Origin of the sequence: Salinisphaera hydrothermalis C41B8, assembly GCF_000732535.1 — a bacterium.
Taxonomy (GTDB): domain Bacteria; phylum Pseudomonadota; class Gammaproteobacteria; order Nevskiales; family Salinisphaeraceae; genus Salinisphaera; species Salinisphaera hydrothermalis.
The window spans coordinates 57,672-154,240 of sequence record NZ_APNK01000007.1 but is presented as its reverse complement, the minus strand read 5'-3'; the positions used below and the strand labels follow the sequence as shown (position 1 = coordinate 154,240).

96 protein-coding genes (1 of these 96 only partly in view) are annotated in these 96,569 nt (G+C 64.4%); 59 read left to right on the top strand and 37 right to left on the bottom strand.

Features of this window, described 5'->3' with window-relative positions; all coding sequences use genetic code 11:
• The coding region (locus C41B8_RS07345; RefSeq protein WP_037336053.1) for an efflux RND transporter permease subunit at window positions 1-635 on the top strand (635 nt) is incomplete at its 5' end.
• 21 nt (window positions 636-656) lie between these two features.
• Here the strand turns inward: C41B8_RS07345 and ybaK are convergent.
• A complete protein-coding gene (gene ybaK / locus C41B8_RS07340) occupies window positions 657-1,130 on the bottom strand; it encodes a Cys-tRNA(Pro) deacylase (RefSeq protein ID WP_037336188.1) in 474 nt (157 codons plus the stop codon).
• Between the two features lie 364 nt (window positions 1,131-1,494).
• Between ybaK and tsaA the strand changes: the two genes are divergently transcribed.
• Complete coding sequence (gene tsaA, locus C41B8_RS07335) at window positions 1,495-2,274, top strand: tRNA (N6-threonylcarbamoyladenosine(37)-N6)-methyltransferase TrmO (protein ID WP_037336050.1); 780 nt, start codon at window positions 1,495-1,497, stop codon at window positions 2,272-2,274.
• Here tsaA and moaA read toward each other — a convergent pair.
• Window positions 2,259-3,293: a GTP 3',8-cyclase MoaA gene (gene moaA / locus C41B8_RS07330; RefSeq protein ID WP_037336047.1), complete on the bottom strand. Its 1,035-nt coding sequence runs from the start codon at window positions 3,291-3,293 to the stop codon at window positions 2,259-2,261. The two genes, tsaA and moaA, sit on opposite strands and share 16 nt — an antisense overlap.
• Window positions 3,294-3,812: 519 nt before the next feature.
• Between moaA and C41B8_RS07325 the strand changes: the two genes are divergently transcribed.
• Both C41B8_RS07325 and C41B8_RS07320 read left to right on the top strand, forming a co-directional pair.
• Complete coding sequence (locus tag C41B8_RS07325; protein ID WP_037336045.1) at window positions 3,813-5,225, top strand: DUF2868 domain-containing protein; 1,413 nt, start codon at window positions 3,813-3,815, stop codon at window positions 5,223-5,225.
• The gene (locus tag C41B8_RS07320) at window positions 5,209-6,735 is read left to right on the top strand and encodes a DUF3482 domain-containing protein (RefSeq protein ID WP_037336042.1); all 1,527 of its coding nucleotides are present in this window, start codon (window positions 5,209-5,211) and stop codon (window positions 6,733-6,735) included. Before C41B8_RS07325 ends, C41B8_RS07320 begins: the two co-directional genes overlap by 17 nt.
• 9 nt (window positions 6,736-6,744) lie before the next feature.
• Here C41B8_RS07320 and C41B8_RS07315 read toward each other — a convergent pair whose 3' ends face one another.
• The 3 genes from C41B8_RS07315 to C41B8_RS07305 all read right to left on the bottom strand — a co-directional run bounded on the left by C41B8_RS07315 (window position 6,745) and on the right by C41B8_RS07305 (window position 9,298).
• Window positions 6,745-7,491 (bottom strand): DsbA family protein, encoded by a 747-nt coding sequence (locus C41B8_RS07315; protein ID WP_037336040.1) that lies wholly within the window; start codon window positions 7,489-7,491, stop codon window positions 6,745-6,747.
• 152 nt (window positions 7,492-7,643) lie between these two features.
• On the bottom strand, window positions 7,644-8,336 hold the full coding sequence (locus C41B8_RS07310) for a PRC-barrel domain-containing protein (protein ID WP_051883230.1): 693 nt from the start codon (window positions 8,334-8,336) through the stop codon (window positions 7,644-7,646).
• 80 nt (window positions 8,337-8,416) lie between these two features.
• The gene (locus C41B8_RS07305; protein ID WP_037336037.1) at window positions 8,417-9,298 is read right to left on the bottom strand and encodes a LysR substrate-binding domain-containing protein; all 882 of its coding nucleotides are present in this window, start codon (window positions 9,296-9,298) and stop codon (window positions 8,417-8,419) included.
• Between the two features lie 102 nt (window positions 9,299-9,400).
• Here C41B8_RS07305 and C41B8_RS07300 point away from each other — a divergent pair, with 102 nt between their 5' ends.
• From C41B8_RS07300 to C41B8_RS07290, 3 genes are all read left to right on the top strand, one after another.
• Window positions 9,401-10,582, top strand: coding sequence for a TDT family transporter (locus tag C41B8_RS07300; RefSeq protein ID WP_156962459.1), 1,182 nt, complete (start codon window positions 9,401-9,403; stop codon window positions 10,580-10,582).
• A 168-nt stretch (window positions 10,583-10,750) separates the two neighbouring features.
• Complete coding sequence (crcB, locus tag C41B8_RS07295) at window positions 10,751-11,149, top strand: fluoride efflux transporter CrcB (RefSeq protein ID WP_037336178.1); 399 nt, start codon at window positions 10,751-10,753, stop codon at window positions 11,147-11,149.
• Window positions 11,146-11,463, top strand: coding sequence for a DUF190 domain-containing protein (locus C41B8_RS07290; RefSeq protein WP_037336035.1), 318 nt, complete (start codon window positions 11,146-11,148; stop codon window positions 11,461-11,463). The genes crcB and C41B8_RS07290 overlap by 4 nt, the downstream gene beginning before the upstream one ends.
• Before the next feature lie 12 nt (window positions 11,464-11,475).
• On the opposite strand, the gene C41B8_RS07285 is transcribed toward C41B8_RS07290, so the two are convergent.
• A complete protein-coding gene (locus C41B8_RS07285) occupies window positions 11,476-12,132 on the bottom strand; it encodes an HAD-IA family hydrolase (protein WP_037336033.1) in 657 nt (218 codons plus the stop codon).
• A gap of 74 nt (window positions 12,133-12,206) precedes the next feature.
• A complete protein-coding gene (locus tag C41B8_RS07280; RefSeq protein ID WP_084188648.1) occupies window positions 12,207-13,277 on the bottom strand; it encodes a sulfite oxidase in 1,071 nt (356 codons plus the stop codon).
• A gap of 103 nt (window positions 13,278-13,380) precedes the next feature.
• Here C41B8_RS07280 and C41B8_RS19510 point away from each other — a divergent pair, with 103 nt between their 5' ends.
• The 4 genes from C41B8_RS19510 (at window position 13,381) to C41B8_RS07260 (ending at window position 18,058) form a co-directional block, all read left to right on the top strand.
• On the top strand, window positions 13,381-13,851 hold the full coding sequence (locus C41B8_RS19510; protein WP_051883226.1) for a GbsR/MarR family transcriptional regulator: 471 nt from the start codon (window positions 13,381-13,383) through the stop codon (window positions 13,849-13,851).
• 34 nt (window positions 13,852-13,885) lie between these two features.
• The gene (locus C41B8_RS07270; RefSeq protein WP_232226012.1) at window positions 13,886-15,193 is read left to right on the top strand and encodes a DUF445 family protein; all 1,308 of its coding nucleotides are present in this window, start codon (window positions 13,886-13,888) and stop codon (window positions 15,191-15,193) included.
• Window positions 15,194-15,338: 145 nt separating this feature from the next.
• Window positions 15,339-16,007: an Abi-alpha family protein gene (locus C41B8_RS19505; RefSeq protein ID WP_051883225.1), complete on the top strand. Its 669-nt coding sequence runs from the start codon at window positions 15,339-15,341 to the stop codon at window positions 16,005-16,007.
• Window positions 16,008-16,234: 227 nt separating this feature from the next.
• On the top strand, window positions 16,235-18,058 hold the full coding sequence (locus C41B8_RS07260) for a long-chain-acyl-CoA synthetase (protein WP_084188634.1): 1,824 nt from the start codon (window positions 16,235-16,237) through the stop codon (window positions 18,056-18,058).
• Window positions 18,059-18,302: 244 nt separating this feature from the next.
• Here C41B8_RS07260 and C41B8_RS07255 read toward each other — a convergent pair whose 3' ends face one another.
• Window positions 18,303-19,019 carry a TetR/AcrR family transcriptional regulator gene (locus C41B8_RS07255; protein WP_051883224.1) on the bottom strand — a complete coding sequence of 239 codons (717 nt, stop codon included), beginning with the start codon at window positions 19,017-19,019 and terminating at the stop codon, window positions 18,303-18,305.
• Between the two features lie 135 nt (window positions 19,020-19,154).
• On the opposite strand from C41B8_RS07255, the gene C41B8_RS07250 reads away from it, so the two are divergent.
• From C41B8_RS07250 to C41B8_RS07230, 5 genes are all read left to right on the top strand, one after another.
• Complete coding sequence (locus tag C41B8_RS07250) at window positions 19,155-21,653, top strand: acyl-CoA dehydrogenase (protein ID WP_037336163.1); 2,499 nt, start codon at window positions 19,155-19,157, stop codon at window positions 21,651-21,653.
• The gene (locus tag C41B8_RS07245) at window positions 21,650-22,915 is read left to right on the top strand and encodes a serine hydrolase domain-containing protein (protein ID WP_051883223.1); all 1,266 of its coding nucleotides are present in this window, start codon (window positions 21,650-21,652) and stop codon (window positions 22,913-22,915) included. Before C41B8_RS07250 ends, C41B8_RS07245 begins: the two co-directional genes overlap by 4 nt.
• Window positions 22,912-24,111, top strand: a complete 1,200-nt coding sequence (locus C41B8_RS19500; protein WP_051883222.1) for an esterase/lipase family protein — start codon at window positions 22,912-22,914, stop codon at window positions 24,109-24,111. Before C41B8_RS07245 ends, C41B8_RS19500 begins: the two co-directional genes overlap by 4 nt.
• A gap of 13 nt (window positions 24,112-24,124) precedes the next feature.
• Window positions 24,125-24,403 (top strand): acyl-CoA-binding protein, encoded by a 279-nt coding sequence (locus tag C41B8_RS07235; RefSeq protein WP_037336028.1) that lies wholly within the window; start codon window positions 24,125-24,127, stop codon window positions 24,401-24,403.
• A 104-nt stretch (window positions 24,404-24,507) separates the two neighbouring features.
• On the top strand, window positions 24,508-25,872 hold the full coding sequence (locus C41B8_RS07230) for a 3-oxoacyl-ACP reductase (RefSeq protein ID WP_037336026.1): 1,365 nt from the start codon (window positions 24,508-24,510) through the stop codon (window positions 25,870-25,872).
• A 56-nt stretch (window positions 25,873-25,928) separates the two neighbouring features.
• Here the strand turns inward: C41B8_RS07230 and C41B8_RS07225 are convergent, their stop codons facing one another.
• From C41B8_RS07225 to C41B8_RS07215, 3 genes are read right to left on the bottom strand one after another with little or no spacing between them, the layout of a single operon-like run.
• Window positions 25,929-26,807, bottom strand: coding sequence for an alpha/beta fold hydrolase (locus tag C41B8_RS07225; RefSeq protein WP_084188632.1), 879 nt, complete (start codon window positions 26,805-26,807; stop codon window positions 25,929-25,931).
• Complete coding sequence (locus C41B8_RS07220; RefSeq protein ID WP_051883220.1) at window positions 26,800-27,246, bottom strand: DUF3429 domain-containing protein; 447 nt, start codon at window positions 27,244-27,246, stop codon at window positions 26,800-26,802. Before C41B8_RS07220 ends, C41B8_RS07225 begins: the two co-directional genes overlap by 8 nt.
• A gap of 10 nt (window positions 27,247-27,256) precedes the next feature.
• Complete coding sequence (locus tag C41B8_RS07215) at window positions 27,257-28,099, bottom strand: uroporphyrinogen-III synthase (protein WP_037336024.1); 843 nt, start codon at window positions 28,097-28,099, stop codon at window positions 27,257-27,259.
• Window positions 28,100-28,282: 183 nt separating this feature from the next.
• On the opposite strand from C41B8_RS07215, the gene C41B8_RS07210 reads away from it, so the two are divergent.
• From C41B8_RS07210 to C41B8_RS07105, 21 genes are all read left to right on the top strand, one after another.
• Complete coding sequence (locus C41B8_RS07210) at window positions 28,283-28,657, top strand: hypothetical protein (protein ID WP_037336022.1); 375 nt, start codon at window positions 28,283-28,285, stop codon at window positions 28,655-28,657.
• A 7-nt stretch (window positions 28,658-28,664) separates the two neighbouring features.
• Window positions 28,665-29,090, top strand: a complete 426-nt coding sequence (locus tag C41B8_RS07205) for a hypothetical protein (protein WP_037336020.1) — start codon at window positions 28,665-28,667, stop codon at window positions 29,088-29,090.
• Between the two features lie 568 nt (window positions 29,091-29,658).
• Complete coding sequence (gene fliD / locus C41B8_RS07195) at window positions 29,659-31,095, top strand: flagellar filament capping protein FliD (protein WP_037336148.1); 1,437 nt, start codon at window positions 29,659-29,661, stop codon at window positions 31,093-31,095.
• Window positions 31,096-31,133: 38 nt separating this feature from the next.
• Window positions 31,134-31,514, top strand: a complete 381-nt coding sequence (gene fliS / locus C41B8_RS07190) for a flagellar export chaperone FliS (RefSeq protein WP_037336017.1) — start codon at window positions 31,134-31,136, stop codon at window positions 31,512-31,514.
• 10 nt (window positions 31,515-31,524) lie between these two features.
• The gene (locus C41B8_RS07185; RefSeq protein ID WP_156962458.1) at window positions 31,525-31,881 is read left to right on the top strand and encodes a flagellar protein FliT; all 357 of its coding nucleotides are present in this window, start codon (window positions 31,525-31,527) and stop codon (window positions 31,879-31,881) included.
• A gap of 12 nt (window positions 31,882-31,893) precedes the next feature.
• A complete protein-coding gene (fliK, locus tag C41B8_RS07180) occupies window positions 31,894-32,895 on the top strand; it encodes a flagellar hook-length control protein FliK (RefSeq protein WP_037336015.1) in 1,002 nt (333 codons plus the stop codon).
• Window positions 32,892-33,209 carry an EscU/YscU/HrcU family type III secretion system export apparatus switch protein gene (locus C41B8_RS07175; protein ID WP_051883218.1) on the top strand — a complete coding sequence of 106 codons (318 nt, stop codon included), beginning with the start codon at window positions 32,892-32,894 and terminating at the stop codon, window positions 33,207-33,209. The genes fliK and C41B8_RS07175 overlap by 4 nt, the downstream gene beginning before the upstream one ends.
• A 296-nt stretch (window positions 33,210-33,505) precedes the next feature.
• Window positions 33,506-33,955: a flagellar transcriptional regulator FlhD gene (locus C41B8_RS07170; RefSeq protein ID WP_051883233.1), complete on the top strand. Its 450-nt coding sequence runs from the start codon at window positions 33,506-33,508 to the stop codon at window positions 33,953-33,955.
• Between the two features lie 31 nt (window positions 33,956-33,986).
• Entirely contained in the window at window positions 33,987-34,547 is a 561-nt protein-coding gene (flhC, locus tag C41B8_RS07165) for a flagellar transcriptional regulator FlhC (RefSeq protein WP_037336013.1), read from the top strand.
• A 206-nt stretch (window positions 34,548-34,753) separates the two neighbouring features.
• Complete coding sequence (gene motA, locus C41B8_RS07160; protein ID WP_037336011.1) at window positions 34,754-35,632, top strand: flagellar motor stator protein MotA; 879 nt, start codon at window positions 34,754-34,756, stop codon at window positions 35,630-35,632.
• On the top strand, window positions 35,629-36,600 hold the full coding sequence (gene motB, locus C41B8_RS07155; RefSeq protein WP_084188630.1) for a flagellar motor protein MotB: 972 nt from the start codon (window positions 35,629-35,631) through the stop codon (window positions 36,598-36,600). Before motA ends, motB begins: the two co-directional genes overlap by 4 nt.
• 53 nt (window positions 36,601-36,653) lie before the next feature.
• Window positions 36,654-38,963, top strand: a complete 2,310-nt coding sequence (locus C41B8_RS07150) for a chemotaxis protein CheW (protein ID WP_051883217.1) — start codon at window positions 36,654-36,656, stop codon at window positions 38,961-38,963.
• Window positions 38,956-39,447, top strand: a complete 492-nt coding sequence (locus C41B8_RS07145; protein ID WP_037336009.1) for a chemotaxis protein CheW — start codon at window positions 38,956-38,958, stop codon at window positions 39,445-39,447. The genes C41B8_RS07150 and C41B8_RS07145 overlap by 8 nt, the downstream gene beginning before the upstream one ends.
• A gap of 29 nt (window positions 39,448-39,476) precedes the next feature.
• Complete coding sequence (locus C41B8_RS07140; protein ID WP_051883216.1) at window positions 39,477-40,337, top strand: CheR family methyltransferase; 861 nt, start codon at window positions 39,477-39,479, stop codon at window positions 40,335-40,337.
• A complete protein-coding gene (locus C41B8_RS07135; protein ID WP_051883215.1) occupies window positions 40,334-40,915 on the top strand; it encodes a hypothetical protein in 582 nt (193 codons plus the stop codon). The genes C41B8_RS07140 and C41B8_RS07135 overlap by 4 nt, the downstream gene beginning before the upstream one ends.
• Window positions 40,912-41,967: a protein-glutamate methylesterase/protein-glutamine glutaminase gene (locus C41B8_RS07130; protein ID WP_037336007.1), complete on the top strand. Its 1,056-nt coding sequence runs from the start codon at window positions 40,912-40,914 to the stop codon at window positions 41,965-41,967. Before C41B8_RS07135 ends, C41B8_RS07130 begins: the two co-directional genes overlap by 4 nt.
• Before the next feature lie 48 nt (window positions 41,968-42,015).
• Complete coding sequence (gene cheY / locus C41B8_RS07125) at window positions 42,016-42,405, top strand: chemotaxis response regulator CheY (protein WP_037336004.1); 390 nt, start codon at window positions 42,016-42,018, stop codon at window positions 42,403-42,405.
• 28 nt (window positions 42,406-42,433) lie between these two features.
• Window positions 42,434-43,108, top strand: a complete 675-nt coding sequence (cheZ, locus tag C41B8_RS07120) for a protein phosphatase CheZ (RefSeq protein WP_037336003.1) — start codon at window positions 42,434-42,436, stop codon at window positions 43,106-43,108.
• 144 nt (window positions 43,109-43,252) lie between these two features.
• Entirely contained in the window at window positions 43,253-44,404 is a 1,152-nt protein-coding gene (gene flhB / locus C41B8_RS07115; protein WP_051883214.1) for a flagellar biosynthesis protein FlhB, read from the top strand.
• On the top strand, window positions 44,401-46,488 hold the full coding sequence (gene flhA, locus C41B8_RS07110) for a flagellar biosynthesis protein FlhA (RefSeq protein WP_037335997.1): 2,088 nt from the start codon (window positions 44,401-44,403) through the stop codon (window positions 46,486-46,488). The genes flhB and flhA overlap by 4 nt, the downstream gene beginning before the upstream one ends.
• On the top strand, window positions 46,485-46,898 hold the full coding sequence (locus tag C41B8_RS07105) for a flagellar protein FlhE (RefSeq protein ID WP_037335994.1): 414 nt from the start codon (window positions 46,485-46,487) through the stop codon (window positions 46,896-46,898). Before flhA ends, C41B8_RS07105 begins: the two co-directional genes overlap by 4 nt.
• A gap of 19 nt (window positions 46,899-46,917) precedes the next feature.
• On the opposite strand, the gene C41B8_RS07100 is transcribed toward C41B8_RS07105, so the two are convergent.
• The 3 genes from C41B8_RS07100 to flgA form a co-directional block, all read right to left on the bottom strand.
• The gene (locus C41B8_RS07100; protein WP_037335991.1) at window positions 46,918-47,388 is read right to left on the bottom strand and encodes a flagella synthesis protein FlgN; all 471 of its coding nucleotides are present in this window, start codon (window positions 47,386-47,388) and stop codon (window positions 46,918-46,920) included.
• A 10-nt stretch (window positions 47,389-47,398) separates the two neighbouring features.
• The gene (flgM, locus tag C41B8_RS07095) at window positions 47,399-47,695 is read right to left on the bottom strand and encodes a flagellar biosynthesis anti-sigma factor FlgM (protein ID WP_037335988.1); all 297 of its coding nucleotides are present in this window, start codon (window positions 47,693-47,695) and stop codon (window positions 47,399-47,401) included.
• Between the two features lie 97 nt (window positions 47,696-47,792).
• Window positions 47,793-48,494, bottom strand: coding sequence for a flagellar basal body P-ring formation chaperone FlgA (gene flgA, locus C41B8_RS07090; RefSeq protein ID WP_037335985.1), 702 nt, complete (start codon window positions 48,492-48,494; stop codon window positions 47,793-47,795).
• Between the two features lie 132 nt (window positions 48,495-48,626).
• Between flgA and flgB the strand changes: the two genes are divergently transcribed.
• The 11 genes from flgB (at window position 48,627) to flgL (ending at window position 59,492) form a co-directional block, all read left to right on the top strand.
• Window positions 48,627-49,055 carry a flagellar basal body rod protein FlgB gene (gene flgB / locus C41B8_RS07085; RefSeq protein WP_037336128.1) on the top strand — a complete coding sequence of 143 codons (429 nt, stop codon included), beginning with the start codon at window positions 48,627-48,629 and terminating at the stop codon, window positions 49,053-49,055.
• 31 nt (window positions 49,056-49,086) lie between these two features.
• Window positions 49,087-49,491 carry a flagellar basal body rod protein FlgC gene (gene flgC / locus C41B8_RS07080; protein ID WP_037335981.1) on the top strand — a complete coding sequence of 135 codons (405 nt, stop codon included), beginning with the start codon at window positions 49,087-49,089 and terminating at the stop codon, window positions 49,489-49,491.
• 12 nt (window positions 49,492-49,503) lie between these two features.
• Window positions 49,504-50,226 carry a flagellar hook assembly protein FlgD gene (locus C41B8_RS07075; protein WP_051883213.1) on the top strand — a complete coding sequence of 241 codons (723 nt, stop codon included), beginning with the start codon at window positions 49,504-49,506 and terminating at the stop codon, window positions 50,224-50,226.
• A gap of 105 nt (window positions 50,227-50,331) precedes the next feature.
• Window positions 50,332-51,780 carry a flagellar hook-basal body complex protein gene (locus C41B8_RS07070; RefSeq protein ID WP_037335976.1) on the top strand — a complete coding sequence of 483 codons (1,449 nt, stop codon included), beginning with the start codon at window positions 50,332-50,334 and terminating at the stop codon, window positions 51,778-51,780.
• Between the two features lie 26 nt (window positions 51,781-51,806).
• Window positions 51,807-52,562 carry a flagellar basal-body rod protein FlgF gene (gene flgF / locus C41B8_RS07065; RefSeq protein WP_037335973.1) on the top strand — a complete coding sequence of 252 codons (756 nt, stop codon included), beginning with the start codon at window positions 51,807-51,809 and terminating at the stop codon, window positions 52,560-52,562.
• 155 nt (window positions 52,563-52,717) lie between these two features.
• Window positions 52,718-53,500: a flagellar basal-body rod protein FlgG gene (gene flgG, locus C41B8_RS07060; RefSeq protein ID WP_037335970.1), complete on the top strand. Its 783-nt coding sequence runs from the start codon at window positions 52,718-52,720 to the stop codon at window positions 53,498-53,500.
• 6 nt (window positions 53,501-53,506) lie between these two features.
• Entirely contained in the window at window positions 53,507-54,211 is a 705-nt protein-coding gene (locus tag C41B8_RS07055; protein ID WP_353214548.1) for a flagellar basal body L-ring protein FlgH, read from the top strand.
• 25 nt (window positions 54,212-54,236) lie between these two features.
• Window positions 54,237-55,358 carry a flagellar basal body P-ring protein FlgI gene (locus C41B8_RS07050; RefSeq protein WP_156962457.1) on the top strand — a complete coding sequence of 374 codons (1,122 nt, stop codon included), beginning with the start codon at window positions 54,237-54,239 and terminating at the stop codon, window positions 55,356-55,358.
• Window positions 55,358-56,443 carry a flagellar assembly peptidoglycan hydrolase FlgJ gene (gene flgJ / locus C41B8_RS07045; protein ID WP_051883212.1) on the top strand — a complete coding sequence of 362 codons (1,086 nt, stop codon included), beginning with the start codon at window positions 55,358-55,360 and terminating at the stop codon, window positions 56,441-56,443. The genes C41B8_RS07050 and flgJ overlap by 1 nt, the downstream gene beginning before the upstream one ends.
• 189 nt (window positions 56,444-56,632) lie before the next feature.
• Window positions 56,633-58,258 (top strand): flagellar hook-associated protein FlgK, encoded by a 1,626-nt coding sequence (gene flgK / locus C41B8_RS07040; RefSeq protein WP_037335965.1) that lies wholly within the window; start codon window positions 56,633-56,635, stop codon window positions 58,256-58,258.
• 16 nt (window positions 58,259-58,274) lie between these two features.
• A complete protein-coding gene (flgL, locus tag C41B8_RS07035; RefSeq protein WP_037335963.1) occupies window positions 58,275-59,492 on the top strand; it encodes a flagellar hook-associated protein FlgL in 1,218 nt (405 codons plus the stop codon).
• Window positions 59,493-59,605: 113 nt separating this feature from the next.
• On the opposite strand, the gene fliR is transcribed toward flgL, so the two are convergent.
• The 13 genes from fliR to fliF form a co-directional block, all read right to left on the bottom strand.
• Window positions 59,606-60,403, bottom strand: coding sequence for a flagellar biosynthetic protein FliR (gene fliR, locus C41B8_RS07030; protein ID WP_037335960.1), 798 nt, complete (start codon window positions 60,401-60,403; stop codon window positions 59,606-59,608).
• A complete protein-coding gene (gene fliQ / locus C41B8_RS07025) occupies window positions 60,400-60,669 on the bottom strand; it encodes a flagellar biosynthesis protein FliQ (RefSeq protein WP_037335956.1) in 270 nt (89 codons plus the stop codon). The genes fliR and fliQ overlap by 4 nt, the downstream gene beginning before the upstream one ends.
• Before the next feature lie 327 nt (window positions 60,670-60,996).
• The gene (gene fliP, locus C41B8_RS07020; RefSeq protein ID WP_037335953.1) at window positions 60,997-61,743 is read right to left on the bottom strand and encodes a flagellar type III secretion system pore protein FliP; all 747 of its coding nucleotides are present in this window, start codon (window positions 61,741-61,743) and stop codon (window positions 60,997-60,999) included.
• On the bottom strand, window positions 61,743-62,282 hold the full coding sequence (gene fliO, locus C41B8_RS19495) for a flagellar biosynthetic protein FliO (protein ID WP_051883211.1): 540 nt from the start codon (window positions 62,280-62,282) through the stop codon (window positions 61,743-61,745). Before fliO ends, fliP begins: the two co-directional genes overlap by 1 nt.
• Complete coding sequence (fliN, locus tag C41B8_RS21050; RefSeq protein WP_037335950.1) at window positions 62,279-62,794, bottom strand: flagellar motor switch protein FliN; 516 nt, start codon at window positions 62,792-62,794, stop codon at window positions 62,279-62,281. Before fliN ends, fliO begins: the two co-directional genes overlap by 4 nt.
• Window positions 62,791-63,804 (bottom strand): flagellar motor switch protein FliM, encoded by a 1,014-nt coding sequence (gene fliM / locus C41B8_RS07005; RefSeq protein WP_037335948.1) that lies wholly within the window; start codon window positions 63,802-63,804, stop codon window positions 62,791-62,793. The genes fliN and fliM overlap by 4 nt, the downstream gene beginning before the upstream one ends.
• 2 nt (window positions 63,805-63,806) lie before the next feature.
• Window positions 63,807-64,289, bottom strand: coding sequence for a flagellar basal body-associated protein FliL (gene fliL / locus C41B8_RS07000; protein ID WP_051883210.1), 483 nt, complete (start codon window positions 64,287-64,289; stop codon window positions 63,807-63,809).
• A gap of 52 nt (window positions 64,290-64,341) precedes the next feature.
• On the bottom strand, window positions 64,342-65,871 hold the full coding sequence (locus tag C41B8_RS19490) for a flagellar hook-length control protein FliK (RefSeq protein ID WP_051883209.1): 1,530 nt from the start codon (window positions 65,869-65,871) through the stop codon (window positions 64,342-64,344).
• 21 nt (window positions 65,872-65,892) lie between these two features.
• Window positions 65,893-66,333 (bottom strand): flagellar export protein FliJ, encoded by a 441-nt coding sequence (gene fliJ, locus C41B8_RS06990; RefSeq protein ID WP_037335945.1) that lies wholly within the window; start codon window positions 66,331-66,333, stop codon window positions 65,893-65,895.
• Window positions 66,330-67,721 (bottom strand): flagellar protein export ATPase FliI, encoded by a 1,392-nt coding sequence (fliI, locus tag C41B8_RS06985; RefSeq protein WP_084188624.1) that lies wholly within the window; start codon window positions 67,719-67,721, stop codon window positions 66,330-66,332. Before fliI ends, fliJ begins: the two co-directional genes overlap by 4 nt.
• Window positions 67,721-68,431 carry a flagellar assembly protein FliH gene (locus C41B8_RS06980; protein WP_084188622.1) on the bottom strand — a complete coding sequence of 237 codons (711 nt, stop codon included), beginning with the start codon at window positions 68,429-68,431 and terminating at the stop codon, window positions 67,721-67,723. Before C41B8_RS06980 ends, fliI begins: the two co-directional genes overlap by 1 nt.
• Window positions 68,418-69,422, bottom strand: a complete 1,005-nt coding sequence (fliG, locus tag C41B8_RS06975) for a flagellar motor switch protein FliG (RefSeq protein WP_037335943.1) — start codon at window positions 69,420-69,422, stop codon at window positions 68,418-68,420. Before fliG ends, C41B8_RS06980 begins: the two co-directional genes overlap by 14 nt.
• The gene (fliF, locus tag C41B8_RS06970; RefSeq protein WP_037335942.1) at window positions 69,415-71,160 is read right to left on the bottom strand and encodes a flagellar basal-body MS-ring/collar protein FliF; all 1,746 of its coding nucleotides are present in this window, start codon (window positions 71,158-71,160) and stop codon (window positions 69,415-69,417) included. The genes fliG and fliF overlap by 8 nt, the downstream gene beginning before the upstream one ends.
• 276 nt (window positions 71,161-71,436) lie before the next feature.
• Here fliF and fliE point away from each other — a divergent pair, with 276 nt between their 5' ends.
• Window positions 71,437-71,766 carry a flagellar hook-basal body complex protein FliE gene (fliE, locus tag C41B8_RS06965; RefSeq protein ID WP_037335939.1) on the top strand — a complete coding sequence of 110 codons (330 nt, stop codon included), beginning with the start codon at window positions 71,437-71,439 and terminating at the stop codon, window positions 71,764-71,766.
• Between the two features lie 153 nt (window positions 71,767-71,919).
• On the opposite strand, the gene C41B8_RS06960 is transcribed toward fliE, so the two are convergent.
• Entirely contained in the window at window positions 71,920-73,038 is a 1,119-nt protein-coding gene (locus C41B8_RS06960; RefSeq protein ID WP_037335937.1) for a FliC/FljB family flagellin, read from the bottom strand.
• Between the two features lie 284 nt (window positions 73,039-73,322).
• Here C41B8_RS06960 and C41B8_RS06955 point away from each other — a divergent pair, with 284 nt between their 5' ends.
• The 5 genes from C41B8_RS06955 to C41B8_RS06935 all read left to right on the top strand — a co-directional run bounded on the left by C41B8_RS06955 (window position 73,323) and on the right by C41B8_RS06935 (window position 78,010).
• Window positions 73,323-74,036, top strand: coding sequence for an RNA polymerase sigma factor FliA (locus tag C41B8_RS06955; protein ID WP_037335935.1), 714 nt, complete (start codon window positions 73,323-73,325; stop codon window positions 74,034-74,036).
• 412 nt (window positions 74,037-74,448) lie between these two features.
• Window positions 74,449-75,168 (top strand): methyltransferase family protein, encoded by a 720-nt coding sequence (locus tag C41B8_RS06950; RefSeq protein WP_051883207.1) that lies wholly within the window; start codon window positions 74,449-74,451, stop codon window positions 75,166-75,168.
• Between the two features lie 15 nt (window positions 75,169-75,183).
• Entirely contained in the window at window positions 75,184-75,936 is a 753-nt protein-coding gene (gene cmoA, locus C41B8_RS06945) for a carboxy-S-adenosyl-L-methionine synthase CmoA (RefSeq protein WP_037335930.1), read from the top strand.
• Between the two features lie 71 nt (window positions 75,937-76,007).
• Window positions 76,008-76,685, top strand: coding sequence for a response regulator transcription factor (locus C41B8_RS06940; protein ID WP_037336109.1), 678 nt, complete (start codon window positions 76,008-76,010; stop codon window positions 76,683-76,685).
• Window positions 76,682-78,010 (top strand): sensor histidine kinase, encoded by a 1,329-nt coding sequence (locus C41B8_RS06935; protein WP_037335928.1) that lies wholly within the window; start codon window positions 76,682-76,684, stop codon window positions 78,008-78,010. Before C41B8_RS06940 ends, C41B8_RS06935 begins: the two co-directional genes overlap by 4 nt.
• A 163-nt stretch (window positions 78,011-78,173) precedes the next feature.
• On the opposite strand, the gene C41B8_RS06930 is transcribed toward C41B8_RS06935, so the two are convergent.
• Window positions 78,174-79,481 (bottom strand): NAD(P)/FAD-dependent oxidoreductase, encoded by a 1,308-nt coding sequence (locus C41B8_RS06930; protein WP_051883206.1) that lies wholly within the window; start codon window positions 79,479-79,481, stop codon window positions 78,174-78,176.
• A gap of 26 nt (window positions 79,482-79,507) precedes the next feature.
• Window positions 79,508-80,869, bottom strand: coding sequence for a glutamine synthetase family protein (locus C41B8_RS06925; protein WP_051883205.1), 1,362 nt, complete (start codon window positions 80,867-80,869; stop codon window positions 79,508-79,510).
• A 117-nt stretch (window positions 80,870-80,986) separates the two neighbouring features.
• On the opposite strand from C41B8_RS06925, the gene C41B8_RS06920 reads away from it, so the two are divergent.
• Window positions 80,987-81,700 carry a GntR family transcriptional regulator gene (locus tag C41B8_RS06920; RefSeq protein WP_198025099.1) on the top strand — a complete coding sequence of 238 codons (714 nt, stop codon included), beginning with the start codon at window positions 80,987-80,989 and terminating at the stop codon, window positions 81,698-81,700.
• A 136-nt stretch (window positions 81,701-81,836) separates the two neighbouring features.
• Here the strand turns inward: C41B8_RS06920 and C41B8_RS06915 are convergent, their stop codons facing one another.
• Window positions 81,837-82,622, bottom strand: a complete 786-nt coding sequence (locus tag C41B8_RS06915; protein WP_037335925.1) for a gamma-glutamyl-gamma-aminobutyrate hydrolase family protein — start codon at window positions 82,620-82,622, stop codon at window positions 81,837-81,839.
• A 152-nt stretch (window positions 82,623-82,774) separates the two neighbouring features.
• Between C41B8_RS06915 and ald the strand changes: the two genes are divergently transcribed.
• The 4 genes from ald (at window position 82,775) to C41B8_RS06895 (ending at window position 88,107) form a co-directional block, all read left to right on the top strand.
• A complete protein-coding gene (gene ald, locus C41B8_RS06910; protein ID WP_037335923.1) occupies window positions 82,775-83,890 on the top strand; it encodes an alanine dehydrogenase in 1,116 nt (371 codons plus the stop codon).
• A 686-nt stretch (window positions 83,891-84,576) separates the two neighbouring features.
• Window positions 84,577-86,175 (top strand): isocitrate lyase, encoded by a 1,599-nt coding sequence (locus C41B8_RS06905; protein ID WP_037335922.1) that lies wholly within the window; start codon window positions 84,577-84,579, stop codon window positions 86,173-86,175.
• Window positions 86,176-86,360: 185 nt separating this feature from the next.
• Entirely contained in the window at window positions 86,361-86,945 is a 585-nt protein-coding gene (locus C41B8_RS06900) for a cupin domain-containing protein (RefSeq protein WP_198025098.1), read from the top strand.
• 364 nt (window positions 86,946-87,309) lie between these two features.
• Window positions 87,310-88,107: a nitrilase-related carbon-nitrogen hydrolase gene (locus tag C41B8_RS06895; RefSeq protein ID WP_198025097.1), complete on the top strand. Its 798-nt coding sequence runs from the start codon at window positions 87,310-87,312 to the stop codon at window positions 88,105-88,107.
• A 1,246-nt stretch (window positions 88,108-89,353) separates the two neighbouring features.
• Here C41B8_RS06895 and C41B8_RS06890 read toward each other — a convergent pair.
• From C41B8_RS06890 to C41B8_RS06865, 6 genes are all read right to left on the bottom strand, one after another.
• Complete coding sequence (locus C41B8_RS06890; protein WP_037335920.1) at window positions 89,354-89,746, bottom strand: DUF4186 domain-containing protein; 393 nt, start codon at window positions 89,744-89,746, stop codon at window positions 89,354-89,356.
• A 2-nt stretch (window positions 89,747-89,748) separates the two neighbouring features.
• Window positions 89,749-90,663 carry a ketopantoate reductase family protein gene (locus tag C41B8_RS06885; RefSeq protein WP_051883202.1) on the bottom strand — a complete coding sequence of 305 codons (915 nt, stop codon included), beginning with the start codon at window positions 90,661-90,663 and terminating at the stop codon, window positions 89,749-89,751.
• Window positions 90,664-90,763: 100 nt separating this feature from the next.
• Window positions 90,764-91,780 carry a C45 family autoproteolytic acyltransferase/hydolase gene (locus C41B8_RS06880; RefSeq protein WP_051883201.1) on the bottom strand — a complete coding sequence of 339 codons (1,017 nt, stop codon included), beginning with the start codon at window positions 91,778-91,780 and terminating at the stop codon, window positions 90,764-90,766.
• A gap of 255 nt (window positions 91,781-92,035) precedes the next feature.
• A complete protein-coding gene (locus C41B8_RS06875; protein WP_051883200.1) occupies window positions 92,036-93,538 on the bottom strand; it encodes a biotin carboxylase in 1,503 nt (500 codons plus the stop codon).
• 14 nt (window positions 93,539-93,552) lie between these two features.
• Entirely contained in the window at window positions 93,553-94,503 is a 951-nt protein-coding gene (locus C41B8_RS06870) for a carbon-nitrogen hydrolase family protein (protein ID WP_084188618.1), read from the bottom strand.
• Between the two features lie 225 nt (window positions 94,504-94,728).
• Window positions 94,729-96,569, bottom strand: the 3' portion of a protein-coding gene (locus tag C41B8_RS06865) for an aminotransferase class I/II-fold pyridoxal phosphate-dependent enzyme (RefSeq protein ID WP_037335917.1). The gene runs 937 nt beyond the window's last position; the window shows 1,841 of its 2,778 coding nt (coding positions 938-2,778); the start codon falls outside the window, past its right edge — the gene reads right to left on this strand; the stop codon is at window positions 94,729-94,731.

Below are 96,569 nucleotides of genomic sequence, written 5' to 3'. Positions count from 1 at the left end.
ATTCCAGCCGGATACGCCGCCTAATTCAAACTCCCGCGTACACCACTTTCGAGCATATCTCAGCGGCGCCCGGCGGCAATTACAACATCGATTATTCGGGCGCGTCGCGTCAGTTCGAACAGGAAGCCGGGGGGTTCACCAATACGCTGCTGTTCGCCACCATCATCGTGTTCCTGGTGCTCGCCGCCCAGTTCAACAGCCTGCGCGACCCGGTGGTGATCCTGGTCTCGGTGCCGCTGGCCCTGTTCGGTGCGCTGATCTTCGTCAATCTGTTCACCAGCCTCAATATCTATACCGAAGTCGGGCTGGTGACGCTGATGGGGCTGATCAGCAAGCACGGCATTCTGATCGTGCAGTTCGCCAACGATCTGCAACGCGCCGGTCTATCCAAACGGGAGGCCATCGAACAGGCGGCTGGCGTGCGCCTGCGCCCGATCCTCATGACCACCGCCGCCATGGTGCTGGGCGTGATTCCGTTGGTGATCGCATCGGGCGCCGGCGCCGCGGGCCGGTTCAACATGGGGCTGGTGATATCCACCGGTCTGGCGATCGGCACGCTGTTTACGCTGTTCGTGGTGCCGGCGTTCTACATGCTGCTGGCGGCACGGCATCAGACGACTCGCGACGCCGACTAGCAGCCGGAAGCGAGCGGGCGGCTACTGGGCGTGCGCGATATCGGCGAATTGCGCCCCGGTCAGAGCAGCCAAGTCGTCCGGCGCGAGGCTGATCTCCAGGCCGCGCCGGCCACCGCTGACGTGGATTCGGGGCCGGGCCTGCGCCGAGGCATCGATTACGGTCGGCAGCCGTTTCTTCTGTCCGAGCGGGCTCACGCCACCCAGCACATAGCCGGTCATCTTCTCGACTGCGGCCGGGTCGGCCATGAACGTCTTCTTCGCGCGTACGGCGGCGGCGAGCTTTTTCAGATCCAGCCGGCCGGAAACCGGGACGATGCCAACCACAAAGGCATGCGCGTCGGTTTCCGCGACCAGCGTCTTGAACACCTCGTCCGGCGACAGACCGAGCTGGTTGGATGCGTCGATGCCGTAGTCGCCCTCGGCCTGACTGGCGTCGTAGCGCGTGACGTCGTGGGCAATGCCGGCGGCTTCGAGAATCTTGATGGCAGGGGTCACGACGACGGCTCCGACGACTGGACGGTTGGTGATGGTAGCGCCGCGGCCCGGCGCTCGCGAGCCCGGCATACGGCCTCCGGCGCTGTTGCCGTTTCGTGCCACGACCCAGATTCGCAACGCCGCAGGGCGTCCCTGGTTAATTTTCATGGACGGCCCAACCTGCCGGAACAAGCGTCCACGAATTGACGACACGGCGGCTATACAGCGTGGGTGCGCTCTCGCGTGGGTTCCTCCACTCTGCGTTCGTTTCGCCTCGTCTTGCCCTACCGAGTCGATTTTCATGGCGCACTGGGCACGGACTCGTACGAAGCGGCAACAGACCCTAGACTGCCGGCACACGCTCCGATCGCTCGACGCACTGCCGATGAACGAAACCCCGCCGTTCTCCCTGACGCCGATCGGCGTGGTCGCCAGCGATTATCGTGACAAGTTCGGCGTGCCGCGCCAGCCCGGGCTGGTCGAGGCGGCGCGCGGTATCGTGAGCCTGTTGGATCCGTACGACGATCCGCTCGCGGTCGAGGGGCTGTCGGCGTACAGCCATCTTTGGCTGAGTTTCGTATTCGATCGCAGCCCGCCGACCTGGCGGGCACGGGTCCGCCCGCCGCGGCTGGGTGGCAATCGCCGGGTCGGCGTATTCGCGACCCGCAGCACGCATCGGCCGAATCGGCTGGGGTTGTCCGTGGTGCGGTTGCTGGACGTGGCCACGACGGTCCGTTCGGGGCCGCCGCCCTGGCCGCTGCCCGGGGCCGGGGCCGCGCGCAGCGCCCGGACGCATCTGTTGATCGGCGGGCACGATCTGGTGTCGGGGACGCCGATCGTGGATATCAAACCGTACTTGCCGTGGGCGGACGCCTGCGCCGACGCCCGCGCCGAACTTGCGCCCGCGGCGCCCGGGTTATTAGCGGTGCGCTGGCGGCCGGAGGCCGCGCAGGCGTTGGCGTCGCGCACAGACGGCGAATCGCTGAAAGCACTGATCGAGCAAGTGCTGGCCCAGGACCCGCGCCCGGCCTACCGACGGGACAACGCCGATCGTGTGTACGGCGTGGCGCTGCGCGACGTGGATGTACGGTTTACGGTCGACGCGCGCGAAGCGCCGGGCGTGGTCGAGATCCGTGAAATCGTGGCCGGTCAGCCGCCGATATAGGACATCTCGACCCGGCCGTCGGCATCGCCGCTAGGCGAACGCTGGGCGGTTTCTTCGCCGCGCTGCTCGGAATAGCGATCGTCGCGCGCGTGCCAGATGCCGGCGAGCTGGGCGGCGATGTCGGCATCGCTGGCGCCCGAGCGTAACGGGGTGCGCAGGTCGTGGCCGTGCACGCCGAACAGGCAGGTATACAGTTCGCCGATCGCCGACAGGCGGGCGCGGGTACAGCCGCCGCAGAACGGCATGGAAACCGATGCAATAACGCCGATCTCGCCGGCGCCGTCATCGTAATGCCAGCGGTTGGCGGTTTCGCCCGGCTGGCCGGCCGGTTGCCGGGTCAGGCCGTAGCGCGAGCGCAGCGTGTCGAGGATCTCGCGCGCGGGCACGACGTCGTCGAGCCGCCAGCCGTTGGAGGTGCCGACGTCCATATACTCGATGAAGCGCAGCACGACGCCCGTGTGCCGGAAGGCCTCGGCCATTGGCAGGATCTGGTCGTCGTTCACGCCGCGCTGGATCACGCAGTTGACCTTGACCGGCGTCAGGCCCGCGGCCACGGCATGATCGACGGCCTCGAGCACTTTCGCGGCCGGAAAACCGACGTCGTTGATCGCCATGAAGCGTTCGTCGTCGATCGCGTCGAGGCTGAGCGTCACGCGATTCACGCCCGCGGCCTTCAGCTCGCGCGCGCGCCGTTCGGTCAGCAGCGAGCCATTCGTGGTCAGACAGATATCGTCGATGCCGTCGATCGCCGCCAGCCGGCGGATCAACACGTCGATATCGCGGCGCAGCAGCGGCTCGCCGCCGGTGAGCCGCAGTTTGGTGACGCCGAGGCCGGCGGCAATCCGGGCAATGCGCTCGATCTCATCGAAATCCAGCAGTTCGCGGCGCGGCAGAAACAGATGCTCGGCCCCGAACAGCTCGCGCGGCATGCAGTAAGTACAGCGGAAGTTGCAGCGATCCGTCAGCGAAATGCGGAGATCGCGCAACGGCCGGCTGCGTGTGTCGGTAAGCGTCGACATGAGCCAGAGAATAACATCGGTCGATGTGCGATTTGCCGAGCGACCCGAGTTTTCTTGACGCGTCAGATCGTTATACGTCGGTATATCGCGTCTTTGAGGGATTCCGATTCGTTTGATGGGGCCTGATCGCGCCCGGTACGGCGCGTATGAAGGCCGGCCCGCGCACAAAATGGCACTCGGCGCGGACCCGCACGAAACCTCAACAGACCCTAGGGCGTGTTGAGGTTTCGTGCGAGCGCCGCGTTGGCGTCCGCAAATCGTGTCCGGCAAGGCGCGAGTCGCCGAGTCGTGGCGTGCCACGACCCAGACTCGCAACGCGGCCGGGCGCCCATGGTTAATTTTTTATGGGCGGCCCAACCCGAAGGGACAAGCGCCCTTAAATTAACGACACGACGGCAATCCAGCGTTATAGCTCTCTCGCGTAGGCCCACTACGCCACGTTCGCTACGCCTCGTCTTGCCGCAAAACAGCGCTTGGCGCGGACTCACACGAAACATCAACACGCCCTAGAATGGCGGCATGAAGAGTTCCCGAACGCCACGCCCGCGCTGGCAGCTCGCCGATCTGCTGGACTTCGAGGCCGTACTGGCGACGAGCGAACGCGTGGACGAGCGTGAGCGTCTGATTTTCGCGCGCGACATCCGTCCGCAGCTGGCGGGCTTGCCGGAGGATCGGCGCCGTGCGCCCGGGCTGCGACTATGGCTGGCCGAGCGCAGGGCGCGCGAATCACAGCGGATCTGGCCGAGCCAGGCCTGGCTGCGGCTGGTCGATGGCCTGCGCTGGGCCTTGATTCTGGGCCTGGGGCTGATCGGCGCCGGCGTGGCCTGGGGCTTGTGTCTGGGCAACGGCCAGCGAGTTCATGTGGTGATCTTCGTCGGACTGACCGTGGCGCTGCCCTGGGCAGGCTTTGTGCTGCTGACCGGGCTACGGCTGGTTGCGAGTCGAAGCGGTGTCCCGTGGTTGATGCAGGTGTTGTTGCGCCCGGCAGCCGCGCGCCTGGCGGGGGACCGGAATCTGGCGCGCTGGGCGCAGGCGTTTTCGGATTCGCGGGCAGCCCGTGAGGCCGCGACCGCCCGTACGGCTCGGCTGATGCAGTGGGGCGGCCTGGGATTCTCGCTGGGTGTGGTGCTGGCTTTTGTGATCAGCCTGATGATCTTCGACGTGCGTTTCTACTGGGAAGCCACACCGGACAACAACGGCCTGATGGAAACCGCGGTCAGCACGCTGGCCGCGCCCTGGGCCGGGGTCTGGTCCGCTGCGGTGCCGGATGCGGCCACTGTGCGTGCCAGCCGTTTGTCCGGTGCGGCCGGTCAGCGCCCGCCGGGCGGTGCCGTCGCCGGGGCGTGGTGGCGATTTCTGGTGATGACAGTGCTGGTCTGGGGTGCGCTGCCGCGCCTGCTTTTGATCGCGCTGTTCGCCGCACGCGAGCGCTGGGCACTGGCCCGGCTGGATTTTCAGGCGCCACGACATCGCGCGCTGTGGCGTTCATTGGCCGGGGTCACGCGCGGCGCGGTGGCGGAGTCGAATACCGATGGCGCGCTCGTGCTAGACGTTGGTGGCCACGATATCGACGGCACCGCGATTCGCGGCTTTCTGCTGCGACGGCTGCGTCTGAATCCCGAGGCTACGCAGCGCGTGAACGTGCTCGACGCCGAAGCCGAGGCGGCCGCCGATCGTGCGCTCGCAGCGGCGCCGGGGCACGTGGTGCTCGTGGCATCCGACTGGTCGTTGTCGCCGCGTTCGGCGACACGATTGCAGGCCCGGGTGCGCGACAGCGCCGGCCGGGCTACGCCGGTCACCTGGGTCATCGTGGCCGATCTTGACGGCATGCCGGGGGCCCCGGACGCCGAACACATGAGCCGCTGGACCGCCTTTGTCGACGGTCTGCGCGATCCGGCCACGGAAGTTGCTGCCTATGATCCCGCCGCGTAATCGCGAATCCGGACGCGCCATCGCCTGGGTCGCGCCCGGCGTGCCGACCTTTGCCGTCGTCGGCAAGGTGAATATGGGCAAATCGGCGGTGCTCGCCACGCTGCTGGAAGAAGACGACGACGCCATCATCCGTATCTCGGCCGAGCCGGGCGAGACCACGCGCTGCCAGCGCCTGTCGTTGGTGCTGGACGGCGACGAGCGGCTGCGCTTTATCGACACACCGGGGTTTCAGCAGCCGATCGAGGCGCTGCGCGCAATCCGGGCATTGGCCGCCGATCCGGATCGCGGGCCCGGGCCGGATACGTTGGCGGCTTTTGTGGCGCGTTATCGCGACACCGACGAATTCGTCGACGAATGTCGGCTGCTGGAACCGTTGATCGAAGGCGCGGGCGTGCTCTATGTCGTCGATCCGGATGTGCGACTGCACGATGCCTTCATCGCCGAGATCGAGATTCTGCGCCTGTCGGCCGGGCCACGGCTCGCGGTGCTCAATCCGCATCATCGTGAAACCGACGCCGACCCCGGGCGCTATGCCGACGCGTGGCGGACCGAGCTGGGCAAGTCGTTCAATCTGGTACGGACTTTCGATGCGTTTGCCGCGCGCTATACCCAGCGTCGCGAACTGCTGGCCGCCCTCAACCGCATCGACGAACGCGATCGTGCACATCTCGACACCACCATTGCGTTGCTGGATGCCGAATGGCAACAGCGGCGTGAAGAAGCCGCCGAGCGTATCCAGTCGTTTCTACGCAGCGCGCTCAGCCTGCGGGAACACGCCGATTATGCCGAGACGGATGCCCCGGAAGCGGCAAAGCGGCGCGCGATGGCCACGGCCGGACAGCGTTACTACGCCCGCATCGCCGAACTGGAGCGCGAGACCGCGAATGCGCTGCTGTATCTGTATCGGCATCGTCATACGCGCGCGGCGGCCGCGTCGCCGGTGGGCGAAGGGCTGGATCTGGCGCACGACGAAACCTGGCGCCGCTTTGGTTTGACCCGACGTCAGCTGACCTTTGCCGGCGCGGCCGTGGGGGCGGGCGCCGGGGTCTCGGTCGATGCGGGGACGCTCGGTCATACCCTGGGTCTCGGCACGCTGATCGGCGGGGGCGTGGGGGGCGCGTTGGCCTACTTCAAGGGCGACGCGCTGCCCACGCTCAGTGTTTCGCTCGGGCGGGCCGGGGCGCGCATCGGCGGCGGGCGGCGGATTACGCTGGGGCCGCCGAAAAATCCGAATTTCGCTTGGATTCTGCTGGATTCGGTATTGATCCGTTATCGCGCCATCATCGAGCGCACGCATGCGGCGCGCGACGTGGGTGAGCTGGCAGCAAGCGCTGACGGCGGCGACAAGGCCGGCGCCATCGTGCATCGGCTGGCGTCGGATCGACAGAAACGGCTGGCGCGCTGGTTTCGCGAGGCCGCGAAAGGCCGCGATAACGAGGAGCGCGCCGCCGCGGCCCGCGCCGATATCGAGGCCACACTGGCCGAGATCGAGGCGGGCCCCCGCGACTGATCCAACCGGTTATTGCTGGGAACCGGTCCCGTTGCTGCCGGCGGCCGACAGTGCGTCGTCGATCGCCTTCTTGAGCTTGTCGTAGCTGGGCCCGCCGATGAACTCGGTATTGCCGACCAGCACCGTCGGCGTGGCGCGCAGCTTCACCAACTGCCCTGCCTTGTGTTCCTGGTTGATGGTGGGCAACGGCGTCTTATCGTTCATGCAGGCCTTGAGCTTGCCGGTATCCAGCCCGGTCTCGACACCCAGGTCGAGAAACATCGAACTCGCGTCGGAGCTTTCGGCCCATTTCGACTGCGAGTGATACAGCCGGTTGTGATACGGCCAGAACTTGTCCTGGCGCGCCGCACAACGTGCCGCGATCGCTGCCGCCTGGGCGTGCTGATGCATCGCCAACGGGAAGTCGAAAAAGATGAAGCGGATCTTGCCCGAGTCGACGTATTCCTTGCGGATGCGCTCCGCGGTCGGCTCGAAGGCGCCGCAGGCCGGGCATTGATAGTCGCCGAATTCGCGCACCGTGACCGGCGCGTCGGGATTGCCGATCGATTCACCCAGCTTGTCGTACTTCTGGCGCAGCGTATCCATGGTCGACGAGCTGAGCTGTCGGATGTTGTCGTTCGGCGAGGGCGCCGTCCGCTTGTTGCCGCTAAAGCTCATGACCAGCATCGCGATCACGATCAATACGCCCACGGCCAGCACCGGGAAGAATAGAGCGCCGAACAGGCTGCTCCGGCCATTGTTGTTCTGCGGACTCATCCGCCGCTCCTTCGTTCTGGTCACCGAATCGCGCGCTATTCTAGCCCGGTCGGGTGCTCGGGGTCAGTTACGGGACGAATGTGAACAAAAAAAGGGGCCGCGAACGGCCCCTCGTGGCGGACGGCGAGCGCCCGTGACGTGCGGTTTTCGAATTAGTTGTTGTCGGTCGCGTTGTCGACCTTATTCGATGCATCGTTCGCGGCGTTGGAGGCCTTGTCGCCTGCGGCGTCAGCCGCGTTCGACATTTTGTTGCCCGCCTTGTGCGCCGCGTTGCTGGTCGCGTCGGCGGCATCGTCTGCCTTGTTCTGCGTGCCGTTAACGATGTTCGATGTGGTGTTCTTCACCTTGGTCCAGGCGCTGGAGGTGGCGCTCTTGGTGTCCTGCCAAGCTTGGTCCGCCTGGTTCTGGGCGTTAGTCCACCAGGAATCGCTATACACCGGCTCCTTGCCGAGTTCGTTGCGCGTCATGTTCAGTTCGATGCGGTAATCCGGCTCGGTGGCCTTGCCGGTGGCCTTGGTCCGGACCGTCAACTGGTCGGGCGAGACGACATAGCTCTTGCCGCCGAGCACGCCGAACTTGCCCTTGGTTTCGACCACGAACGAACGGATTTGCATGCCGTTGCCGAGCAGCACGTCTTTGACTTCGCCGATGGCGTCGTTGTCGTTGCCCTTGGCATAAACCGGCGCATCGAGCAGGTGAACGGCGGAATACATGCCCTGGGCCTGGCTGGTCACGGTAGCCTGCTGAGCCGAGTTCGAAGTATTGCTGTCGGCGAACGCGAGGCTGCTGCTCGCGGCCAGCGTGATCGCCGTCAGGCCGGTAATGGCGGAGGTCTTGATGTTCATCGTCGTCCCTCTCGTTTAAAGACAATTCGTTGAGACGCCCCCGACGCTAACGGACGCGGTTGAACAGCAGCTGACCGGCGTTATTCGGTAAGCGCTCGTACCAGCCGTTCGATGAGTGGTGTGGGCGTGGCATCGTGGCGTTGTATCGACCACAACGGTCGGGCAAAGACATGCGCGCCGAGAGCCACGAAACGCACCTCGCCGGCCGCCGCGGCGCGCTCGGCGGCCGCCCGGCTCACGCAGGCCAGGCCGGCGCCGGCGGCCACGGCCCGGACCTGCGCATCGCTGTCGTCGACGACCAGCACGGCCGTCGGCCGTTCCAGGCCGGCCAGCGCGAGACTCTGTTCGAATACGACCCGCGTGCCAGAACCGGCTTCGCGCATCACCCAGGACCAGTCGCGGATCGCCGCCGGATCGAGCCGGGCAGGCGCCCGCGGCGGCCCGATGATCTCCAGCCAGTCGGTACGCCAAAGCGCGGCCCGGATATCCGGGCGCTGAGCGGGGCCTTCGATGAAGCCGAGATCGGCCTCGCCCGCGGCCACGCATGCCTCGACCGTGGCGCTGTTGCTCGAGCTCAGCGTCGGCCGTAGGGCGGGGTGATCTCGCAGCAGCCGGGCCAGCGGCGCTGGCAAGAGATAGCGGGCGATCGTGCTTGAGGCTGCAATATGTACCGGGCCGGTGAGTTCGTGATCGGCATCGCCGCGCAATCGGGCCCCGAGCGCCTCGAGTTCGGCGCGCGGTTCGTTACTCAGAGCCAATAGCCGATGCGCGGCTCGCGTCGCGACAATGGCACGTCCCCGTCGCTCGAACAGTCGCGTATCCAGCGCCTCGGCGAGTTCCTGCAGCGCCTGGCTGACCGCGGCCTGGCTCAGATGCAGGGTATCGGCGGCCGCGCGGACCTGTCCGGTCCGCATCACGGCGGCGAAAATATCCAGTTGGCGCAATGTGAATCGAACGGGCATCTCGCCATGATTTGGCAAAACCGAACGTATCGTCAATTAATATTCGATTTTCCCGATTCCATCATCGGCGCAGGCTGAGCGCACACCTGCTACCGAGGATCGATGATGTCGCTTTCGATACCGTTCAATCAGTTGGTCCGGCCCCGCGAAGTGGTTCGCCAGTTCACCCCCAACTGGTTCACCGCGACGATGGGCACGGGCATTCTCGCGCTGGCGCTCGGTCTGCTGCCCGGACACCTGCCCGTTATAGCCCGGCTGGCAGAGAGTCTGTGGTGGTTCAACATGGCGCTGTTCGCGCTGTGCTCGATCCTCTACGGCGCCCGCTGGGTGTTCTATTTCGACGAGGCGCGTCGCATCTTCGGTCACGGCACGATGTGCATGTTCTTCGGCGCGATCCCCATGGGCCTGATCACGATCGTGAATGGATTTATTGCCTTTGGCATCGCGCACTGGGGCGATGCCGCGGTGCGCATCGCGGCCGATCTGTGGTGGCTGGATGCCGTCATGGCGCTTGCCTGCGGCTGGGGCGTACCATTTCTCATGTTCACGCGTCAGGATCACGCGCTGGAACGCATGACCGGCGTCTGGCTGCTGCCGATCGTGGCCGCCGAGGTCACGGCCGGTTCGGCCGGGCTGATCATCCCCCACCTGGGCGCCACGGCCGAAGCTCGCACGATGTTGTTCATTGGCTACGGTCTGTGGGCAACATCGGTCCTGCCGGCCCTCGGCATACTGGTGATCCTGTTCCTGCGTCTGGTACTGCACAAGCTGCCGGGTCCGGACATGGCGGTGACCAGCTGGCTGGCGCTGGGGCCGCTCGGCACCGGGGCGCTCGGGCTGCTGACGCTCGGCGAGGCCGCCGGGCATGTATTGACGGGTGACGCAGGCGCGACTCTCGCGGCGGCCGCCCATGGCGTCGGCGTGATTGGCGCGGCGATTCTCTGGGGCTATGGCCTATGGTGGTGGGTGATCGCGATGCTGGCAACGGCCTATCACCTGCGTGACGGTCTGCCGTTCAACATGGGCTGGTGGGGTTTCACTTTCCCGCTGGGCGTATATTCGGTGGCCACGCTGGATCTGGGCGCCGAGACCGGCCTGGCGATGTATACCGTGCTCGGCAGCGTATTCGTCGTGCTGCTGGCGGGCTTCTGGACGCTGGTGACCGCCCGAACACTGCCCGGGGTCTATCGCGGTCGCTTGTTCGACGCGCCCTGTCTGTCGCAGGAAACCGGGTTGCGCGGCCCGGCGGGGGACGAGGCGCCCGTGCTGGCTTCGATGGCCTGACGCGGGTCAGAATAAGCGCCTGAGTTTTCGTGGAGGCTCGCCCGCGTGACTGAACCAACGTACGAACCGTTCGGCACGACGACCTACGATCCGGAACAGGCGCATGCCGAGGGCCAGACCACCGAGTCGGAGGACGGCGCCGAATATGCCGAGGACAAGACCATGCCTGTGATCTATTCGATTGCTGCCATCGCGCTGGGTGCGGCGATCGGCGCGAACCTACGCTGGGTGATCGGGCTGGGGCTGAACAGCTACCTGCCGACCCTGCCGCCGGGGACGCTGGTAGCCAATCTGCTCGGTGCCTTTCTGATCGGCATTGCAATCGCGACTTTCTCCGCGTTGCCCGAACTGTCATCGTTCTGGCGGCTGATGATCGTGACCGGTTTTCTGGGCGCGCTGACCACGTTTTCCACGTTTTCTGCCGAAATATTCACGCAGATCCAGGACGGCCGGCTGCTCTGGGCATTCGCCGGGATCGTGGTCCACGTCGTCGGCTGTCTGATCATGACCGGCCTGGGCATGGCCACCTTTGCGGGTCTGCGGCATCTCACGGGAGCCACGTCATGAAGGGGTTCGAACTGATCTTCATCGCGTCGCGTTCGCGCCGGCACGACGGCAAGCCGGTACTCGATACCGTCGCGAAGCTGGCTAAAGCCCAGGGCATCACGCGCATGACCCGGCGCGACGATATCGAAGGCATCGGTGCGAACGGCCACACGCATTCGGCCCATTTCTTCGAAGCCACGGATGAGCCACAGGAGCTGATGTTCGTGCTCGACGGCGGCGAATGCGACAAGCTCATCCGCGCGGTCGAGGAAGCCGAGTTGCCGGTGTTCTGTCTACGCCGCCAGATCGATTACTGGCAGTTCGGGGCGAACTAGCAGGGCGGCTGCTCAGCTGCGACCCAGCAGCCGCGGCAGTTCGGCAAAGTCGGTGAAGCGCACCAGGTCGGCGTCCGGATGATCGCCGATCGTGCGGCGGTGGTCGTAGCCGAAGACGCGCATGCCGGCCCGGCGAGCTGCCTCTACGCCCGGGTCGCTGTCCTCGATCACGGCGCAGTCGGCCGGGTCGATCCCCATGGCATGTGCGGCATGCAGGAACAGGTCGGGCTCGGGCTTCCAGGCCTCGATGTCGTAGGCCGAGAACACCAGGTCGCCGAAGTATTCGGCCAGCCCCGTCACGCGCAGCGCGGTCGCCAGCTTGCCGGGCGGGCCCGAGGAGGCCACGCAGCGCGGGCCGCCGATCGCCTCGATCGCAGCATGCACCCCCGGAATCGGCTCCAGCTCGCGCTCGAACACGCCGCTCGCATAGGCGCGATAACGGGTGGTGAAATCCTCGCCCAGATCGATGTCGTGGCGTGCCGACAGCGCGTCGCACATGTCGGCGAACTTGCCGCCGCGGAACTCGGCTTCCACGGCCACCGCATCGAGATGAATGCCGTGATCGGCGGTGATCATGTCCACGATGCAGCGCGCATTGAGCAGTTCGCTGTCGACGAGCGTGCCGTCGCAATCGTAGATGACGGCGGCGATGGGTCGAACGTCGGCCATGGTCGGCGGTCCTCGCGGTGGTCAAGCCGTAATAACGCGGAGGCAGTGTAGCCGCCTGCGGTGACTGCGGCGAGTCAGGGGGCAACGATTACGGGATGCGCCACCACGGCGTTGAACAAGACGCCGTGATCGTTCCAGGGGACCGCGTCGGGCTGGCACTGCCCGTGCTCGTCGGTCGCGCGTACGCGAATCATGTGCTCGCCGGGCGTAGCGGTCCACGCAAACGACCAGCATACCCAGGCGGCCGCGATATTCGGCTCGCCGAGGTCCGCGTCCCGCCAAGGACTGTCGTCGATGGTGTATTCAACCCGGGCGACGCGGGCCTCGCCGGAAAATGCCCGCCCGCGGATCACCTGGCGCCCGGCCGCGAGCCGGGCCGGCCAGTCCAGTTCGACGACGCTCATTACCGGCATGACCGTCACCGGCACGCCATCGGCCGGTGGCTCGACCGGCCAGCGCGGCCCGGCCAGGGTGTAGTCGGCGGTGTTCCAGTGGGTATGGCGCGGAGAGCAGGCGACCTCGATACGCCCGAGCCATTTCACGCTGGCGGCGCCGAGCCAGCCGGAGACCACCAGCCGCGCCGGAAAACCGTGATCGGGCGGCAGCGGTTCGCCGTTCATGGCCAGCGCGACCAGCGTGTCGTCGGCCATGGCCTTGGCGATCGGCAAGGGCCGGGCAAAACGGCCGGCGTCCAGGCCTTCGGGCAACACATCGACTGCGTGGCCGGTGACACCGGCGAGATCCAGGACATCGCGCAGGCGCACGCCGGACCATTCGGCCACGCCGATCGCGCCGGTATGCCACTGGGCACCGCCGGCTTCGTGTCCGAAGCGCTCGGCAAAGAAACGACGGGCGTTGCCGGCGCATTCGATCGCGCGGATACGGGAGACGCGTGGCAGTTCGGAAAGCGCGGCGTAGTCGAGCGTGATCGATCGTTCGACGCCGTCGCCGGTGATCTCCAGCCGCCAGTCGTCGCGCTCGATGTGCGGCGTGGCATCGTGGTTACGCACATAGAAGCGATCGGTTGGCGTGAGATAGCCGGACAACTCGGCGAGCCGCGTTTCCGCGTTGCGGCGCTCGCCGTGTGCGGGCGTGGTGAACAGCCGGTCCGGCGTCGGTTTGATCAGGTCGGGGCAGCGTGGCATGACGAGACTCGTTGCCTGGAATTCAGGCATCCGAGTAGGCGCCGGCCGCGGGCGCGTCGTCAATCGATTGACGCACCGTGAAGCGGTCCATAATCTTGCCCGAATGTCTAACGACGAACGCGCAATCTCGGCCTTCATCGAACGCATGGGCCTGTCCGCCCAGGGCGACGGCCTGCCGCGTATTGCCGGTCGTATCCTGGGCTATTTCATCGTGCACGGCGGCCCGACCAGTCTGTCGGCCCTGGCGCGTGAACTTCAGGTATCGCGGGCGAGTATTTCCACCAATGCCCGCATGCTGCGCGATCTGGGCGTGCTCGAAGCGACCGCCGTGCCGGGTGACCGTCAGGATTACTACCAGCTGGCCCCGCGCCACTATCTGCGCGTGCTCGAAGGCTATATCGAGCGCATGGGCGTGCTGAGCGAGTCGTTATCCACCGCTCAGCATGAAATCGACGACGCGAATCAAGGCGCCCAGGCCCGCCTGGCCGATATGCACCGGTTCGTCGATGCCGCACGTGCCCAGACGCGCTCGCTGATCGACGATCTGCGGGCCGATTCGGCCAACGACGACTGAGGCGACTCGCCTCGCCACCGTGCAGGTGGCTGCTATGCTGGCTCCGCCGGTGCCGGGGGAGGACAGCGATAGTGGGCCGCGAATGACCGCCGACTGGTTGCATCTGAGCGCCGACACCTGGCGCTATCTCTCGCTGCCCGTGATCAGCGCGCTGGTGGGCTATGTCACCAACGTCGTCGCGATCCGCATGATGTTTCACCCGATCGAGTTCAGGGGCGTGGCCCGCCCGTGGCTCGGCTGGCAGGGCATCGTGCCGCGCAAGGCGTCGAAGATGACGGGTATCGCGGTCGATACCATCACCGAATCGTTGATTACCGAGGCCGAGATGTTCGGCCGGCTGGATCCGCGTGAGGTCGCGACCGAAATCGAGGGACCGCTGATGGTCATGGTCGACGACGTGATCGAGACCGTCATGCGCCGGCATTACCCCACGCTCTGGCCGGCCGCGCCCGAGACGCTGCGCCGTGCGGTGCATGCGCGACTGCGCGCGGCCGCGCCGCACGTGGTGACGCGGGTGATGCACGAGATACGCGCCAACATCCGTTATCTGTTCGATCTCAAGAGCATGATCACGCGCCTGCTGGTGCGGGAGAAAACGCTGCTCAACCGGGTGTTCAAGGAAACCGGCCGCGACGAGTTCATCTTCATTGGTCGTTCCGGCGCTTATTTCGGGTTCGCTTTCGGTCTCGTCCAGATGGCGTTATGGGTGTTCTTTCAGCCGTGGTGGCTGCTGCCGCTGTTCGGGCTGATCGTCGGCTGGGCGACCAACTGGCTGGCGTTGAAGATGATCTTCAATCCGAAAAACGGCATCCAGATCGGCCGCTGGCGCCTGCAGGGCCTGTTCTTCCGACGGCAGAACGAAGTAGCGGCCGACTATGGCGCGCTGGTGGCCGATCATGTCATCACGCCCGAACATATCCTCGATGAGATCACCCACGGCCCTTATGCCGACAAGCTCATGGCGATGGTCCGGCGCGAGGTGGGCGCGACCGTCGACGACACCCTGCGTGTTGCCCGCCCGTTGATGAACTGGACGCTGGGCGAGCACGAATATCAGCGCCTGCGCCGCGATGCCGAGCAGGAAGTCGTCGCGCGTATGCCGGCGCTGCTGGAACGTCTAACCGGGTACGCCAAGCAGCGCATGGCAGTACGCGAGACGTTGATCGAGCGGCTGCAGTCGCTCACCCCCGCGCAGTTCGAGTCGATGCTGCGGCCGGCGTTCGAGGAAGACGAATGGATTCTGATCGCCGTGGGCGCCGCACTCGGCTTTGCGGCCGGCTGGATCCAGTTGGTGTTCGTCTTCTCCAGCGTGTTCGAACAGCACTTTGGCGCCTTGTGGTGAAGCCGGTCTGCTTGCAAGCCGGCGCCGTGGCGTCGACTCTAAGCGGCATAGCCAGGGCCGAACGCGGCCCGCGCAACCGGTGTGAATCGCCATGGCCGCCAGTCGCATGCCGAAAAGACGGGGACCCCGGGCGCTCGATCGCCTGATGGACGTCATACGCGATGCCGAGGACTGGCCGGTGGCCGGCTCGGCCGTCCGGCGCATGTCCGACGCCGAAACCTGGGCGTTGATCGAGCTCAAGCAGCGACTGGATGCGCTCGACGAACCGCGACCGCAGCCCGCGGAGTCCGAACGCCCGGCCACCCCCGCCGAAATGTTGGCCGGACTGGTACGGCGCTCGCGCGGTATCGATCCGGATGCCGCCCTCGATGCACTCTATCGCCAGACGTTGTCGCAGCTGGTGCCCGATCAGGTCTCGATGCTGGATGTGCTGGCCGAGCGGCAGATCGCGCCGTTGTGCCATCTGGGCGCCAGTCGTCTGCCGGCCGGGCCGATCAGCACGACCGTACTGTCCAATGCCAGCTCGCTCGGCCGCGAGGCCGGAGTGCTGTTGCGCGAATATGTGCCGCACTACATGACCCATCTACTCGCTCTCGGCCTGTTGCAGGCTGGGCCCGAGGATGACGCGCTCGAGCCGGAATACGAACTGTTGATGGCCGATACTCAGCTGCGCGAGATGCGCCAGTACGTGCGCGACACCCTGCGGCTGTATCCGCGCACGCTGCGCGCCTCGGTCACGCTTAGCGACTACGGGCGCGCGCTCTGGCGCGATTGCCGGCCGGCCGCCGAGGCGCTGGTGCAGCAGGGGCGATAGGGGCAACTCGCGAGCGTGGATCGCGCATTCCTGTTCAGCCAATCCATGCACCGCACCGTCGCCGGGTGGCGCGCGTAGAGGACACTCGACGGTGTATTGCAGGCTGATCTGCTCCAGAATGCGTCTGGACGACGGTCACGATCGCGGCCACACTGAGCGCCGAAATTGAAAATAATAATTTTCGGCCGGACGGCCGTGATCTGTTATCGAGTAGGAGGAAGCGCCGGATGAGCGATAATCAACGCTCGGTCGTCACTGCCTGGGACGTCCTGAAACCCACGCGAGATCAGTTCGAGAACCTGGGCGCGGTAGGCCGCGGCGTCGGCATGCTCCTGCGCTCGCGATTCCGCGATCGGTTGACGATCGCCACCCTGATCGAAGAGCACGCGGCGCGTCGTCCGAAACATCCGGCGCTGGCGTTCGAAGGGCGCGAGTGGTGCTATGCCGAATTCAATGCGGCCGCCAACCGTTACGCGCGCGTGCTCGCCGCGGCCGGCATCGGCGCGGGCGATGTGGTGGCGCTGCTGCTCGACAACCGCCCGGAGACGCTCATGCTGGTGGCGGGCCTCGCCAAGCTCGGTGCCGCCGCGGCCATGTGCAACACCAAGCAACGCGGCGACGTGCTCGCCCACAGCCTGGCGACCGTTGAGCCGCGGGCCATCGTGGTGGGCTCGGAACTGGCCGACGCGTTCGCCGAAGTGCGCACCGACGAGCGGCTGAGCGATCTCACCATGATCTGGCAGCTGCCGGACGGCGAGAACCGCGCGGCTATCGAGGGCGCGACGGATCTTGCCGCCGCGGCGGCCGACGAGTCCGACGACAACCTGACCAGTTCGAACCAGGTCTCGAGCACAGCGACCTGTTTCTATATCTTCACCTCCGGCACCACCGGCCTGCCCAAGGCCTCGCGCATGAGCCATCGGCGCTGGCTGCGCGGCGGGGCTGGGCTGGGCTTGCTCGGACTGCGGCTCACCGCCGCCGATCGTTTTTATTGCGCACTGCCGCTCTATCACAACAACGCGCTGACCGTGTCGTGGGCGTCGGTGTTGTGTGCCGGGGCTACGTTCTGCCTCGCCCGCAAGTTTTCCGTCTCGCGTTTCTGGGACGATATCCGCGCGAACCGCGCCACGGTGTTTTCGTATATCGGCGAGCTGTGTCGTTATCTGCTGGCCGCGGCCGACGAGCAGGGCGATCGCGATCATCCGGTGCGCGCGGTGATCGGCAACGGCCTGCGGCCGGATATCTGGGATGACTTCAAGGCCCGCTTCGGCATCGACCGGATCTGCGAATTCTATGGCGCCAGTGAAGGCAACCTGATCTTCGTCAACGGCTTCAACATGGACCGCACGGCCGGCTTCTGTCCGTTGCCGTTCGCGGTCGTGGCCTACGATCCGGACACCGAGCAGCCTGTGCTCGATGAGAACGGGCATATGCGCGAGGTCGGCCGCGGCGAGGTGGGGCTGTTGCTGAACAAGGTCACCGATTTCGCGCCGTTCGAGGGCTATACCGACGACGCCGCGGGGGAGAAGAAGCTGCATCGCGGCGTGTTCAAAAAGGGTGACTGTTATTTTGATACCGGCGATCTGGTCCGGCGCCAGGGCATGCGTCATATCGCCTTTGTCGACCGCCTGGGCGATACCTTCCGCTGGAAGGGCGAGAACGTGGCGACGACCCAGGTCGAGAACGCCGTCAACGGCTTCGACGATGTCGCTGAGTCCGTGGTCTACGGGGTCGAGGTGCCGGGCGCGGACGGCCGGGCCGGCATGGTCGCGATCACGCCGAAGGGTGACCCCGAGCGTTTCGATTGGTCCGGCCTGGCCACGCACCTCAAGGCTGAGCTGCCGGGCTACGCAGTCCCGCTGTTCGCGCGGATCAAGCCGGAAGCCGAAGTCACCGGCACCATGAAATATCGCAAAGTCGATCTGAAGAAAGACGGCTATGCGCCGAAATCCGGCGATGCCGTCTACATGCGGGACGCCGAGGGCGATACTTATCGCCCGCTGGACGAGGCCACCCGCGATCGGCTCGACGCCGGCGAGCTATCGCTTTGAGCTAGGGCGTTTTGAGGTTTCGTGCGAGCGCCGCGTTGGCGTCCGCAAATCGTGCCCGGCAAGGCGCGAGTCGCCGCGTCGTGGCGAGTCACGACCCAGACTCGTAACGCCGCCGGGCGGCCCAACCCTTCGGGACAAGCGCTGTTTTGCGGCAAACAACTACGCCACGTTCGCTACGCCTCGTCTTGCCGCAAAACAGCGCTTGGCGCGGACTCCCACGAAACCTCAAAACGCCCTACGGCCGTCAGGCGACGGAGTCGTCGGCCGCCGGCTCGTCGTCGGGGCGGTCGGTGGCTTCGTAGTGCTGGGCGCCGAAGATCATCGCGCGGAACATGATTTTGGCCTCGCGTGCCATTTCGGCCGCGCTCAGGCCCGTGTCCTCGGTCAGCCATTCGGCGACCAGCTCGTTGAACATGCCGACCAGCGCCACTGCCGGCAGGCGATAGTTGCGCTCCGGCAGCATGCCGGATTCGGCCATGAATTCGGCATAGCGCTGGATGATGTCGGCCAGCGCATGCGTCGTGCCGCGCCGCTTTTTCTCCATCGCCTCGGACACGCCGACCGCCTCGATGCAGATGATGCGCCCGCGGCGCGGGTCCACCAGCAGATAGTGAATCGCGGATTCGATGGTATCGGCCACGCGCTGGGTCAGCGTGTCGCGACCGGACGTCAGCGAGGCCCGGATGATGTTTTCCATTTCCTCGACCAGCGCGTCGTAAACAGCGTGCAGGATCGATTCGCGCCCGCCGAATTGTTCATAGAAATGCCGCGTCGAAACCTTGGCCTGGCTGCACACGGCCTCGATCGGCGTGGCCGCGTAGCCGCGTTCGCCGAACAGCGCCGTGCCGGCCGCGATCAAGCGCTGATGGCGCTGGCGACGCAATTCTTCGGCAGACAGGCCGCGGTAGCCGCGTTTGCGGCCGCGGGTCGAGGCGGTGCGTTTTTTGGCGGAGTCAGTCACGAACAGACCTGCTTGACGGCGATCATCCCGTTGGTATTATCTGAAAATCGATCTTTTTGAAAAGGGCTTTCTACAAAAAACGTCGCTTCGATGCGGCGTGAGAGCCCTCCGGTTTCTCTGTTTGGCGAGGTCGTCATGTTCGGACTGATTACGGCGCTGATTCTTATCGGTCTGTATTGGACCCTGTTTTATCGCGGAATATCCCTGCGCCTGTTCACGGCCGTCACTGCGCTCGTGCTGGTGGCGTTCTGGGCGGTGGGCTTCTACGGGCCGGTCGGCCTCGTGATCGCGGCCGTGGTGTTCGCGATTCCAGCAATCGCGTTCAATGTCGTGCCGTTGCGGCGAATGCTGATGAGCCGGCCGCTGTATCGCGTGTTTCGACGCATCCTTCCGGAAATGGGCGCCACCGAGAAAGAAGCGATCGAAGCCGGCGAGGTCTGGTGGGAAGGCGAAATGTTTCGCGGCCGTCCGGACTGGAATCAACTGCTCGATTTCAAGCTCACGAAGCTGACCGACGAGGAACAGGCGTTTCTCGACAACGAAGCCGAGCAACTCTGCGCCATGATCGACGACTGGGAGGTCAACTTCGAGCTGAAGGATCTGCCCGAGCCGGTCTGGGATTACATCCGCAACAATCGCTTCTTCGCCATGCTCATTCCGAAAGAGCACGGCGGGTTGGGGTTTTCGGCCTATGCCCAGTCCTGCGTGGTGGCCAAGATCGCCACCCGTTCGCTGACCGCGGCGGTCACCGTCATGGTCCCGAACTCGCTCGGTCCGGGCGAGCTGCTGGTGCATTACGGCACCAAGGCACAGCAGGAACAGTGGTTGCCGGGGCTGGCCAACGGACGCGAGCTGCCGTGCTTCGCGCTCACCGGGGTCGAGGTCGGTTCCGATGCCACCCAGATGCCGGATACCGGCATCGTTACCCGGCGCACCATCGACGGCGAAGAAGTGCTCGGCCTGAGCCTGACTTTCAACAAGCGCTACATCACGCTCGCCCCGGTCGCGACCGTCATGGGCCTGGCTTTCAAGCTCAAGGATCCGGACGGCCTGCTGGGCGATCCGGACAAAGTCGATTACGGCATCACCTGTGCGCTGCTGTCCACGGACACGCCGGGCGTGGAGATCGGCCGCCGGCATTATCCGGGCGCGGTATTCATGAACGGGCCGATCCACGGCAAGGATGTGTTCGTGCCGATCGATGCGATCATCGGCGGCCCGGAACAGGCCGGCAAGGGCTGGCGCATGCTGGTGGAATGCCTGTCGGCCGGGCGCGGTATCTCGCTGCCGGCGCTGTCCACCGCGACCGGCAAGGGCATGTACGGCATCACCTCGGCGTATGCGCGTATCCGGCGCCAGTTCGGCACCGAGATCGGCAACTTCGAGGGCGTGCGCGAAGGCCTCGGCGTGATCGGCGGCTATGCCTACATTCTGGAAAACGTGCGCAATCTCACCGCCTCCGGCGTGGATCACTGCACGCCGAGCGTGGTCACGGCGATGATCAAGTATCACTCGACCGAGATGATGCGCACGGTCATCAACCACGCCATGGACATCCATTCCGGCCGCGGCATCATCATGGGCCCGCGCAACTATCTGGCGGCGGCCTATCAAGCGTTGCCGGTGGCGATCACGGTGGAAGGCGCGAACGTGATGACGCGCAGCCTGATGATCTTCGGCCAGGGTGCGATCCGCTGCCATCCGTATGTGCTGTCCGAGATGGAGGCCGCGCACGATCCCGACTTCAAGACCGGCCTGCGCACGTTCGACCGCCTGCTGTTCTCGCATATCGGCTATTCGATCAATCGCATGGTACGGGCGTTCACGCTAGGCCTGACCGGCGCGCGGCTGGCCAAGGCACCGGTCGACAACGTGATGGCCGACTACTATCGCCATCTGGAACGCTTCTCGGCCGCACTGGCGTTTTCGGCCGATGTGTCGATGGGCAGCCTGGGCGGCGCGCTGAAGTTGAAGGAATCGACCTCGGCGCGGCTCGGCGACGTACTGTCGCATCTGTACATGGCGTCGGCCACGCTCAAGGGCTTCGAGGAACATGGCGCGACCGACGAAGACGTGGTGCATGCGACCTGGGCGCTGGAATATCACCTCCATGCCATCGAATCGGCGTTCCACGAATTCGTGCGCAACTACCCGATCAAGGCGCTGCGGCCGTTGCTCTCCATCGTGGCGCTGCCGACCGGCCGTCGGTTTTCCGGCCCGAGCGATGCCCTCAACGGCCGACTTTGCGACATGATGTCGGCTATGGACCTCAACTCGGCCTTTGGCAAGCGCATGAGCTACGACATCTATGTTGGGCGCGGCGAGAACGACCCGACCGGCCGCCTGATGGCCGCCTACGAAAAACTCAAGGAAGTCGATCCGTTCTACGGTGATTTCCTGCGCGGTGTGAAGCACGGTGAGATCGAAGGCGCGACCATCGAAGAGCAATTGCAGGACGCGGTAACCAAGGGCCGGCTCGACGAACGCCAGGCTGAACAGCTGCGCGAATACGACGTGCTGCGCTATGACGTGTTGCTGACCGACGATTTCTCCAAGGAATATCTGTTCAACCCGCATTCCGAAGAAGCACGGCGCGCGGAGGCGGAATCGGCCGAGTGGCGCAAGGTGTCATGAACTTCACGTTGCCCGGAACCCGCCGGATCGTTCTCGATGACGATCCGGCGGATCTCGTTCGTATCGACCGGGGCGCCGAGTGCGCGCCACAGGACGCCGGCCTCAGCGAAGAGGCGGTGGCGGCCATCGCCGAGGCGATGCTCGACGATATGTTCGGCACGCGAATCTACCCGGCGGTGACGTTCTGTCTGCGCCGGCATGGCCGGATCGTGCTCAACCGCTCGATCGGCTATGCGCGCGGGCTGGCGCCGGAACGTCCGCTGGCCTTGAACGCTCGGGTCGCCGAACCGGATACGCCGGTGTGTCTGTTTTCGGCCAGCAAGGCCGTGATCGCGCTGCTCACACACAAGCTCGCCGAAGAAGGGGGCATCGACCTGGATCGGCCGGTCTCGCATTATCTGCCGGCGTTTTCCGGCGACGGCAAGACGCATACGACGATCGCCCAGGTGCTTGCCCATCAGGGCGGTTTTCCGCAGTTCAGCGCGGAGGGCCATGGGCCGGAAGTGCTGACCGACTGGGATCGGTGTATCGAACGGATCTGCGACATGCCGGCCGAGGCCGGCGGCCGGCGGTTGGCCTATCATGCGTTCACCGGCGGCTTCATTCTCGGCGAAGTCATACGGCGCGTTACCGGGAGTTCGGTCACCGAGTATCTGGATTCGAGGCTGCGCAAGCCGCTCGGCATGCGTTATTTCACCTATGGCCTGGATGGTCGCTCGCGATCACGCGTGGCCGAGAATCACGTCGCCGGGCAGCCCGTGCGCTGGCCGGTATCGCGCTGGGCCGAGGAGGCGTTGTCGGTCCCGTTCGAGGAAGTCGTGGATATCTCCAACCGGGATTTCTTCATGGACGCGGTGATCCCGGCCGGCAATCTGTACGCGACCGCCGAAGAACTGTCGCGCTTCTATCAGATGCTGCTCGACGACGGCATCTATCAGGGCCGCCGGCTGTTCGAGCCGGCGACGCTGGCGCGCGCGCTCCGGCCGGCGTCGAATCAGTTTCTCGACCGTACGCTCAAGATTCCGATGCGCTATAGCGAAGGGTTGATGCTCGGCATGAACCCGATCGGGCTGTACGGCCCGATGTGCGGCGCCGCCTACGGCCATCTCGGCTTCATGAACATTCTCGGCTGGGCCGATCCATCGCGCGGCATCTCCGCCGCCCTGATGACCACCGGCAAGGCGATTCTGGGCGGGCATCTGGTCACGCTCATGCGGAGTCTCGGCGTGCTCAACCATCATTGCGGCGGGTTACGGGCATGAACGCACAGAAACATGGCACCACGGGCTACGGCGTCTGGCTCCGAGGCGGGCTGGCGGCGGCGGCGGATGTTTATGCCGGCACGGTGAATCTGGTCGAAAACGCGCATCGCGCCATCGCCGACACCGGCGCGGCGGTGAACCCTGTGAACTGGCCGGAGCGCGCGATCAGCGGGCTGAGCTATGCCAGCGTGCGCACCATCGGCGGGGTCAGTTTTGCCGCCGCCCGCGGCCTGGCCGGGCTGACTCGCGACGCCTTGCCGGACGACCCCGCGAGCGGCGGGGCGTGGCTCGCCCTGCGCAGCGCGCTCAACGGCGCCGTGGGCGATCATCTGGAGGCCACCGGTAACGAACTGGCGCTGCCGATGGCCTTCGTCGACGCCGAGGGACAAACGCTGGCCGACGACGATCCGCGCGGCCTCGGCCCGATCGCCGCCCGGCCGCGCCTCGTACTGCTGGTGCACGGCCTCGGCATGAACGACCGCTACTGGCGCCATGGCGATCAGCCCGACTTCGGCGAGCGCCTGGCGGCCGATCATGGTTATGCCGCGCTGCGTCTGCGCTACAACTCGGGCCGTGATATCGCCGCCAACGGCGCCGAACTGGCCGCGCGGCTGGAGCGGCTTGTGGCCGCCTGGCCGGCGCCGCTGGAGCGCGTGACGGCCATCGGGCACAGCATGGGTGGCCTGGTGCTGCGCGCCGCGATCGAGGCCGGGCGTGCAGCCGGTCATCGCTGGCCGCAGTTGCTGGCCGATCTGATCTGCCTGGGCTCGCCGCATCGCGGCGCGCCGCTGGAGCGGCTCGGCGAGTCGCTCAATCGCGGTCTTGCCTGGTCGCGCTATACACGGGCCTTTCATGCGATCGGCGATGTGCGCAGCGCCGGCGTGAAGAATCTGCGCCACGGTCTGGTATCCACGGAGCGCGATCCGGCCTCGCCGACCGGCTGCTTCCTGGTTGCGGCCTCGCTCGGTCGTTCCGATGAGGACCCGATTGGTCGCGTGCTCGGCGATCTGCTCGTGACCGTCGACAGCGCCTTCGACCATCCGCGCGCGCTTGACGACGCGGACGTCGATGGCTGCGTTTTCTATGGCATGACCCATTTCGCACTGGTTCATCACGACGATGTTTATCTGGCTTTAACCGAGTGGCTGGCGCCGAGGCTTGATGCGCCGATGCCTCGCCACCAGATCAATAGTTGAGGAGATCACGACCATGTCCGATATCAAACAACGCTTCGACGCGGCCGTCGACAAGGTGCGCAACGCGCCGTCGGACGGCGACTTCAAGCCATCGCAGGAATTCCAGCTCAAGATGTATGGCCTGTATCGCCAGGCCGTCGACGGCGACGTGACCGGCAAGAAACCCGGCATGCTGAATCCGGTCGCCCGCTACAAGTGGATGGCCTGGAAAGACAACGAAGGCATGAGCCGCGAGGAGGCGATGGCGGCGTACGTCGCCGAGGTCGACAAGATCGAAGCCGAATACGGTTGATCGGGACCGCGCGCACCAAGCCGCGCGCTGCACGAATATTATTCGCGAGCCGGCCGGGCAATGTTGTCCGGCCGGCTCGATCAGAACGACAGGACGATTTTCCGATGAGCGACTATCTGGTCAACGCCGCCTCCAAACCCACGCTGCGCAAGTTCATGGGCGCGCTCGGCATCCCGACGCCGGTCGAGCTCGCGCGCGCCGAGGGCCCCTATCAGGCCCGTTTTCTCGAGGGCCAGCGCGTATTGTTCGGCGCCCGACCCGGCGCAGGCGCCCGCGACACGATCAATACGGTGCTTTCCGGCACCGGTGCCCGCGTCGATACCAGCGACAAGCCGCAGCCGGCCGACGACGACCGCTACGACGCGCTGGTGTTCGATGCCACGCAGATGAGCGACGCGGCCGATCTCAAGGCGTTGTATGAATTCTTTCATCCGGTCGCCCGCAAACTGACGAAGAACGCCCGTGTCGTCGTGCTCACCAGCCAGCCGGAATCGATGCCGACGGTCGCCGCGGCCGCGGCCGCTCGCGCGGTGGAAGGGTTCACGCGTTCTTTTGCCAAGGAGATCGGCAAGTTCGGCTCCACCGTCAATCTGTTGTATGTGGAGCCCGGGGCCGAGGCCCGTATTGCCACGCCGCTGCGTTTCTTCCTGTCCGACCACAGCACGTTCGTCGACGGCCAGGCGCTGACCATCACCGCGGCCGGTATTGCCCCGGCCGATCCGCCCGAAACCCAGCCGCTGACCGGCAAGACCGCGCTGGTGACCGGCGGGGCGCGCGGTATCGGTGCGGCCACCGCGGCCAGGCTGGCCTCGGAAGGCGCTCACGTGGTGTGCCTGGATATTCCGCAGGACAAGGACACGCTCGATGCGACCGTGGCCGAATTTGGCGGCACTGCGCTGGCGCTGGACATCACCGACGACAGCGCGCCGCGTCAGATCGCCGATTTCCTCAAGGAGAAGTTCGGCGGCGTCGACATCGTCATCCACAACGCCGGTGTGACGCGCGACAAGACGCTGGCCAACATGCCCGAGCATTACTGGGACATGGTGCTGGCGATCAATCTGCAGGCGATTCTGGCAGTCGATGCCGTCTTGATGGACGAGCAGATCGTCAACGAGCATGGCCGCGTCGTCTGCCTGTGCTCGATCGGCGGCATCGCCGGTAACCGCGGCCAGACCAACTACGGCGCGACCAAGGCGGGCCTGATCGGCTTCGTCGAGCGCCGGGCCGATGCCCAGCGCGACCGCGGCGTGACCGTCAACGCCGTCGCCCCCGGCTTCATCGAAACCCGCATGACAGCCGAAATGCCGTTCGGCGTACGCGAAGCCGGCCGCCGGCTCGCCTCGCTCGGCCAGGGTGGCACACCCGGCGATGTGGCCGAAACCATCACCTTCCTGTGTACCCCGGGTGCCGGTGGCGTCTCCGGCAATGTGCTGCGCGTCTGCGGGCAGAGCCTGATCGGCGCCTGAGTTCGCGCTGTTCCCGGCCGGGAAAAAGCCGGCGTCGCAGCTGTGACGCCGGTTTTTTATGTCGACGATTCAGGTGGCTCGTGTTCGGCGAGCCAGGCCGCGATCCGTGGCCAGATCTCGCGCCGAGCCGGTTTGGAGACGACGATACCGGGATGGTCATAGTCGATTTCGAAACCTTCGGCTCGGCCGGCGAGCCAGAATGTCTTGTCGCTGCTGCCGATGGCTTCGATGAAGCGACGACAGCCCGCGCTGGGATCGACGCGGTCGGCGGCGCCGCTGATCGCCAGTACCGGTGTGCGGATCGCGGCCAGCTCGGTGTCGAGCCCCGCGCCGCGTCGGCTTTCGACCCAGTCGCAGGCATCGAATACGGCCGCGGCCGGCTCATCGACCGGACCGAGCCTGGCGGCGCGGGCTGGCAGATGGCCGAGCACGCGCGTTAAGGTTTTTGTCGCCAGATTGGCCGGCCGGTCGAGCATGCGCTTGCCGACCTGATACTGGCTGGCGAGCAGCACGAGACCAGCCACGGCCTCGCCAGGCAATTGCGTCGCGATCGCCCGGGCGGCCAGAACGCCGCCGAAGGAATGCCCGATCCAGAATGCCGGGCGCTCGTGGCTGCGGGCCACGCGTCGTGCCACGGCTGGCAGGTCCTGGCTCAGATGCTCGGCCAGCCCGCGGCGACGGATGCAGCGGGGCGAATCCGACAGGCCGCGTCGCTGAACGATCGTTACCGGATGACCGGCGCGCGCGAGATAGGCCGCCAGCCCCACCTCGCGTTCGGACAGCCAGAAACGCCGATCGGTGAACATGCCGTGCACCAGCACGACCGGGGCACCGTGGCGCTCGGCCGAGGCGTCCACGCGCAGGATACGAAACGCGCCGTCGTCGTCGCCGGTCAGGATCTCCTCGCTGACCGACAACGGTCGGACGTCAGCCACGCAACACGCGCCAGCCGATCGCCACCACGCAGGCGGCCACGATCAGTGTGATCAGACGACGCAGCTGGAGGAACCCGCGCCCCTGCCAGCCCTGGCGGGCCCCGTTCTCGTCGCCCAGCCAGGCGATGATCAGCGCGGCCAGCAGCATGAAGAACGGCCACGGCCCGCTCATCAGCAACGCGGGCCAGGCGATCAGGGCCGGCACCACGGCCAGTACCATGTCCTGCGGCGGGGCCTGCTTGGCGGCGAGCATACGACCCCATTGCACGCCGCCGATGAACGACACGATGGTCGCGAGATAAGCCAGCAGCCAGTGCAGGGCCGGCGCGGCCTGATCGCCCGAGTGGGCGAAGGCGTAATACACACCGGCGAGGAAGGGGACGACCGCGAGCGCGGTCAGGCCAGTGGCCAGCGACAGGGCGGAGACGGGGCGCGCCATGAGAACTCCTTTACTCGGCCGGCTCGCTTGCCGCGAAATACGTGACAAGACGGCGGACCAGCGGTTTCATGAAATAGTTGGATTCCGGCATGAGATCGGTCTCGACGCCATGCTCGGCCAGCGCCTCGGCCACCAGCGGGCCGACCGCGGCCACGCAACAGCGCGCCAACGCGGACGTCAGCGCCGGGGTGCGCTCGCCGCGCGCGGCGACCTTGAACAGGCGCCGAACCTGCGGCGAACTGGTAAAGGCAACGGCGTCCAGATCGCCCGTCACGATGGCTTCGATGAACGTCTCCACCGCCGCGTTCTCGGCCTGGTCGGCATAGACATAGGGCGCGACGGGCAGCGCGGTGGCGCCCTGCGCGGTCAGCGCGTCCATCAGCGGTGTATTCGGATCGGTGCCGTAAAGCTGCACGCCGACGCGATGGCCAGCCAGATCGACCTGCGACAGCGCTTCGATCACTCCGGCCGTGGTTGGCGCGGTGGCCGGCAGATTCGTATCGATACCGTTCTGCTTGAGTTCGCGTACCGGCTTCGGCCCACGCGTAACCGTTCGAGCGGCGCCGAGCGCTTGCCAGAAGCGCTGGCGCTTGGCGGGCGGATCGTCCGCGGTGAAGGCTCGCAGGCGCCGTACGCCTTCGCCGGTGAGCCAGATCATGTCGTCCAGGCCATGGGCGAGGACGTCCTCGACCCAGGCACGGATCGGTGCCGGATCCGGCGCGGCGCGAATATCGACCAGCGGGCAGCGCAGTACCGTCGCGCCGCGACGCTCGAGCATGTCCGCGAACAGATCAAGCTGTCGCGATTCGGGGATGCCGATGCGGCGCCCGGCGAGTGGATCTGACTCGGTCATGCGCGGTTTGGATAAGGCTTTGAAATCGAGTTTAGGGGCTGTCGAGGTTTCGTTCGAGCGTCTCGTCAACGTCGCTCACACCTAGGCGGGGGCCCTCGCCGTTGTCGACCCGACCGTACGCTTGCGACTTACCGGGGCGCGACGCACACTGACATCGTGCATTGACAAGGTCGGGTGAGCAACATGATCTGGCTTCTGGCCCTGGTGATCGTCGCCTTTGTCGTGGTTGGTTTTCTGGCGGTGCGGCTCGGTCAGGCGCAGCAGCGCTTGGCGATTCTCGAAGCCGAGGTCGCGCGCCTCGGCCGCGATTTGCAGATCGAGGATCGCGAATTCGAAAGCCTCATGGCCGAAATCGGCGGCAGCCGTATCGTGATCGAGCTGACTGAGCCGATGGCACTGGCCCGCGAACACTCGCGTTGGATTGGTGCCCTGAGCGGCGTGGCGCCGCGGCTGATCCGGCGGCGCGTGTACGACGAGGCGGCGACTCAGGTCAAACAGGTGCTGGCCGAGCGTTCGGTGGCCGCCGAAGTCAACGTGTTTCATCCCAGCGGATCGTGACGGCGTCATGGCAGTCCTGGTTTTCGTTCTTTTGCTTGGGTTGGCCGCGGCACTGGCCTGGCTCGTACGGCGCGGTGCCGGCCTCGAACGGCGCCTGAGTCGAGCCGAATCCGATCTACGACGTTTGCGTGCATTTCAGGTCGAAGCCGCTGTGCTAGAGACGGCGCGCGGGCGTTTCCGGCGCCGTCAGCGCGGTGTAGAGCAGGCGGTCGATAGCGGTACGCGCAGTGTGGAACAGGCGCATCGTTCGCTGGCAGGACGATTCGGCTGGCCGGCGGGCGAGGATTTGTACCGGCGATTGCGTGGCGTGAACCGGACGATCGGGCGTGGTGTCTCCGGCCTGTTCGCGCCGGCCACGGCGTCGCGCCGGCGCGAATCGCTGCGTGACTGGAGTGCCGGTCGCCGGGATACGTCGAACCATGACGAAGATTGAACTCAAGCGGGCATCGGCTCGGCCGATAAAGTGCAGCATGTATCGGAGCCTGCCACACCAGATATCGCTCGTTCGCCTCGCCTGCCGCGGCGCCTGGGTGGTCGCCTTCGCGGCGTGCGCGTTCGCCGCGAGCGCGCATGAGCCGTCAGCATCGCCGCCGGCTGGTCACGAGCGATCGCATCGCGGCCCATGGCCGGGCGGCGCGACGCCGCAAACCCCGTATTACCCCGAGATCGGAATCGATATCCGTCCGGAACTGGAACACTGGCCCAGTAACTATCGCCCGGATGGCTACCGGTTGCCCGGATATGACGGCAAGCCGCCCGGTGAACATATCTGTCGCGGGGCGCACGGGAGCACGTTGTCCAGCGCAGGTACAGCGTGCCCGCGCGGCGAAAAGCGGCCGAGAAAGGGTCGTTATCTATCGACCGACGGTTCCTGATTCCCGGCATTCTGGCCGGACTTCGTGATCAACAACCCCTAAAGTTCGCGGTGGCAACGCCGATACAGCCGGCAGTTAGTAGATCATGCCGGCGTGACCGCCGCGGCCGATAAGGAGTTGCCGCCCATGTCCAGTTCCTATACTTCGTCGATCTCTTCGCTCGGTGTCGGCTCAGGCCTGGATCTGAGTTCGCTGCTGGATAGTCTGAAGTCGTCCGAGGAGGGCCGGCTGCAGCCGCTGCAAACGCAGAAATCCAGCTTTAGCGCCCAGTTGTCGGCCTATGGCACGCTGACCAGCTCGGTGAAGAGCCTGCAGTCGGCGGCGGACAAGCTCAACGATCCGAGTCTTTACAACTCCACCAAGGTCAGTGTGTCCGGTAGCGCCGTGACGGCGACCAGCACCACGGATGCAGTGCCCGGCGGCTATGACGTGTCGGTGTCGCAGTTGGCGCAGGCGCAATCGCTGGTGGCCTCGCCGGTCGCGGACAAGACGTCCAATATCGGCGCTGGCGGCACGATCTCGATTACCACGGGTAGCAATGCCCCGGTCAAGATCGATCTCGCCAACGGCAGCAGTTCGCTCGAGGACATTCGCGACGCCATCAACAATGCCGATGCCGGCGTCTCGGCTTCAATTATCAACGATGGCAGTTCCACGCCGTATCGGCTCGTGCTGTCGTCCGACGCTAGTGGCACCAGCAACCAGATCACGGTGTCGGCGACCGATGCGAGCGGGGCCTCCGGCACGCCGTTGGCGAATCTGCTCAGCTACGACAGCAGCACCAGCTCGGGCACCATGACGCAAACCGTCGCGGCCCAGGACGCGAAGCTGTCGGTCAACGGGATCAACATCACCCGTAGCAGCAATACGGTCGACAACGCGATCCAGGGCGTCACGTTGACGCTCAACGCGACCACGACCAGCGCCAATCAGGTCACGACCACGCGCGACAACGACACCATCAAGAGCGCGATCAAGAATTTCGTATCGGCGTACAACAGCTATCACTCGCGTGAGAGCGCGCTGACCGCCTACAACGGCTCAAGTGCATCCAGCAACGGCGTTCTGTTGGGCGATTCCACCGCGCAGTCGGTCTCCTCGCAGCTGACCCAGGCGCTCAATACGCCGGTAACGGGCAACAGCCTGGCGGTGCTCAGCGATGTCGGCATATCGCTGCAGAGCGACGGCACGCTCAAGATCGAGGATGAGAGCAAGCTCGATTCGGCGCTCAACACCGACCCGCGCGGCGTGGCCCAGTTGTTCTCGGGTGACCCGAGCAAGAGCGCGACCAACGACGGCGTCGCCGGCACACTGTCAGCCACGATTGACCGCATGACGGGCGACAACGGCGTTCTGAAAACCGCGAGTAACGGTATCCAGAACAGCATCGATGACGTCAACAAGCGCATCAAGGACATGCAGAGCACGATCGACGATACCGTCGCGCGGTATCGCCAGCAGTTCGTGCAGCTGGACTCTTTGATGTCGAGCCTGAATTCGACGCAATCCTATCTGACGACTCAGCTGTCACAACTCAACAACTCTTCTTCCTCGAAGGGCTGATGTTCTTCGAGGCTTCCGATCCGTACGAGTAAACCCTCATGAATAACCAGCAAGCCGCGCGGGCATACGCCGACGTGGGCCTGACCAGCAAGGCGATGAGCGCGTCGCCGCACCAGTTGATCGTAATGCTGTTCGATGGCGCGCTCGCGGCACTGCGCAAAGCCGGCTTTGCTCTGGCGGCCGGCGATGTGCCGGCGCGCGGCATGGCGCTGTCCAAGGCGATCGATATCATCGAGCGCGGCTTGCGCGACGCGCTGGACATGGAGCGTGGCGGCGAGCTCGCCGAGCGACTCGATTCGTTGTACGACTACATGATCCGCCGCCTGATCCACGCCAATCTGCGGGGCGACGGCGAGGCGATCGCGGAAGTCGAGCGTTTACTGGAAGATATTGCGTCGGCCTGGAAACAGATCGGCTGAGGTGGACGACATGGGAGAGCAATGGGGACCACCTGCCGACCACGATATTCTCGATCGCTACGAGGCGATTCGCGACTACAGTCGGATGATGCAGCACTACGCGCGCGCGGCCGACTGGGACCGGCTGCTCGAGCTCCAGACCGCCTACGTCAGCGCGATGGAAGCGCTGGCCGATGTCGAACTGGATGTCACCCTGTCCGATGGTGCCAACGACCGCAAACTAGGCTTGATCGGCGAGATTCGCGTCGCGGAAGCAGAAGTACGCGAATGCTTGGATCGCCGGCTGTCTGAACTCAGTCGGCGTATGGCTGATTCGCGTCATCGTCTGCACGTCGCGCAGGCTTACGAGACTCAGGGCCGGGCCTAATCGGGCGCACATTTGGGCACCATTACGCCGATTCTGGATACCCTGCTGCCGCAGGTGCTGGGGCGGGCCGGGGATGTCGCGCGCGTCGGCGCACGCGCTGCCCAGGCGCCGCTTTCGGGCTTGCGGCCGGTCAGTGGTGAAATGTCGCCGCTGACTCAGCGCGGAACGCCTGCTTACCCGGGGCGCGAAAGTAGCGCCGGCTCGGTCCGTGCCGCGAGCGGAGCCAGCGTACGCGGGACCGCAGCGGATGCCGCGAATGCTCGCGAATTCGCCCGCTCGATCACCTCGGAGCCCGGTAGCAGCGGACGCTCGGCCGAGCTGCATCTATCGCGTGCCGGTGGGGCGCTGGCGCGTCTTTTAGCCGATTTGGGCCCGGGACGGGGATCCTCGGCGGTGACCGCGGCTCAGCCGTTGTCAGCCGGCGTGCCTCGGCCCGCGACGCTTGCAGGCGTTCTGGCACAGCAGGTGACCCAGAGCGGATTGTTCTATGAATCACATCTGGCAGCTTGGGTGCGGGGCCAATTGCCGCGAGCGCGCCTGAGTGATGAGCCGCAGGTTCGACTGGTACACGCCCGCGGTGCGAGCGATCAGGGGGCAGGCCAAAATAGCCACGGAGCCGGCGCATCGACCGCCGCGACCGGGCCCATCGACCCGAAACTCGCGCCCCTGGTACGACAACAGATCGAGCTGCTGGCCAGCGGTGTGTTTCAGTGGCAGGGCGAGGCCTGGGTCGATGCGCCCATGCGCTGGACGGTCGAACGTCGCGAGGAGGACGCGACGGAGACCGACCGGAGCGCGCCCGTCACCACGTCGCTATCGTTGGATCTGCCGGGTATCGGCGCGTTTGAAGCCAAATTGCGATTGGCGGGCGATCGCATCAGCGTTGCGGCCTGGGCAGAGCCCGGCGCCGGGCGCGCGCTGATCGCGGCCGATCTGGAGACGTTGCGCCGACGTTTGCGGGATGCTGGCTTGAATGCGTCGTCCGTTCGTCTGGTCACCGAGCCGGCGGCATGAGCGGGGAACCACCGGAGGGCGATGCGCCCGGCGCACCAATCGATCGCCGTCAGGCCGTGGCTCTGCGCTACGAGACCCATGACGATGCGCCGCGGGTGGTGGCGAAGGGATATGGGGATATCGCAGACGCGATTATTGCGCGCGCTAAGGCGCACGACCTCCCCGTACACGGCGAGCCCGAGCTCGTACGACTTTTGGCGCAAATAGATCTCGATGCCCAAATACCGCCCTCGTTGTATGTCGCGGTCGCGGAACTTTTGGCGTGGGTTTATGAATTGGAACAAGCGGCACTGGCGGGCAGCGAACGAAATTGATTATAAAAAATATTTATTTTCGGATTTCCTGATGAACGGCTTTGACCTCGTTTAGTTTATTCCCATAACTTAATCGTCCGTGAACAGCAGCATAAGGACATGCCTGCTTGCTCGTACACCGTGACGCGCTGTAACGCTTTCGAAACTCGGGGCGTGTATCTCGTCACACAGGGGGGCGGCGTTCGAGCACCTGTCGATGGCGATGGGTGGCATGACGTCGAAGCACGAGGTGCCAATTGGAAACCGATCATCTACTCGACGATATCCGCGAGGTTAATCTGTCGTATCTGTTGCTGATGCAGCGTTTGATCAACACGGATCGCGAAGCCGCCATGTTTCGTCTCAAAATCGACGACGAAATGGCCGACTTGCTCAGTCGGATCCCCGTGTCGGAGTTGGCTCGCTTGGCGCGTTGCAATCAGTTGCTCTGTCATTTTTCGCTCGAGGACGCAGACCAGTTGCATTCGCTGGTTCGTGCGACCGCAGACGACAGCTTGCGTCAGGTTCATGCCGCGATTCTGCTTGGCAGCAACGAGCGTCGGGCCGCGAACGATCGTCGCCGCGAGGAGCGACGTCAAGGCGATCGACGGATTGAGGATATGGGGCCGCCTGCCGGCGTCGAACGCCGTCAGGGCGAGCGACGCGGCGCGCACGATCGTCGCCAGGGCGCACGACGTGCCGAGGATCGAGCGGACGATGATGGGGTGTCACGCGAGCGTCGGGAGGCCGACGGACCAAACGGCTGATCGGCCCGCTGCCGATTACTTGGGGGGCAAGATGGTAGAGAAGAGCGTTATCGACGAGGGGCGTCAGATCAGCCTGGCGATTGAGATGATCCAGCTTGGCGCACGGCTTCAAGTGCTGCAGACCGAAACCGGTATCAGTCGGCGTCGGCTGATCAATCTGTACAAGGAAATTCACGGCGAATCGCCGCCCAAGGGCATGCTTCCGTTCTCGACCGACTGGTACGTGACCTGGCTGCCCAATATTCATTCGTCGCTGTTCTATAACATCTATCTGTCGTTGTCGGCGCATCCCAATCGTGACCGGATGCAGTCGGTGGTGAGTGCGTATCGGCTGTATCTGGATCAAGTGCCGCTGTCCGACGACGGCAAGCCGGTGCTGGGGCTGACCCGCGCGTGGATGCTGGTCCGCTTTTTCGAAAGCGACATGATGACCCTCTCGACGTGCCAGCGTTGCCACGGCAGCTTCGTCAATCACGCATTGAGCCTCGATCAGGACTTCGTCTGTGGTATCTGTCAGCCACCATCCCGGGCCGGCAAGACGCGCAAGAAAACGCGGCGTAAGGCCGCCGAGCGCGTCGAAGTGATGCATTAGCGCAACGTATGACGCCTGCGCCCGGGGCTTGCCTTGGGGCGGGCGTCTTACGCATGCGTCTCGCCGTCCGGTGTCTGAGTGCGACCGCATCGACGAATCAAAAATCGATGGGCATCCAGCGTTCAAGTTCCCATGTCGCCGGCCGTTATGTGCTGTACGCCTAAACCGTCGTCAAATGCGGTCGTGTCTGATCGCCAGGGGTTCCAGTGCTTGTCGTAGCCGGCTATATCGTTGTCATGGTGTCCGTGCTCGGCGGATATGCCCTGGTGGGCGGCCATATGGGCGTGCTCTATCAGCCGGCGGAGTTCGTGATCATCTTCGGCGCCGGCATCGGGGCCTTTCTAGCCTCGACCAACGGCAAGGGCGTATCCGCCATGATTCGGGTGTTCCCGAAGCTGTTGCGCGGCCATCGTTACAGCAAATCGACCTGTCTCGATCTGATGACGCTGCTTTATCTGCTCATGGCCAAGGCGCGTCAGCAGGGCATGATGGCGCTTGAGGCCGATATCGAAGATCCGGCCAACAGCCCGTTGTTTTCGAGCTACCCGACGCTGCTCGGCGATACGTTGATCATGGAATTCATCAACGATTACCTGCGTCTGATGATCAGCGGCAACATGGACGCCTTCGAAATCGAGGCCCTCATGGACCACGAGATCGAAACCTTCCAGCAAGAGGCCGAAGTGCCGGCCCATGGCTTGTCGGCCATGGGCGACGGGCTGCCGGCATTCGGAATCGTGGCGGCCGTCATGGGCGTGGTACATGCGCTGGGCTCGGCGTCGCTCGAGCCGGCCGGGATCGGTCCGCTGATCGCACACGCCATGGTCGGCACGTTTCTTGGCATCCTGCTGGCCTATGGTTTTGTTTCGCCGCTGGCGTCGCGCGTCCGCACTCAGATCGACGATGTAGTGAAAGTGCTGCAGGCGATCAAGGTCACGCTGCTCGCGCATCTCAACGGCTACGCGCCGCCGTTGGCCATCGAATTCGGTCGCAAGGCGCTGTTTTCGGCCGAACGCCCCGCGTTCTCCGAGCTGGAGAACCACGTGCGTGAAGTGCGTGCCGGGGGCACGCGAGAGAACCCGTGAGCGACGAGAATTCGCGCCGCCCGATCGTCATTCGGCGCAAACGGCATCAGCGCCATACTTCGCACGGAACCTGGAAGATCGCCTACGCCGATTTCATGACGGCCATGATGGCGTTCTTCCTGGTCATGTGGTTGTTGGCCGGTTTGAGTAAACCTCAGCTCGAGAACGTCAGTCAGTATTTTCGGACCCCGCTCAAGGTCGCCCTGGTTGGCGGCGATAAGGCCTCGGCCAGCAACAGTGCGATTCCTGGTGGCGGCGACAACCCGGTGCATTCCGACGGCGAGGTCCAGCGCACCACGCCGCAGGCCAAGAATTATCATCCCGACAATCGGCGGCTCGAGCGTCTGAAGGCCCAGCTCCAAGCACAGATCGAGCAGGATCCGAAGCTCAATCGCATGTCGTCTCAGCTCAAGATCCAGATGGTACCGGACGGGCTGCGGATCCAGATCTTCGATTCCAAGCGTCGGCCCATGTTCAAGCTGGGCAGCGCCCGGCTTGAGCCCGATATCGCCGTGCTGCTTGAGCGAATCGCGCCGACGCTTTCAAAGGTCAAGAACAAGATCACCATCACCGGCCACACCGACGATCTGCCGTATGCGGCGGGCGCGCAGGCCTACAGCAACTGGGAGCTGTCGGCGGATCGCGCCAATGCGGCCCGGCGTGCACTGGTGTCCGGGGGGATGACGCCAGGCAAGTTGCTGCGTGTAATCGGCGCCGCCGATACGCAGCATGTCGAGGGCGACAAACCGAATTCGCCGCTTAACCGCCGGATCAGCATCTTGCTGCTCAACGACCGGGCGCAACAACGCATCGAGTCGGCGGATCGGAGCGTGGAAACCCGCACCGTGCCTCTGAACGCCCCCCGCCAAATGGCGCAGTCGTCGTCGCCGGACACCGCCGATCTAGGGACATTTCTGGGCTGGATCGGGCCTAAAGTTCCGCGCCTGCCGGACGATATTTCGGGGTAGCCGGACGTCATCACTGCCGGCCCCGGCCCAGCGCGACCAGAAGAACTAACGGCATGGATGTCACCGATTTTTACGACACCTTCTTCGAAGAAGCCTCCGAGTTGCTCGAGGACATGGAGCGCTTGCTCATCGAGCTGGATACCGCAGCTCCCGATCGCGAGGCGCTGGATGCGATTTTCCGTGCCGCGCATTCGATCAAGGGTGGTGCCGGCACCTTCGGTTTCGAGGCGCTCCAGAACACGACGCATCGAATGGAAAACCTGCTCGACCTGGCACGCAACGGCGAGCTCGTGCTCGACCGGGCGACGGTCGACATCCTGCTGGAGGCAGGCGACGTGTTGAAAGGTCAGGTTGAATCCTATCGTGAAGGCGAATCCCCGGATGCCGAGGCCGCCGATCGTATCTGCCGTGTATTGCAACAGATCGCCGAGGGCGACAAAGTGCCCGGTCCAGCAGCTCGAGCGTCTGCCACCGATGAAGCAGGCGGCCAAACCAGCCATGCAGCGGCCGTCGGTACGGGCGCGCGGCGGGTCACCGTGCGGATCAGCGGGTTGGAAGACGGCGAGGCCGAGGCGCTCGCCGGCGAGCTGGCGCTATTCGGCGAGGTGTCGAATCGCAGCGAAGAATCCGGAACCCTCAGACTCGATTTGGCCACGGAAGCGGACGACGACGACATCGTTGCCGTACTGTGTTTCATCATCGATGTCGATCAAATCGCGATCGAACCCGTTGCTGCGGCTGGAAAGTCGGCGGCCGGCGCGCAACGCCTGCGGGTGACCGTCAGCGGCGTGGACGATACCACCCGCCCGGCCGTACTGGCTGACCTGGAATTAATGGGTGAGATCAGCGCTCGCCAGATCGACGGCGATACCCTGGCGGTCGAACTCGCCAGCGATCAGCCAATCGAGGACATCGCCGCGGTGCTCGGCTTCCAGATCGATCTAGACCGGGTCACGATCGAACCGGCGGACGCGAAGACAGCGACGGCGCCCGAGGCGAAATCGGCCACGGCCGATACCACGCCGGCGGCAGCATCCGCGCCGGCCGAGCCGCAATCTGTCCCGCCTGCCAAGGCCGCCAGTGAGTCAAGCGGCGGTGCGGGCGAGCGCCGGCGAGAGGCCGCGCATTCGGAGTCGACCTCGGTGCGCGTGCCGACCGACAAGATCGATCACATCATCAATCTCGTTGGCGAGCTGGTGATCACCCAGTCGATGCTCGACCGAGCGGTCGGCGAAATCGATCACGAGCATGACGAAGCATTGTCCGAGGGCATGAGTCAGCTCGCCCGCAACGCACGCGATCTGCAAGAGGCAGTGATGTCGGTACGCATGGTGCCGATGGACTTCGCCTTCAATCGATTCCCGCGTCTGGTGCGCGATCTGAGCTCCAAGCTTGGCAAGGAAATCAACCTCGAAACCCGAGGCGGGGCGACCGAGCTCGACAAGGGGCTGATCGAGCGGATCATGGATCCGATGACGCATCTGGTGCGCAACAGCCTCGATCACGGGATCGAGGATGTCGCCACGCGTACGGCCGCCGGCAAGCCGGCGGCCGGACAGCTCACCCTGTCCGCGCGCCACGAAGGCGGGAACATCGTCATCGAAATCAGCGATGACGGCGCCGGGCTGTCGCGTGAACGCATTCTGGCCAAGGCGAAAAGTAGCGGCCTTGCGGTATCCGACGACATGCCGGACGAGGATGTCTGGCAGCTCATTTTCGCGCCCGGTTTTTCCACCGCCGCCCAGGTCAGCGATATTTCCGGACGCGGCGTCGGCATGGATGTGGTCAAGCGCAACATCGCCCAGCTCGGCGGTCACGTCGATCTGCGGTCGAAGCAGGGAGCCGGGACCACCGTGCGCGTCATCCTGCCGCTGACCCTGGCAATTATGGACGGTATGGCCGTCCGCGCCGGCCAGGAAATCTTCATCCTGCCGTTGGGCGCGATTCTCGAGTCGATGCGCGTGGAGCAGTCGGCCGCGCGCACGGTGACGGCCGGCAGTCAGGTCATCGAGGTGCGCGGCGAATATCTGCCGCTGGTCGAACTCCATCGCGTATTCGATGTGGCCGACGCCGAAACCGATCTCGCCCGGGGCATTGTCGTGGTCGTGACCAGCGAATCACGCCGCTTTGCGCTGTTTGTCGACGAACTGATTGGCCAGCAACAGGTCGTGGTCAAGAATCTCGAAACCCATTTCCGCAAGGTCGCTGGCGTATCGGCGGCCACCATTCTGGGCGACGGCAGTGTGGCGCTCATCCTGGATGCCACGGCGTTGGCGCGGATGACGGCCGCGCCCCGCAAACCGCGTAAAACCACCGCGCCCCTGACCCCGTCCGAGACCGAAGAGAGCGTTGCCAATGACTGACATGATTGCCGCGACCGATTCCGACCAGCGCGAAGTACTGGTCTTTACCCTGGGAGGCGAGGAATACGCCGTGGATATCCTGAAAGTTCAGGAGATTCGCGGTTATTCGAACGTGACCCGGATCGCCAACGTGCCCGATTTCATCAAGGGCGTGACCAATCTGCGCGGCGCGATCGTGCCGATCGTCGACCTGCGGCTCAAGTTCGCGCTCGGCGAGGCCGACTATACCGAACAGACGGTCGTGATCGTGCTCAACATCGGCGAGCGCGTGGTCGGCGTGGTCGTCGACTCGGTGTCGGACGTGATCGGTCTGTCGGCCGAGCAGATCAAGCCTGCGCCTGAATTCGGCGGTCAGATGGACACGGCGTATCTGGAGGGATTGGCCAGCATCGATGACCGCATGCTGATCCTGATCGATGCCGAAGCGATGATGACCAGCCGTGAAATGGCACTGGTCGAATCGCTCGACGCCGAAACCGCTTAGCCTTTCACTATTCCGGAGAAATCAGCCACGTGTCCGATGTCATTGATTCCCGCGAGGCCGCGGCGACCCCGACGCGTGATCTGGTTTTCACCGACGCCGATTTCGCGCGTCTGCGGCGCATGATCGGCGAGCGCGCGGGCATTGCCCTGTCCGAACGCAAACGCGAGATGGCTTATAGCCGGCTCGCGCGCCGCGTCCGGCTGGCCGGCCAGCGTCGTTTTGCCGATTATCTCGATCCGCTGGAGGCCGACGCCTCGCATCCGGAGTGGGAACATTTCACCAACGCACTGACGACCAACCTCACGTCGTTCTTTCGCGAAGCGCATCATTTTCCCTTGCTGGCCGAGCATGTCGCCCGCCGCAGCGGGCCGATCTCGATCTGGTGCTGTGCGGCGTCCACCGGCGAAGAGCCGTGGTCCATCGCCATCACCCTGGCCGAGACGCTCGGTTCGGCGGCGGAGCGGGCCGAGATCGTGGCGACCGATATCGACACCCGAGCGCTAGCCGACGCGCGGGCCGGGATTTATCCGTTGGCGGCGGTGGAAAAACTCAGCGAAGAACGCCGCAAACGCTTCTTCCTGCGGGGGACAGGCGCACGTTCCGGCCTGGCACGCGTGGCGCCGGCCCTGCGTTCGCGCGTGCATTTCGCCCCGCTCAATCTTGCCAGCGGCGACTGGCCTGTCGACGGGCCGTTCGACGCGATTTTCTGTCGTAATCTTATGATCTATTTCGATAAGGACACCCAGCAGCGGGTATTGAAGCGTTTCGCCGGGCTGATGAAGCCCGATGGGCTGCTGTTCGCCGGCCACTCCGAAAACTTCAGCTATTTCGAGAATCCGTTCGTGCTGCGGGGGCAGACGGTATATCGGCTACGCGGGGGCGCGCGATGAGTGTGGCAGCGCCTGACCTGGCGACGCGGCGCTATGTCGACGTCCATGGCGAGGTTCATATCAAGCTCCTGCCCAAGGAGTACTACGTCACCGATCAGCCGTTCCTGCTGACCACGGTACTGGGCTCCTGCGTAGCCGCGTGTCTGCGCGATGCGGCCGCCGGGGTCGGCGGCATGAACCATTTCATGCTGCCGGACAACGGGGATGCCGAGAGCGAACGCATACGCAGCATGATCTATGGCGGCCACGCCATGAATCGCCTGGTGGACGAATTGATCGCGCTGGGGGCGCGTCGCGAGCGGCTTGAGGCCAAGGTCTTTGGCGGCGCCAACGTGCTCGCGGACATGCGTATCGCGCGTGTCGGCGATGCCAATGCCGAATTTGTCCGCGCTTACCTGGCACGTGCTCGTATTCCGATTCTGGCCGAGGATCTGGGCGGAGCCTGGCCGCGGCAATTGCAGTATCGGGCCACCACCGGCGAAGCACGCGTCCGGCGGCTGCGCGTGGTCGAGTCCGCGCTGGCCGAGCGCGAACGCGGCCTGGCACGCCAGGCGGCCATGCCGGGAGCATCGGCATGAGTGCCCCGATCAAAGTGTTGGCGGTCGACGATTCGGCGTTGATGCGTCAGTTGCTGACCGCGATTGTCGACGAGGCGCCCGGCATGGAGATGGTCGCCACCGCGCCCGATCCTTACGTCGCGCGCGAGCTGATCAAGCAGCACAATCCGGACGTGTTGACGCTGGACGTCGAAATGCCGCGCATGGATGGTCTGGATTTTCTGGAAAAGCTCATGCGGCTGCGTCCGATGCCGGTCGTGATGGTGTCGTCGCTGACCGAGCGCGGATCGCAAATCACGATGCAGGCGCTGGAGCTCGGCGCGGTCGATTTCGTGGCCAAGCCCAAGGTCAATATCCGGGACGGCCTGGCGAGTGCGGCGGCCGATATTGTCTACAAGCTGCGGGCCGCCGCGCGAGCGCGCCCCACGGCGCGCGCCAACGCCGCGCCGCCTGCCCGGCTGCGCGCGCCGAGCGTCTCGAGCGAGAAATTGATCGCCGTCGGCGCCTCGACCGGTGGAACCGAAGCATTACGGCATCTGCTCGAACCGATGCCCGCCAACGCGCCGGCGATTTTGATTACCCAGCATATGCCGGCCGGGTTCACGGCGTCCTTTGCCAAGCGCCTGGACTCGCTATGTGCGTTGGCCGTGGCCGAAGCCCGGCACGGCGAACGCGTGCTGCCCGGCCATGCGTATATCGCCCCGGGCGGCGAGATGCATATGCGGCTCGCACGCAGCGGCGCCAACTACACCATCGCGCTGGAGGCCAGCGAGCCGGTCAATCGGCACCGGCCTTCGGTGGATGTCCTGTTTCATTCGGTGGCCGCCTCTGCGGGTGCCAACGCCGTGGGCGTGTTGCTCACCGGCATGGGCGCCGACGGCGCGGACGGCATGGTTGCCATGCGCGCCGCCGGGGCCGCTACCATCGCGCAGGACAGTGCCACCTCGGTGGTCTATGGCATGCCGGCCGAGGCCGTGGCCCGCGGCGGTGCCAGTTTCGAGTTGCCGCTCGACGATATCGGCGCAAAGGCCCTGGCGTTGATCGCCGAGGCCGGCGGCGCGGTACGGATCTGACCGGCGCCGCCGATATATACGAACAACCGCTATTCGAAGGAGACCTCAATGGCCGATGCCGATCTGCAATTTCTCGTGGTCGACGATTTCTCGACCATGCGCCGTATTGTGCGCAACCTGCTCAAAGAGCTTGGGTATCACAACATCGAAGAAGCCGAGGACGGCGCCGAAGCACTCGGCAAGCTGGCCGGCGGCCATGTCCAGTTCGTGATTTCGGACTGGAACATGCCCAATCTCAACGGCCTGGACATGCTCAAGAAAATCCGCGCGGACGACGGGCTCAAGCATCTGCCGGTGCTGATGGTCACGGCGGAAGCCAAGAAGGAAAACATCGTCGCCGCCGCCCAGGCCGGTGCCAGCGGCTATGTGGTCAAACCGTTCACGGCGGCCACGCTCGAAGAGAAGATGAACAAGATCTTCGAAAAGCACGGCCTGTAACATTTGCGCGCGGCCTCAGGGGGCAGCCATGAGCCATAATCAGAGTGCGGCATCCGCCGACGAGAACAACAACAGCGAACTGATCGATCGGATCGGCCAGCTCACCCGCGCGTTGCACGACAGCATGCGCGAACTGGGTCTGGACAAGGAAGTCGAAAAGGCTGCCGAAGCCATTCCGGACGCCCGCGACCGTCTGGCGTATATCGCCGAAACCACCGAAGCCGCGGCCGAGCGGGCCTTGTCGGCCATCGAGGTCGCCCAGCCGATGCAGGAGCGCCTGGCGGAGAACGCGCAGTCGTTGTCGAGCCGCTGGGATACCTGGTTCGATGCGCCGATCGACTTGTCCGATGCGCGCGAGCTGGTCGCCGATACGCGCGGTTATCTGCGCCATCTGCCGGAGCAGACGCGTGCGACCAACGCGCAGCTGCATGAAATCATGATGGCGCAGGATTTTCAGGACCTGACCGGGCAAGTGGTCGGCAAGCTGATCACCGTGATCCGTCGGATCGAGAGCCAGCTGGTGGAGGTGCTCGTCGAGCACATGCCCGAAGCGGCCAGCTATCGCGAACGGCGCGAGGCCGACATCGACGGCGATTCCGGGGACGGTCTGCTCAATGGCCCGCAGGTCAATGCTGCAGGTAAATCCGATGTGGTGACCGATCAGGCCCAGGTCGACGATCTGCTCGAGGAACTCGGTTTCTGAGCAGACTCAGCGCGGACGATCGACGTCCGCGTAGGTCGCACGTCCGTTGCATCGGCCGATAAGCGGGCATTAGCGCGCGCAATTCACTGCCTGCCAGCCGACGCCGGCTCCGCATAATCCCTGCGGGCAGGGTGGGCGTGTGCGATGGCCGAGGACAGCGACGAGGAAAAAACAGAAGACCCGACTCCGCAGCGCCTGGAAAAGGCGCGCGAAGAGGGCCAGGTTGCGCGTTCGCGCGAATTGACCACGTTTCTGATGCTCGTGACCGCCATCGCCGGCCTGTGGATGACGTCGGGCTGGTTCGTCGACGCGGTGCTGACCGTGGGTCGGACTGGCTTCGGGTTTGGCCCCGGGGTGGCCGACGATCCGTCGCGGATGATGTCGCACATCGTGGGACAGCTGTTCACCATCGCCCGCGGCATCGCGCCGTTGCTGGGCTTGCTCGTGATCATGGCCCTGGTCGCCCCCAACTTGCTGGGCGGCCTGGTGATTTCGTCCAAGTCGCTGAAAGTCGACTTCAACCGGCTCAATCCAATCAAGGGATTGGGGCGGGTGTTCTCCGCGAATGCCGCGGCCGAACTGGGCAAGGCGGTGGCGAAATCGGTGCTGATCGGCTCGGTGGCCGCCGGGTTCATTTATGCCCATCTGGGCGAGATGATCGGGCTCGCGGGCCAGGATCCGGCCACGGCCATCGTGCATGCCCTGCGTCTGGTGATCTTCTGCTGCGCGCTGATGGTGCTGGCGTTCGTGGTGGTGGTCGCCATCGACGTGCCGTTCCAGATCTGGAGCCATCATAAAAAGCTGCGCATGAGCCTCAAGGACATCAAGGACGAACACAAGGAAAACGAGGGCGATCCGCAGATCAAGGCACGGATTCGTGAACAACAACAGCGCATGGCGCGCAGCCGTATGATGGCCGCCGTACCCGATGCCGACGTGGTTGTGACCAACCCCAGCCACTATGCGGTGGCACTGGCCTACGACGGCGAACGCATGGGCGCGCCACGCGTAGTGGCCAAGGGGGCCGACGAGGTCGCGGCGCGTATTCGCGAACTGGCCGCCGAGCATCGTATTCCGCGGCTGGCCGCGCCGCCCCTGGCGCGCGCGCTGTATCGGCACGCGGATCTGGATGCCGAAATACCGGCGGCGCTGTACACCGCCGTGGCCGAGGTTCTCGCCTGGGTCTATCAACTCGACCGGGCGCGCCGTGATGGCGGCCCGGCGCCCGATACGCCGCGCGACATTGAAATACCGCCCGAGCTGGCGGTCCCCGCGGCACAGGACGCGACATCATGAACACGCTTACCGCCTGGCTCGGCCGCACCGGTCTGGATCAGCCCGGCCATTACAAGATGCTGGCCGGTCCGCTGCTGATCATCATGATCATGGCGATGATGATCCTGCCGTTGCCGCCGTTCGTGCTGGACATCCTGTTCACGTTCAATATCGCGCTGTCGGTGATGGTGTTGCTGGTGTCGATGTTCACCACCAAGCCGCTCGATTTCGCGGCGTTCCCGGCGGTGCTGCTGTTCGCCACGCTGCTGCGGCTTTCGCTCAACGTCGCTTCGACCCGCGTCGTGTTGATGAACGGCCACGAGGGCGCGGGAGCGGCCGGCCAGGTGATCGAGTCGTTCGGCGAGTTTCTGGTTGGCGGCAATCTCGCGGTCGGCCTGATCGTGTTCCTGATCCTGATCGTGATCAACTTCATGGTGATCACCAAGGGCGCCGGACGTATCGCCGAGGTCGGCGCGCGCTTCACACTGGACGCGCTGCCGGGTAAGCAGATGGCGATCGACGCCGATCTCAATGCCGGGCTGATCGACGAAAAAACGGCCAAGGCCCGGCGCGAGGAAACCGCGATGGAGGCCGACTTCTACGGCTCCATGGACGGCGCCAGCAAGTTCGTGCGCGGTGACGCCATCGCCGGCATCCTGATCATGGGCATCAACCTGATCGGTGGGCTGATCGTTGGTATCGCTCAGCACGGCATGAGCGTCTCGGGCGCGGCCAAGACCTATACCATCTTGACCATTGGCGACGGTCTAGTTGCCCAGGTGCCGGCGCTGGTGATCTCGACCGCGGCGGGCGTGACCGTGTCCCGCGTGGCCAGCGAGCAGGATGTCGGTCAGCAGCTCATCGGGCAGTTGTTCGACAATCCCAAGGTCATGTTTCTGGCTGCCGGCGTGTTGGGGCTGCTGGGCCTGGTGCCGGGCATGCCGAACACCGTGTTTTTGCTGTTCACCGGCCTGCTTGCCGGTCTGGGATGGTGGCTGGTGCGCGAAGGCCGGGCGCGCGAGGCGGAAACGGCCGAAGCCGTGCCGGCGGCCGCCGTGAGCGCCGAGGCCGAGGAAGCCAGCTGGGACGACGTTCAACTGGTCGACCCGCTCGGCCTCGAGGTCGGCTATCGGCTGATCAGTCTGGTGGATGCCGCCCAGGACGGCGAGTTGCTGCGCCGGATCAAGGGCGTACGCAAGAAATTCGCGGGCGAGGTCGGCTTCCTGCCGCCAGTCGTACACATCCGCGACAATCTGGAGTTTTCGCCGCACGATTATCGAGTGACGCTCAACGGCGTCGAGATCGGGCGCGGCGAGGCATTCGTCGGGCAGTTCCTGGCCATCGATCCCGGCGGCGCGGTCGGCGAACTGGAAGGCCGGGCCGGGCAGGATCCGGCGTTCGGTCTGCCCGCCACCTGGATCGAGGCCAACAAGCGCGACAACGCCGAAGCCCAGGGTTTTACCGTGGTCGATGCGGCGACCGTGATCGCCACCCACATCAATCATCTGTTGACCACGCATGCCGCCGCGATGCTCGGCCGGACCGAGGTCGGGCAGTTGCTGGAGCGCGTGAAAAAGGATTATCCGGATCTCGTCGACGAGGTCGTACCCAAGCCGATTACGCTGGCCACACTGACCGCGATTCTCGGCAATCTGCTGTCCGAGCAGGTCTCGATCCGGGACATGCGCCGGATTCTGGATACGCTGGCCGTACACGGCGCGCATACCACCGACAGCGAAGAGCTGACCGCCGCGGTGCGCGTGGCGCTCGGCGCGGCCATCGTGGAATCCTGGTTCGGGGCGGACAAGCAGATCGACGTGATCGGCCTGGACGGGCGGCTCGAACAGATGCTCACGCAGGCGCTGTCCAACGGCGGCGGCATGGAGCCCGGGTTGGCCCAAACGCTGATCGATCAGGCCGAGGCCGCGGCGCGCGCCCAGGCCGATCGCGGTCTGCCGCCGGTGCTGGTGGTCCGACATGATCTGCGCCCGTTGCTGGCCCGCTTCCTGCGACGCAGTATCGACGCGCTGGTGGTGTTGTCGCAGAGCGAAATTCCCGACGATCGCCAGCTGCGTGTATCGCGGGTGATCGGTCAGCAGCAATGAAACGTCGGGTCGCGTTTGCCGTGAGTCTGGCGCTGGCGGCATGCGCTGGCACGGCGAGCGCAGCAGGTTCCTGGATCGCGGAAGCGGCGCTGCCGGCGATTGGTCAGCGCGGGCGTGTCTATGTCTCGCCGAGGCTCGCCCCGCGGCCGACCACCCCCGTCACCGGCCATGGTATCGGCCGGGTGCAGTGGCGTTATGGCTACGACCGCGTGGGCGATCCCCGTATGGTGGCAAGGCTTTGTGCCGCCGGGCGTTGTGTCGACGCCTCGAATCCGCGCGGCGGCTCGAAAGCCTTTGCCGGACTGCCGGTGGTGACGCCGTTTCATCTGATGCTGAAAGTGCCGGGCAGCGGCCGCGTGGCGCCCGCCATGCGCGTGGGGCGAGTCCAACTGGTCGTGAACTTCGAGTAGTCGCCCGGTCGGGCGGCGCTCAGGCGCCGCCGCGCAGTCGCCCGGCCCCGGCCGACGGGCTGCGTCGACCATCGGGCGCATAAAGCGCGCTGGAGGTATGACGGCGCAGGAAGTTCAGGCGTTCCTCGGTGTGTTCCAGCCGCGTCTGGATCGCCATGCCATTGATCGCGTTCTGATTGCGCGCATGCGCCACCCGGGCGCACAGCTCGGCCCAGCGCTCGCCGCAGCCCAGCGCCTGCGCGAGTTCGGCATCGCTGAGGTCGGTACCGGCGCCGGCGCGCGCCGCCTCGGCCAGACGTTGTCGTTCGCGCTCGAGCGCCTCCAGACTCTCGGCCTGACGGGTCTTGGCCTCGGTTGCGGCGTTGAGCGCTGCATGGGCCACGGGGCGCGCGGCCAGCGCGTCCCGTTCTCGTTCGAGCACATCCACGAACGCCTGTACGGCCGCATCCTGGCGGGCGAGCAGGTCGGCATAATCGGCGGCCGGATTCATGGTGCGCCCGTTAGCCTTGGCCGTTGCCGGTCAACTCGCGCGCGCTGGCAATGATGCCGTCGGCGATGCGTCCGGTGTCGAAGGTCAGCGTGCCGTCGGCGATGCCCTGGCGGATTTCGGCCACGCGCGCGGCATCGATATCGTGGCTGGAATCGCTCGTATCGAGCCGGCTCAGGCGGGTCGAGCCCGCGTTCGAAGCCGATGACTCGGGCCGCGCGGTGTCCGTGCGGCGGGTATTCTGGGGCGCCTCGGTGCTCGGACCGGTGCTGACGCGATTGATGCGGTTATTCGTCGGATCTATGGGCACGGGATTTTCCTCGGCCGCAAGGCCAGTCGGCGTGTGACTGTTGATGATAACGGCGGTGTGGAACGAGACTTTAATCCGTTAGTCATGGGGCGATGCTTCAGGGTGATACGACGACCACGCCCGGGCCGTCCGGCTTGCCCGAAACGACCGTACCATTGGATGTGCGCACGCGCACATTAGCCCCGGCGGTGGCGTTGTCCAGCGCCTTGCCGTGCGTGGTGATCGAAAAGCCGGGCCCCTTCGACACGACCTTGACGCTATCGCCGCGCGAGATCACGTCGGGCGCTTCGAGCATATTCGACACGATGGTTTGCGACTCGGCGATGCGCCGACGGGCTTGCTGCCCGACGATGGCGCTTTCGCTATCGGGCAGGCGGTTCAGATCACGGGTGATGTCGCCTTCGCGCGACTCCAGATCGCCCGCGGTGAGGGTGTCGCCGGAGTTGATCTCGTGGCTGGCGACATAGTAACGCCCGTAAACGCGGACATCGGCCTGCACGTAACGGGTTTCCGGTGAATCGCCGGGACAGCGTACGCCGACCGTGATCCGGCCCGTGGTGCGTGCCGCCTGTCCTGGCAGGAAGGGCTGCGGGTCCTGACAGGCCGGCATGCGCGCGGTCGGCGTGTTCACCGTGACGCTGATGTGGTCGCCGATGCCGGCATTTTCCGAGCGCAGAAAACCGGTAACGCGGGCCGACAGGGCATCGTCGCCGGCCTGGGCGGCCAGTGAAATTCCCAAAATCAGGCCGGCGAGCGCCGAGCTTGCGCACGCGCGCGCGATGGTTCGATGAATCGACATGGCAGGAAGTCTAGGGCCGATGCCGTGGGCGTCCATTGCCGGATTAGCGCACAAAGCGGGGGGCTTTTCGCGCGATTGACACGCGGCGGCGACGATTAAAGTGGCCGGCGTCGAATGCATGAGGGGCACGCGATGATGGACCGACTGAGCCAGTCGCTGAATTTCTATAGTCAGGCGCTCAACCTGCGCGCGGAGCGCCAGAAGGTGCTCGCCTCGAATATCGCCAACAGCGATACGCCGGGTTACAAGGCACGGGACTTCGATTTCGCCTCAGCGCTGCATGCCGCGGTCGACGGGCAGCAGCCCGCCACCGAAGGCGGGCTGGCACTGGCGACGACCGAGCCTGGGCATATCCCCGGGCAAGGGCCGTCCGCGTCCGGCATGGGCGGTGTGGATCTGGAGTATCGGAATCCGACCCAGCCGAGTCTGGACGGCAATACGGTCGACATGAACAACGAGCGCGTCCAGTTCATGGACAACTCGGTGCACTACCGCGCCGACCTGCAGATTCTCGGCAGCCAGATCAAGGGGCTGAAATCGGCGATGGAGCCGGCCAGCTGATCGCGGCCGGCACGACGCAACGGGGGACAACATGACAGTGAGCAGTATCTTCGGGATCGCCGGTTCGGCGCTGACCGCGCAGTCCGAGCGCATGAACGTCGCGGCCAGCAACATGGCCAACGCCGACAGCGTGGCCGGGCCGAACGGCCAGCCCTATCGCGGCAAGGAAGTCCAGTTTCAGGTCGCCGCGGCTCCGGGCTCGGAGATCGGCGGCGTCGCGGTGTCCGGTGTGACTGAGAATCCGGCGCCGTTTCGCCAGGAATATCGTCCGGATAGCCCGCTGGCCGACGACCAGGGCTACGTGAAGATGCCCAACGTCAATCCAACCGACGAAATGGTCAACATGATTTCGGCGGCCCGCTCCTACGAAGCCAACGTCAACGTGCTCAACACGGGCAAGAATCTGGCGCTGCAGACGCTCAAGCTGGGCGAATAAAAGGTTTAGATCATGGCGACAAGTCCCCTGACCTCTTTGTACGCAAACGCGAGCTCCAAGGCCGCTGCCGCGGCGAACGCGAGCTCGGCGTCCGGCTCTGCCAGCACGAGCGGTACGACGGCAGCGACCAGCAATACCCAGGATCTGAGCAATCGCTTCCTGACGCTGCTGGTCGCGCAGATGAAGAACCAGGACCCGCTCAATCCGACCGATAATTCGCAGGTGACGTCGCAGATCGCGCAGATCAATACCGTTACCGGCATCAATAATCTCAACGACACGCTGGGCAAGATCACCGGTCAGATCGATACCTCGCAGCAGCTTCAGGCGAGTTCGTTGATCGGTCACAAGGTGCTGGTGCCCGGCAACGAAGTAAAGGTCGGCAGCGATGGCACGGCCACGGCCTTCGGCGTCGATCTGCCGGCCGATGCCAAGAAGATGAGCATCACCATCACCGACAACGCCGGCAACGTGGTGCACAAATCGGAATACACCGACCAGGCAGCGGGCGTGCAGTCGTTCCAGTGGGACGGCAAGGATGCCAGCGGCGCCCAGGTCGATCCCGGCAAGTACACCATCAACATCTCGGCGCAGGACAGCCAGGGTGACGACATCAAGGCGCAGGGCCTGGATACCGGTTATGTCGACGGTGTGGTTTCCAGCGGGTCCGGGCCGAAGCTCGACCTGGGGCCGGGCGGTCTGGTCGATCTGAACAACGTTTACCAGATTCTATGAATTCGGTGCGAATAGCGGTCCGAAACGATCGTTGTTCGCGCCATCGAAAATCACGGACGCGCTCGATACTAACGCCGTCCAAATCACACCACGAGGGGTGGAGCAATGGGGTTTACGCAGGGTGTCAGCGGTCTTCAGGCCGCATCGGCCGATCTCAACAACATCGGCAACAACATCGCCAACTCGCAGACGACCGGCTATAAGTCGTCGAGCACGCAGTTCGCCGATATCTACGCCGGCGCGCGTACCGGCCTCGGCGTGGCGGTCGCGGGTACGGCCCAGGATTTCTCGGCCGGTTCGCTGAACACCACCGATCGCAATCTGGATGTCGCGATCGACGGCGGCGGCTTCTTCCGGTTGGCCCATAACGGCACCACCGAATACTCGCGTGACGGCCAGTTCCAGCAGACCAAGGACGGCAATCTTGCCAACAGCAGTGGTGCGTTGCTGACCGGTTACAACGTCTCCAACTTCAATAACCCCAACGCGTCGGCCTCGGTAAACGCGGGCGGCACGCCGCAGGTGATCCAGCTGCCTTCGCAGGGGCTCAACGCCCGTGCCACGACGCAGGCCTCGCTGGCCGCGGCGCTGGATGCCGGCTCCTCGATCAAGTCGGGCGCGTCGTTCAATGCGAATGATGCCAATACCTACGACTGGTCGACCCCGAATACGGTCTACGACTCGCTCGGCAACGCCCACAGCGTCAACATGTATTTCACCAAGACCGGCTCCAACCAGTGGCAGGTCAACGGTCAAATGCCGCTGGGCTCCGAAGCCAATCTGGCGACGTCGGTCGGACAGACACCGCCGAACGGTGGTTTCGCGATGAATCTGTCCAGCTTTACCAATGCGGCCGGTAATACGCCGTCGCAGGACGGCAACGGCACGTATCAATTCAACGGCTACACCGCCAAGGTGACCGGCGCCACCGGGAGCGCCGGCAGCTACTCCGGCGGCACGGTGACGTACACCCAGAGCCTGCCGGCCACCCAGCTGAGCTTCGACCCGTCCGGTAACCTGGCCAGCGCCACGCCGGTGAGCGGCACCAAGCCCGGTAGCCTCGGCAATTCGCAGGTGGCCTACGCGCTCGACCCGCAGAACGGTTCGTCGCCGATCGATTTCAACTTCGATTTCGCCGGCTCGACCCAGACCGCGCAGTCGTTTTCGGCCGGCAACCCGTCGCAGGACGGTTATGCCTCCGGCGCGCTGACCGGGATCACCATTCAGAACAACGGCATGGTGACCGGCAGCTACGACAACGGGCAGTCGGTGAACCTGGCCCAGATCGCATTGGCCGGTTTCCGGAACGAAAACGGCCTGCAGCCAGTATCCGGCAACGCCTGGACCGAGACCGCCGATTCCGGCCAGCCGTCGCTGGGTACGGCCGGCACCGGCCAGTTCGGCGATCTGCGCGGCGGCACGCTGGAAGCGTCCAATGTCGATCTGTCGAAGCAGCTCGTCGACATGATCGTGTCGCAGCGTAACTACCAGGCCAACGCGCAGACCATCAAGGCGCAGAGTCAGATTCTGCAGACCGCGGTCCAGCTGGGCTGATCGGCGTCGCGGTATAGGACCTCACCATGGATCGATTGATCTATACGGCGCTGTCCGGCGCGAGCCAGATTCTGGATCGCCAGGCGGTGGTCGCCAACAATCTGGCCAACGCCTCGACGACCGGCTTCAAGGCCGCGTTGTCGGCTTATCGGGCGGTGCCGGTGAACGGCTCGGGGCTGGCCACGCGGGCGATCACGGCCGAGACGACGCCCCAGGCCGATTTTTCGCAGGGGCCGATCGAGCATACCGGTCGCGCGCTGGATGTCGCGGTCAACGGCCCGGGCTGGCTGGCCGTGCAAGCCGACGATGGCAGCGAGGCCTATACCCGCGACGGCAACCTGCAGATCGATTCCACCGGCCTGCTGCGTAGCGGTGGGCATCCGGTGCTGTCGAACAACGGCCAGCCGATCGTGCTGCCGCTGAATGCCAAGGTCACGATTGCCGACGACGGCACGATCTCGGCGCTCGGCGCGGGGCAGCAACCGAACACCATCGCCCAGGTCGGCCAGCTCAAGCTGGTCGGCCAGCCCGACGATGGCATGACCCGCGGCGGCGACGGGCTGTTCCGGGCGACCTCGCCGGACGGCGGGACGGCCGGCCCGTTGCAGCAGGACAATACGGTGCGGGTGGAGTCCGGCTCGCTGGAAGACAGCAATGTGTCGCCCACCGAGGCCATGGTCGGGATGATCAGCGATGCCCGTCAGTTCGGGATGCAGATGAAGATGCTGTCCTCGGCCGACGACAACGCGCGTTCCGCCAACAAGCTGCTGGATGTGACATAGCGCTAGCGCGCTATTGCATCGGGCAAGCCGGTCACGGTTTGCCGCATCGGCACGGATTCGCGCGATCTCGCGGGTCGGGTGTCGCCACAACGCGTAACGCATCGACGTAACGATCGCGGCTGCCCGCCGGGCAGCCGCTAACGAGGGGAAAACTCATGATCCGATCACTCTGGATCGCGAAGACCGGTCTGGAAAGTCAGCAGACCAAGCTCGACACGATCTCCAATAACCTGGCCAACGTGTCGACGAACGGCTTCAAGCGCTCGCGGCCGGTGTTTCAGGATCTGCTGTATCAGGACGTGCGTCAGCCGGGAGCGTCGTCCTCGGTGCAGACCAATCTGCCGTCCGGTCTTCAGATCGGTTCCGGCGTACAGGCCGTGGCCACCGAGCGTCTGCATACCCAGGGTAGCCTGGAGCAGACCGGCAACTCCAAGGACGTCGCGATCGAAGGCAAGGGCTTCTTTGCCATCCAGATGCCCGACGGCAGCACGGCTTATACCCGAGACGGCGGTTTTCAGCTCGACCAGAACGGTCAGCTGGTCACGGCGTCCGGTTTTCCGGTCGAGCCCGGCATCACCATTCCGCAGAACGCGCTGTCGATCACGATCGCGCAAGACGGCACGGTGTCGGTAACGCAGCCGGGCAGCACCGGCTCCAACCAGATCGGCCAGATGCAGTTGTCGACCTTCATCAATCCGGCCGGCCTCGAGAGCATCGGTAACAATCTGTACAAGGAAACCACCTCGTCCGGGCCGCGTAACGACAACCCGCCGGGCGTGAACGGCGCGGGGCTGCTGCGACAGAAATATGTCGAAACCTCGAACGTCAACGTGGTCGAGGAAATGGTGAACATGATCGCCACCCAGCGCGCCTACGAGATCAACTCCAAGGCGGTTCAGACCTCCGACCAGATGCTTCAGCGTCTGTCCCAGCTCTGATCGATGATGCGTCGCTCGTTTTCTTATTCCGCGCCGGGCCGCGCCGCCATGGTGCGCCCGGTGCTGGGGATGGTCATGATCGCGGTGCTCGCGGGCTGCGCCCAGCTGCCGCGGCATAACATCGTGACCGGGCCGACCACGGCCCAGCCCCAGCCGCCACCCAAGCCGGCGAGCAACGGATCGATCTTTGAATCGTCCTACAACAAGCCGTTGTTCGAGGATCGGCGCCCGCGGCGGGTGGGAGACATCCTGACCGTGGTGTTCAACGAGAACCTGTCGGCCACGAAATCGTCGGCCGCCAAGGCGAACCGCAAGGGCTCGATCGGGTTCAACCCGGCATCGGTGCCCGAGGCACTGGGCAAGTGGCTGACCAAGCAGAAGACCGATCTGTCGGGATCGAACGATTTCCAGGGCTCGGGCAACGCCAATGCATCGAATACGTTCACCGGCAAGATCACGGTCACGGTGATGCAGGTGCTGCCCAACGGCAATCTCAAGGTGGCCGGCGAGAAGCGGATCGGGATCAACCAGGGCACCGAGTACGTCTTGTTCTCGGGGGTGGTCAATCCGCGCATGATCGATGCCGACAGCACGATCACGTCGACCCAGGTGGCCAACGAACGGCTCGAGTACTACGGCGACGGCTATATCAACGAAGCCGAGCATATGGGCTGGCTGCAGCGCGCGCTGCTCAATATTTCACCGCTCTGACCAATCGCGTCAGCCGAGGGATGCAATGAAAGGGGGCATGATTCGCAGCGTAGTGTGGGCCGCGATCACTTTGATGATCGGGCTGGCCGCGTCGCTGCCGGCCAGCGCACAGCGCCTGGGCGATATCGCGACGTTCGACGGCGTGCGCTCGAACCCGCTGGTGGGCTACGGGCTGGTTGTAGGGTTGAACAATACCGGTGACCAGACCACGCAGACGCCGTTTACCGGTCAGGCCGTGCGCAACATGCTCACTCAGCTCGGGGTGACCGTGGCCGGCGGCACGAATATGCAGTTGAAGAACGTGGCCGCCGTGATGGTCACGGCCGATCTGCCGGCGTTCGCCGCCACCGGGCAGAACATCGACGTGACCGTATCCTCGATCGGCAACGCCAATTCGCTGACCGGCGGCACGCTGTTGATGACCCCGCTCAAGGGTGCCGATGGCAAGATCTATGCGTTGGCCCAGGGCAGCGTGTTGGCGCCGGGGCTGAGCGTGAAGGCGGCCGGGTCGAGCGTACAGGTCAACCAGACCGCGGCCGGCCGTATTCCCGAAGGTGCGGTAGTCGAGCGTACCGTCGAGTCCAAGCTGGCCACGCACGGCACCATTGATCTGGAACTCAAGAACGCCGATTTCGCGACTGCAACGCGCGCGATGGAGGCTGTGAACAATCGCTTCGGTCGTTCGATCGCGACCGCCAAGAACCCGCGCCTGATCTCGATCGAGGTGCCACCGAATATCGGGTCGACGGTCGCGTTCATGGCCGCGATCCAGAACATCCAGGTCCAGCCCGGCACGCCCAAACCGCGCGTGATCCTCAATTCACGGACCGGCTCGGTGGTCATGAACGGCCAGGTCACGCTCGATCCGGCGGCGGTCGCCCACGGCAGCCTGTCAGTGACGATCCAGTCCAACCCGATCGTCTCGCAGCCCAATGCCTTGTCGGGCGGCCAGACCGCCGTGGTACCGAATGCCAATATCAATGTTCAGCAGGGCGATGGCTCGCTGAATTACGTGCCGCGCAGTACGTCACTGCGCCAGGTCATCGATGCGCTCAACCGATTGGGTGCGACGCCGGTGGATCTGATGGCCATTCTCGAGGCCCTCAAGGCCGCGGGTGCACTCAATGCTGATCTGGAAGTGATCTGATGACGCCTGATGCCGCAAGTGGCGCGTTCGCCTACGACGTATCCGCGATCGACAAGCTCAAGTACACCGCCAAGAAGCAGGCGGACGGCGGGGTGCACGAGGCATCGAAGCAATTCGAGGCCATGTTCATCAAGCAGATGCTGTCGGCAATGCGCAAGGCGATTCCCAAATCGCATCTGCTGGGCGACTCGTCGGCCGACAAGCAGTATCAGGACATGATGGACGCGCAGTGGTCGCAGACCATGGCCCAGCGCGGCATGGGGCTGGCCAAGATGCTCGACAAGCAGCTGACCGGACATGCCGCGCCGTCCGGCGCGCGTATTGACAGTCAGGCCGCGGCGGCAGCGCCCAAAATTGCGCAGGCGACGCCACGCGCGTTGGCGCCCTCGGAGTCGCTGGCCTCGATCAAGGCGCAGCGCGAGGCGGCCGCACAGGCGGCCAAGAGCGCGGCGGCGACGGCCAACAGCGATTCCGCGCCCCTGATCGCGGAACCACCGAATGCCGGAGCCCCGTTGCTGGCGCTCGCCGATACGCCGACCGACTCAGACCCGGTGACGCCCGGCCACGTCCGCGATTTCGTCCAGCGCCTGGAAGCGCCGGCCCAGCTGGCGGCCCGCCGTACGGGGTTGTCGCCGCGACTGATTCTCGCCCAGGCCGCACTCGAAACCGGCTGGGGACGCCACGAGATCACGACCGATAGCGGCGCACAAAGCTTCAACGTGTTCAATATCAAGGCGGATGGCTGGAACGGGCCGTCCACCGATGTCACCACGCATGAATATGCCGACGGCGCCATGCAATCCACGAAGGCCGGTTTTCGGGTGTACGACTCGTATAACCAGGCGTTCTCCGACTACGCCCGGCTGATCGATTCTTCGCCGCGCTATGCCGCGGCGCGCCAGGCCGCCACGCCGGAGGCCGCCGCGCGTGCCTTGCAGAACGGCGGTTATGCCACCGATCCGGGCTATGCCGACAAGCTGGTGGCGGTGATGAACTCGATCCCCGCCAGCCAGCCGGGCGGCCTGTTCGCCGAGGGCGGCACGCCGGTGGTCGATATGACCTCGAACAGCGGACCGCTGGTCTAGACATCGCGTCGAGCCACGGCTTGGCTGTTGTGATATCGGAGGAGGCGCGGGGCAGCGCCGGCGGCGATAGGGGGATCTCCGATCGCCGAACGGAAATATGGCCGGCACGGCTCAAGTTTCGTCGTCGTCGGCCGTTGAAGTTTAAGTAGCGGCCAAAGACCGCGCGCCGAGAAGAGGAACACCGCCGTCATGTCCAATCTGTTCGGAATCGGCCTGTCGGGTCTGAGTGCAGCCCAGGCCGGGCTGAATACCACCAGCAACAACATCAGCAACGTCAACACGCCCGGCTATACGCGGCGCAAGACGCAGCTGTCGGAAGTTGCCGGATCGCAAGAAGCCGGCGGCGTCCAGGTGACCGGGGTCCAGCGTCAGTACGCCCAGTTCCTCACGGCGCAGCTCAACGCCGCGCAATCGAAGGCATCGGCGACCACCAGTCATCTCGATCAGGTCTCCCAGATCGATAACCTGCTGTCCGACAGTACGTCGGGGTTGGCGCCGCGCATGCAGAGTTTCTTCGACAGCCTGTCGACGTTGGCCGGTTCGCCTCAGGACTCTTCGGCGCGCAACGCGGTGCTCGGCGATGCGCAGGATATGGCCAGCCGGTTCCGCTCGTTTGCTTCCACGCTGTCGGATATGGGCGATGCCGTCGACAAGCAGGTCAAAAGCGCCGTCAGCGAGGTGAACAACAACGCCTCGCAGATCGCCGCCCTCAACAAGCAGATCACGGTGACCCAGGCCCGCACCGGTCAGCCGCCCAACAAGCTGCTCGACCAGCGCGACGAGTTGGTGGCCAAGACATCAAAGCTGATCAATGTCGATGTCACCAAGAACGACGACGGCAGCTACAACCTCACCGTCGGCGGTCAGTCGCTGGTGGATGCCAACGGTAGTCACAAGCTGACAACGGTGGCCTCCGCCAACGATCCGACGCAGCAGCGGCTAGGGTATGTCAGTGCCGATGGCGGCACGCGTGAGATCCCCAACGCCCGTGTCACCGGCGGCGAGATCGGCGGCCTTTTGTCGTTTGCCGCCGATTCGCTGGCGCCGGCACAGGCCAAGCTCAATCAGACCGCGCACGACCTGGCGACCGCGGTCAACGCACAGCACGAACAAGGCACCGATCTCAACGGAAACCCCGGACAGGCGCTGTTCACCACCAGCCAGCCGTCGGTGTATGCCAGTCAGAACAATACCGGCAGCGCGACGCTCTCCGCGTCGTTTGCCGCCGGCCAGACCGATGCCGTCACCGCCGATAACTATCGTGTGAAATACACCGGCAGCGGTTACCAGGTCACGCGGGCCAGCGACGGCGCGAGCGTGAACGCCAACTTCGACAGCGCCTCGAACACGCTGTCCTTCGGTGGCCTGAATGTCTCGGTATCGGGCAACCCGGCCCAGGGCGATACGTTTGCCGTGCGGCCGTTGGATAACGCCGCCTCGTCGTTCTCGGTCGCGATTTCCGATCCGGCCAAACTGGCGGCGGCACAGGGGGGCGGCGTCGGCGATAACAAAAACGCCAATGCTCTGGCCGCCCTGCAACAAGCCAATGTGGTGGAAGGCAATCGCAGTTTTTCCGATAACTACTCCCAGCTGGTCGGCAATATCGGCAACCAGACCCAGTCGTTGCAGGTGAATTCCGATTCGGAAAGCGCGCTGACGAAGGAACTGAGCCAGGCCCAGCAATCGGTTGCCGGCGTCAACCTCGACGAGGAAAACGTCAACCTTATGTACTACCAGCAGATGTACCAGGCCAACGCCCGCGTCATCCAGACCGCCTCGACCGTGTTCGACACGGTTCTGGGGCTGGGCCGATAACCTTCGAGGCTAAGCCATGCGTCTCAGCACCAATACCATCTATGCCCAGGGCACCCAGTCGATCCTGGACCAGCAGACCCGTGTGTCGCAGATCGGCGAAAAGCTGGCCACCGGCAAGCGGATCAACAAGCCATCGGACGATCCGCGCGGCGCCGCGCAACTGCTGGATATGCAGCAGGCCAGCCAGATCAACGATCAGTACGCGAGTACCCGGTCGACCGCTGAAACCCAGTTGTCCACCGAGGAAAACCAGCTCAACCAGGTGACCACCGCCCTGGATTCCGCCAAGCAGGCGCTGGTGCAAGCCAGTAATGGCACCTTGAGCAACGCCGATCGCGATTCGCTGGCCAACAAGCTCGACGGCGTGTATCAGCAGTTGTTGTCGGCGGCCAACGCCAAGGACGGCAACGGCGACGCCATCTTCGCCGGCTATAGCTCGAGTGCCACCGCCTTCACCGGCAGCCCGGGCAATCTGGTCTACAGTGGTGACCAGGGCCAGCGCGAACTTCAGGTCGATGGCTCTCGTCGCATAACGGTCAACGACCCGGGCTCGAGCGTGTTTGCGGCGACGACGGCGAACGCCAAGTATGTGGCGACCGCCGACGGTAGCAACAGCGGCAGCACGACCTATGCGTCGCTGGACGTGGTCGCATCCAACGCCAGCGATTTCGGCGATACCTTCAAGCTGAGCTTTTCCGGCAGCGGCAGCAGCGCCACCTACAGCGTGGTTGACCAGACGACCGGCAATACGCTGGTTTCGAATGCGGCCTATCAGTCGGGCCAGCAGATCGCGCTAGGCAGTGGCCTGCAGACCACGATCAAGGGCGATCCGACCAACGGCGACAGCTACACCTTCGCCAAGGGTGCGAGTTCCGACAGCAATATCCTGAACGCGTTGGCCAATACCGTCGCCACCCTGCGCCAGCCGGTCGACAGTCCGGCGGCCCAGGCCAAACTGACCAATACGATCAACCGCGCCAACCGCCAGGTCGATAATTCGCTCGACAACGTGTTGTCGGTACGCTCGAACCTGGGCACGAAACTCAGCGCGCTGGATAGCCTCGACAACATCGGCGATACCCAGAGCGTGACCGACAAGCAGAACATCTCGAAGATTCGGGATGTGGATATGGTCTCGGCCATTTCCGACTTCTCGCTGGCCAAGGTCGCGCTACAGGCCGCGCAGCAGACCTTCTCCAGCGTGCAGAAGATGTCGCTTTTTAGTCAGGGCTAACCGGCCCCGGACTCGCGATCGAGAGAGCCGTCAATGAGCCGCGCCGTGTTGACTGCGGCCCGCGATTGCCGGCGCCGCGCGTAGGAGAATGCGCCGATGGTCGCGTGCCGGGTTCAAGTGGTCGGCGATCCGGCCAGTGCGGCCGTGACTTCCAACATGCGCTCGAACAGGGTGTCGAACAGCCGGTGCATGAAGCCGCCCAGATCCGGCATCAGGAAGGTAAGCACGGCCAGGCCGGTCATCAGCGTCATCGGAAAGCCGATCGAGAAGATCGACAGCTGGGGCGATGCGCGGTTGAGAATGCCCATCGCCATATTAATGGTCAGCAGCGTGGCGATCAGCGGCAGCGCCAGACTGACGCCGGCGGTAAACAGAATAGCGCCGGTGCGCGCGGCAAGCATCCAGCCGTTGCCGTCGAATTCGCTGGCGCCGATCGGCAGCAGGGTGAAGCTGCGCGTGAGAATATCGATCAGCACGAGATGGCCGTTGAAGGCCAGGAAAAGCAGCATCGCGATCGTATTGAGGATCTGGCCGAGCACCATCGTATTGGTGCCCATCGCAGCCGAATAAAAAGATGCGAACCCCAGCCCCATCTGCATGCCAATGAATTCGCCGGCGGCCTGCACCACGCCAAAGGCGAGCCGCATCACCAACCCCAGCGCGGCGCCGATCATCACCTGTTGGATGATCAGCCACACGCCGGCGATCGATACCGGCGGCACGTCGGGAATCGGGCCCAGCGTCGGGGCAATGACGAAGGCCAGAAGCCCGGCCAGCCCGATCTGCACCCGGCGCGGCACCATGTTCTCGCCGAATAACGGGGCGGTCGCCACGAAGGCCAGCAGCCGCACGAACGGCCAGAACACGAGCATGACCCAGCCGGTGAGCTGGCCGCTGGTGAAATGGATCATTGCACCAGGTTGGGAATATTCAGGAACAGGTGCCGGGTGAAGTCCATGATCTCGCCGATCAGCCAGGGACCGGCGATGATCAGCACCACGAATACCGCCAGGATCTTGGGAATGAACGACAGCGTCATTTCGTTGATCTGGGTGGCGGCCTGAAAGAGGCTGATCAGCAAGCCAAAAAGCAGCGCCGTGCCGAGCATGGGCGCGGCCATCATCAGCGTCAGCTTCATGCCCTGATAGGCCAGATCCATTACGGTATGCGGTGTCATCGGATCTCTCCTGCGCTAGGGCGTGTTGAGGTTTCGTTCGAGTCCGCGCCAAGCGCTCCCTGAAAATTAACTAGGGGCGGCAAGACGAGGCGTAGCGAACGTGGCGTAGTCGTTCTACGCGAGAGAGCTATAACGCTGTATTGCCGTCGTGTCGTTAATTTGTGGGCGCCTGTCCCTTCGGGTTGGGCCGCCCATAAAAAAATTAGCCAGGGGCGCCCGGCGGCGTTGCGAGTCTGGGTCGTGGCACGCCACGACGCGGCGACTCGCGCCTTGCCGGACACGATTTGCGGTCTCCAACGCGGCGCTCGCACGAAACCTCAACACGCCCTAGTGAAAGCTCTTAGCTAACGAACCGATCAACAGCGTCCAGCCGTCGACCAGCACGAACAGCATCAGCTTGAACGGCAGCGAGATGGTCGCTGGCGGCACCATCATCATGCCCAGCGACATCAACACGCTGGCCACCACCAGATCGATCACCAGAAATGGGATGAAGATCGTGAAGCCGATCTGGAACGCGGTTTTCAGCTCGCTGGTGACGAACGCCGGCAGCAGCACCCGCATGGGGGTGTCCTGTGGCGTCTGAATCGGGCCAACGTTGCCGAGTTTGGCGAACATCGCGATGTCGGGTTCGCGGGTCTGGCGCAGCATGAAGTTGCGCATCGGGCCGGCGCCGCGCACCAGGGCCTGCTGGAAGGTGATGTCGTTGTTCGACAGCGGTTGATAGGCGACGTTGTACACCTTGTGGAACACCGGCGACATCACGAAGAAAGTCAGAAACAACGCCAGTCCGAGCAGCACCTGATTCGGCGGGGCGGTCGGCGTACCGAGTGCGCTGCGCAACAGGCTGAGCACGATGATGATGCGCGTGAAGCCGGTCATCAGCAGCAGGACGGCCGGCAGGAAGGCCAGCGCGGTAAACAGCACCAGCGTCTGGACCGAAACGGTCCATTCCGTGCCGCCGCTCGACAGCGGCTGACTGATCACGCCGGGCAGGCCTGAGCCGCCGGTCGTCTGGGCCGCGGCCGTACCGGCCAGGAACAATCCAAAGACGAATGCGAGCAGGCGCATCATCACGAGCGGCCTCGCCCGGTCAGGCGTGTCAGGTTTTCGGCCAGCGCTTGGCCGAAGGTCGGCCGGGCCCCGGTCGGCGCTGCGTGGGGCGTGTCGGGCGAGTCTCGATCGGCAGGTGCGGGACGACGGTGCAGGGCAGTGATGTTCTGCGGCGTCACGCCGAGCACCAGCCATTCGTCTTCGACCTCGATGACCACGACGCGCTCACGCTGACCGAGGCTTCGCGAAGCCACGATCGGGAGCGACTGACTGGCGCGATCACGCTGAAAGCCGAGGCGTTTGAGTGTCCAGGCACACACCAGGATGACGCCGATCACGGCGATGAGCGCGATCGAGGTGCGCCCGATCAGGTTGCCCGGCAGGTCCGCGCCGCTGCTCGGCGTCGTGCCGGCCTGTGTGGTCGCGTGGGTAACGTCAGGCGTCGTCGGGGCGACGTTCTGCTGTGACGCTTGGCCCGGGTCCGGGTGGTCGAACCATGAGGGCGCGATACCGCCCGGCGGCTGCGAAGCCGGGCGGGCGTTCGCTCCTGCGTCGCTCATCGATTGAGTTTGCCGATACGTTCGGCGCGATCGACGATGTCGGTGATGCGAATGCCGTATTTGTCTTCGACCACGACGACCTCGCCCTGGGCGACCAGATAGCCGTTAATCAGGATATCCATCGGCTCGCCGGCGAGACCATCCAGCTCCACGATCGATCCCTTGGCCAGATCCAGCAGTTCGCGGATCGACAGGCGCGTCGAGCCCAGCTCGACCGACAGCGTCACCGGAATTTCCATGATCATGTCGAGATCGCGCGGCGTGCCTCGGGCGGATTCATCCGCGAACGGACGAAACACCGTATCGTCGGCCGCCCGGGGCTCTGCCGCGGTTTCGGCCTCCGCTTGTTCGGCCATGGCTTCGGCCCAGGCGGCGCTCGCATCGTCGTCGGCCGTGGATTCGGCGGCCGTATCCTGCTCCGCGGCGGCCTGTTCGGCCAGGGCCTCGGCCCAGGCGTCGTCGGTGCCGGTCTGATTCTGTTCGGTATCCTGGTCTTTGGGCGAGTCGGTCATGGCTTACGCGTCCTGGGCGAGTCTTGGGTGCCGTGGTCGATCATGCGCGTCACGCGCAGCGCCTTGCGGCCGTTGAGGCGGCCATAGGCGGCGGCGAATACCGGCACGTCGTCGACGCGCGCGGTGACTTCGCCGGGCAGCTCGATCGGCAGCACGTCACCGACGGCGAGCCGGCTGACCCGGCCAATGGTGGATTCGATCGTGGTGAAGTCGGCGGTCAGCGGCACATGGCTGCGCTTGACCTCGCCGGCCAGGCGCTGAGCCCGGGCTTCCTGTTCCTCCGGATCGGCTTTCTGCAGCGCCGTATTGGTTAGAACCTCGCGAATCGGTTCGATCATCGCGTAGGGAATACAGATATTGAAATCCGCCCCGAACGCGCCGACCTCGAGATGAAACGTCGTGTTGACCACCAGCTCATTGGGCGAGCTCGTGATATTCGCGAAACGCACCTGCATCTCGGCGCGCTGGAATTCCATTTCCAGCGGATAGACGTTACGCCAGCCCTGGTCGTAGCTTTCGAGCGCGAGGGTCAGCAGGCGGCCGATGATGCGTTGCTCGGTATGCGTGAACTCTCGCCCCTCCGACTTGGTGAGGAAGCGGCCATCACCGCCGAACAGGCTGTCGACGACCAGGAACACCATGTTCGGCGGGAACACCATCAACGCATTGCCACGCAGCGGTTTCATCCCGAACAGGTTGATGTTGGCCGGCACTGGGAGATTGCGCGTGAATTCGCTGTACGCCTGGATCTTGACCGAGTCGACCGTGATGTCGGCGCTGCGCCGAATCAGATTGAACAACGACATGCGGAAATCGCGGGCAAAACGCTCGTTGATGATGTCGAGCGTATGCAGCCGACCCCGCACCACGCGCTGCTGCGTGGCCGGATCGAACGGCCGGATGCGTTTGCCGGTGGCGGTTTGTTCAGCTTCGGCCGGTTCGTCCTCGCCGCTCACCCCCTTGAGCAGCGAGTCGATCTCGGCCTGCGAGAGCATATCGTCGTCGGCCATGGCTACTGAACGATAAAATCGGTGAACAACACATTCTTGATCGCGACCGGCTTGCCGTCCTTCTCATACGGTTTGCGCAGGGTCTCTCGCAATGTTTTCGCGATCTCGCGCTTGCCGCTGGCGCTGGTCAGCGCGTCGGCCGACTGATCGCTTAGCGTGATCAGCATGCGATTACGCACTTCCGGCATATGCGCGGTGAGCGTATCGGCGGTGGCCTGATTGGCAACCGCGAGCGACAGCCCGATATAGAGCACGCGCGAATCGCCGGACAGATTCACCGTCATCGGATCGACCTTGACGAACGTCGGCTTGGGCGGCGGTTGTTCCGCCGCCTGAGCGCTGCCGCTATGGCCCTTCATGAAATAGAAATAGCCACCGGCGCCCGCGGCGAGTACGGCGACGAGCACGACCACGCCGATCAGCAGCAGCGTACGGGCCGCGCCTTGTTGACGTCGGCGGGATGAAAACGAATCAGAGTGAGTCATTGAGAAAATATCAGAGTGGGCAAACCGTCTGGCTTTATCGGCCGATTGGCGCTCAAGCAAAGATGTCGATGCCGCTGATGGGCCCGGCGCGGCGCGAAACAGGCGACACAGCGCTCGTGTCATCGAGCGACGTCTCGGTTACCGCGGCGATTTCGGCGGACGGCCGCCCGCTACGCTGGCCCGATTGATCGTCCCGGCCGGCGAATGCGGCCTGGCTGTTCTGGTCGCCCACCGAGGCCTGGCCGAGCGACAGCCCGCCGGCGGCCAGCGACTGGCGCAGTTGAGGCAATGCCGCTTCGACCGCATCACGGACATGGGCATGGGCCGCCGCGAAATGGATCTGGGCCTGATTATGATCGTTGACCGTGACCGAGATATTGATCTGGCCCAGCTCGCGCGGGTGTAACTGAATCTGGGCCAGCTGTTGGCCGGAGCCGACCAGCCGCATCGTGTGTTGGCCCAGGGCCTGGTTCCAGTCGCTGCTGGCCAACGGCGCACTCAGCGTGGTCTGCGTCGAGGCGGTCGCTGGCGCGCTGGCGGCTTGCCCGTGGGTTGCCGACGTCGAGTGAAGTGCCGACGCCGTGGCGGCCGTCAAAGCGCTGCCGTTCGTGGCACTGGCCGAGGAATCGGTGGTCTGCGTCAGGCTGAAGCGTTGGCCGCTGCGCGCATCCGGGCTGTTCTTGCCGTCTGTAGTCAGCGCGGCCAGAAGCTGGGCCGGATTATCGCCGCGCGTCTGGCCGCTGGCGTCCCCGTTTGACGACCCCTGGCCGCCGTGGCCGCCCAACTGCGTGAACAGCTGTTGCCAGGACGCGCGCAATGACGCCGCGGCCGAGTGCGAATGACCGTGGGTCGCATCGGAGACGCCGGTCTGCGAACCGTTGCCCGGTTTGATCGTCTGCGTGACGATCAACGGCGCCTGGACCAGGGCGGCAATCGGCCCGGTACTGTCGGCTGCGTCCGCGCCTTTCTGCGATTGGGTGTCGTGCGTCTTGTCCGTCGTTGTCTTGCTCGACGACGCGATCTTATGAGGATGCGTGGTCGCCGACCCGGAGCGCGCGGCGGCCCCCTGGGCAGCCGTTTGCGTCTGAGTGGCGGCTTCGGCGGCGGCGCGATTGGCGCTATCCGCGACGTTTCGTGCGTCGCGAGCCGAGGTCTCGGCGATCACGCGATCGGCGGCGTTCTTGTCGGTCTCGGCGCGGCTTGCCAGCTTGGACTCCGTGCTCAGCCGACGACGCACGACATCCGTGTTCTGATGATCTTCGGCCGCGGCGGTTTTCGGGTCGGCGGAGGCCGGCTTCGACTGGGCATCGGCCGAGTGGCCATCGCCTGAATGCTCCGCCTGCGCCACGTGCGAAGCCTGGCGCGAGGACGCATCCTGAGCCGGGGCCTGGCTGCCCGACGTTTGCTGCTGGCCGTTGGATGACGACGCCTGACCCGACCGCGAGTCGCGGGACGCCTGCGACGCCGCGAGCGTGCGCGAGAAATCGGACGTGTTGTTGTTCGACGCGTTCGGCGTCGTCGTGTTTTTCGGCGCCGCGGTCTTGGCCGCGCCCGCGCTCAGTGCCCCCAGATCGATCGTCATGGTTCCCCCCGTTCGAACCGATCAGCCATTGGCCCGGCGCGATGAGCGCCCGGCGGCTTCGTCGTTGTCTTGTTGTTCCCGACGCGCTTCGCGGCGCGCCTCGCTCGCTCGGCGGCGCTCGGCCAGCGCGTCGAACGATTTCAGCCGTCGCTGGCGGTCCTGCCACTGGCTCTTGCCGTCGGCCAGACGATGTTCGCTTTGGGCGACGATCTGCTCCTGCTGGGCGATCGCTTCGTCGAGCGATGCCAGGAAACGCTGATCGTTATCCAGCCGATGCATCGACAGCCCGTCTGCCATCGCCCGCGCCAGCCGTTCGCCATATTCGGCGCGGTAGGCGATCAGGGCGTCGAGTTGCGCCTGGCTGCGGGCGCGCTCGCCGTGCAGGGCGCCCAGTTGGGCAGCCGCGGCGTCGCGTTTTTCGGTAGCCAGTTCGATCAGTGCGTTCAGCGAGGATTGATTCATGACGAAGCGTCGTTGCCGGTGACGAGATCGGCCAGCCGGGCCGTGGCGTCGCCGTGGTCGCTGCGTTCGCCCATGCCCTGCTGGAGAAACTCTTCCATGCGCGGATGCAACGCGATGGCCTGGTCCAGGGTCGGATCGCTGCCTGCCGCATAGGCCCCCACGGCGATCAGATCCCGGCTGCGCTCGTAGCGCGAGAACATACGCTTAAAGTACTGCACGCGCGCGAGCTGCGTTTCGTCGATAAGCGCTGTCATTGCGCGGCTTATTGACGCTTCGATATCGATCGCCGGGTAGTGACCGGCCTCGGCGAGCTGGCGCGAGAGCACGAAATGCCCGTCCAGAATGGCGCGCGCCGAATCCGCGATCGGGTCCTGCTGGTCGTCGCCTTCGGTCAGCACGGTATAGAACGCCGTGATCGAGCCGCTGCCGGCGCGGGCGTTACCGGCGCGCTCGACCAGCGTGGGCAGGCGCGCGAACACCGACGGCGGGTAGCCCTTGGTGGCGGGCGGTTCGCCGATAGCGAGTGCGATTTCGCGCTGGGCCATGGCATAGCGCGTGAGCGAATCCATGATCAGCAATACGTTGAAGCCGCGATCGCGGAAATCCTCCGCGATACGCGTGGCGTAATCGGCGCCCTGCAGACGCAGCAGCGGCGAGGTATCGGCCGGCGCGGCCACCACGACGGCCCGCGCCAGGCCGGCATCGCCGAGGATGTTGTCGATAAAATCCTTGACCTCACGGCCGCGTTCGCCGATCAGGCCGACCACGATCACGTCGGCCGCGGTGAAGCGCGCCATCATGCCGAGCAGCACACTCTTGCCGACGCCGGAACCGGCGAACAGGCCGAGCCGCTGGCCGCGGCCGACTGTCAGCAGGGCGTTGATCGCACGAATGCCGGTATCCAGTACGTCGCTAATTGGAGCGCGCTCGAGCGGGTTGATAGAGCGCGACGCCAGCGCTGCGTAATCGGCGTCCGAGGGCAGCGGCTCGCCATCCAGCGGCCGGCCGCGCGCGTCGAGCACGCGCCCCAGCAGGGCCGGGCCGACCGGTATGGATTTGGCGGCGCCCGGCGCGCTGCCCGGCGGGCCGAGCACCGGCCACACGCGCGCACCGGGGATCAGGCCGGTGGTTTCGGCGAACGGCATCAGCAACAGCGACCGGCCAGAGAAGCCGACCACCTCGGCTTCGGCGTGCTCGCGCCCGTCGATCTGTTCGATCCAGCAGTGGGCCCCGAGCGGGAGGCGCAGCCCGACCACTTCCAGTACCAGGCCGCTGGCCCGTACGAGTTTGCCGCGTTCGCGCACGCGCGGGGTGGCCGCGATCCGCGAGCGCATAGTCGCCAAACGCTGTTCCCAGCCCGACAGCAGATCATCCGCCGAGGGCTGCATCAGTGCTTCTCGTGGCCGACGGCCTGGAGCAGGCGGGCCCAGCGATCGGCGTCCGTGCTGTCGATCTCGCGCTCGTCGTCCTCGATGCGGCAATCGCCGGGGGCGAGCGAGGCATCGGCGCGCAGCCGCCAGCCGGCACCGGCCAGGCTCTGGCCGAGATGATGCTCGATGCGCGACAGCTCCTCGGCTGCGACGTAGAGCGTGGGCGAGCCGGTCAGGCCCGGGTGGTTCTCCAGCAGTTCCTGTACATCGTCGAGGATATGCTCGGGGCGAATCTCGAGGGCGCGTCCGGCCAGTTGCCGCCCGGTCTCGATCGCCAGCTCCACGAGCTGGCGACCAATGCGCTCATCCAGCGCATCCGCCGCCTCGGCGAATTGCGTCACGAGGCGATCGATCGGGGCCAGCCGTTCGGCGATCTCGGCGTCCAGACGTGCCTGTTGTTCGGCACGCGCCTTGGCTTCGCCTTCGGCGTAGCCGTCGGCATAGCCCTGTTCACGGCCGGCCTCGTAGCCTTTCTTTTCGGCTTCTTCCTTGGCGAGTTCGAACAGCGTCATGCTGATCTGGTCCTCGCGGCGCCGGCGGGGCGGGGTAGGCGCGGCCGCGGCTTCGGGCGCGGTTCGGTCGCGTTCGCGCGGCGCGGTGCGGCGTTCCAGCGGATCCATCCGCCAACGCTGCCAGTCGTTGTCGTGCGACGCGCTAGACATATTCATCGTCGTCGCCGCTCAGGGTAATTTCACCCGCGTCGGCCAGACGACGGACCGTATCCAGAATGCGTTTGCGCTCGGATTCGACCTGCGACAGACGCACCGGCCCGCGCATTTCCATGTCCTCACGCAGCAGATCGGCAGCGCGCGAGGCCATGTTGGCAGTGAAGCGGGTGAACAGGGCTTCGCTGGTGCCCTTGAGCGCGACGGCAAGGGTATCGTTGTCGAGCTCGATGAGGATGCGCTGCATCGTCCGGTTGTCGGCTTTTTCGAGATCCTCGAACACGAACATTTCGTCGATGATGCGCTGAGCGAGGTTTTCATCGTGCTCGCGCACACTGGCCAGCGCGGCTTCCTCGTGCGATGAATTCAGCAGGTTGAGAATCTCGGCCGCCGTGCTCACCCCGCCCATCTTGCTGCGCTTGAGATTCTGACCGTCAAGCAGGCTGCCGAGCACTTCGGTGAGCTCGGCCAGCGCGGCCGGTTGTACGCCGGAGAAGGTGGCCACACGCAGGATCACGTCGTTACGCAGGCGTTCCTCGAAGCACAGCAGCACGTCCGCGGCCTGATTGCGCTCCAAATGGACGATGATGGTCGCGATGATCTGCGGATGCTCATCGCGGATCATCTCGGCCACGACGTTCGCTTCCATCATGTTGAGCGCATCGATGCCGGAGCCTTCGTTGTTCTCGAAGATGTCCTCGAGCAGGCTGGCGGCGCGTTCTTCGCCCATGGCTTTGATCAGCACCGAGCGGATGTGCTCGCTGGAGTTGATGTTGATCGCGCCGTACTGGTCGAGCTCGTCGCTGAACTCGCGCAGCACTTCCTCGATCTGCTCCGAAGACACATTACGCAAGGCGGCCATGCGCATGCCGAGTTGTTGCGCATCACGACTGGACAGGTGCTTGAACACCTCGGCGGCGGTGTCGTCGTCCATCGCCATCATCAGGATGGCGCTGCGATCGAGGCCACTGCGGCTGCTGCTCGTGCTAGACATCTTCTTTCATCCAGCCTTTGACGATCATGGCGACCATGCGCGGGTCCTCGCGGGCGGCCTCCTGGGCATTGCGGATCGCATCCGTATGACGCTTGCGCCGCTGGCTCCGCAGTGCCTGTTCGGTCGCGTCTTCCTCCGAATCGGCTTCTGCGGCGGGCGGTGCATTCGAGGCCGTACGGCGCGACGTCACCACCTCGCCGAATAGCCCGCTGCGCTCTGCCAGCGGACGAACCAGACGGCGCCACAGCAGCCACGCGACCAAGGCGAGCACCAGATATTTCAGCGCCTTGATCGCCATCGACTGCAGGGTCGGGTTTTGCCACCACGACGGCGTGGCCGGGGCCTGATCGCCCGATGCGGCCGTGAACGGCATCTGCATGACTTCCACGGAATCGCCACGGGTCGCCGAGTAGCCGATCGCGCCACGGACAAGGCTGCGGATCTGGTCCATCTGTTGTTTCGACAGCCCGGCGGTGGCGTTTTTGCCGCTGCCGGCCGCCAGCGCTTTCTGGTTGATCACAACGGCCACCGACACGCGTTGCACCTGGCCGACCGGATCGGTGACATGGGCAATGGTGTGGTCGAGTTCGTAGTTGGTCGTGTCGCTCTTCGAGGTCGAGATCTGCCCCGAGTTATCCAGGCCAAGCGCGCCATTGGTCTGCAGCGAGCCGTTGCCGTTATTGCTGTTGCCGTTGTTATTGTTGTTCGCGCCGCGCGTATTCTGATTGTTGCCGCCGGCCTTTTTCGGGTTGTTGATCGGCGATGGCTGATTCGGTGTCGGCTGGTTGCTCAGCGCTCCCGGGACGCCGCCCTGGTTGCCGTTTTTGTCGACTTTCTGGCTGGTCTGTTGGCTGCGAATCGCGGCCGGCTTGTTGCCGTTGTTGGGGCTGTAGTTCTCGCTGGTGCGCTCGCGCTTGGCGAAATCCAGATCGGCGACCACTTGGGTGCGCACATTGTCGGCGCCAACGATAGGTGCCAGCAGGTTCTGGATGCGTTGCTGGTACGTCTTTTCGACGCGGGCCGCGTATGCCAGCCGCGTGCCGTCCACGCCGCCATCCCCGGCGTCGCTGCCGGATAGCAGATGCCCGCGGCTGTCCACGATGGTCACGGCGTCGATCGGAAGACCGGGCACCGCGCTGGCCACGAGATTCTGTATCGCCGTGACCTGGCCCTTGGCCAGCGCGCGACCGGAATACAGTTCGAGCACGACTGAAGCCTTGGGCTGCTTCTGGTCACGCACGAAGACGCTTGATTTCGGCATGGCGAGCTGTACCCGGGCGCTCGAGACTTCGTCGATAGTCTCGATCGAGCGCTCCAGTTCGCCTTCGAGCGCGCGCTGATAATTCACTTTCTCCGCGAACTCGCTGATGCCGAAGGGTTCGTTGTCCATCAGCTCGAAGCCGACCCCGCCGCCCTTGGGCAGCCCGTCGCTGGCCATCTGCAAGCGAATGCGGTCGACTCTGGAACGCGGCACCATGATCGTGCTGCCGCCGCCGGACAGCTTATATGGCACCTGCATCTGGTCGAGGCGTGCGGTCACCTCACCGCCGTCACGGTTCGACAAACCGGAATAGAGTACGGCGTAATCGGGCGAACGGGTCCAGAGCAGGAGCGCGACGAGCACGGCCACCGCGGCCGCCACGCCGATTATCAGCGCAATGCGCGGCGACGCGCGCAGACGGGCCATGACATCGGCCAGTCCGCCGCTCGTCGAAGCTTGGGCTTCGGCGCTGCTCATCCATGTCCCCCCGTGATGCGACCGCTTTGCATATCAAAGGTCGCCTGATGCCTCGTGGCGCCGTGCGCGACACGCAGTCGCGGCCCGCGAGCAGTGTCGCAATGGCGCCGGTGGACGATTATTCCGTAGACGTCCAATTTCTAAGCGCCGAATAGCCCGCGATTCGGGCGCTATTTGATCGCATGCCCAAGCCGGGTGCTGCGCTAGCCTCGCGCGTACTCAAGCTGGACTTTTTGCGAGTTCCGAGTTCGGCTTCAGGCAACGAGAGGGGGATATATGAGTATCAGTGCAGGCGGCATGGGGCCGCTGCTTCAGCAAATGCAGGCGGCCGCCGCCCAGGCCGGCGACGCCGGCAACGACAAGGCGGCCGCGAACACGGGCCAGCCGAATTTCGCCGACGCGCTCGTGCATTCGATCGACAAGATCAACGCACTCAAGAGCGACGCGATGGATGCCGGCAAGGCCTATGAAAGTGGTGCGCCGGGCGTCAGCTTGAACAACGTGATGGTCGACATGGCGAAAGCCGATGTGGCGACCAATATGGGGATCCAGGTGCGCAATAGGGTCGTGAGTGCGTACCGCGAGATTATGAATATGCAGGTATAAAAGAGTCGCCAAATGAATTCGAACGTCAGGCGATATGCGGAGACGGGCAAGAAATAAAAGAATTGAAATATCTTGACGCTATTTGGAGTGGCCCAAGCAAAAAGAGGGCATCGCGATGCGATGCCCTCCGATTTCGGTGAATGTAAAGATAGTTTACTGCAGCAGCGACAGCACGCCCTGATTGGAACGGTTGGCCTGCGCGAGCACAGAAGTGCCGGCTTGCTGAAGGATCTGCGCCTTGGACATGGCAGACACTTCACTAGCGTAGTCCGTGTCTTCAATGCGCGAACGCGCCGAGCTCAGGTTGGTGGTGGTAGAGCTGATGTTGTTGATAGCTGAGTCGAGGCGATTTTGAGAGGCACCTAGCGCCGATCGGAAACTATCGATTTTGCTGATAGCGTTGTCGAGTGTATCCAGCGGATTTGCGGTGGAGGGGTTCGCTGACGTGGTGAGCGTGCCGTTGGAGGCGACCGATAGAACGTTGTTAGCGCTATCTTTGACTTGCCCGTTGCCAGCAGCAAAGGTCACGGCACCGCTGGCGGCGGCGAGATTGCCTGTAGAGTCAGTACTCGAGGCATCCACCTGTGAAGCAAGGTCGGAGGCACTTAACGTAGTGCCAGATCCATCATCCCAGTTGTTATTCGCCGCACTGTAGGTGTATTGCGTCCCGGAATCACCCACTGTAACGGTGTCGCCGTCGCTTGCACGAGCAAGAGCGTCGCTTGTGGTAGCCGTTGCATTGCCAGTGACACTGAACCCGCTCAAGCCGAGCGTCGTTGTATCGACGTTTTGCAGCGACAGAGAGATGGTTTGTCCGTCGTTAGCGCCGACTTGTAGCGACACTGTCTGACTACTATTTAGAATTTTTTTTCCGTTGAATTCAGTTTGCCCGGAGATACGATCGATCTCGTCCATGCGAGCACCGATTTCGTCTTGAATCGATTTCAGGTCGGAGCTACTGTTCGTCCCGTTCTGGGCCTGAACAGTCAGTGAGCGAATGCGCTGCAGGTTTGAATTAACCTGATCGAGGGCGCCCTCGGCCGTTTGGGCCAAAGAGATGCCGTCGTTGGCATTCGCCGAGGCTTGGTTGAGACCGTTGATCTGCGAACTCATGCGGTTGGCGATCGCTTCGCCAGCAGCATCGTCCTTGGCCGAGTTGATCTTGCTGCCCGAGGACAAGCGGGTGATTGCGGTGTTGAGTTGGTTCTGCGACTGACGCAGATTGTTCTGTGCGGTCAGCGACAGCGTATTGGTGTTGACGGTGAAAGCCATGTCGAGATTCCTCTCAATGCGTAGTGGTAGTGACGGGATCTTGACCCGTTGTCGCGGCCGTTATTGCCCGCCGCTGACGTTTTATCGTCGGCTTGCGACGGAACTTTAGGGGCGGATGTCGGGAGAATCGTGACGAGCGGAGTGGGCGTATGTTCCGATCCCGCGATTAGTCGACGAAAACGAGGTTTATTCGAGCCATCCGAGGTGGGGCGGCTGTCGCAGACTTCGTGCTGGGGACTGTTTTTATGTCGGGCGAACCCGCCCGCATTCGTCGACGCACGTCTATGTATACCGCTTCCGGCCAACTCGACCGTTCGCAGACTGTGGAAAGCTACATGCCGCTGATCCGGCGGCATGCGCTGGCTCTGCAGGTGCGTTTGCCGCCGAGCGTCGAGCTGGATGATCTGATTCAGGCCGGCATGGTGGGATTGCTCGACGCATTGGACCGGTTCGAGGCCGGGCAGGGGGCGACGTTTGCTACCTATGCGTCCCAGCGCGTGCGCGGCGCGATGATCGACGAACTGCGTAGCCGGGACTGGTTGCCCCGCAGTGTGCGTCGTGGTGCCCGTGAGCTATCGGCGGCGATCGAGCGACTCGAACACCGACTCGGGCGCGCGCCGCGCGAGCGCGAGATCGCCGACGAACTGGATATATCGCTGGATGACTATCATGCGTTGCTCAACGATGTGAACAACGGGCTGATCCTGAGTTATCAGGAGCATGGAACGCCGGAGACCGAGCCCAGCCGATTGGCGGATTCCGTCGAGATCGGGGGCGATCCGTTTGTTGCGACGTTCGCCGACGCGCGCCGAGAGGATCTGATGGCGGCCATCGATGAGCTGCCGGAGCGCGAGCGAATGCTGCTGGGCTTGTACTATCAGGAAGATCTCAATCTCAAGGAGATCGGCGCCGTGCTCGGGGTGACCGAGTCGCGCGTTTGCCAGTTGCATAGCCAGGCCGTAGCGCGCCTGCGCAAGGCCTTGCCGGCCTATCGTTGAGCCGGTCTCCCCGGCGGCAGGATCTCGTGCTGGAGGCCGCAGATTCGGCTCCGGGCGGGCACGGGCACCTCGCGCCATACACCAGAATCGCAATGCCGCAGGGTAGGCGGTTCATGGATGGCCGGGTCGACCACATCGCGCTGCCCCGTGTTGCCGCCCATCCTCATTTTCCAGGAAGCGCTGGCATGGATCCGCGCGAAACCATGCTGGCTGGGGCGGCAGGCCGCTGTATCGCAGTGGATGGTTCGATCGCCGCGCAATCGGACACGCGACTATTGTTCATTCCCGGCATATGAGGAGGCCTGGTGCCGGGCGCCGGCCCGAGAGGGACGACGAGGGCCCTTGTTACGAAGTGATAACGAATCGGAAACTATGCTGCTAGGTTGAACTGCGCGTCACCGGTTTGTTTGAGTTGCTGACATCGCTGGGGCATACCCTCTTTCGTACGCGCAACGTGGTTTTCCCGTTGCTGCTGATTATCGTGTGCGCGCTGCTGCCGCCGGTATCGATCGGCGCGCCGGGTGAAGGCTGGGTCGTTCTGGCCGGCCTGATCGTGCTGGCGTTGGGCCAGGGCCTTCGGATTCTCACCATCGGGCTGGACTATATTCGTCGCGGTGGCCGTGACGGTCGTATTCATGCGGATCGGCTGGTAACCGGCGGCGTCTTCGCAATCTGCCGTAACCCGATGTATACCGGCAACGTCACGATGGTGGTCGGTTTTTTTGCCTTGGCGGGCAATCCGTGGGGGCTGATCATCGGCAGTGCGATCGGGTGGTTTGTCTATCGCGCCATCATTGCGGCCGAGGAATCGTTTCTGGTGGCGGAGTTCGGCGAGGAGTATCGCGAGTACTGTCGCCGCGTCCCGCGCTGGCTGCCGTCGCCGCCCGCCCTGCTGCGCGTGGCTTCCGGGCACCGTTTCGACTGGGCGGCCGTGGTGCTGCGCGAATACGGCACCTTGATGACGACCATGCTTATCGTGTTGATTCTGCTGGGCATCAAGGCGGCTCGTGCGGACGCGCTGGGCGCCTGGGCGCCGTGGCTGGTTGGGATCGCCGTGCTCACGGCGATCGGCTGGGGCGTGGCGCGTTTTCTCAAGAAGACCCGGCGCCTGCGGCCGTGGAATGCCAGTTAGCTCGAGGCCAAGCTGATGACTCCGACCGATCGAGTATTCGACGAGGAATGGCGGCCCTCGGATTTCGCGTTCGATGCGCACGTCGCCGGCGTGTTCGACGACATGGTGTCGCGAAGCGTGCCGTTCTATGACGAAGTCCAGCGCATGCAGACCGAGCTGGCCGTGTCGTTGCTGCCGGATGGCGACAGCCTGGTCTACGACCTGGGATGTTCAACGGCGACCACGCTGGCGGCGATCGCCGGGCACCGGGGCTGCCCGGCCGGGGCCCGTTTTGTCGGCATCGACAACGCGCCCGACATGCTCGACCGCGCTGGCGAGAAGATCGCCGAGCGCGGATTGTCCGATCGGATCGACCTGATTCACGGCGAACTGAACGGCTCGCTGGCGCTGTCGAGCTGCGATATGGTGATCATGAACTGGACGCTGCAGTTCGTGCGCCCGGTCGCGCGCGAAGCGCTGGTGCGCGCGATTGCGGCGGCGCTGCGCCCGGGCGGTGTGCTGTTTCTGTCCGAAAAGATCCTGGTGGGCGATTCGTTGCTCAACCGGCTTTATATCGAGTTCTACTACGATTACAAGCGCAATCGCGGTTATTCGGACACGGAAATTCGTAATAAACGCGAGGCCTTGGAAAACGTCCTCGTGCCATATCGCAGCGACGAGAATCACGACCTGCTTCGCCATTGCGGATTTGCGAGCGTGGATTCATTCTTCCGGTGGTACAACTTCGAGTCGCTGGTTGCGGTGAAGGGCGATCCCCGTCGGGATTGATGCATCTGGACAGTCCGGTCCCGTTGCAGCGCCTGCGCGCAGCGGCGTCAGACCACGGATGTGAGGCATCGATGCGCGTATTGATCGTCGAAGACGACCCGACGCTTGCCGCCAATCTCGGCGAGTATCTGGAAGAGCAGGGCGACGAGCCGGACTATGCCAGCGACGGGCGAATTGGCCTGCAGCTGTGCGCCACCGAATCCTACGATGCGTTGATTCTCGATCTGCGCCTGCCGCGGCTGGACGGGATTTCGCTGTGTCGTCGCCTGCGCCAGGAGCAGGGCGTGAATACGCCCATCCTGATGCTCACCGCGCGTGACACGGTCGAGGATCGGATCGAGGGCTTCGAGGCCGGCACCGATGATTATCTGGTCAAACCCTTTTCGCTGCGCGAGCTGTATCTGCGCCTGAGCGCGATCGTGCGCCGCCACCAGCCAGTGGGCGCCGGCCCGTTGACCGTGGGGGCGCTGAGTCTGGACGTCGATAGCCACGTGGTGCGCTATCGCGACCGGCCGATCGAGCTGACCCCCATCGGTTTCGCCATGCTCGAGATGCTGATGCGGGCGTCTCCGGGGCTGGTGTCGCGGGCCGATTTCGAAGCCAAGATCTGGAACGGCGAGCCGCCGGAATCGGATGCCGCGCTGCGCGGGCATGTACACCGGCTGCGTGAGCTGCTCGAGGCCGCAGCGGAGCAGCCCGTCATCCATACCGTGCATGGCGTGGGCTACCGGCTGCTCGAAACGACGTGATCGCTCGTCTGCGCCGGACGCTGTCCGCGGCGGTCGGACTCCGCACGCGCGTCTCGATCGGCATGTTGTCGGTCGCGTTCGCGGCCTGTATCGGCTTCGCGCTGGCGATCTATGCGTTCGTCAGCATTCTCCAGGACGAGCTTCAGTTCGATACCATCGACCGGGAGCTCGCCAGCCTGGTTCTCGATTACAAGCATGGCGTGCCCATCAGCGGTCGGCGCGGCTCGACCGGCTGGGTTTACGTGAGCCACTCGCCGGCCCATGACCAGTCGTTGCCCGCCGTGTTGCAGCGCATCGCCAATAATCAGTACGACGTGGTGCGCTATCACGGCCGCCAGTATTACGCGGCGCGACGCGACGTGGACAACGCCGCTATCTACATGATGGTCAACGTCCAGGACGTCAAAGAGTTCGAGGATCGATTGGCCACGCTTGGCTGGGCCACCCTGAGCGTCGTGATCGTGCTGGCGCTGCTGATCGGCATCGGCTTTTCCTATCTGATCCTGCGTCCGGTGCGGCGCCTCGCCGAGCGTCTGTCGAGCTATCGGCCGGGGCAATCGAACCCGCCCATCGCCGCGGATTACGGTGATCGCGATATGCGCGATATCGCCGAGAGTTTCGACGAGCTCATTGGGCGTTTCGATGCGGCCATCGCCCGCGAGAAAGCCTTCACCGAGGACGCCAGCCATGAGCTGCGTACGCCGTTGGCTGTTGCGCTCAATGCCAGTGAATTGCTCGATGGCATGCCCGACCTGGACGAGCGGGCCCGCAACCGGGTCGCCCGGGTGCGCCATGCCTGTGAACGCATGCAGCGCCTGGTCACGGCACTGCTGTATCTGGCTCGCGACCAGCAGCGGGAAAACGAAACACTCAGCGATGCCGCGGTGGTGCTGGATGACGTGCTCGTATACCAGCGCGATGCGATGGAGGCCAACGGCGTCGAGTTGTCGGTCGAAGCGCGCTCGACACCGCTGCCGCTACCCGATGGCGTGATCTACAGCGTGTTGCACAATCTGATCGACAACGCCGTGCGCCATACCGAAAACGGTCGGCTATGGGTCGAGGTCACGCCCGAACGCATCTGCGTGACCGACACCGGCAGTGGCCTGCCGGCGGAGGCGCTCACCCATATCTTCGAGCGGCAGTACCGCACGGCCGACAGCCCCGGGCTGGGTATCGGACTTTATCTCGTGTCGCGCATCTGCGACCGTCAGGGCTGGTCGATCCATGCCGATAGCGAGCCGGGTGTGGGCACGCGGATCGAGATCGTGCTCGACTCGGCGACCGCCTCCCGGGCCGAGACGGAGGCATTGCCGCGCGCCTGAAGCCCGGCGCGTCGACGTCGGACGTGCCGCCGATCGGATGGCCACGCGGCGGCGAGCGCGAATGGCGGGCGCGAGGCGGCGCTGTCTTGTGTACGCCCGACAACGTCGCATGGCCGGGGTGCCATGCCCGGCTCTTCGAACGGGCGGTCGCGCATGGCGCGTCTTACAGCCCCATCTTCTCTCGTGCCTGGTAATACCAGGAGCCCAGTACCGATAGCGGCACGCGGAACAAGCGCCCGCCCGGGAACGGGTAATTACGCAGCGCGGCGAACGCCTCGAAGCGCTCGTGTTCGCCGTCGATCGCTTCGGCCAAGAGGCGCCCGGCCAGGTGCGTCGTGGTCACGCCGTGGCCGGAATAACCGTGGGTGAAGTACACGTTGTCTTCCAGCTCGCCCATATGCGGAATACGGGTGAGCGTGAGTGCGAAGTTGCCCGACCAGGCATAGTCGATACGCGCCTTGGCCAGTTCGGGAAAGGTGCGGGCCAGATGCGGGCGCAGCTTGGCTTCGATGTCGGCCGGCGTGGTGCCGCCATAAACCGTGCCGCCGCCGAACAGCAGCCGGTGATCCGCACTCATGCGGTAGTAGTCGAGCATGTAGTTGCAGTCCTCGACGCAGCTGCCGGCCGGCATCAGGCGATTGGCGGTTTCGGCGCCGAGCGGTTCGGTAGCCATGACCTGTGTCGCCACCGGCATCACCCGGTCGCGCAGCGCCGGCACGGCCTTGCCGAGATAGGCGTTGCCGCAGACCACGACCGTATCGGCACGAACCTGGCCACCGGCCGTATGGACCATGGGCTTGCTGCCCGACTGGACGCTCGTGACCGGCGAGCGCTCGTAAATCACCCCGCCCAGCGACTCGAGCGCCGCCGCTTCGCCCAGCGCCAGATTCAGCGGATGCAGATGCCCGCCGCGCTTGTCGAGCAGCCCGCCGACATAGAGATCGGTATTGCTGTGCTCGCGAATCGCCCGTTCGTCGAGCATCTGCAGCTCGTCGTTGCCGTACGACTGCCAGCTCTTCACCCGGGTCTTGAGCTCATCGAGCTGGTTGTCGTTGAGGGCGGCGAACACGCCGCCGTCGCGCAGATCGCAATCGATGCCGTAACGCGCCACGCGCTCGCGGATGATGGCGGCGCCTTCGAACGCCATTGAGCCAAGCGCCTGGGCGGCCTGGGCGCCGTAGCGGCTCTCCACGACGTCCAGGTCGCGCGAATAACCGTTGACCAGCTGGCCGCCGTTGCGGCCGGACGCGCCCCAGCCGACGTGGCTCGCTTCGACCACAACCACCTGATAACCGCGTTCGGCCAGTGACACGGCGGTCGCCAGCCCGGAAAAGCCGGCGCCGACCACGCAAACCTGGGTGTTGACGGCGCCGGCCAGCGGCGGGCGTTCCGGCGCGGTGTGCGCGGTTGCGGCGTAATAGGACGGCGCATGGGGCGCCGGGAAAGTCTGGTTGTTCGGGTTTCGGCTCATGGGCTCGGTCTCGAATCGCGGTGGGGCTAGACGGTGCGCAGGTAGGCGTCGTATTCGGCGGCCGGCACGATCGCCCGCAGGCGCTCGCGCTCCTGGCGCTTGGCGGCGGCATACCAGCGCTGGTAGTCGGCGCCGAGATACTCGGCGATGAAACTCGATTCCTCGAACGCCTCGATCGCTGTTCCCCAGGCATCGGGCAGCGAGGGATCGTGCTGGCTATAGGCATCGCCCACGGTTTCCGGGGGCGGCGTGAGCTGTTTCGCCATACCGTGTTCCATGCCGGCCAGCACCGCGGCCAGCACCAGATACGGATTGGCGTCGGCGCCGGCCACGCGATGTTCGATGCGCGATGCGTTCGGCTCGGCCAGCGGCAGACGGATCGCGGTGGTCCGGTTGTCCACGCCCCAGGCGGGCGCGAGCGGGGCATGGCTGGCGGCCTGAAAACGCCGGAACGAATTGTCGTGTGGCGCGAAGATCGCGGTCGACTCGGCCATGGTCTCCAGCAGGCCTGCTACGCACTGCATCAGCGCGCTGGTTTCGCTTTGGTCATCGGCGAACACATTGTGCCCATCCGCATCGAGCAGGCTGATATGTACGTGCATGCCGTTGCCGGAAGAGTCGCCGAACGGCTTGGCCATGAAGCTCGCGGCCAGCCCGTGGCGACGGGCGCAGGCCTTGATCGTGCGCTTGAGCAGGATCGTTTGGTCGGCGGCCAGCAAAGCATCGCCCACGTGTTCGAGGTTGATTTCGTACTGCGCCTCGCCCTGTTCCGAGATCAGCGTATCCATCGGCAACCCCTGGGCTAGACAGGCTGTCTCGATATCGCCGAACAGATCATCGAGGTTATCCAGTTCCTCGATGCCGTAAAGCTGCGAGCGCCGGCCGGGCCGAGTCGACAGATGCGCGGGGACGGGGCGCCCGGTGGCGTCCGGTTCGGCCTCGAACAGGCGGAATTCGAGCTCGGTGGCCACCACCGGCGTCAGGCCGCGGGCCGCGAGCCGATCCAGCACGGCGGCCAGAATCGCGCGCGGATCGCCGGCGAAGCGGCTGCCGTCCGGTTCGTGCATCATCAGCAGCATCTGGGCCGAGCCGCGCGTGCTCCAGGGCATGGGCCGCAGGCTCCCGGCCACCGGCAGGCACGGGCGGTCCGCGTCGCCGGAGGCGATCGCCAGTCCGGTATCTTCGACTTCGTGACCCCAGATATCGAGCAACGGTGTCGATACCGGCAGGTTGAGCCCCTTGCTGTATACGCGCTCGAGGCTGGCGGCGGGCAGCCGCTTGCCGCGGGCGATGCCGTTGATATCCACGATATAGGCTTCGATGAATTCCAGTTTCGGCATCGCGTCGATCACGGCGCGTGCGTCGGCCGGCAGGGCGGCTTGCGACATGGCAGTGGCTACATTTGAAAATGTGATCACAAATTAGCAACCGGCTGGCTTGGCTGCAACGCCGGTCTGAGCGCTCTGCTAAAGTTGAGCCCTCGGCAGGGTCTTTCCGGTATTGGTTTGGCACACTCCCAGGCATCCATCGACGACACTCAGATTGCCCCCGTGGAGCTCGGCGACGCCGGGATCACGCGCCAGGAGTGGGTTTATCTCCAGCTCAAGGAAGCCGTGCTGACGGGCCAGTTCGTGCCCGGGCGTAGCGTGACCCTGCGCGGTATCGCGCAGATGCTGGGCACGAGCCCGACGCCGGTACGCGAAGCATTGCGTCGTCTGGTGGCCGAGCGCGCGCTCGAAGCGCACGGCAATCGCCGGGTCAGCGTGCCGCGCATGACGCCGGCGAAGCTCTCCGATCTGTGCGCGGTGCGCGCGAATCTGGAGGCCTTCGCCGCCGAACGCGCCATGCCGCTGATCGACGACGCACACCTGGAGCGCCTGTGGGAGCTTGACGCCGAGGTGGATGCCGCGATCGAGGCCGGCGATATCCGCGGTTATCTACAGCGTCATCGGGCTTTCCATTTCACGCTCTACGACGTGGGCGACGCTTCGGCCGTCATGCCCTTGATCGAATCGGTATGGCTACAGTTCTCCCCGTTCCTGCGCCTGGCGATTCACCACATCGGCAGCGATTACATCGTCGACCGGCACGTCGAGGCGCTGCACGCCGTGAGCGCACGCGACGCGCAGGCGTTGCGTTTCGCGATCGAGGCCGACGTACGTGAAGGCCTCGGTTCACTGACCGAGCAGGACTGGCGCGAGCTGGAAGCCGCCGGCTGACGCGGCCCGCCGGATTCGGTTCACGCGCCGCCTGTCGGCAGCTCCTGATCCAGCGCATCAGGCCGCTATAACCGGGGGTACGCCGCCGCGCCGCCCGAGCGCGAAGGCCGGTGCGAGGCGGCGGTTGAATGGCCCGTCAGCCCGTCAGCCGCCGGTGCCGATACGCGCGCGCGGCATCGCCAAAAGCGTGGAAAAGAGCCTTGGATACCGGGTTGTCGTCGTAGCGCCATTCCGGGTGCCACTGCACCCCGGCCACGAATGTCAGATCCCGATGCCGTACTGCCTCGACCAGCCCATCCGGGGCGCGGGCCTCCGCGACCAAAGTGTCGCCGAGCCGGTCGATGCCCTGGCCGTGCAACGAATTGACGGTGATTTCCCGGGTGCCCAGCAGATTGGCCATCCATCCGCCTTCGGTGAGTGCCACCGGGTGAACCGGGGCATAGCGCGACTCGCGGGGCGCGTCGTGGTCGTCGCGGTGATCGGATAGCCCCGGCACGTCCTGAACCGCCGTATAAAGTGTTCCGCCACAGGCGACATTCAGTTCCTGAAAACCACGACATACCGTGAATACGGGCATGTCGCGCGCCATGGCCGCGCCTAGCAGGGCCAGATTGTTGGCGTCGCGTTGCGGATCGAACGGGCCGACACCCGGGGCGTCGCTGCCATAACGCCAGGGTTCCATATTCGATGGGCTGCCGGTCAGGAACAGGCCGTCGAGATCGGCGAGCTGGTCATCGGCGCTGATCTGGGTTTCCAATGATGCCAGCTCGGCGCCGGCGGCCCGCGCCGGCAGCACCAGCGGGATCGAATCGGCCGCATGGGCAACGGCCGCCAGATATTTTTCGCCGACTACATGGCTGGGATCGGTGCCGATGAGCTTGCAATCGACCGGGACGCCGATTCGGGGGCGGTTGGATGACATGAGCAGTCCTGAGAACGAAACTTTCAAATTGTGATCACAAATTATAACCCGGGGTCAACGCGACGGTTGGCATCGTCCGTGCTTACCGTTGCCAGCCGGACATGTTGTGCCGGTTATTATGGGTCTCATGCGCCGCAGACACAGGAGCGAGCATGCACATCGGAGTGCCGAAGGAAATCAAGGATCACGAATATCGTGTGGGGTTGACCCCGGATAGTGTGCGTGAGCTGATCAAGCGCGATCATAGCGTCGTCGTGGAGACCGGGGCCGGACTCGGCATCGGCTGCGAGGATTCGGAATACGAGCAGGTCGGCGCGGCCATTGCCGACGCGGCCTCGGTGTTCGAATCCGCCGACATGGTCGTCAAGGTCAAGGAACCGCAACCGGATGAACGCAAGCGCCTGCGTTCCGGCCAGTTGTTGTTCACGTACCTGCATCTAGCGCCCGACGCCGAGCAGACGGCCGATCTGGTGGCGTCGGGGGCGAGCTGCGTGGCGTACGAAACGATCACTGACGACCACGGCGGCCTGCCGTTACTGGCCCCGATGTCGGAAGTGGCGGGGCGTTTGGCGGCCCAGGCCGCGGCCCATAGTCTGGAAAAGATTCGTGGGGGACGCGGCGTTCTCATGGGCGGCGTACCCGGGGTTTCGCCGGCACGGGTGGTGGTGATTGGCGGCGGGGTGGTCGGCGAGAATGCGATCACCATGGCGCTGGGTCTGGGCGCGGATGTCGTTGTGCTCGATCGCAGCGTGCCCGTGCTGCGCCGACTGGCGGCCCGTTTCGGCCCGTCTTTGCGCACGGTCTATGCCACCGCCGCCAGCACCGAGACGGAGGTACTGGCGGCCGATGTCGTCATCGGCGCCGTGCTGGTGGCCGGTGCGGAAACGCCGAAACTGGTCAGCGCCGACATGGTGTCCCGCATGCAGCCGGGCTCGGTGCTGGTTGACGTCGCGATCGACCAGGGCGGCTGCTTCGAGACCTCGAAACCCACCACGCATGCCGACCCGACGTACGTGGTCGATGGCGTCGTGCATTACTGCGTCGCCAACATGCCGGGTGCCGTGCCGCGGACGTCGGCATTCGCGCTCAACCATGCCACGCTCGGCCATGTGATCGCCCTCGCCGACAAGGGGCTCAAGCAGGCCATGGCCGATGACGAGCATCTGCGACACGGACTCAATGTCCATGCTGGGCAGGTGACGTGCGCGCCCGTCGCTGAACGCCACGGCTATACCTATGTATCGCCCGAGGCCGCGCTCGGGTTGTAGGGGGATTCCGGAAACGATGAGGTGAAGCCGGCCGCGTATGTCGCGGCCGCTTCGCTCGATGCGCAGACGGAAACGGCGCATACACGGCGACAATGGCGTTCCGGACCGAAGGCCTCTGGATGGCTAGGATCTGTTGAGGTTTCGTGCGAGCGCCGCGTTGGCGTCCGCAAATCGTGTCCGGCAAGGCGCGAGTCGCCGGCTCTGGGCGTACCACGACCCAGATTCGCAACGCCGCCGGGCGCCCCTGGTTAATTTTTTGGGCGGCCCAACCCGAAGGGGCAAGCGCACAACAATTAACGACACGACGGCAATCCAGCGTTGTAGCTTTCTCGCGTAGGCCCGCTGCGCCACGCTCGCTACACCTCGTCTTGCCGCCCCTAGTTAATTTTCAGGGAGCGCTTGGCGCGGACTCGCACGAAACGGCAACAGGCCCTAGCGTGCGACGTTTCGAGCGACCCACGCCGGAAGACGGACGCATTCCGCTCGATTCAAAGTGAGCCGGCTACGCAATCGATCCAGGCAAGAGCTATTGCTCCTTCATTCATGCAATGAATGTTGGGAATAGATTGCATTTTCTATTCATATCCCGTCCGACCTCCTAGACTGCCGTTCATCGGCTGAGGAAAAGAACCCTTTCCGAAAAGTCGACCGTTGTGCGATGCTAGTTTTCAAGAGGAAGTCTGGTTATGTCCGACTACAGGAACGACATCAGCGAAATCACCTCGCTGCGGGAACGCTTCGGCGAGTCCTGGAGTGCCATTAATCCCGAGCATGCCGCTCGTCTGCGCGCGCAGAACCGTTTCCTGACGGGGCTGGACATCGCGCGCTACACGGCGAAGATCATGCGAGAGGACATGGCGGCCTATGACGCCGACTCGTCTCAATACACTCAGTCGCTGGGGTGTTGGCACGGTTTTGTCGGTCAACAGAAAGCCATTTCCATCAAGAAGCATTTCGGCAGCCTGAAGGGCAAATATCTTTACCTGTCCGGCTGGATGGTCGCGGCGCTGCGCAGCGAGTTTGGCCCGTTGCCGGACCAGTCGATGCACGAAAAGACCGCCGTGCCGGCCCTGATCGAGGAGCTTTATACCTTCCTCAAACAGGCCGATGCCTGGGAGCTCAATCACTATTTTCGCGATCTCGAAGCGGCCCGTGAGGCTGGCGACGAGGTAGCCGCGAAGAAAGCCCAGAGCAAGATCGACAATTTCGAGACGCACGTCATCCCGATCATTGCCGATATCGATGCCGGCTTTGGCAACGAGGAAGCCACCTATCTGTTGGCCAAGAAAATGATCGAGGCCGGCGCCTGCGCGATCCAGATCGAAAACCAGGTCTCGGACGTCAAGCAGTGCGGCCATCAGGATGGCAAGGTCACGGTGCCGCATGCCTCGTTCCTGGCTAAGATCAATGCCGTGCGCTACGCCTTCCTCGAGCTCGGTGTGGACGATGGCGTGATCGTCGCCCGTACCGATTCGCTGGGCGCGGGCCTGACGCAGCAGATTGCGGTGTCGCAGGAGCCGGGCGATCTGGGCGATTTGTACAACAGCTATCTCGACGGCGAGGAAATCACTGATCCGTCCGAGATCAACGCCAGTGATGTCGTGATCAAGCAGAACGGCAAGCTGGTGCGGCTCAAGCGCCTCGCGTCCGGTCTGTTCGAGTTCAAGAAGGGCACGGGCGAGGATCGCGTGGTGCTGGATTGCATCACCAGCCTCAAGAACGGGGCCGATCTGCTGTGGATCGAAACGTCCACGCCGAATGTCGCGCATATCGGTGGCATGGTGAATCGCATCCGCGAGGAAGTGCCCAATGCCAAGCTGGTCTACAACAACAGTCCGTCGTTCAACTGGACGCTGAATTTCCGCCAGCAGGTCTACGATGCGTGGTCCAAGGAAGGCAAGGATGTGTCGGGCTACGATCGTGCCCAGCTGATGGCGGCGGAGTACGACGGTACGGAGCTTGCCCGGGTCGCCGACGAATGGACGCAGAACTTCCAGCGCGATGCCGCGCGGGATGCCGGTGTGTTCCATCACCTGATTACGCTGCCCACGTATCACACGACGGCGCTGTCGACCGATCAGTTGGCCCGCAACTACTTTGGTGACGAAGGTATGCTGGCTTATGTGCGCGACGTGCAGCGGGTCGAGATCCGCGATGGCATCGCGACCGTGAAGCACCAGGATATGGCCGGTTCCAATATCGGTGACGATCATAAGGAGTTCTTCTCCCGCGAGAATGCACTCAAGGCGGGAGGAGCGCACAACACCATGAACCAGTTTGGCTAGTCTGGCGAGGGTGTTGGGTCCGCGGCGACTTCGACCGTCGCGGTTGAGACGGGGTCTTCGGGCCCCGTCTTCTTTGGAGCCTATCGGAATCGGCTCTTATTGGCGTCATGCAACGTTGCATGGGCTTCATTTCTGCAACATACAACGATATGGTTTCGCTAGGGGATACAACTTGGGGGAACACGTTGGCAGATATTCCGTCTCAGTTGACGGCCGGCGAACGTCTGAGGCAGCTTCGCCAAAGCCGTGGGCTGTCGATTCGCGAGCTCGCACGGCGCTGCGGCATCAGTCATGTCTCCATCTCCTTGATCGAACGCGGGCGGCACAGCCCGTCCATCAGTTCGCTCAAGGCCGTGCTCGATGCCATGGAAACTACGCTCAGCGCGTTCTTCTCGGGCCCGCTACCGGAGTCGGCGCCGGTGGTTTATCGGTCCGACGAACTGGTGGAACTGGCCGACGGTAGCTCGATCTCGTATCGCCAGGTGGGCCGTAATCTCGCCGGCTCGGCGATGATGATCCTGCACGAGCACTACGCGCCCGGCGCGGATACGGGCGAATCGCTGTTCAGTCATGGGAGCCAGGAAACACGCAGCTCGGAAGAAGGCGGGGTCGTTGTGTCCGGCCGGCTCGAGCTGACGGTCGGTGACGAGGTGAGCATTCTGGAGCCCGGCGACGCCTATTACTTCGACAGCCGTCGCCCTCATCGCATGCGTAACCCGTTCGACGAAGAATGCGTGGTGGTTAGCGCCGCGACCCCGCCCACGTTCTGAAAGGCTGGGCATCATCATGCGCCGGGAGGCGCAGAGCTCGAAATCGTGTCAAACCGCAACACGCCCAGGCGCGCGACGGCCATTGGCTCGTGGCCGGATGGGCGGACGCTCCGGCAGGCGCCGATAACGCATCGGTGTAGGGCGCGGTCGGGACGCGGTAACTTGCTACTGGCCGAGAATTCGTCGGCCATGCATCGCATCAGGCCAAACCCTTTTCCGCCGCGTTGAGCCGCATGGACGATCGGGGTCGTCTATTGTGGGCATGCGGGCGGTTGCCGATAGCGGTAAGGTCGGGCGACCGCGCCGCGACGATGCGCATCGGAGCGTTGCGCGAATCGGCTTTATCGAAAACGGATTGTCCGCCATGCACAGTACCGATTGTCCCCGTATCGCACTCGCTCAGGTTCGTCCGAGTGTGGGCGAACCCGATTCGAATCTGGCCGTGGTCGAGACCGCGCTGGCCGATCACCCCGACGTTGACCTGATGGTATGGCCGGAATTGTTTTTGCCCGGCTACACCACCACCAGCCTTGCATCGTTGGCCGAGTCGCTCGACGGCCCACGGGTCGAACGCTTGCGCGCGGCGGCGCAACGTCACGATACCGCCCTCGTGATCGGGTTGGCCGAGCAGCGGGCCGATGGCGGCGTAGCCAACAGCGCACTAGCCATCGATCGTGACGGGCGTATCGCCGGATGCTATCGCAAGATCCAATTGTTCGGCGACGAGTCCGAGGCCTTTGTACCCGGCGAGACGCTGGAAATTGTCGAACTGGCCGGCGTGCGTGTCGGCCTAATGATCTGCTTCGACATCGAATTCCCGGAAATCGGCCGCGCGCTGGCCGTGGGCGGTGCCGAATTGCTGATTAGCATATCGGCCAACATGCGCCCGTTCGGCCCGGACCATCGCCTGTGCGTTCAGGCGCGCGCGTTGGAGAATCGGCGCCCGCATGTCTATGTCAATCAGGTTGGCCAGGGCGAGACGTTCTTGTTCAACGGCGAAAGCTGCCATGCGGATACCGCGGGACGGGTACGCATCGCCTGCCCGCCTCATGCCGATGACATCGCGATCGCCGACGTATCGCTGCATGTCGAGACCGAGATACGCCCCGATTATCTGGCGTTGCGGCGTTCGGTGCCGCCGGTGGGCGGCGCAAGATCATGACCGTGGCGCCCTGACCCCCGGGGTGTCGCGAAATCCAGTCCGCAAATAAACGCGAATGACGCGAATGGCGGGTTGGTATTTCGACCCGGATGATGCGGGGCGCTGCTGTGCTTTTAGGGCTTCGTTCCAGAGAAAGACTGTCCGCAGATCAACGCAGATTTACACAGATGCGGTTCGGCTTTCGCGAGGTAACGGGTCCGAGGCGGCGCTAACGGGCGGCGGAGTCGAACGAGGCTTCTCACTCAATTGATTCGTGCGGGAACGAAGGGCATACCGCAATTCACGCCCTGAACGAACTTATGTCCCCGATGGCTAACCGCTATCTGCGTGATCTGCGTCGATCTGCGGATCAATGCCTTAAGGAACGAAGAGACAGGTCGCGTGGCGCCCCGAAACCAAGAGTTGGTGATTCGAGTCCGCAAATGAACGCTAATGGCGGACTGGTATTTGGACCCGGATGATGCGGGGCGCTGCTGTGCTTTTATGGCTTCGTTCCCTGGAGAAATACTGTCCGCAGATTTACACAGATGCGGTTCGGCTTTCGCGACGTCGCGGGTCCGAGGCGGCGCTAACGGGCGGCGGAGTCGAACGAGGCTTGTGAAGCTCGAATGATTCGCTTTCGAACGAAGGGCATACCGCAATTCGCGCCCTGAACGAACTTATGCCCCCGATGGCTAACCGCCATCTGCGTGATCTGTGTCGATCTGCGGATCAAGGCCTTGAGGAACGACGAGAACCGCTCGACGCGGTCGAATCGATGTAGGTCGGAGCGTCATCCGACATGGGCGGTACATCGGGAGTAATGCTGCGGTCGGTCGACCATGTCGGCTTACGGCCTGTGGCCTAAGCCGACCTACCTCTGCTTCAATCACCGGAGAAACCGATCCGCAGTTGACGAGATGCGGCCGTAATTTCGCGGCGTCGTAGGTATGAGCCGCTCACCGGTGAGGGGGGCGAACGATGCTTGTCACTCGAATGGAGTCGTCAGGAAACGAAGCGCATTGGGCTATTCGCGCCCTGATCGAGCCGGCGTCTCCAGCGATTAACCGCCATCTGTGTGATCTGCGTAATCTGCGGATAAATGCCTTAAAGAACGAAGAGATCAGTCACGTGGCGCCCGGAAACCGGGGATGTCGCAAACCCAGTCCGCCATTTGCGCTTTTGGGCGTTCATTGGCGGACTGAAACCGTCAAATGCCTTGGGGAACGAAGAGAACCGCCCAACTTGGACGAAGGGTGAAAACGCACTAGAACAACGCTCTCTGACGCGGCAGCTCGACCTTCGACGAGTCGTGCCGCGGTTCGAGCCAGGCCACGATCACGTCGCAGATATACCGCTGCTCGGCTTCGGTCAGCGCACGATGCGGCGCGATGCCGTGCCATTTCGCCAGACAGCTGCGGCAGCAGGTGGCGGTCGCATGCTGGGCGACGAACACTGGATGATTGCGCATCGGCGTCTGCTGACCGTCGTTGGCGGGCTCGGCCGGCGCCAGCCGCTCGCTGACGAAGCGCGCGGCGTGCCCGCGAATGACCTCGAGGCCGTGCCGATCGAGGTCGGCCTGTTCGCGCGCACGGAGCTTGAAGCGCGAGCGAAAACGCGATTTCGACAGGTCTTCGAACGCAGCCTCCAGCGAACGCATGCTCAGGTCGACTCGAGCTGGCGGATCTGTGCCACGACGCGTCGATGCGTCGGCAAGTCCAGATCGAGTGTTTCAGCTTGGCGCAGCAGCCAGCCGTTGATGGCGTCGATCTCGGTGATCGCGCCGGCCTGGATATCGGCGCGCATCGAGGAGGTATTGGCCGCAGTCGCGCGCACCACGGCGGCGACGTCGGCATGCGAATCGGCCGGCCATGCAGGGTCCAGGCGAGCCAACACGGTGTCGGCTTCGTCGATCAGCGCCGTCATGTCGGCGTACAGATCGGCCCGTTCCAGCAGGGCGCCGTTGGGGACGTCGTGGATCGCGGTCAGCGGGTTGAGCGCGGCGTTGACGACCAGTTTTCGCCATTGCGGCGGTCGGATATCGCGCGCCCAGCTCAATTGGGGCCAATGCGCGGCCAGAGCGTCGAACCAGGCCGGGCGCTCCCCGCCGCCGAAGATGGTCGCGTTTTCGGCCACCACGCGCAGCCTATCGTGCGTTTCGCTCATCACGGCACTGGCGGTCACGGCACCAATCATCCGCTGATGTCCGGTGATCCGGCCGTCGAGACTGCCCATCCCGTTCTGCAGCCGCACGACGGTCGCGTCGTCGGTCAGCGATACCCGGGCCAGCGCGGCGTCGGTATAGGGTGTCTTGCAGGCCACGATCAGTCGAGAGACCGATGCGCATTCGCTCGGTGGAATGACCCGAAGGGCAAGGTGTGAGCCCGCACCGTCCTCGTGCTGGTCGAAGCCGATCGACAAGCGTCGTGTATGCGCCGACCCGGGGCGGACCCCAATCGTTTGGGCGCCGGCACGTTGGAGATAAAAGGCGGCCAACGCGCCGATGCGGCCCGCGCCGACGATATGCCAGGGGCGGGCGGTTAGGTCGTGGCGACTGGTATCGCCGGAGGTCTGCATACACTGCGTCCCGACGTGGTGGGCGGGATGTTCACTCGGTGGCTTTGGGTGCGAGCGATGGCCGGATCGTGCGCTAGGGCGTATCTCGTGACGACACGACCTAGGCTGCCGATTGCGTCAGATGCACGGGCGTTTGTCCTTCGTGGAAGGAGGCAAAGGACTGTTGCAAGCGCAGGCCGCCGGGCCAGCGATATTCCACCCGTCCCTCGGTCGGGTGATAGATGGCCGTGTAGAGCGTGCCGAATGCGCGATCGTAGCGGACACGATGGATCGGCGGCTGCAGAAACCGATTCACGAAACGCGTCGCGGTCTCGTGACGATCGGCCAGCCGGTCTTCGAGGAAGGTTCGGCGCTCGATGCTGGCGCTCATGCGCGCGTAGGCCGGCCATTCGACACGATCCTGGTGGTTCGTGCTGACGGGCGAGCGCACGAAGCGTGGCTTACGATCGGGGGCCAGATAAGCGGTGACGAAAACGCCGGATCGATCCAGCAACGTCAGGTTGTACGCCATGTGCACCTGGATGCGCCGCAACACCAGGCAGGCTTGCCGAACGTCGTCGCACACTTCCAGCAGATAGCGCACGATCAACGGCACGCCGAAACCATCACCCGTGGTTTTACGCCCGCCAAAGGCCAGCGATATGGCCAGACCGGCGTCGTTGATACCGTCCAGCACGCCCCAGAGGCAGTCGCTGATGGCAATCACGGGGCGCAGCCAGCATGTCTTGAGCAACGCCCATTCGAACAGGATCGGACTGTAGTCGTAGTTGCGCACCAGCAGCGGATGTGGGCCGCGCCATACGGCTTGCGAGCAACCCAGCAGATAGGGCGGTGGCCGATAGAAACTCAGGAAGCGCGCGGCCAGATCGCCGCCGCCGGCCAGTTCGACCAATTGCTCGTAAACCGGCATGAGCTCGGGCATCGCCTGGCGCAGATGGCGTACCGACGTCATGTATCCCGGGCGCGCGAGTTCGCCTTCGGACAGAAACCAGGTCTGATACTGGGGCCAATGCGCGTTGAACAGGGCTCGCCACTTGGGGCCGGGCGCGTCCTCTGCGATCGAGGCCAGGCGGTACGCGCCGGGCGCGTGCAGCGTTGATGAAGTTGGACCGCTCATCCCGTTAACCTCTGGTCTGGCGTGCTCGGGGAGGCGCCTGGCTTGAAGAAGGGCCGAATACAGGCGTGAATACCTCGATGACACGAGGTGCCGGCCAAGCGCCACAGCCCCCAGTATGAGGGCATCACGAACAGATAAAAGCCCGTTCGCGGTTTCGTATCGGCCGACGGCGCGTTTTCTGCAGCCGCCAGAGCCGAGTCGGCCGCAAGCGCTGCGCATCGCACTCCCGCTCGCGGTCGACTCCAGTGCCTTGTATTACAGCAGCTTGAACGATCCCGGGGCCGGATGGGCCTGCAGCGCGCCGGGAGCCAGATGCCCCACGTTCTCGGCGGTGGGCGCCGAAGCCCGGAAATGCGCGGTGATGCCGTCGATCCAGGCGCGGGCGCGCTCATTCAACTCGAAATCGTCGGTCATCAGACGGCCTCGAGTGACGAGAATACCCAGGTCCGCGCCCTCGTACCAGTAATCGCCGATGCCGGCGATGCGCACGAACAGCGCCTCGGCCTCGCTTTCCACGTGATAGCGATGCGTATCGTAGCGGGAGAAGTTGACGTTGCCGTCGCCGTCCATCCACCAGATGCCGGTTGGCGGCGCCTGGGTGATCACGCCGACCGAGTCGACCGTGTGCTTGATGACCAGTTGGCCCCAGCAATCGATGTTGACCGGGTCGGCCCAGCGCGCGTTGATCTCGTCCACGTCGAGCGTGTAGTCCACGCCCATCCACTCCAGCAGATGGAACATGAACAACGGCATGTCGGACAGCGCAAACGCCGCGTGATTGGTGATCGAGCTGGCGCCCGTGATCCGCGGGTTCATCTCGCCGAGATAGAGCTCGTCGGTGTCGCGATCGATCAGGAAGTCGAGTTCGAAATAGCCACGGTAGCCTTCACGCTTCAGGCATTCGCCCATGGCGAGCGTGGCGTCGCGGGCCTGATCACGTAGCTCGGGGGTAAAGGCGTTGGCGAAGATTTCGTTACCGCACCAGCCGCCTTCATAGGGCGTGAGTTCGGGAAAGCCGACCAGTTCGGTCATGATCGGCGCCACGATGGTGCCATGACGCGTGACGCAGGCTTCGACCGCCGTGCCCCGCGGCTTGATCCGCTTCATGATCTTCACGTCGCCGGCACCGACGATCTCGTCCGCGTGCTCGGCCCAGTCTTCCTCGTCGGAAATCATGAACGTGGTATGGCCCGAATCGCCGAACGCGGTCTGAACCACCAGCTCGTCGCCGAGGTCGGCGGACAGGCGACGCAGCGTTTCGTAAGAGTCCACGGTCCCCATGACATTGGGCACGCATTTGATGCCGGCGGCTTCCGCGATGCGGGTGGTCACCAGTTTGTCGTCCAGATGTTGACGCAGGCTGGCCGGCGGCAAGCAGACTTCGAGATCCAGCTCGCGGGCGAGCTGCTCGGTGGTCTCGTCGAACATCAGGAAGAGCGCCTTGCCCGGACCACGGCTGTGGACATAGTCGGCTACCGCTTTGTGCTCGAGCAGGTAGTTGTTGATGTCCTCGATGCTCTGGAATTCCTTGTGCGCAATCTCGGGCGGCACGAAGAGATTCGGATGCTGACCGTCGAAGCAGTCGATGTAATTGATGTACTTGAAATGGTGTACCCATTCATCGGCGCCCAGCAGATTGAAATTCGTCGCGCTGATGAAATAAATCGGCGTTTCGTTACGACGGAAGAACCGCCGTATATCGGAAAGGCCATGGAGCGTTTGAGTGGATTGAGTGGCGTCGGTATTCGGATGCCCCATGGCTGGTTCCCCCTTTATGAGTTTTCTTGCGTCGGCGTATCGGCGTCGGACATGGCGGCGGAATAGGCGCCGGATGACGCGCCATCGGTATCGCTTGAACATTGATTGATAGATAGCCGCTGGGGCTTTGTCAACGGACCGAGTGAATCGAGATACGGGGAATGGGCGCCCGCTTGATAAATGGGAAATTCAACCGGCTTGTCGCGGAAGCTCTTGAGCGGCTGGCCCAGGGTCAGCACGCCACGTTCACGCGAGCGGCGAACATTGTCGAAGTCGATCTCCAGCGGGATGAATTCCTCGCTGCTGCCGGCTTGGTGCAGGACCTGACCATGCGGATTGCATACGATCGAACGGCCATTGCCGCCGGCGCCCAGGCCATTGATATCGAACAGATAACACTGGTTTATGGCAGCGGATGCCCGCGTGATGGATAGTTCGACATCGCGATCGATCGAGCCGGTCAGCGTCGGGCGCAGGATGACCTCCGCGCCCATGGAGGCCAGCGTCCGCGTGACTTCCGGGAACCAGGTGTCGTAGCAGATCGTCATGCCGAAGCGGCCTGCGCCTGGCACGTCGAATACGAAAAATTCCTCGCCGGGCGCGACACCCTGTTCGTAGGGCGCAAAGACGAACATCTTGCGGTAGCGACCCACGACGTCGCCATTCGGGTCGATGACCGAGGCCGTATTGTAGATACTGCCGTCCTCGGCCCGCTCGAACATCGAGCCGGTGACCAGCCATATCTGGTGTTTCGCCGCGGCTTCGGCCAGTGCGGTCTCGGCCGACCCGGGCAGCGACTGCGCTTTCGAGGTCAGAGGGCCACACACGGCCAGCTCGCTGAACACGACCATCTGGACCCATGGATAAACTGCCATGAGCGCGTCGATTCGGTTTCTCATACCTTCGACGTTGCTGCTCGTGGCGGAAACGTACATCTGGATGCCTGCAATAGCGAACGGCGTCATAGTCCTCTTCTTCACAATTTCGATCGATTAAGTAAAAGGGTAAAGCAACACGGTGCCGAACGCCCTGAAAAAACGGATAAATTCAGATTTCACGATGCTCGCGATACCGCGCTACTCCACCTAACGTCTTGTGTATCCAAAGGGGACGAGCGCCGAGGCCGCTCGTGCCGTTGCTTCATTGCGCGCCGCCCCAATCGCAGCGCGGCGCGCGACTGCGCCGATCCCCTATGGATTCGACGCCTTTGACAATGCCTGTTCATTGAAAACCAAAAGCCCGAGCTCCGGCCGGTACCCATGCACTTCCTTGACGTCCAGCGCCTTCAGAAAATCAAGAATTTCGTGGCTGATGACCTGCCCGGGCACGAGCACCGGAAAGCCCGGCGGGTAGGGAATGACGAAACTCGCCGAGACCACGTCGCGGCCTTCTTCCATGACCCGTTGCAGCGCCCCGTTGTCGAAGCGCAGATAATCGGTGTTTTCGTCGTCGTAGCTGAGGAAGAACGCCCGCCGGATATCGCCTTCCGGCGTGGTGCTGTCCGGCGACGGCCGAAACGCGTCGTGGAAGCGACTGAAATCGGGCAGAGGCGGTAGATCCTGAGTCAGGGAGGTCACCCGCTGCTCGATCACCTTGCGTTCGCTGCGCCCGCTATCTTCCCAGCGGCGTTCGAAATCCTTGGCCAGGCGGATCAGTACGTCGATCAGATAAGCGATGGAACTGCGCGAAGTGCCGATGTTGGTCATGAACAGCACGGTATTGCGCGAGGTCTTGTTGATCTGAATACCGAACTGGTTCATCAGGTAATCGGTGCGGAACTGATTACCGTCGACGCCGGTGTTGCCGATGGCGATCGTCACCCGGGTCGGATCGACCACGAATTCATCCTGCGACCAGGCTTCTTCGATCTGATGCCAACCGCGGTGGCGGTCGTAATAGCTGTCCACACCCGACTGGCGATATTCGGCCGGGATCATGTCGGCGTTCTTGAGGACCCGGAAGTATTTTTTCAGCAGCGAGTGGTTATAGATCTGTTCGCGCAGCGACAGGGCGGTTTCGATCTGGGCGTTAACCAGTTCGAAGCCTTCCATCTCGGCCTGCATGCGCCCCACATCGAGCGACGCCAGAATCTGATAGTTCGGCGAGGTCGAGGTATGGGTCATATAGGCTTCGTGGAAGGTGGCTTCCACTTTCTGCCGGTAGTCCTGATCGTAGATATGGATCATCGAGCCCTGGCGCAGTGACGTCAGTGTCTTGTGCGTCGAGTGCGTGGCATAGACCCGAATACGGACCTGATCCGGATCGGGCATCAGGCGCTGGCCCAGCCAGGTGGCGTCGTCGTCCGGATCCATCGCGTCGAAGTTGGCTTTCCAGGCCGCGTATTCCCGGCGATAGGCCCGGCTGCGATACCGGTCGCGCAGCGTGCTGGCGGCGTTCATGGCCGTGCGCGGTCGATAGGTCGGATTGAACGTGGCGAAGGCGAACCAGGCTTCGTCCCACAGGAACATCAGATCCGGTTTGATCGCCAGACACTCTTCCATCACCCGGCGCGGGTCGTACACCACGCCATCGAACGTACAGTTGGTCAGCAGCAGCATGCGGACCTGATCGAGCCGGCCGGCACGTTTATAGGCCAGCAGTGTCTTCTTGATCGTCTCGAGCGGCACCGCGCCGTACATGGAGTAATCGTTGAGCGGGTACGAATCCAGATAGCTCGCGTAGGCCCCGCTGAGCACCAGCCCGTAGTGGTGCGACTTGTGGCAATCGCGATCCACCAGCACGACATCGCCCGGCTTGACCAGCGCTTGCACGACGATCTTGTTGGCCGTCGACGTGCCGTTAGTGACGAAGAAACTCTCGCGCGAGCCGAAGGCGCGGGCCGCGTACTCCTGGGCTTTCTTGATCGGGCCGTAGGGCTGCAGCAGCGAATCGAGCCCGCCGGAGGTCGCCGAGCTTTCGGCCAGAAAGATATTGATGCCGTAGAAATCGATCATCTGCCCGGCCCAGTGCGACCGGGTGATGGATTTGCCCCGCGAAATGGGCATGGCATGGAATACGCCGGTGGGCTTGC

What these genes read in the sequence shown, in the direction of transcription:
- C41B8_RS07285 (WP_037336033.1), bottom strand. Translation starts at nt 12,132, where the DNA reads ATGGCCGACGTTCGACCCATCGCCGCCGTCATCTACGATTGCGACGGC.
- flgG (WP_037335970.1), top strand. Translation starts at nt 52,718, where the DNA reads ATGATCCGATCACTCTGGATCGCGAAGACCGGTCTGGAAAGTCAGCAG.
- C41B8_RS07145 (WP_037336009.1), top strand. Translation starts at nt 38,956, where the DNA reads ATGACTGACATGATTGCCGCGACCGATTCCGACCAGCGCGAAGTACTG.
- tsaA (WP_037336050.1), top strand. Translation starts at nt 1,495, where the DNA reads ATGAACGAAACCCCGCCGTTCTCCCTGACGCCGATCGGCGTGGTCGCC.
- C41B8_RS19510 (WP_051883226.1), top strand. Translation starts at nt 13,381, where the DNA reads ATGTCTAACGACGAACGCGCAATCTCGGCCTTCATCGAACGCATGGGC.
- fliF (WP_037335942.1), bottom strand. Translation starts at nt 71,160, where the DNA reads ATGAGCAGCGCCGAAGCCCAAGCTTCGACGAGCGGCGGACTGGCCGAT.
- C41B8_RS06925 (WP_051883205.1), bottom strand. Translation starts at nt 80,869, where the DNA reads ATGTCGCAAGCCGCCCTGCCGGCCGACGCACGCGCCGTGATCGACGCG.
- C41B8_RS06915 (WP_037335925.1), bottom strand. Translation starts at nt 82,622, where the DNA reads ATGTCATCCAACCGCCCCCGAATCGGCGTCCCGGTCGATTGCAAGCTC.
- fliR (WP_037335960.1), bottom strand. Translation starts at nt 60,403, where the DNA reads ATGATCCATTTCACCAGCGGCCAGCTCACCGGCTGGGTCATGCTCGTG.
- C41B8_RS06885 (WP_051883202.1), bottom strand. Translation starts at nt 90,663, where the DNA reads ATGCAGACCTCCGGCGATACCAGTCGCCACGACCTAACCGCCCGCCCC.
- C41B8_RS19505 (WP_051883225.1), top strand. Translation starts at nt 15,339, where the DNA reads ATGGACGTCATACGCGATGCCGAGGACTGGCCGGTGGCCGGCTCGGCC.
- ald (WP_037335923.1), top strand. Translation starts at nt 82,775, where the DNA reads ATGCACATCGGAGTGCCGAAGGAAATCAAGGATCACGAATATCGTGTG.
- C41B8_RS07305 (WP_037336037.1), bottom strand. Translation starts at nt 9,298, where the DNA reads ATGCCCGTTCGATTCACATTGCGCCAACTGGATATTTTCGCCGCCGTG.
- C41B8_RS07270 (WP_232226012.1), top strand. Translation starts at nt 13,886, where the DNA reads ATGCTGGCTCCGCCGGTGCCGGGGGAGGACAGCGATAGTGGGCCGCGA.
- fliL (WP_051883210.1), bottom strand. Translation starts at nt 64,289, where the DNA reads ATGACTCACTCTGATTCGTTTTCATCCCGCCGACGTCAACAAGGCGCG.
- C41B8_RS07320 (WP_037336042.1), top strand. Translation starts at nt 5,209, where the DNA reads ATGATCCCGCCGCGTAATCGCGAATCCGGACGCGCCATCGCCTGGGTC.
- C41B8_RS07235 (WP_037336028.1), top strand. Translation starts at nt 24,125, where the DNA reads ATGTCCGATATCAAACAACGCTTCGACGCGGCCGTCGACAAGGTGCGC.
- flgC (WP_037335981.1), top strand. Translation starts at nt 49,087, where the DNA reads ATGACAGTGAGCAGTATCTTCGGGATCGCCGGTTCGGCGCTGACCGCG.
- moaA (WP_037336047.1), bottom strand. Translation starts at nt 3,293, where the DNA reads ATGTCGACGCTTACCGACACACGCAGCCGGCCGTTGCGCGATCTCCGC.
- C41B8_RS19500 (WP_051883222.1), top strand. Translation starts at nt 22,912, where the DNA reads ATGAACGCACAGAAACATGGCACCACGGGCTACGGCGTCTGGCTCCGA.
- C41B8_RS07325 (WP_037336045.1), top strand. Translation starts at nt 3,813, where the DNA reads ATGAAGAGTTCCCGAACGCCACGCCCGCGCTGGCAGCTCGCCGATCTG.
- C41B8_RS07130 (WP_037336007.1), top strand. Translation starts at nt 40,912, where the DNA reads ATGAGTGCCCCGATCAAAGTGTTGGCGGTCGACGATTCGGCGTTGATG.
- fliN (WP_037335950.1), bottom strand. Translation starts at nt 62,794, where the DNA reads ATGACCGACTCGCCCAAAGACCAGGATACCGAACAGAATCAGACCGGC.
- C41B8_RS07310 (WP_051883230.1), bottom strand. Translation starts at nt 8,336, where the DNA reads ATGAACATCAAGACCTCCGCCATTACCGGCCTGACGGCGATCACGCTG.
- flhB (WP_051883214.1), top strand. Translation starts at nt 43,253, where the DNA reads ATGGCCGAGGACAGCGACGAGGAAAAAACAGAAGACCCGACTCCGCAG.
- C41B8_RS06895 (WP_198025097.1), top strand. Translation starts at nt 87,310, where the DNA reads ATGCACAGTACCGATTGTCCCCGTATCGCACTCGCTCAGGTTCGTCCG.
- flhA (WP_037335997.1), top strand. Translation starts at nt 44,401, where the DNA reads ATGAACACGCTTACCGCCTGGCTCGGCCGCACCGGTCTGGATCAGCCC.
- C41B8_RS07250 (WP_037336163.1), top strand. Translation starts at nt 19,155, where the DNA reads ATGTTCGGACTGATTACGGCGCTGATTCTTATCGGTCTGTATTGGACC.
- C41B8_RS06870 (WP_084188618.1), bottom strand. Translation starts at nt 94,503, where the DNA reads ATGACGCCGTTCGCTATTGCAGGCATCCAGATGTACGTTTCCGCCACG.
- C41B8_RS06940 (WP_037336109.1), top strand. Translation starts at nt 76,008, where the DNA reads ATGCGCGTATTGATCGTCGAAGACGACCCGACGCTTGCCGCCAATCTC.
- cheY (WP_037336004.1), top strand. Translation starts at nt 42,016, where the DNA reads ATGGCCGATGCCGATCTGCAATTTCTCGTGGTCGACGATTTCTCGACC.
- C41B8_RS07105 (WP_037335994.1), top strand. Translation starts at nt 46,485, where the DNA reads ATGAAACGTCGGGTCGCGTTTGCCGTGAGTCTGGCGCTGGCGGCATGC.
- C41B8_RS06930 (WP_051883206.1), bottom strand. Translation starts at nt 79,481, where the DNA reads ATGAGCCGAAACCCGAACAACCAGACTTTCCCGGCGCCCCATGCGCCG.
- C41B8_RS07280 (WP_084188648.1), bottom strand. Translation starts at nt 13,277, where the DNA reads ATGCCACGCTGCCCCGACCTGATCAAACCGACGCCGGACCGGCTGTTC.
- C41B8_RS06905 (WP_037335922.1), top strand. Translation starts at nt 84,577, where the DNA reads ATGTCCGACTACAGGAACGACATCAGCGAAATCACCTCGCTGCGGGAA.
- C41B8_RS07055 (WP_353214548.1), top strand. Translation starts at nt 53,507, where the DNA reads ATGCGTCGCTCGTTTTCTTATTCCGCGCCGGGCCGCGCCGCCATGGTG.
- cheZ (WP_037336003.1), top strand. Translation starts at nt 42,434, where the DNA reads ATGAGCCATAATCAGAGTGCGGCATCCGCCGACGAGAACAACAACAGC.
- C41B8_RS07170 (WP_051883233.1), top strand. Translation starts at nt 33,506, where the DNA reads ATGCAGCGTTTGATCAACACGGATCGCGAAGCCGCCATGTTTCGTCTC.
- C41B8_RS06875 (WP_051883200.1), bottom strand. Translation starts at nt 93,538, where the DNA reads ATGGGGCATCCGAATACCGACGCCACTCAATCCACTCAAACGCTCCAT.
- C41B8_RS07230 (WP_037336026.1), top strand. Translation starts at nt 24,508, where the DNA reads ATGAGCGACTATCTGGTCAACGCCGCCTCCAAACCCACGCTGCGCAAG.
- fliQ (WP_037335956.1), bottom strand. Translation starts at nt 60,669, where the DNA reads ATGACACCGCATACCGTAATGGATCTGGCCTATCAGGGCATGAAGCTG.
- flgJ (WP_051883212.1), top strand. Translation starts at nt 55,358, where the DNA reads ATGACGCCTGATGCCGCAAGTGGCGCGTTCGCCTACGACGTATCCGCG.
- C41B8_RS07315 (WP_037336040.1), bottom strand. Translation starts at nt 7,491, where the DNA reads ATGAGTCCGCAGAACAACAATGGCCGGAGCAGCCTGTTCGGCGCTCTA.
- C41B8_RS07100 (WP_037335991.1), bottom strand. Translation starts at nt 47,388, where the DNA reads ATGAATCCGGCCGCCGATTATGCCGACCTGCTCGCCCGCCAGGATGCG.
- C41B8_RS07290 (WP_037336035.1), top strand. Translation starts at nt 11,146, where the DNA reads ATGAAGGGGTTCGAACTGATCTTCATCGCGTCGCGTTCGCGCCGGCAC.
- C41B8_RS07185 (WP_156962458.1), top strand. Translation starts at nt 31,525, where the DNA reads ATGGGAGAGCAATGGGGACCACCTGCCGACCACGATATTCTCGATCGC.
- fliM (WP_037335948.1), bottom strand. Translation starts at nt 63,804, where the DNA reads ATGGCCGACGACGATATGCTCTCGCAGGCCGAGATCGACTCGCTGCTC.
- C41B8_RS06880 (WP_051883201.1), bottom strand. Translation starts at nt 91,780, where the DNA reads ATGAGCGGTCCAACTTCATCAACGCTGCACGCGCCCGGCGCGTACCGC.
- C41B8_RS07260 (WP_084188634.1), top strand. Translation starts at nt 16,235, where the DNA reads ATGAGCGATAATCAACGCTCGGTCGTCACTGCCTGGGACGTCCTGAAA.
- C41B8_RS07245 (WP_051883223.1), top strand. Translation starts at nt 21,650, where the DNA reads ATGAACTTCACGTTGCCCGGAACCCGCCGGATCGTTCTCGATGACGAT.
- flgF (WP_037335973.1), top strand. Translation starts at nt 51,807, where the DNA reads ATGGATCGATTGATCTATACGGCGCTGTCCGGCGCGAGCCAGATTCTG.
- C41B8_RS07220 (WP_051883220.1), bottom strand. Translation starts at nt 27,246, where the DNA reads ATGGCGCGCCCCGTCTCCGCCCTGTCGCTGGCCACTGGCCTGACCGCG.
- fliD (WP_037336148.1), top strand. Translation starts at nt 29,659, where the DNA reads ATGTCCAGTTCCTATACTTCGTCGATCTCTTCGCTCGGTGTCGGCTCA.
- flgA (WP_037335985.1), bottom strand. Translation starts at nt 48,494, where the DNA reads ATGTCGATTCATCGAACCATCGCGCGCGCGTGCGCAAGCTCGGCGCTC.
- C41B8_RS07070 (WP_037335976.1), top strand. Translation starts at nt 50,332, where the DNA reads ATGGGGTTTACGCAGGGTGTCAGCGGTCTTCAGGCCGCATCGGCCGAT.
- C41B8_RS06890 (WP_037335920.1), bottom strand. Translation starts at nt 89,746, where the DNA reads ATGCGTTCGCTGGAGGCTGCGTTCGAAGACCTGTCGAAATCGCGTTTT.
- fliG (WP_037335943.1), bottom strand. Translation starts at nt 69,422, where the DNA reads ATGTCTAGCACGAGCAGCAGCCGCAGTGGCCTCGATCGCAGCGCCATC.
- C41B8_RS07205 (WP_037336020.1), top strand. Translation starts at nt 28,665, where the DNA reads ATGGCAGTCCTGGTTTTCGTTCTTTTGCTTGGGTTGGCCGCGGCACTG.
- C41B8_RS07175 (WP_051883218.1), top strand. Translation starts at nt 32,892, where the DNA reads ATGAGCGGGGAACCACCGGAGGGCGATGCGCCCGGCGCACCAATCGAT.
- C41B8_RS07135 (WP_051883215.1), top strand. Translation starts at nt 40,334, where the DNA reads ATGAGTGTGGCAGCGCCTGACCTGGCGACGCGGCGCTATGTCGACGTC.
- C41B8_RS06955 (WP_037335935.1), top strand. Translation starts at nt 73,323, where the DNA reads ATGTATACCGCTTCCGGCCAACTCGACCGTTCGCAGACTGTGGAAAGC.
- C41B8_RS07050 (WP_156962457.1), top strand. Translation starts at nt 54,237, where the DNA reads ATGAAAGGGGGCATGATTCGCAGCGTAGTGTGGGCCGCGATCACTTTG.
- fliE (WP_037335939.1), top strand. Translation starts at nt 71,437, where the DNA reads ATGAGTATCAGTGCAGGCGGCATGGGGCCGCTGCTTCAGCAAATGCAG.
- C41B8_RS07150 (WP_051883217.1), top strand. Translation starts at nt 36,654, where the DNA reads ATGGATGTCACCGATTTTTACGACACCTTCTTCGAAGAAGCCTCCGAG.
- fliP (WP_037335953.1), bottom strand. Translation starts at nt 61,743, where the DNA reads ATGATGCGCCTGCTCGCATTCGTCTTTGGATTGTTCCTGGCCGGTACG.
- cmoA (WP_037335930.1), top strand. Translation starts at nt 75,184, where the DNA reads ATGACTCCGACCGATCGAGTATTCGACGAGGAATGGCGGCCCTCGGAT.
- C41B8_RS06980 (WP_084188622.1), bottom strand. Translation starts at nt 68,431, where the DNA reads ATGAATATGTCTAGCGCGTCGCACGACAACGACTGGCAGCGTTGGCGG.
- fliS (WP_037336017.1), top strand. Translation starts at nt 31,134, where the DNA reads ATGAATAACCAGCAAGCCGCGCGGGCATACGCCGACGTGGGCCTGACC.
- C41B8_RS07075 (WP_051883213.1), top strand. Translation starts at nt 49,504, where the DNA reads ATGGCGACAAGTCCCCTGACCTCTTTGTACGCAAACGCGAGCTCCAAG.
- C41B8_RS07210 (WP_037336022.1), top strand. Translation starts at nt 28,283, where the DNA reads ATGATCTGGCTTCTGGCCCTGGTGATCGTCGCCTTTGTCGTGGTTGGT.
- C41B8_RS06960 (WP_037335937.1), bottom strand. Translation starts at nt 73,038, where the DNA reads ATGGCTTTCACCGTCAACACCAATACGCTGTCGCTGACCGCACAGAAC.
- flgL (WP_037335963.1), top strand. Translation starts at nt 58,275, where the DNA reads ATGCGTCTCAGCACCAATACCATCTATGCCCAGGGCACCCAGTCGATC.
- flgB (WP_037336128.1), top strand. Translation starts at nt 48,627, where the DNA reads ATGATGGACCGACTGAGCCAGTCGCTGAATTTCTATAGTCAGGCGCTC.
- C41B8_RS07300 (WP_156962459.1), top strand. Translation starts at nt 9,401, where the DNA reads ATGATGTCGCTTTCGATACCGTTCAATCAGTTGGTCCGGCCCCGCGAA.
- flhC (WP_037336013.1), top strand. Translation starts at nt 33,987, where the DNA reads ATGGTAGAGAAGAGCGTTATCGACGAGGGGCGTCAGATCAGCCTGGCG.
- flgK (WP_037335965.1), top strand. Translation starts at nt 56,633, where the DNA reads ATGTCCAATCTGTTCGGAATCGGCCTGTCGGGTCTGAGTGCAGCCCAG.
- fliJ (WP_037335945.1), bottom strand. Translation starts at nt 66,333, where the DNA reads ATGAATCAATCCTCGCTGAACGCACTGATCGAACTGGCTACCGAAAAA.
- fliO (WP_051883211.1), bottom strand. Translation starts at nt 62,282, where the DNA reads ATGAGCGACGCAGGAGCGAACGCCCGCCCGGCTTCGCAGCCGCCGGGC.
- C41B8_RS19490 (WP_051883209.1), bottom strand. Translation starts at nt 65,871, where the DNA reads ATGACGATCGATCTGGGGGCACTGAGCGCGGGCGCGGCCAAGACCGCG.
- C41B8_RS07215 (WP_037336024.1), bottom strand. Translation starts at nt 28,099, where the DNA reads ATGACCGAGTCAGATCCACTCGCCGGGCGCCGCATCGGCATCCCCGAA.
- fliI (WP_084188624.1), bottom strand. Translation starts at nt 67,721, where the DNA reads ATGCAGCCCTCGGCGGATGATCTGCTGTCGGGCTGGGAACAGCGTTTG.